The 115,343-nt window shown below is 59.5% G+C and carries 102 protein-coding genes, 1 tRNA gene and 1 pseudogene (2 of these 104 only partly in view); 64 read left to right on the top strand and 40 right to left on the bottom strand.

The annotated features are described in order from the left end of the window. From LARV_RS05565 to thrB, 4 genes are all read left to right on the top strand, one after another. A protein-coding gene (locus LARV_RS05565; RefSeq protein WP_075072699.1) for an aspartate kinase crosses the window boundary here: on the top strand, nucleotides 1–433 show its final stretch. 1,064 nt of this gene lie to the left of the window's left edge; only the last 433 of its 1,497 coding nucleotides appear in the window; its start codon lies beyond the left edge, outside the window; its stop codon occupies nucleotides 431–433. A 109-nt stretch (nucleotides 434–542) separates the two neighbouring features. Then, nucleotides 543–1,601 carry an aspartate-semialdehyde dehydrogenase gene (gene asd / locus LARV_RS05570; protein ID WP_075072700.1) on the top strand — a complete coding sequence of 353 codons (1,059 nt, stop codon included), beginning with the start codon at nucleotides 543–545 and terminating at the stop codon, nucleotides 1,599–1,601. Between the two features lie 37 nt (nucleotides 1,602–1,638). Beyond that, a complete protein-coding gene (gene thrC / locus LARV_RS05575) occupies nucleotides 1,639–2,703 on the top strand; it encodes a threonine synthase (RefSeq protein WP_075075126.1) in 1,065 nt (354 codons plus the stop codon). Then, nucleotides 2,700–3,620, top strand: coding sequence for a homoserine kinase (gene thrB / locus LARV_RS05580; protein WP_201785879.1), 921 nt, complete (start codon nucleotides 2,700–2,702; stop codon nucleotides 3,618–3,620). The genes thrC and thrB overlap by 4 nt, the downstream gene beginning before the upstream one ends. Nucleotides 3,621–4,044: 424 nt before the next feature. Here thrB and LARV_RS05585 read toward each other — a convergent pair whose 3' ends face one another. After that, nucleotides 4,045–4,824: a class I SAM-dependent methyltransferase gene (locus LARV_RS05585; RefSeq protein WP_075072701.1), complete on the bottom strand. Its 780-nt coding sequence runs from the start codon at nucleotides 4,822–4,824 to the stop codon at nucleotides 4,045–4,047. A gap of 18 nt (nucleotides 4,825–4,842) precedes the next feature. Continuing rightward, a complete protein-coding gene (locus LARV_RS05590; RefSeq protein ID WP_075072702.1) occupies nucleotides 4,843–5,400 on the bottom strand; it encodes a hemerythrin domain-containing protein in 558 nt (185 codons plus the stop codon). A gap of 116 nt (nucleotides 5,401–5,516) precedes the next feature. Between LARV_RS05590 and LARV_RS05595 the strand changes: the two genes are divergently transcribed. From LARV_RS05595 to LARV_RS05610, 4 genes are all read left to right on the top strand, one after another. Next, on the top strand, nucleotides 5,517–6,239 hold the full coding sequence (locus LARV_RS05595) for a Crp/Fnr family transcriptional regulator (RefSeq protein WP_075072703.1): 723 nt from the start codon (nucleotides 5,517–5,519) through the stop codon (nucleotides 6,237–6,239). Between the two features lie 59 nt (nucleotides 6,240–6,298). Next, nucleotides 6,299–6,829, top strand: a complete 531-nt coding sequence (locus LARV_RS05600; RefSeq protein WP_075072704.1) for a GNAT family N-acetyltransferase — start codon at nucleotides 6,299–6,301, stop codon at nucleotides 6,827–6,829. Between the two features lie 129 nt (nucleotides 6,830–6,958). Continuing rightward, nucleotides 6,959–7,153 carry a DUF1858 domain-containing protein gene (locus tag LARV_RS05605; RefSeq protein WP_152031719.1) on the top strand — a complete coding sequence of 65 codons (195 nt, stop codon included), beginning with the start codon at nucleotides 6,959–6,961 and terminating at the stop codon, nucleotides 7,151–7,153. After that, nucleotides 7,150–7,344 (top strand): hypothetical protein, encoded by a 195-nt coding sequence (locus tag LARV_RS05610; RefSeq protein WP_075072706.1) that lies wholly within the window; start codon nucleotides 7,150–7,152, stop codon nucleotides 7,342–7,344. The genes LARV_RS05605 and LARV_RS05610 overlap by 4 nt, the downstream gene beginning before the upstream one ends. Here the strand turns inward: LARV_RS05610 and LARV_RS05615 are convergent. Beyond that, nucleotides 7,341–8,558, bottom strand: coding sequence for a M28 family peptidase (locus LARV_RS05615; protein WP_075072707.1), 1,218 nt, complete (start codon nucleotides 8,556–8,558; stop codon nucleotides 7,341–7,343). The two genes, LARV_RS05610 and LARV_RS05615, sit on opposite strands and share 4 nt — an antisense overlap. A gap of 98 nt (nucleotides 8,559–8,656) precedes the next feature. On the opposite strand from LARV_RS05615, the gene LARV_RS05620 reads away from it, so the two are divergent. From LARV_RS05620 to LARV_RS05630, 3 genes are all read left to right on the top strand, one after another. Beyond that, on the top strand, nucleotides 8,657–8,905 hold the full coding sequence (locus LARV_RS05620; protein ID WP_075072708.1) for a hypothetical protein: 249 nt from the start codon (nucleotides 8,657–8,659) through the stop codon (nucleotides 8,903–8,905). Nucleotides 8,906–9,109: 204 nt separating this feature from the next. Then, nucleotides 9,110–9,406 (top strand): AbrB/MazE/SpoVT family DNA-binding domain-containing protein, encoded by a 297-nt coding sequence (locus tag LARV_RS05625; protein WP_075072709.1) that lies wholly within the window; start codon nucleotides 9,110–9,112, stop codon nucleotides 9,404–9,406. Further along, complete coding sequence (locus LARV_RS05630) at nucleotides 9,363–9,845, top strand: PIN domain-containing protein (protein WP_152031720.1); 483 nt, start codon at nucleotides 9,363–9,365, stop codon at nucleotides 9,843–9,845. The genes LARV_RS05625 and LARV_RS05630 overlap by 44 nt, the downstream gene beginning before the upstream one ends. Before the next feature lie 111 nt (nucleotides 9,846–9,956). On the opposite strand, the gene LARV_RS20555 is transcribed toward LARV_RS05630, so the two are convergent. From LARV_RS20555 to LARV_RS05640, 3 genes are read right to left on the bottom strand one after another with little or no spacing between them, the layout of a single operon-like run. Next, complete coding sequence (locus LARV_RS20555; protein ID WP_201785880.1) at nucleotides 9,957–10,535, bottom strand: AAA family ATPase; 579 nt, start codon at nucleotides 10,533–10,535, stop codon at nucleotides 9,957–9,959. Between the two features lie 41 nt (nucleotides 10,536–10,576). Beyond that, nucleotides 10,577–11,452, bottom strand: coding sequence for an ROK family protein (locus tag LARV_RS20560; protein ID WP_201785881.1), 876 nt, complete (start codon nucleotides 11,450–11,452; stop codon nucleotides 10,577–10,579). 8 nt (nucleotides 11,453–11,460) lie between these two features. Continuing rightward, nucleotides 11,461–12,387: a tagatose-bisphosphate aldolase gene (locus LARV_RS05640; RefSeq protein WP_075072711.1), complete on the bottom strand. Its 927-nt coding sequence runs from the start codon at nucleotides 12,385–12,387 to the stop codon at nucleotides 11,461–11,463. Between LARV_RS05640 and LARV_RS20330 the strand changes: the two genes are divergently transcribed. Then, complete coding sequence (locus LARV_RS20330) at nucleotides 12,386–12,562, top strand: hypothetical protein (protein ID WP_172797787.1); 177 nt, start codon at nucleotides 12,386–12,388, stop codon at nucleotides 12,560–12,562. The two genes, LARV_RS05640 and LARV_RS20330, sit on opposite strands and share 2 nt — an antisense overlap. On the opposite strand, the gene LARV_RS05645 is transcribed toward LARV_RS20330, so the two are convergent. The 3 genes from LARV_RS05645 to LARV_RS05655 form a co-directional block, all read right to left on the bottom strand. Beyond that, a complete protein-coding gene (locus tag LARV_RS05645; protein ID WP_075072712.1) occupies nucleotides 12,551–13,363 on the bottom strand; it encodes an ATP-binding cassette domain-containing protein in 813 nt (270 codons plus the stop codon). The two genes, LARV_RS20330 and LARV_RS05645, sit on opposite strands and share 12 nt — an antisense overlap. A gap of 1 nt (nucleotide 13,364) precedes the next feature. Next, nucleotides 13,365–14,354: an ABC transporter permease gene (locus LARV_RS05650; protein ID WP_172797788.1), complete on the bottom strand. Its 990-nt coding sequence runs from the start codon at nucleotides 14,352–14,354 to the stop codon at nucleotides 13,365–13,367. 216 nt (nucleotides 14,355–14,570) lie between these two features. Beyond that, nucleotides 14,571–15,620 carry an ABC transporter substrate-binding protein gene (locus tag LARV_RS05655; protein WP_083522346.1) on the bottom strand — a complete coding sequence of 350 codons (1,050 nt, stop codon included), beginning with the start codon at nucleotides 15,618–15,620 and terminating at the stop codon, nucleotides 14,571–14,573. A 337-nt stretch (nucleotides 15,621–15,957) separates the two neighbouring features. On the opposite strand from LARV_RS05655, the pseudogene LARV_RS20920 reads away from it, so the two are divergent. The 6 genes and pseudogenes from LARV_RS20920 to LARV_RS05680 form a co-directional block, all read left to right on the top strand. Then, a pseudogene (locus tag LARV_RS20920) lies at nucleotides 15,958–16,125 on the top strand (GntR family transcriptional regulator); the annotation flags it as partial. 63 nt (nucleotides 16,126–16,188) lie between these two features. Next, nucleotides 16,189–16,719, top strand: a complete 531-nt coding sequence (locus LARV_RS05660; protein WP_236709928.1) for a GntR family transcriptional regulator — start codon at nucleotides 16,189–16,191, stop codon at nucleotides 16,717–16,719. A gap of 262 nt (nucleotides 16,720–16,981) precedes the next feature. Then, nucleotides 16,982–17,170: a hypothetical protein gene (locus tag LARV_RS05665; protein ID WP_075072715.1), complete on the top strand. Its 189-nt coding sequence runs from the start codon at nucleotides 16,982–16,984 to the stop codon at nucleotides 17,168–17,170. 211 nt (nucleotides 17,171–17,381) lie between these two features. Next, nucleotides 17,382–18,080 carry a fatty acid metabolism transcriptional regulator FadR gene (fadR, locus tag LARV_RS05670; protein WP_075072716.1) on the top strand — a complete coding sequence of 233 codons (699 nt, stop codon included), beginning with the start codon at nucleotides 17,382–17,384 and terminating at the stop codon, nucleotides 18,078–18,080. Between the two features lie 298 nt (nucleotides 18,081–18,378). Beyond that, entirely contained in the window at nucleotides 18,379–20,004 is a 1,626-nt protein-coding gene (locus LARV_RS05675) for a glycerol-3-phosphate dehydrogenase/oxidase (RefSeq protein ID WP_075072717.1), read from the top strand. After that, entirely contained in the window at nucleotides 20,001–21,728 is a 1,728-nt protein-coding gene (locus tag LARV_RS05680) for an FAD-binding oxidoreductase (protein WP_075072718.1), read from the top strand. The genes LARV_RS05675 and LARV_RS05680 overlap by 4 nt, the downstream gene beginning before the upstream one ends. 55 nt (nucleotides 21,729–21,783) lie before the next feature. Here LARV_RS05680 and LARV_RS05685 read toward each other — a convergent pair whose 3' ends face one another. Further along, complete coding sequence (locus tag LARV_RS05685) at nucleotides 21,784–22,290, bottom strand: GyrI-like domain-containing protein (RefSeq protein WP_075072719.1); 507 nt, start codon at nucleotides 22,288–22,290, stop codon at nucleotides 21,784–21,786. A gap of 86 nt (nucleotides 22,291–22,376) precedes the next feature. Then, nucleotides 22,377–23,243, bottom strand: coding sequence for an AraC family transcriptional regulator (locus tag LARV_RS05690; protein WP_075072720.1), 867 nt, complete (start codon nucleotides 23,241–23,243; stop codon nucleotides 22,377–22,379). A 313-nt stretch (nucleotides 23,244–23,556) separates the two neighbouring features. Between LARV_RS05690 and LARV_RS05695 the strand changes: the two genes are divergently transcribed. The 6 genes from LARV_RS05695 to LARV_RS05720 all read left to right on the top strand — a co-directional run bounded on the left by LARV_RS05695 (nucleotide 23,557) and on the right by LARV_RS05720 (nucleotide 29,889). Next, nucleotides 23,557–25,482 (top strand): ABC transporter ATP-binding protein, encoded by a 1,926-nt coding sequence (locus LARV_RS05695; protein ID WP_075072721.1) that lies wholly within the window; start codon nucleotides 23,557–23,559, stop codon nucleotides 25,480–25,482. A 152-nt stretch (nucleotides 25,483–25,634) separates the two neighbouring features. Then, complete coding sequence (locus LARV_RS05700; protein WP_075072722.1) at nucleotides 25,635–25,991, top strand: GntR family transcriptional regulator; 357 nt, start codon at nucleotides 25,635–25,637, stop codon at nucleotides 25,989–25,991. Next, a complete protein-coding gene (locus tag LARV_RS05705) occupies nucleotides 25,988–26,689 on the top strand; it encodes an ABC transporter ATP-binding protein (protein WP_075072723.1) in 702 nt (233 codons plus the stop codon). Before LARV_RS05700 ends, LARV_RS05705 begins: the two co-directional genes overlap by 4 nt. Further along, a complete protein-coding gene (locus tag LARV_RS05710) occupies nucleotides 26,682–27,407 on the top strand; it encodes a hypothetical protein (protein ID WP_075072724.1) in 726 nt (241 codons plus the stop codon). The genes LARV_RS05705 and LARV_RS05710 overlap by 8 nt, the downstream gene beginning before the upstream one ends. Nucleotides 27,408–27,578: 171 nt before the next feature. After that, entirely contained in the window at nucleotides 27,579–28,418 is an 840-nt protein-coding gene (locus tag LARV_RS05715) for a CPBP family intramembrane glutamic endopeptidase (protein ID WP_075072725.1), read from the top strand. Nucleotides 28,419–28,782: 364 nt separating this feature from the next. After that, nucleotides 28,783–29,889 (top strand): substrate-binding domain-containing protein, encoded by a 1,107-nt coding sequence (locus LARV_RS05720; protein WP_075072726.1) that lies wholly within the window; start codon nucleotides 28,783–28,785, stop codon nucleotides 29,887–29,889. A gap of 101 nt (nucleotides 29,890–29,990) precedes the next feature. Here the strand turns inward: LARV_RS05720 and LARV_RS05725 are convergent, their stop codons facing one another. From LARV_RS05725 to LARV_RS05735, 3 genes are all read right to left on the bottom strand, one after another. Then, nucleotides 29,991–30,860 carry a hypothetical protein gene (locus LARV_RS05725; RefSeq protein WP_075072727.1) on the bottom strand — a complete coding sequence of 290 codons (870 nt, stop codon included), beginning with the start codon at nucleotides 30,858–30,860 and terminating at the stop codon, nucleotides 29,991–29,993. A 386-nt stretch (nucleotides 30,861–31,246) separates the two neighbouring features. Further along, nucleotides 31,247–31,588 carry a hypothetical protein gene (locus tag LARV_RS20660; protein WP_236709929.1) on the bottom strand — a complete coding sequence of 114 codons (342 nt, stop codon included), beginning with the start codon at nucleotides 31,586–31,588 and terminating at the stop codon, nucleotides 31,247–31,249. 518 nt (nucleotides 31,589–32,106) lie between these two features. Continuing rightward, nucleotides 32,107–33,057: a hypothetical protein gene (locus tag LARV_RS05735; RefSeq protein ID WP_075072729.1), complete on the bottom strand. Its 951-nt coding sequence runs from the start codon at nucleotides 33,055–33,057 to the stop codon at nucleotides 32,107–32,109. A gap of 177 nt (nucleotides 33,058–33,234) precedes the next feature. Here LARV_RS05735 and LARV_RS05740 point away from each other — a divergent pair, with 177 nt between their 5' ends. After that, nucleotides 33,235–33,588 carry an inorganic pyrophosphatase gene (locus LARV_RS05740; RefSeq protein WP_075072730.1) on the top strand — a complete coding sequence of 118 codons (354 nt, stop codon included), beginning with the start codon at nucleotides 33,235–33,237 and terminating at the stop codon, nucleotides 33,586–33,588. A 251-nt stretch (nucleotides 33,589–33,839) separates the two neighbouring features. Here the strand turns inward: LARV_RS05740 and ychF are convergent, their stop codons facing one another. Further along, nucleotides 33,840–34,907, bottom strand: coding sequence for a redox-regulated ATPase YchF (ychF, locus tag LARV_RS05745; RefSeq protein ID WP_075072731.1), 1,068 nt, complete (start codon nucleotides 34,905–34,907; stop codon nucleotides 33,840–33,842). A gap of 49 nt (nucleotides 34,908–34,956) precedes the next feature. Here ychF and LARV_RS05750 point away from each other — a divergent pair. The 4 genes from LARV_RS05750 to LARV_RS05770 all read left to right on the top strand — a co-directional run bounded on the left by LARV_RS05750 (nucleotide 34,957) and on the right by LARV_RS05770 (nucleotide 37,698). Then, a tRNA-Leu gene (locus LARV_RS05750) sits at nucleotides 34,957–35,041 on the top strand. 333 nt (nucleotides 35,042–35,374) lie between these two features. Further along, nucleotides 35,375–35,950, top strand: coding sequence for an RNA polymerase sigma factor (locus LARV_RS05760; protein WP_075072733.1), 576 nt, complete (start codon nucleotides 35,375–35,377; stop codon nucleotides 35,948–35,950). Continuing rightward, nucleotides 35,950–36,690, top strand: a complete 741-nt coding sequence (locus tag LARV_RS05765; RefSeq protein WP_075072734.1) for a hypothetical protein — start codon at nucleotides 35,950–35,952, stop codon at nucleotides 36,688–36,690. Before LARV_RS05760 ends, LARV_RS05765 begins: the two co-directional genes overlap by 1 nt. A gap of 138 nt (nucleotides 36,691–36,828) precedes the next feature. Further along, complete coding sequence (locus LARV_RS05770) at nucleotides 36,829–37,698, top strand: M23 family metallopeptidase (protein WP_075072735.1); 870 nt, start codon at nucleotides 36,829–36,831, stop codon at nucleotides 37,696–37,698. 343 nt (nucleotides 37,699–38,041) lie between these two features. Here LARV_RS05770 and LARV_RS05775 read toward each other — a convergent pair whose 3' ends face one another. After that, a complete protein-coding gene (locus LARV_RS05775) occupies nucleotides 38,042–38,779 on the bottom strand; it encodes a hypothetical protein (RefSeq protein ID WP_075072736.1) in 738 nt (245 codons plus the stop codon). Nucleotides 38,780–38,931: 152 nt separating this feature from the next. Between LARV_RS05775 and murJ the strand changes: the two genes are divergently transcribed. Then, a complete protein-coding gene (gene murJ / locus LARV_RS05780; RefSeq protein WP_075072737.1) occupies nucleotides 38,932–40,530 on the top strand; it encodes a murein biosynthesis integral membrane protein MurJ in 1,599 nt (532 codons plus the stop codon). Between the two features lie 119 nt (nucleotides 40,531–40,649). Then, the gene (locus LARV_RS05785) at nucleotides 40,650–41,399 is read left to right on the top strand and encodes a SagB/ThcOx family dehydrogenase (protein ID WP_075072738.1); all 750 of its coding nucleotides are present in this window, start codon (nucleotides 40,650–40,652) and stop codon (nucleotides 41,397–41,399) included. Between the two features lie 3 nt (nucleotides 41,400–41,402). Here LARV_RS05785 and LARV_RS05790 read toward each other — a convergent pair whose 3' ends face one another. Genes LARV_RS05790 through LARV_RS05800 form a run of 3 tightly spaced genes read right to left on the bottom strand, consistent with a single transcriptional unit; the run spans nucleotide 41,403 to nucleotide 48,350 of the window. Then, on the bottom strand, nucleotides 41,403–43,715 hold the full coding sequence (locus LARV_RS05790) for a tetratricopeptide repeat protein (protein WP_075072739.1): 2,313 nt from the start codon (nucleotides 43,713–43,715) through the stop codon (nucleotides 41,403–41,405). Between the two features lie 24 nt (nucleotides 43,716–43,739). Further along, nucleotides 43,740–46,526 carry a DNA polymerase I gene (gene polA, locus LARV_RS05795; RefSeq protein WP_075072740.1) on the bottom strand — a complete coding sequence of 929 codons (2,787 nt, stop codon included), beginning with the start codon at nucleotides 46,524–46,526 and terminating at the stop codon, nucleotides 43,740–43,742. A gap of 21 nt (nucleotides 46,527–46,547) precedes the next feature. Then, nucleotides 46,548–48,350, bottom strand: coding sequence for a transposase (locus LARV_RS05800; RefSeq protein WP_075072741.1), 1,803 nt, complete (start codon nucleotides 48,348–48,350; stop codon nucleotides 46,548–46,550). Nucleotides 48,351–48,534: 184 nt separating this feature from the next. On the opposite strand from LARV_RS05800, the gene LARV_RS05805 reads away from it, so the two are divergent. The 5 genes from LARV_RS05805 to LARV_RS05825 all read left to right on the top strand — a co-directional run bounded on the left by LARV_RS05805 (nucleotide 48,535) and on the right by LARV_RS05825 (nucleotide 53,794). After that, nucleotides 48,535–48,906 carry a nuclear transport factor 2 family protein gene (locus LARV_RS05805; protein ID WP_075072742.1) on the top strand — a complete coding sequence of 124 codons (372 nt, stop codon included), beginning with the start codon at nucleotides 48,535–48,537 and terminating at the stop codon, nucleotides 48,904–48,906. Nucleotides 48,907–49,045: 139 nt separating this feature from the next. Further along, a complete protein-coding gene (wecC, locus tag LARV_RS05810) occupies nucleotides 49,046–50,323 on the top strand; it encodes a UDP-N-acetyl-D-mannosamine dehydrogenase (protein WP_075072743.1) in 1,278 nt (425 codons plus the stop codon). A gap of 73 nt (nucleotides 50,324–50,396) precedes the next feature. Then, nucleotides 50,397–51,527 carry a non-hydrolyzing UDP-N-acetylglucosamine 2-epimerase gene (gene wecB / locus LARV_RS05815; protein ID WP_075072744.1) on the top strand — a complete coding sequence of 377 codons (1,131 nt, stop codon included), beginning with the start codon at nucleotides 50,397–50,399 and terminating at the stop codon, nucleotides 51,525–51,527. 9 nt (nucleotides 51,528–51,536) lie between these two features. Beyond that, nucleotides 51,537–52,760: an MFS transporter gene (locus LARV_RS05820; protein ID WP_201785882.1), complete on the top strand. Its 1,224-nt coding sequence runs from the start codon at nucleotides 51,537–51,539 to the stop codon at nucleotides 52,758–52,760. After that, nucleotides 52,757–53,794, top strand: coding sequence for a glycosyltransferase family 4 protein (locus LARV_RS05825; RefSeq protein WP_075072745.1), 1,038 nt, complete (start codon nucleotides 52,757–52,759; stop codon nucleotides 53,792–53,794). Before LARV_RS05820 ends, LARV_RS05825 begins: the two co-directional genes overlap by 4 nt. Nucleotides 53,795–53,834: 40 nt before the next feature. Here the strand turns inward: LARV_RS05825 and LARV_RS05830 are convergent, their stop codons facing one another. From LARV_RS05830 to LARV_RS05840, 3 genes are read right to left on the bottom strand one after another with little or no spacing between them, the layout of a single operon-like run. Next, nucleotides 53,835–56,285: a M6 family metalloprotease domain-containing protein gene (locus LARV_RS05830; RefSeq protein ID WP_075072746.1), complete on the bottom strand. Its 2,451-nt coding sequence runs from the start codon at nucleotides 56,283–56,285 to the stop codon at nucleotides 53,835–53,837. A gap of 12 nt (nucleotides 56,286–56,297) precedes the next feature. After that, a complete protein-coding gene (locus LARV_RS05835) occupies nucleotides 56,298–56,735 on the bottom strand; it encodes a hypothetical protein (RefSeq protein ID WP_075072747.1) in 438 nt (145 codons plus the stop codon). Nucleotides 56,736–56,759: 24 nt separating this feature from the next. After that, complete coding sequence (locus tag LARV_RS05840; protein ID WP_075072748.1) at nucleotides 56,760–57,278, bottom strand: phosphoribosyltransferase; 519 nt, start codon at nucleotides 57,276–57,278, stop codon at nucleotides 56,760–56,762. Between the two features lie 99 nt (nucleotides 57,279–57,377). On the opposite strand from LARV_RS05840, the gene LARV_RS05845 reads away from it, so the two are divergent. After that, nucleotides 57,378–58,652, top strand: coding sequence for an alkaline phosphatase family protein (locus tag LARV_RS05845; protein WP_075072749.1), 1,275 nt, complete (start codon nucleotides 57,378–57,380; stop codon nucleotides 58,650–58,652). 160 nt (nucleotides 58,653–58,812) lie between these two features. On the opposite strand, the gene LARV_RS05850 is transcribed toward LARV_RS05845, so the two are convergent. The 10 genes from LARV_RS05850 to LARV_RS05895 form a co-directional block, all read right to left on the bottom strand. After that, entirely contained in the window at nucleotides 58,813–60,207 is a 1,395-nt protein-coding gene (locus LARV_RS05850; RefSeq protein WP_075072750.1) for a bactofilin family protein, read from the bottom strand. 193 nt (nucleotides 60,208–60,400) lie between these two features. Beyond that, complete coding sequence (locus tag LARV_RS05855; RefSeq protein WP_152031721.1) at nucleotides 60,401–60,730, bottom strand: hypothetical protein; 330 nt, start codon at nucleotides 60,728–60,730, stop codon at nucleotides 60,401–60,403. Between the two features lie 11 nt (nucleotides 60,731–60,741). Then, nucleotides 60,742–62,109 carry an ABC transporter substrate-binding protein gene (locus LARV_RS05860; protein ID WP_075072752.1) on the bottom strand — a complete coding sequence of 456 codons (1,368 nt, stop codon included), beginning with the start codon at nucleotides 62,107–62,109 and terminating at the stop codon, nucleotides 60,742–60,744. Next, entirely contained in the window at nucleotides 62,106–63,110 is a 1,005-nt protein-coding gene (locus tag LARV_RS05865) for a M42 family metallopeptidase (protein WP_075072753.1), read from the bottom strand. Before LARV_RS05865 ends, LARV_RS05860 begins: the two co-directional genes overlap by 4 nt. Before the next feature lie 36 nt (nucleotides 63,111–63,146). Next, nucleotides 63,147–64,226, bottom strand: a complete 1,080-nt coding sequence (locus LARV_RS05870) for a M42 family metallopeptidase (RefSeq protein ID WP_083522349.1) — start codon at nucleotides 64,224–64,226, stop codon at nucleotides 63,147–63,149. A 3-nt stretch (nucleotides 64,227–64,229) separates the two neighbouring features. Next, entirely contained in the window at nucleotides 64,230–65,288 is a 1,059-nt protein-coding gene (locus LARV_RS05875; protein WP_075072755.1) for a zinc-binding metallopeptidase family protein, read from the bottom strand. A gap of 40 nt (nucleotides 65,289–65,328) precedes the next feature. Then, nucleotides 65,329–65,730 carry a hypothetical protein gene (locus LARV_RS05880; protein WP_075072756.1) on the bottom strand — a complete coding sequence of 134 codons (402 nt, stop codon included), beginning with the start codon at nucleotides 65,728–65,730 and terminating at the stop codon, nucleotides 65,329–65,331. Nucleotides 65,731–65,826: 96 nt separating this feature from the next. Then, nucleotides 65,827–66,810, bottom strand: coding sequence for a vWA domain-containing protein (locus LARV_RS05885; protein WP_201785883.1), 984 nt, complete (start codon nucleotides 66,808–66,810; stop codon nucleotides 65,827–65,829). 8 nt (nucleotides 66,811–66,818) lie between these two features. After that, nucleotides 66,819–67,925: an ATP-binding protein gene (locus tag LARV_RS05890; protein WP_075072757.1), complete on the bottom strand. Its 1,107-nt coding sequence runs from the start codon at nucleotides 67,923–67,925 to the stop codon at nucleotides 66,819–66,821. 214 nt (nucleotides 67,926–68,139) lie between these two features. Next, entirely contained in the window at nucleotides 68,140–69,357 is a 1,218-nt protein-coding gene (locus LARV_RS05895) for an MDR family MFS transporter (protein ID WP_075072758.1), read from the bottom strand. Nucleotides 69,358–69,515: 158 nt separating this feature from the next. Here LARV_RS05895 and LARV_RS05900 point away from each other — a divergent pair, with 158 nt between their 5' ends. Together LARV_RS05900 and LARV_RS05905 are read left to right on the top strand one after the other, a co-directional pair. After that, on the top strand, nucleotides 69,516–69,737 hold the full coding sequence (locus LARV_RS05900) for a Trm112 family protein (RefSeq protein WP_075072759.1): 222 nt from the start codon (nucleotides 69,516–69,518) through the stop codon (nucleotides 69,735–69,737). Between the two features lie 115 nt (nucleotides 69,738–69,852). After that, a complete protein-coding gene (locus LARV_RS05905; RefSeq protein ID WP_075072760.1) occupies nucleotides 69,853–71,256 on the top strand; it encodes an LCP family protein in 1,404 nt (467 codons plus the stop codon). A gap of 205 nt (nucleotides 71,257–71,461) precedes the next feature. On the opposite strand, the gene LARV_RS05910 is transcribed toward LARV_RS05905, so the two are convergent. The 4 genes from LARV_RS05910 to LARV_RS05925 all read right to left on the bottom strand — a co-directional run bounded on the left by LARV_RS05910 (nucleotide 71,462) and on the right by LARV_RS05925 (nucleotide 74,964). Then, nucleotides 71,462–72,370, bottom strand: a complete 909-nt coding sequence (locus tag LARV_RS05910) for a hypothetical protein (RefSeq protein ID WP_075072761.1) — start codon at nucleotides 72,368–72,370, stop codon at nucleotides 71,462–71,464. Further along, entirely contained in the window at nucleotides 72,367–72,732 is a 366-nt protein-coding gene (locus LARV_RS05915; RefSeq protein ID WP_075072762.1) for a hypothetical protein, read from the bottom strand. Before LARV_RS05915 ends, LARV_RS05910 begins: the two co-directional genes overlap by 4 nt. Before the next feature lie 6 nt (nucleotides 72,733–72,738). Beyond that, nucleotides 72,739–74,394, bottom strand: a complete 1,656-nt coding sequence (gene hutU, locus LARV_RS05920; protein WP_075072763.1) for a urocanate hydratase — start codon at nucleotides 74,392–74,394, stop codon at nucleotides 72,739–72,741. A gap of 141 nt (nucleotides 74,395–74,535) precedes the next feature. Then, entirely contained in the window at nucleotides 74,536–74,964 is a 429-nt protein-coding gene (locus LARV_RS05925) for a CBS domain-containing protein (protein WP_075072764.1), read from the bottom strand. Nucleotides 74,965–75,190: 226 nt separating this feature from the next. Here LARV_RS05925 and LARV_RS05930 point away from each other — a divergent pair, with 226 nt between their 5' ends. Beyond that, nucleotides 75,191–76,432 carry a glycosyltransferase family 4 protein gene (locus tag LARV_RS05930; protein ID WP_075072765.1) on the top strand — a complete coding sequence of 414 codons (1,242 nt, stop codon included), beginning with the start codon at nucleotides 75,191–75,193 and terminating at the stop codon, nucleotides 76,430–76,432. A 169-nt stretch (nucleotides 76,433–76,601) separates the two neighbouring features. On the opposite strand, the gene LARV_RS05935 is transcribed toward LARV_RS05930, so the two are convergent. Beyond that, nucleotides 76,602–77,081, bottom strand: coding sequence for a hypothetical protein (locus LARV_RS05935; protein ID WP_075072766.1), 480 nt, complete (start codon nucleotides 77,079–77,081; stop codon nucleotides 76,602–76,604). 148 nt (nucleotides 77,082–77,229) lie between these two features. Between LARV_RS05935 and LARV_RS05940 the strand changes: the two genes are divergently transcribed. Continuing rightward, entirely contained in the window at nucleotides 77,230–78,105 is an 876-nt protein-coding gene (locus LARV_RS05940; protein WP_236709930.1) for a TerC family protein, read from the top strand. Nucleotides 78,106–78,214: 109 nt separating this feature from the next. On the opposite strand, the gene LARV_RS05945 is transcribed toward LARV_RS05940, so the two are convergent. After that, nucleotides 78,215–79,213, bottom strand: a complete 999-nt coding sequence (locus LARV_RS05945; protein ID WP_075072768.1) for a LiaI-LiaF-like domain-containing protein — start codon at nucleotides 79,211–79,213, stop codon at nucleotides 78,215–78,217. Nucleotides 79,214–79,403: 190 nt separating this feature from the next. Between LARV_RS05945 and LARV_RS05950 the strand changes: the two genes are divergently transcribed. Further along, nucleotides 79,404–84,362: an MG2 domain-containing protein gene (locus LARV_RS05950; protein WP_075072769.1), complete on the top strand. Its 4,959-nt coding sequence runs from the start codon at nucleotides 79,404–79,406 to the stop codon at nucleotides 84,360–84,362. A gap of 161 nt (nucleotides 84,363–84,523) precedes the next feature. Further along, a complete protein-coding gene (locus LARV_RS05955) occupies nucleotides 84,524–85,465 on the top strand; it encodes a patatin-like phospholipase family protein (protein ID WP_075072770.1) in 942 nt (313 codons plus the stop codon). Here LARV_RS05955 and LARV_RS05960 read toward each other — a convergent pair. Further along, the gene (locus LARV_RS05960) at nucleotides 85,438–86,556 is read right to left on the bottom strand and encodes an App1 family protein (protein ID WP_075072771.1); all 1,119 of its coding nucleotides are present in this window, start codon (nucleotides 86,554–86,556) and stop codon (nucleotides 85,438–85,440) included. The genes LARV_RS05955 and LARV_RS05960 overlap by 28 nt on opposite strands. A gap of 607 nt (nucleotides 86,557–87,163) precedes the next feature. Between LARV_RS05960 and LARV_RS20665 the strand changes: the two genes are divergently transcribed. The 5 genes from LARV_RS20665 to LARV_RS05980 are packed head-to-tail and all read left to right on the top strand — an operon-like array spanning nucleotide 87,164 to nucleotide 91,848. Continuing rightward, a complete protein-coding gene (locus LARV_RS20665) occupies nucleotides 87,164–87,508 on the top strand; it encodes a hypothetical protein (protein ID WP_236709931.1) in 345 nt (114 codons plus the stop codon). A 23-nt stretch (nucleotides 87,509–87,531) separates the two neighbouring features. Next, nucleotides 87,532–88,677, top strand: a complete 1,146-nt coding sequence (locus LARV_RS05965) for a sugar transferase (protein WP_236709932.1) — start codon at nucleotides 87,532–87,534, stop codon at nucleotides 88,675–88,677. Nucleotides 88,678–88,728: 51 nt separating this feature from the next. After that, nucleotides 88,729–89,661, top strand: coding sequence for an NAD-dependent epimerase/dehydratase family protein (locus LARV_RS05970; protein ID WP_075072772.1), 933 nt, complete (start codon nucleotides 88,729–88,731; stop codon nucleotides 89,659–89,661). After that, nucleotides 89,658–90,632, top strand: a complete 975-nt coding sequence (locus LARV_RS05975) for a GHMP family kinase ATP-binding protein (protein WP_075072773.1) — start codon at nucleotides 89,658–89,660, stop codon at nucleotides 90,630–90,632. The genes LARV_RS05970 and LARV_RS05975 overlap by 4 nt, the downstream gene beginning before the upstream one ends. Nucleotides 90,633–90,675: 43 nt before the next feature. Further along, entirely contained in the window at nucleotides 90,676–91,848 is a 1,173-nt protein-coding gene (locus LARV_RS05980; protein ID WP_075072774.1) for an SIS domain-containing protein, read from the top strand. Between the two features lie 21 nt (nucleotides 91,849–91,869). Here the strand turns inward: LARV_RS05980 and LARV_RS05985 are convergent, their stop codons facing one another. After that, nucleotides 91,870–92,424, bottom strand: coding sequence for a D-glycero-alpha-D-manno-heptose-1,7-bisphosphate 7-phosphatase (locus LARV_RS05985; protein WP_075072775.1), 555 nt, complete (start codon nucleotides 92,422–92,424; stop codon nucleotides 91,870–91,872). Nucleotides 92,425–92,627: 203 nt separating this feature from the next. On the opposite strand from LARV_RS05985, the gene LARV_RS05990 reads away from it, so the two are divergent. The 16 genes from LARV_RS05990 to LARV_RS06065 form a co-directional block, all read left to right on the top strand. Then, nucleotides 92,628–93,407, top strand: a complete 780-nt coding sequence (locus LARV_RS05990; RefSeq protein ID WP_152031722.1) for an acyltransferase — start codon at nucleotides 92,628–92,630, stop codon at nucleotides 93,405–93,407. A gap of 10 nt (nucleotides 93,408–93,417) precedes the next feature. Beyond that, nucleotides 93,418–94,626: a glycosyltransferase family 2 protein gene (locus tag LARV_RS05995; protein WP_075072776.1), complete on the top strand. Its 1,209-nt coding sequence runs from the start codon at nucleotides 93,418–93,420 to the stop codon at nucleotides 94,624–94,626. Nucleotides 94,627–94,668: 42 nt separating this feature from the next. Continuing rightward, nucleotides 94,669–96,312, top strand: coding sequence for a B12-binding domain-containing radical SAM protein (locus tag LARV_RS06000; protein ID WP_075072777.1), 1,644 nt, complete (start codon nucleotides 94,669–94,671; stop codon nucleotides 96,310–96,312). A 168-nt stretch (nucleotides 96,313–96,480) separates the two neighbouring features. Beyond that, nucleotides 96,481–96,741 (top strand): acyl carrier protein, encoded by a 261-nt coding sequence (locus LARV_RS06005; RefSeq protein ID WP_075072778.1) that lies wholly within the window; start codon nucleotides 96,481–96,483, stop codon nucleotides 96,739–96,741. A 34-nt stretch (nucleotides 96,742–96,775) separates the two neighbouring features. After that, a complete protein-coding gene (locus LARV_RS06010; protein WP_075072779.1) occupies nucleotides 96,776–98,254 on the top strand; it encodes a class I adenylate-forming enzyme family protein in 1,479 nt (492 codons plus the stop codon). A 15-nt stretch (nucleotides 98,255–98,269) separates the two neighbouring features. Further along, nucleotides 98,270–100,252 carry an asparagine synthase (glutamine-hydrolyzing) gene (asnB, locus tag LARV_RS06015; RefSeq protein WP_075072780.1) on the top strand — a complete coding sequence of 661 codons (1,983 nt, stop codon included), beginning with the start codon at nucleotides 98,270–98,272 and terminating at the stop codon, nucleotides 100,250–100,252. Beyond that, nucleotides 100,249–101,235 (top strand): NAD(+) synthase, encoded by a 987-nt coding sequence (nadE, locus tag LARV_RS06020; RefSeq protein ID WP_075072781.1) that lies wholly within the window; start codon nucleotides 100,249–100,251, stop codon nucleotides 101,233–101,235. Before asnB ends, nadE begins: the two co-directional genes overlap by 4 nt. A 30-nt stretch (nucleotides 101,236–101,265) precedes the next feature. After that, nucleotides 101,266–104,034: a sialidase family protein gene (locus LARV_RS06025; RefSeq protein ID WP_075072782.1), complete on the top strand. Its 2,769-nt coding sequence runs from the start codon at nucleotides 101,266–101,268 to the stop codon at nucleotides 104,032–104,034. Nucleotides 104,035–104,335: 301 nt separating this feature from the next. Further along, the gene (locus LARV_RS06030) at nucleotides 104,336–105,631 is read left to right on the top strand and encodes a DUF362 domain-containing protein (protein ID WP_075072783.1); all 1,296 of its coding nucleotides are present in this window, start codon (nucleotides 104,336–104,338) and stop codon (nucleotides 105,629–105,631) included. Nucleotides 105,632–105,688: 57 nt separating this feature from the next. After that, complete coding sequence (locus LARV_RS06035) at nucleotides 105,689–107,245, top strand: outer membrane protein assembly factor BamB family protein (protein WP_075072784.1); 1,557 nt, start codon at nucleotides 105,689–105,691, stop codon at nucleotides 107,243–107,245. Nucleotides 107,246–107,253: 8 nt separating this feature from the next. Next, the gene (locus LARV_RS06040; protein WP_075072785.1) at nucleotides 107,254–110,079 is read left to right on the top strand and encodes a fibronectin type III domain-containing protein; all 2,826 of its coding nucleotides are present in this window, start codon (nucleotides 107,254–107,256) and stop codon (nucleotides 110,077–110,079) included. Nucleotides 110,080–110,088: 9 nt separating this feature from the next. Continuing rightward, nucleotides 110,089–111,294: a DUF362 domain-containing protein gene (locus LARV_RS06045; protein ID WP_075072786.1), complete on the top strand. Its 1,206-nt coding sequence runs from the start codon at nucleotides 110,089–110,091 to the stop codon at nucleotides 111,292–111,294. A gap of 149 nt (nucleotides 111,295–111,443) precedes the next feature. Next, nucleotides 111,444–112,523, top strand: a complete 1,080-nt coding sequence (locus LARV_RS06050) for an acyltransferase (protein WP_075072787.1) — start codon at nucleotides 111,444–111,446, stop codon at nucleotides 112,521–112,523. A gap of 32 nt (nucleotides 112,524–112,555) precedes the next feature. Continuing rightward, the gene (locus LARV_RS06055) at nucleotides 112,556–113,476 is read left to right on the top strand and encodes a hypothetical protein (protein ID WP_075072788.1); all 921 of its coding nucleotides are present in this window, start codon (nucleotides 112,556–112,558) and stop codon (nucleotides 113,474–113,476) included. 36 nt (nucleotides 113,477–113,512) lie between these two features. Next, entirely contained in the window at nucleotides 113,513–114,976 is a 1,464-nt protein-coding gene (locus LARV_RS06060) for a sialidase family protein (protein ID WP_075072789.1), read from the top strand. A gap of 36 nt (nucleotides 114,977–115,012) precedes the next feature. Further along, nucleotides 115,013–115,343 carry the 5' portion of a glycosyltransferase family 2 protein gene (locus LARV_RS06065; protein ID WP_075072790.1) on the top strand. 617 nt of this gene lie beyond the right edge of the window, so the window shows 331 of its 948 coding nt (coding positions 1–331); its start codon is at nucleotides 115,013–115,015; the stop codon falls past the right edge of the window.

Raw genomic sequence — 115,343 nt, forward strand, 5'->3', positions numbered from 1 at the left:
CCTGGGAACCAGCGTCCCATTATTCACGCAGTCCTCATCCGAACAGAGCATCTGTTTTGCGGTGCCGGCCGGCGCGACGGACCGCGTGGTGGAAAAGCTGACCGAGACCTTCGCGCACGAGATTTACCACCGGGATATCGACAGCGTGTGGGCCACGGATGAGGTCGGCATCGTCACGGTGGTCGGCGCGGGGATGAAATCCACGCCGGGGGTGTCGGGGCGCATCTTCAACGCGCTCGGCATGGCGGACGTCAACGTGATCGCCATTGCGCAGGGTTCCTCTGAAGTGTCCATCAGCCTGGTGGTGGGCGCGGCGGATATCAAGACCGCGCTGCGCGTGCTGCACGCGCTTATCCTGCGCCCGGAAAAGAGTCACGACCAAGAAATACACGAAAGCCACGAAAACGGAAAAAGAGAAAACGAGGATCGTTAGCTGGCGGCGGAGAGTTATGAACGCTTTATCTTTTTTCTTTTTTCGTGTGCTTCGTGTGTTTCGGGTCATTTATCTGTAAAGGTTAATCCCGATTAGCGAAAGGTAAACCATGTCCACCAAGATTCCTGTAGCCGTGCTGGCTGCCACCGGCAGCGTTGGGCAGCGTTTCGTCCAGCTTCTCGACCGTCACCCGCTCTTCGAAGTCGTCGCCCTGACTGCTTCCGACCGCACCACCGGGCAGAAATACGGCCAGGCCTGTCACTGGATTCTGCCGGGGGACATGCCGGGCTGGGCGGCGGAGATGACCCTGCTGCCGACCGAGGCCGCTTCAGCCGCGACGCCGCTGGCGTTTTCAGCGCTGCCGGCCGAGGCGGCGCTTGAGATCGAGCCCGAATTCGCCCGGGCCGGGACGCTGGTGTGCTCCAACGCCTCGGCCTACCGCAACGAGCCGGACGTACCCATTCTGCTGCCGGAGGTCAACCCCGATCAGGCGGCCATCCTCGAGGCGCAGCGCCGCCGGCGGGGCTGGACGGGCGGCATCGTCACCAATTCGAACTGCACCAGCACCGGCATGACCGTGGCCCTGAAGGCCCTGCAGGATGCCTTTGGGCTGCGCCGCGTCTTCGCGGTTTCGATGCAGGCGCTTTCCGGCGCGGGTTATCCGGGCGTCTCGGCGCTGGACATCGTCGATAACGTCATCCCCTGGATCAGGGGCGAGGAGGAGAAGGTGGAATGGGAGCCGCGCAAGATGCTCGGCAGCCTGCGCGGCGAAGAGATCGTCCCGGCCGATTTTCGCATTTCCGCCCACACCAACCGGGTGGCGGTGGTCGACGGGCACATGGTCTGCCTGTCGATCGAACTGGCCAACCCGGCCACGCCTGAGGAGGCCGCGCGCGTGCTGGCGGAGTACCAGGCGCCTGAAGCCGCGCGGGACCTGCCCTCGGCGCCCAGGCCGGTGATCGTGGTGCGCCGCGAGCCGGATCGACCCCAGCCGCGCCTGGATCGCATGACCGGGAACGGCATGGCCACCGTGGTGGGCCGGGTGCGTCCGGATCCGTTATTCGATATTAAAATGGTTGTGTTTTCGCACAATACCATTCGCGGCGCGGCTGGCGGCTCCATTTACAACGCCGAACTGCTGGCGCGCTTGAAAGTTATTGGCCGATGAAGAGATTAGGACTTTACCCAAGGAAAGAAGAACGATGATGGCATCCAACTCAGGCATACTGGCGCATTACGGCGCTCTCATGGACCTTCCAGAATATTCCCGACCGGTGACCCTGCTGGAGGGCGACACCCCCCTCATCCCGGTTCCGCGCCTGGCCGAAGAACTGGGCGGCGGCTTCGAATTGTTCGTCAAATTCGAAGGCCTCAACCCGACCGGCTCCTTCAAGGACCGCGGCATGACGGCCGCGATCAGCGAAGCCGCCGGGCGCGGGGTGAAGGCCGTCATTTGCGCCTCCACCGGCAACACGGCCGCCTCAGCGGCGGCTTATGCCGCCCGCGCGGGCATGCGCGCCGTGGTCATCATCCCCGCCGGCAAGGTGGCGGCGGGCAAACTGGCCGGCGCGGTGGCTTATGGCGCCGAGGTGATCCAGATCGAGGGCTCGTTCGACGACGCGCTGGGACTGGTGGTGGAAATTTCACAGCGCCAGCCGATTGCGCTGGTCAATTCACTCAATCCCTACCGGCTGGAAGGGCAGAAGACCGCGGCCTTCGAAATCTGCGATACCCTGGGCGGCGCGCCGGACTGGCTGTGCCTGCCGGTGGGCAACGCCGGCAACATCACCGCCTACTGGATGGGCTTCAGGCAGTATCACGCCCTCAAGGGCAGCGGCCTGCCGCAGATCCTGGGCGTGCAGGCGGCGGGTTCGGCGCCGCTGGTGCTGGGCCATCCCGTCGAGCATCCCGAGACGGTCGCCACCGCCATCCGCATCGGCAAGCCGGCGCGCGGCGAGCAGGCCCTGCAGGCGGCCGAGGAATCCAATGGCCGCATCATCGCGGTGACGGACGATGAGATTCTGGCCATGCAGCATCAACTGGCGGCCAACGGCGTCTGGGTGGAACCGGCCTCGGCGGCCGGGCTGGCCGGGTTGGCCCACGAACTGTGTGAAGGCCGGATCGACGTGCGCGGCAGGCGCGTCGCCGCAGTCTGCACCGGGCACGGCATGAAGGACCCGGACGTTGTCATTCGCGGCTGGGGCAAACCGCCTGTGCTGCCCGCCGATCGGGACGCGCTCGAAGAGGCCATTTTGGGAGGCAGGGCGTGATCTCGCGGCCGGGCGGGGTATGCGTGCGTGTACCCGCCACCAGCGCCAACCTGGGTCCGGGCTTCGACTGCCTGGGGCTGGCGTTGGATTGGTGGAACGAGGTCGAGTTCAGGCTGGAAGGCGATGGCGTGCGGGTGGAGGTGCGCGGCGAGGGCGCTGCGACTCTGCCGCAGGGGCGGGATAACCTGATCGCCGTGGCCGCGCTGCGCCTGTTCGAGCGCGCGGGCCAGCCGGCGCCGCGCGGGCTGCACATTCGCTGCAACAATACCATTCCGTTGGGCTCGGGCTTGGGCTCCAGCGCCGCGGCCGTTTTATCGGGGCTGCTGGGCGCGAACCGGCTGCTGGACGATCCGTTCGAAATGGACCCGATTCTGGAACTGGCGACGGAGATGGAAGGCCATCCCGACAACGCCGCTCCGGCGCTGTGGGGCGGGTTGACGGCCGCGCTCAAGACGCCCGGCGGCGTGATCTGCCGGCGCATCGCTGTGCCCGCGCTGGCGCTGGCGGTGGCCACGCCGCAGTTCGATTTGCCCACCCATGCCGCGCGGGCCGCGCTGCCCGGGCAGGTTCCGCTGGCGGACGCGGTATTCAACCTGAGCTGCACGACCCTGGTGGTGGAGGCCCTGCGCAGCGGTGATCTGGACCTGCTGGCGCAGGTGATGGACGACCGGCTGCACCAACCCTACCGCCTGCCGCTCATTCCCGGCGCCCAGGCTGCCCGTCAGGCGGCGCTGGATGCTGGTGCTGTGGCCTGCGTCCTCTCCGGGGCAGGACCCAGCCTGCTGGCGGTCGCGCGCGGCGATGCGCAGCCGCTGGCCGAGGCCATGACAGCGGCTTTTCGGGCCGCCGGGCTCGCAGCGCGCGCTTTCACACCCTCGATTTCACCCATCGGAGCGCAGGTTGCTTCCTCCCGGTAGCGGCGGTCCTGCGTGTCCGCCCTTCTCTTCCTCTCTGTAGACGCGGGCCTGTGTGCCCGCTTTTTCGCCGTCGACCGATCGATCCCTACGGGTGTAATAAAATACCTCGTCCGTTTACGGGGATGGATTGCACAGGACTGGGGGTTTGTTCGCAAGGATTGGGTCGGCACACAGGCCGACCGCTACGAAGAGAATGGCCGCGGGCCTGTGTGCCCGTTTTTTCGTCGTCGACCGATCGATCCCTACGGGTGTAATAAAATACCTCGTCCGTTTACGGGGATGGATTGCACAGGACCGGGGGTTTGTTCGCAAGGTTTGGGTCGGCACACAAGCCGACCGCTACGAAGAGAATGGTCGACACGCAGGTCGACTGCTAGGAAGAGAATGGTCGGTGTCCTTCGTTTGTGTCCGCCCCACCCTATAATTATCCATCTGCCTTCTTCCGCGCCAGCACCACCAGGTTGCCGCTGGCGGCCGGGTCGAAAGACTCGCCGCCCAGCCCGCCAAACCACTCGATCTGATCGAAGCCGGCGGCCGGCAGTGCTTCGGCCAGATCGGACTGGGTCAGCGGGCGCAGCATGCTGCTGGTGATCTGTTGCTGCCAGGGCTGATCCCTTTCGCGCTGCAGGGTGACCACGTTGAACTGGATCAGGCCCGAGGGCAGGAAGTCGTAGAAGCGCAGGAACAGCCATTCACGCTCGCCTTCGCGGTGGGACTGCGGCTCCATCCAGCGGTTGCGGGCGGTCGAAACGGCGTCGAAGTTGCGGTTTTGCAGGATCAAAACGCCGCTGGGGCGCAGGCAGGCGGCAAAATCACGCAGCGCGGCTTCCAGCGCGCCCGGGCCGACCGCGTGCGGCAGGGAGTTGCCCAGGCACAGCACGCCATCGAAATCCGGGCTGCCGGTGCCGGGGGGGATACTGCGGGCCAGTTCGCCAAAGCCCGCCTGCTGAAAATCGACCTCCACGCCGGCTTCCTTCGCGTTGGCCCGGGCGCGTTCAATCATGCCAGCGCTTAGATCGGCGCCGCTGGCTTTGAAACCCCGTTGGGCGAGGGCGATGGCATGCCGGCCGGTGCCGCAGGCAGCGTCCAGCACGCGCTCGCGTCCGGCCAGGGCCCGTTCGAGGAAGGGAAGCTCGTAGGCCAGGCGGTTATCCCAGTTGACGAAGCGGTCGTAATCGATGCTAAACTGGTCGTACATTTGCATGGGTTGCTCCAGAGTGGGTTATTTCAGGCCGGCTTCCTGCTCCAACTTTTCAGCCAGGGCTTCGAATTTCTCGTGCACCCCGGCACCGGTTTCCTCTTCTTCGATAGCCTCGAAGCGTTCGAAGATATCAGCGTGCTGATCGGCCGGGATGACCTGATTGGCCATCGGGAAGAGTACGCGGTCTTCTTTCTGAATGTGCTGGCGCAGCAGTGTGGCGTAGCCGCGCGCGTTTTGAATCACTTCGGCGGCGGCGGACGAATCGCCGTTTTGCAGGCGTTCAGCCGCGGCGCGCATGGCGCGGGTGAAGACGCGCCCCTGCTCGTGTTCCATCAGCATTGCTCCCACCGGGCCGTTCTTTTTGGGCAGGCCATTGGCCACCAGGGCTTTGAAGAGCACTTTTTCTTCCTTGGCATGGTGGCAGCCATCCCCGAAGCCCTGGATGAAGTCGGCGGCTTCGAGGAAAAAGGCCGGCGGCACGGCCTGGCCGGATGCGAGCCGATCGGATTCGGTTTCCAGCGCGGCGATGACGCGTTCGATGATGCGGTGTTCGGAAGATAGAATTTCCGTAGCTTTCATTGTACAATCTCCTGTTCTTTATTCTTGTTGGATTTATCCTAAACCAATGCAGATCTATTTTCTTTGCGCTGAAGCAAGTTGGCTCAACTTCACAAAATGCAATAGAATTATTGAAGATGGCAGCTCTTGATTCTCTCACCCGATTGACGGAACGCATGCGCAGCGCGACCCTGTTCGCGGGGCTGCCCGATGCAGAAGTGCAGCGCATTGCCGCCGCGGCGCATCTCAAGCAGATGCCGGCCGGAGAATATTTCTTTCTGCAGGGCGATCCGGCCGAACGAATTTACCTGCTGGTGGAAGGTCGTCTGAAGCTGTCCCAGTCGGCCGCGGACGGGCAGCAGGCTCTGCTGCGGGTGATCGGGGCGGGATCTTTGTTTGGCGCGGTCGCGCTGGCCCAGGCCAAGGAGTATCCGGTTTCGGCTCAGGCTGCCGCGGACAGCCAGGCGGTCTACTGGACACCGCTGGAATTGATGGAATTTGTGAAAAAATCGCCGGAACTGGCCATCAATGCCATGAAAGTGATGGCCGAACACGTGCAGGAGTTTCAAGACCGCTATTTGCAGCTTGCCACTGAACGGGTGGAACGCCGCCTGGCCCGGACGTTGCTGCGCCTGGCCGCTCAGACCGGAAAAAAGACGGACGCGGGCGTGTTGATCGACCTGCCGTTGACCCGCCAGGACCTGGCCGAGATGAGCGGAACCACCCTGTTTAGCGTCAGCCGGATCTTGAACCAGTGGGAAGAACAGGGACTGGTAGCGGTGGGGCGCACGAAGGTGGTGGTGGTGTTTCCGCACGGCCTGGTGAGAATTGCCGAGGATTTACCGGTGAAGAAGGAATAAATACACAGCCGCAACGCCCGTGACGCTGTGTGGGTAGATTTATAAATAAGGATCGATAAATGGACCGGCTGGAATTGGTCATCCCGAATCGGACCCATGAAGCGGCGGCCAGGGAATACATTCTGGAGCATATTGAACAGGGTGAGACGGTCCTGCATGGCGCCGCGGGCCTTGAGAGAGACCCATCCTATGTGGAATGGCTCGAGCGTTTGAAGGTGAATTCAGACGAGAAAACCGTCCTCCCGGGTTATGTGGCGGCGACCACCTTCTTTGCCATCCGCCCGGGCGATGGAAGAATCGTCGGCACGATCCAAATCCGGCACCGCTTGAACGAATTCCTGCGCAGTTATGGTGGGCATATCGGATATGGCGTGCGCCCCAGCGAACGAAACAAAGGCTACGCGACCCAGATGTTGACGCTGGCGCTCGCCTACGCCCGGCAAATCGGATTGACGAAAGTCATGCTGGCCTGCAATCGAGATAACGAGGCATCCCGCAGGACGATTCTGAAGTGCAACGGCGTTCTGGAAAGAGAATTTCTGCATACCGATGGCAAAATGGTGCAGGTGTATTGGATCACGATCGGTTGATCGTACACAATCGATAGATCGTACTTGCGCCAGCGCAAAGAAGCGCCTGACCGCCTCGGGTAGACTCAGCATACGATGAGAACGAGTGATGAGTCTTGTCCGACTTTTTCCCTTTCACCGCAGCTGGTGATGGCGGATCTGATGGCTGCCTGGCCGCAGGTCATCCCTGTGCTGCTGGAGCGGCGCATGGCCTGTGTGGGCTGCTGCATGGCGCGCTTCGAAACGCTGGCCGACGCCGCAGCCATCTACGGACAGGATTTGCATAAACTGCTGGCAGATCTCACCCGGGTGATCGAAAACCCCACATCTCTGGAGGAATCATGAACGAAGTCGAACTCGAACACCGCTGCCTGGTATGCAACCGGAGCAGCCAGGAACTCCCGCTGCTCCGGCTGGAATATCAGGACCATGAGTACTGGATCTGCCCGCAGGATTTTCCTACGTTGATCCACGAACCGCAAAAGTTAATCGGGCTGCTGCCGGGTGCGGAAAAACTGCACGGCCACGAGCATTAAGCGTTGGATTCGACCGGCCGCAGCCAGGCCAGCGGCTGCGACTGCACGTCGCGGAGGATCCCGGCGCTCAGTTCAGCCGCTTCCAGAACAGTGGAAGGGTTAACCCAGCGCAACGCGTCGCAGCGCTGGTGCGCCCAGGTGCGCACCGCCTGGCCGCTGAAGGCCAGCGCCGGAACGCCGCGCATGGCGAAGCTGGAATGGTTGCTTTCCGGCCAGGGTTCGATCCACTGTACGCCCGGGTGAATTGAACTGAGCTGCTCGAGGCGCGTCTGGAACTCGGGCGAGCAGGTGAAGGAGGCCAGGGTGAGCGCGTCCAGGCGGTGGCCCAGGCCGTCGAAGTTGATGGCCAGCAGCAGGCGCTCGAAGTGGCCTTCGCCGGCGGCGGGGATGTAAGCGTCCTCACCGATGGGTAGATATTCTTCGTTCGTGAAGGCGACGTATTCCAGGCCGCAATCCAGGCGCTCGGTTTGCAGGCGTTCGGCCAGCGCCAGCAGCGCGGCCACGCCGGCGGCGTTATCCGAGGCGCCGGGAGTGTCGTATTTGGTGTCGAAGTGCGCGCAGGCCACGGCGGTTTCAGGCCGCGAGCCCGCCCGCCTTCCGACGACGTTGCGGGTCTCGCCGGGCTGCTGCTCGGTCTCCAGGCGCAGGTGAAGGGTGCTCTCCGGGTGGGTCAGCAGCGCCAAACCGCTCTCGGCCGGCAGGGTGGCGGAGGGGAGAGTGAATTCCCAATCCTCGACCAGCCGGTTGGTGGAGCCGGGCAGTGCCTGCACGGCCAGCACCGCCAGGGGCGCCTTTTGTTCGAGCAGGTTGACCACGCGCAGGTCGTCCGGGGTGGATAGGAACCAGGATTTGGCCGCCAGGGGTTGGCGGGTCAGCTCGCCGTAGATCAGGGCGATCCGTCCGCTCAGGTCGGCATGTTCGAGTTCGGCCAGCGTGCAGACGGCAGTGAAGGGCGCGCGCACGTCGCAGGCGGGCGAGAAGGGGTTGGCCAGAACGGCCAGGGCTTCCCCGTCCAGGGTCAGGGTTTCGCTCAGGCAGCGCCAGTTCGGGCAGGCCAGCGGCTGCAGCTCCACTTCCAGGCCGATGCGGCGCATCTCGGCGGCGATGTATTCGGCGGCGGCGCGGTTGGCAGGCGTGCTGGCAGGGCGGGCCCCGATTTGTTCGCTCAGCACCTTCAGGTGACGGGCGACGGCGGTGTTCAATGAATCTGACATTTAGATCCTCCGAAATTTTGAAGTGTAGATTCATTGTAAAACGTTGGTGGGCTAAGGGAGGGTTGGCCGGCCGGCGCGGAAATCGGTATAATCACGCTATGGAAAAAGAGAAACCTGCCAACGAAGCCCTGGTCGAGCTGGCCCAGCGCCTGGTTTACCGGCTGGAACGGCTTTCGGTCGATTCACACTGGGCGGTGCACGCCAGCGGCGTGCGCCGCTCGCTGCTGCGCGCGCTGGACGATCTGGCCGAGGGCGATGAAAGCGCGCCGGGCCGGCTGGAGGCGCTGCTGCCGCTGGGTTTCAAGCTGGTCGAGCAGGCCGCCCGGGAGATGGGGGATCGGGAATAGAATATTAGAATCTGTCCTTTGCTAAAGATTTTTGGTGTTTACAATATTAATACCCACCGGATAAGTCAACCTCCTGAGGTTATTGGCGTCAGGAGGTTGATATTTGTGGAAATCTCTAGATAAATGGCAATTGTTTATAAAAATAGGTAATAACGATGCTATAATGGATCTGAAAATCGGAATTTCCGAAAAGGAGATATTCGTATGTCTGTAATAAATTTACAAGTGCGTAAGAAAGGAAATATTACTCTTCCGGTTGAGCTGCGGAGTAAATATGGCGTAAGTGAAGGGGATATTCTCACGTTAATCGATCTGGGCGACGGTTCTTTTCTTCTGACGCCTCGCGTTTCAGAGGTCAATCGCCTGGGTAAGCGTGTCGCGGAAGCATTGTCACAGTATGATGTGTCAGAAGATGACCTGATCGCAGCGCTTGATCAAGAACGTGAAGAATATTATCGTGAGCATTACGCAGGCAAACCTTCACCCGATGAAAAAGCCTGAAATATTCCTGGACAGCAGTGCATTGATTGCTGGCATCGTATCTGCGCAGGGCGCCGCGCGAGTTTTACTGTTGTTGGCCGAGAATGAGAAGATTGAATTATGGGTATCGGAACAGGTGATCGCCGAGGTGGAGCGTAATCTTGCCCGGAAAGCTCCGCGCGCTCTACCGGTAGCCCGTGAAATGATCCTTCGGGCTAACATCCAAATATTGCATGATCCGAAGCCCGCAGATGTCCGATCCCATATGGATTGGATCAACCATGCGGCGGATGTACCCATTCTCGTCGCCGCGGCCAATGCGCAGGTTGACTTTCTGGTCACATTGGATGTCCGTCATTTCATTGATGATCCGGTAGTGGCGCAGCGGAGTGGTTTACGAATTGGTACCCCCGGCGATGCCCTGATTTGGGTGAGAGAATGGTTCGTCAGGAATAAATGACTTCGTCATCTTAAAATCAGAGTTTAAGCATTTATCTTTTCATCAAGATTTTTCATAGACGTTATTTTTTTTCTGTTTCGCTGAAGATTGGAGCGAAAGTGAAGAATTAGTTCAGCGAAGCGGCAACTCCAATTCTTCCGCGACCCATATGGATACCGCGTCATAATCAATTGCTGCAATGTCCGACGTGTCGATCGAATAAAGCGGGCCGATGTTCATGGGAGCTGCTCGTTGGGCTACTTCCTTCAATTCAGGCGCATATTCCCGCCCCGGATGGCCCTTATGGCGATGATCGACGCGCTCCAAATAGCGCTCGGCCAAGACGTCGCCGGGCGCATGGCACCACAATTCGACAAAGCGAGAAATCCCGGCGTGTTTCAACCCTTCGAATACCTTATCGTATGGCGGGAACCCGAACCAGGCATCCACGATCACCAGCGAATTGACGGGCAACTCCGAAACCACCGCCCAGATGACCTCTTTGGTGGCGCGGCCCAGCATACGGTTGTACTCGCGATCGCCGATGCCCAACACATTGAACATGGCTTCCTTAATCGTATCCAGAGTGAGGAGTGGCGCGTTGAACCGGTTTCGTAAGTGTTCTCCGAGAGAGGTCTTGCCGGATGCGGGCAGACCGTTGATCAGGATTGCTTTCCGGTTTGGTGTCGACAGTAAAGATGGATTTCCCATGCTTGATCTCTTCTTGATCCTATCTCGATCTCTTTTTCGGATCAGGCCTCGAAGGCCCGCAACCCCGCGCCGATGACCCCGGCATGATCACCCAATTCGCCGGCTTTGATTTCATAGGTGAACCAGGGGGAGTCGCACCGGGTGACCAACGTGAGCGCTTCAAAGGCGGCTTTCCCGAGCCCGCCTCCCAGCAGGACAAGCTTCGACCCCAAAACGGCGACAGCCGTGTCGACCGCCAGTCGCAGCGGAGCCATCCACTGCACCAGCAGCTCATTGGCGGTGCGATCGCCGTTCTTCTGCAACGCCAGCAGATCTTCCACGCGGGTTGTGGCGGCAAGGGGCGATGCGGCGATCAATTCACCCAGCGCGGTGCCGGAACTGGTTGTTTCCACGCAACCCCGGCGGCCGCAATTACACGACTTGCCATGGAGATCCACCGTGATATGGCCCAATTGCCCGGCATTCCCGCCGCCATAATAAAGTTTGCCATCCGAGGCAATCGCGCCGCCAATACCCGTGCCAATGGTAAACATGGCAATCTCATCGTACCCGACGGCGGCTCCAATTTTCATCTCAGCCCACAGCGCCAGGTTCGCGTCCGTGTCGATGACGGCCGGTAAGCCGGTAATTTCTCGCAGCATGGCGGCCAACGTGACATCCTTTAGTTCCAGATAACCGGCGGTGAGCGCCACGCCGCTCCGAACGTCCACCCGCCCCGGAAACCCCAGCGCCACGCCTGCGCTTTGTGGGGTAACCATGCGAAGTACGGAATCGCGGATGATCGCAAGTTGGGCATCCCGCCCCCGCGGCACATGCTCCTGAATCCGTTCCAGGATCTGCCCGCTGCGCGAGATGCGCGCGACGCGAATGTTGGTACCGCCCAGATCGATGCCGATAGCTTCCGAGTTCTTATCCATGACCCAGGTTATGATTTCCGTGAATCCAAGACAGCGAGAATTTCATGCAGGCGTGGAACCGCGATCGTCTCGAGGCGGGATTGCATGTCTGCCGGGTCCAACGAAACGCAATCTTTCCACAAAGAGCGGCCGGCAATGGCTCCAGACGCGCCGGCGTCCATGGCAATCCGCAGTTGTTTAATAAAGGTTTCATGGTTCACGCCTTCCGAGAGCACGGCCCAGGGAATGCCGTCCAGAACCGCGGTGATTTTTTCGCAGGCTTCAGCCGAGCCGGGGTACTGCAATTTTAGGACTTTCGCGCCATTTTCTGCGCAGACCCGGGCCGCTTCAACGATCAGTTCCGGTTTGCAGCGCTGGTATTCTTCTTCGGTTTCGCCGGGAAGACGATACACCAGAATTTCGACGACCAACAGGACTGCCTCGGCGATGCAGGCATTGACCGTATTATTGATCAAGCGGGTCGCAAACCGGTCGTTACCCTTTTGATCGGGGCGCATGAAGGCCAGCATTTTGGCGGCCGTACCCCCTAATTCTCTCACACGCCGCGGGTTGATGCCAGAGATGATTTTGGATTGGCGCAGTTGGGTTCCCGGTTCAGTGTCGTAACCGGAGGCATCCATGCCGACCACCAGGGCAGTATCCCGGGCCAGGACGCCTTCATCGATGACCATCGGCAGGGCGCACTCCGGGTCCAATAATACCGCCGGAGCCTGATTCCCCAGGTGTTTCACCAGACGGGCTTTAACGATTCCAAGTTCCTTTTGATCGATGGAGGCGAGCACTTTTTCATCGTCACTCAAAAGTTTACGCATGCCGTTGCGTTGGTCCATGGCGATGACAAAAATTTTCCCCGTCCGGGTGCAAATCTGCTGAAAGGCGCGCCTCTCGACAGTCGACATTTCATTGTTGGGCCATTTTTCAAGATTAAGTTTCATGGATAAACTCCTGATCAGAAATAAAATACTCTCTGCAGAGCGCTTTCGAATTCACACAGCCCGTGTCGTCAACAATGGCATGGATGATGAATTGGACTTTGCTAAAAATACCGGCCACGCCCAGAGGGCGGGCATGGCCGGTCGGGAAACAGCCCCAAGAGAGTTACACCTGTGAAACCGGGGCGCCTTTCTTTGCATTCCCGTTCTCTTTTCCAACCATTAAGGCAACGATTTCTTCATCGTTGGTATCTTTGGCGCATAGATCGGCTGCTTTTACACCCCGCCGCATCACGATGATCCGATCTGCCACGGCGAACACATCGCGCATATTGTGGCTGATCACAATGATGGGAACGTGGCGTTCTTTCAGCTTACGAACCAGGTCATACACTTTCCGCTGTTCGGGAACGCCCAATGCCGCGGTGGGCTCATCCATAATGAGCAATTTGGCATTCCAGTAGATCGATCTCGAAATGGCCACTGCCTGGCGTTGGCCGCCAGAAAGCTCTCGAATGGGGCGGGTAATTCCGGGGATGGTGATATCCAGCTCGTTGAGGATCGCTTCTGCTTCGTTTTGCATCTTCTTTCGATCCATAACATTTAAAACGCCAAGTTGCTTGCGCAGGATTTCACGGCCCAGGAAGATATTGTCGGCGGCATTCAAGTTCGTGGCAAGCGCCAGGTCCTGGTAGATGGTTTCGATACCGGCGTTTCGGGCATCCATGGGGGTCGAAAAGGAGACCTGTCGTCCATCGACAAGAATCTTTCCTTCGTCAGGGGCATACACGCCCGAAATGACCTGGATTAGAGTGGATTTTCCGGCGCCGTTATCGCCTACAAGGCCAATCACTTCACCCTTGTAAACGTCGAGGCTGACGTTATTCACAGCGGTCAACCCGCCAAACCGTTTGGTGATGTTCTCGCAATGCAGGACGGGGCACTGTTGTTCTGTCGGTAGAGTTGGTGCGGTTGTCATATTAACTCTGCTTCTTCAACTGGTCGATCAAGACCGCGAAAATAATGATCACGCCCACTGCCACATACTGGTAGAACGGATCAATCCCCAGAATGATGAGGCCGTTTTGAATCACCGCAATGATCAAGGTGCCAACCAGCGTTCCCACCAGAGTGCCTTCGCCTCCCATCAGAGAAGCGCCGCCGACGACGATGGCCGCAATGGAGTTCAGGTTCAGGGCATCACCAGCAGAGGCGACGCCGCCGGAATAGCGCATGACGTATAAAAAGCCTGCCAGTCCGGCCATCAATGCCGAAAGCATGTACACTTTCGTGATGATCCGGTTCACCGGGATACCGGCGCGCAGGGCAGCCATGGCGCTTCCACCCACCGCATAGACGTGTTGGCCAAATTTCGTTTTCGAAAGTACCCAGTGAACGATGAACAATGCGATCACGAAGTAGATGATCAGATAGGGTAATAAACTGGTCACATTGCGCAGATCCACTCCGCTGATACCCTCAGGAACGTTGAACAGGTTCCAGCCTGCCTTGGGATGAAAATAAAAGACGAAACCATTCCCGAATTGTCCAATTCCCGGCTGATTTACGCTGACCGGGGGACCGCCGGACAGGATATACCCAAACCCGCGTGCAATGCCATACATCCCCAGCGTGGCAATGAAGGGGGGAACCTTAAGCCTGGAGATTACAACACCATTAATAAAACCGGCCGCCAACCCGATAACCACACAGGTCAGAAAACCAGAAAGGATTACAAGGGTAAGGTTGGCATTCAATGGGTACTGGCGCATTACCAATGACGCGGTTACGCTTGCCAAACCCATGACCCAGCCTGTGGAAAGGTCGATACCGCCGGTAATGATTACAAAGGTCTGTCCTAGCGCCAGGACAAGAAGGAGGGAGTTGTTGGCCAGAATGGCCTGAAAGTTGTTCAGGCTGAAAAAGCCCTGGGCCGTTGAGAATGCGCCAATCAGGATTACAAGAAACACCCAGGCCCAGTATTTTCCAATAAAAATAAGCGTCTTGTGCTGAATTTGAGGCTTCTGGGATAAAGTGTTGGTTTCGGATTGATCCGCAGAGGTTGTGGAGTTCTTAGCGAGAAGACCTTTAGTCTTATGAAACAGGGACTGATTTTTCATGCTCGGTATTTATCCTCAGGCCTTCCCGGGGTTTGATCCCCGGGAAGGTTCTGCAAACTCCACGGTTTACTCGGATTTATAAATCGCTGCCTGAGCTTCAGGAGTGTCCACGTTATCACGGGTGATGATCACGAACGGGGTGTTCACTTTCTTCTGGATGTCTGCGGTGTTACCCGTAAGTGCATCATAGATATACTGCACAGCCGTGGCGCCAATCAAAGCAGGCTGCTGGGCAATGACCATGTCGATGACATTGTTGCGGAGATCAACAATGGCCTGTTCGGGGGCGTCGAAGCTGGCGATTTTTATGACGCCAGCCAGGCCGGCGCTCTTGACAGCGGCGGCAGCGCCCTGGGCGCTGAAGAGGTTCGCGCCGAAGATGGCGGCCAGATCGGGTTCCTTCTGGAGCATGGCCTGGGTCTGGGTGGTGGCGGTAGGAGCGCTGCTTTCGGTGTAATCCACGCCAGCCAGTGAAACGCCTTCGTTCGCATCAATCGCGGCGATGCAACCATCGCGGCGTGCGATATCGGAGGGAACATTTGCGGTGGAAGTGAGAATATAGATTTTGCCTTTGCCGCCGATAGATTTGATCAACGCTTCGCAGGCGATCTTGCCGCCTTCGAAGTTGTCGGACGCAATTACCGAGAGTGGGAAGGTGACCGTGCCATCTGTATAATTGCCGTCGCCAATGTATTGGTCGGTGGTGACAACGGGGATGCCCGCGTCGAAGGCGCGCTGGAGCGGAGCGATCATGGCCTGGGGATCATTTGGGACATTGATCAAGCCATCGACCTTTTTGGCGATCATGGCATCCACAATCGGGGTTTGGACAGAGGGATCCCACTTGGAGGGTCCATCGGCGATCAACGTCACGCCAAGTTCTTCAGCCTTTTCGCGAGCGCCTTTTTCCATCGTGATATAAAAGGCGTCGCCCTGAATACCGTAGACGAGCGCAATGGTAATCGGTTTCTTGGTCGCTTCGGTAGTGGCTTCAGTGGTGGGTTGCGCTTCGGGAGCGGTCGTGGATGCTGCCGGAGTAGGGGTGGCGCTCGCGCAGGCCGCGAGGAGCATCGTAAAGAGGACCAACATCGATACAATAGTCAAACGTTTCTTCATTTTCTTCTGCCTCCAGATTTTCCATTTCTTAGTAAAATTAAGCTCAGTAAAGCATGTGCGAAGTCATCGTTTTCGTGTCTCTCTAAAAGCACTCCTTTCTTTTCGCGGGTTTTGTGGCAACAATAATAAGAACCCGCACAGGTTCAATGCATGGGGTGGATTTGGAAAAGGTCTACTTCTTGCAAGCCATGGCTTGACCCTTACCGTGAATATTGGATAACCGATAAAGGTATTATTAAGAAAAACCGAAAACTGGGGAAAAAAGGTTTTGAAAATACGTATTAGCGTATTATAATAACATTATAAGATAATTTTATGTTTTGTCAATGGAGAGCCTATGATTGAGTTTACGGATGCCATAAATTTCGATAGTTCCATCCCTTACTACACCCAGCTCAAAACGATTCTGGAAGAACAGATCCGCCAGAACATCTTTCGCGCCGGCGATCATTTGCCCAGCCATTCGGAATTGTGCGATCAGTATGGCGTCAGTAAAGCTGTCGTTCGCCAGGCATTGAAACAATTGGAGATCGAAGGCCTGATCGTTCAACGCAGGGGAAAGTTGACCATGATCGCCGAAAAGAAAATCCCTGGCGACTTGCTGCAACAGCTTTCAGGTACATACCACAATATGACCCGCCTGGGTTATTACCCCACGACCAGGGTAATTCTGAATCATGTGATTCTGGCGACGGAATCGATTGCAAAGAAATTAGAAATCAAACCCATGGATCAGGTCATTGAATTGGAGCGTTTACGCTTCATCGAGGACGAGCCTTTTGTTTTTATGCGTTCGTATGTTCCTTATGACCTTTGTCCGAAGATCGCTGAAATCGATTTAACGGGGAAATCTCTGTTGGACGAAATTAAGCGTGAATACGGCTTTGTCATTTCCTCCAGCAAGCGAACCATCGAAGCGGTTTCTGCGCGTGAAACGGAAGCAAATTTGTTGAAAATTTCCAGAGGCGCGCCATTGCTGTTATTTAATTCAGTTTCGTTTATTGATACCGGCCGGGTCATTGGTTCCACCCGGGCTTTGTTTCGAGGCGATCGCGCGCGCTTCGATGTCGAGATTGGGGATATCAACGAAAGGGTGTAATCTCCGCCGGTCAGTCACTTGGCGGTGTGAAAGGCTTTAAAAGGATCAAGAAGTGACCTGGGACTTGGGCCATCGCATTTGTGCGGGTTGAAATGCCCTTGAGTTTGTTATCAATGTGGGCGAGTATAAATAAGAAGTAATTTACGTCTCATCTCTTTTTTGAAGAGACGAATCACGATCAGGGGTAAAACTTAAATATTTGTTTATAGAATGATTGGTTGATAAATCGTTAACCAAATTAGTTTTGTTCTCAGGAGTAAATATGGATTTCTTAAAGGGTTTTCTTCGGAATCTCGCTTTATTGATCCTCATGGGTGTTGTGCTTTTTGTGCTTTTCCCTGACATCATGAGGCAAGTTTTTGGCCTTTACGGCGCTATTTTTGGTCCCTTAGCGATTTTGTTTCTTGTTGTATCTGCATTACCCAAAAAAAGTAAAAAAAGTAGTCGATAATCTCGGCTTTTTTTGTATTTTACATCCTTGAGGATTTTGTTCTAGCCCAGGGGATTTTCTTTCATATCCTTTGGTTATTCCTTTGCCTGCGCTTTGGTAGAACTTGCTGGCAAGGACCAATCAAGTAAATCTCAATGCTTGACATCTTCTGATCATTTCTCTACAATTAATATTACTGGTCTGACCTCTTACCAATTCAGAAAGCCTGCCTATGCCCGAAATGGATTGGACTGCACCCGAGAAACCGGCTCAATACTGCGAACGCCGCCTGATCGATGCCATCCTGGATGGCGCCTTCCCCGTCAATTCCAACCTGCCGGCCGAGCGCGACCTGGCCGCCCGCCTGGGCGTCACCCGACCGACGCTGCGCGAGGTGCTGCAGCGCCTGGCGCGGGATGGCTGGCTGGAGATTCACCACGGCCGCCTGACCCGTGTGCGTGATTACTGGCGCGAGGGCAACCTGGTGGTGCTGGCGGCCATCGCCCAGCACAGCGTGCAACTGCCCGCTGATTTTGCCACCAACATGCTGGCGGTGCGCTATCTGCTGGCCCCGGCCTATACGCGCCTGGCCGTTGAGCGAGACCCGCGCCAGGTGGTTGCCGCCCTGCAGCCCTGCCTGGCCCTGGACGACGATGCGATTGCCTTCACCGAGACCGATTGGCAGCTCCAGCTCGACCTGACCCAGTTGAGCGGTAATCCGGTCTTCACGCTGATCTACAACAGCTTTTCAAATCTGTACCGGACGCTGGGGGAGGTGTACTTCGGCGTGTCCGAGAACCGCGAGTTGTCGCGCTCTTTTTATCGGGATTTGCTCACCTGCGCGCAAAAAGGCGACGCCGACTCTGCCAGTGCGCTGGTCGCCAAAATCATGCAGGCCAGCCGCGAGCGCTGGATGCAGATCAAAACTTAAGAGGGTATCACCACAGAGACACGGAGAAGATTTAAGGAGGAGAAAATAAAGGAAAACAGGTGGGATCGAGGGAATGCTGGGCTCACCGTAAATGAGCGTGAAACCTGGAGAATGACCATCTTTATCAAAACTGGGTGAGTAATGAATCGAATCGCACGGAACGGCCTTTTTTGTAATTATCTTATTCTGATTATTTCCTCATTTCCGTGTACTCCGTGTCTCCGTGGTGCGCATTTCTGATCCGCTCTTTTTCTGCGAACTCCATGTCACTGTGGTTTTTTTCTCTTTAGGAGGCCTTATGAACCCGGCAAACGATCGCGACGTTATTTGGAACGAGATTTCGGGGCCGTGGGATGTGCTTATCGTCGGCGGCGGCATTGTGGGGGTCGGTCTGCTGCGCGAATCGGTCCGCCTGGGACTGAAAACGCTGCTGGTCGACGCGGCCGATTTCGGATCGGGCACCTCCAGCCGTTCTTCCAAGATGGTCCACGGCGGTCTGCGCTACCTGAGCACGGGCCAGGTGATGCTGACGATGCATTCGGTGCGCGAACGCCAGCGCCTGCTGCGTGAAGGGGAAGGGCTGATCGAGCCCATCGAATTCCTGCTGCCCAGCTACACCGGCGACCGGACACCTGGCTGGATGTTCGGGTTGGGGCTGGCGATCTACGATACGATCGCCCTGCGCTGGCAGCACACCCACCACTCGACCAGCGAGATGCGCGATTTGATCCGCGGGCTCAATTCGCACAACCTGCAAGGCGGTTATCATTTCTACGATGCCCAAACCGACGACGCCCGCCTGGTGCTGCGGGTGCTGCATGAGGCCGTCCACGCCGGCGGCAAAGCGCTTAATTATACCCGCGCTGAAAGCCTGCTGCGCGACCGCGCCGGGCGCGTGTGCGGCGTGGGATTGCACGACCTGTTCGGCCAGCGCAGCGCCGAGGTGACCGCCGGGGTGGTGATCAACGCCACGGGTGCATGGGCGGATGAACTGCGAAAAGAGGCCGGCCAGGGACCCCGCTTGCGGCGTTTGCGCGGCAGCCATCTGGTCTTTCCGCGTCGGTGTCTGCCGATCGACCAGGTGGTCAGCTTTCTTCACCCGCGCGACGATCGCCCGGTGTTCGCCCTGCCCTGGGAGGGCGTGACCCTGATCGGCACCACCGATGTTGACCACCGCGATGCGATGTCCACCGATCCGGCCATCAGCCCGGATGAGGTCGACTATCTGATGGAAGGGCTGAATTTCATCTTTGATTCGCCCGGCCTGACCCCGCAGGACGCGGTTTCGACCTTCTCTGGAATCCGCTCGGTGCTGGACACCGGCCGGGATAACCCCTCCAGGGAGTCGCGCGACGAGGTTTTGTGGAACGAGAACGGCCTGATTACCATCACTGGCGGCAAGTTGACCCTGTTCCGGCACATGGCCCAGGATACGCTGCGCTTCGTGAGCAAACAGCTTCCGGATCGACCCCGGCCGGATGCCAGCGCACGTATGCTGGACGAAATGGATCAGGCGGCTTTCGACCTGGCCATGGAAGTCCAGGGCGGCGGCCTGGACGAGGATGCCAAGCTGCGCCTGTTGGGACGTTTCGGTGTGCATTCCGCCGATTTGTTGCGCGCCGCGCAACCCGGCGAGCTGACGCCCGTTGCGGGCACACCCACCCTGTGGGCCGAACTGCGCTGGGCAGTCCGCTCCGAACAGGTGGTGCACCTGGAGGATTTGCTGCTGCGCCGCACCCGGCTGGGACTGCTGCTGCCAGATGGTGGTGCTGAACTATTGCCGCGGGTGCGCGAGTTGTGCCTCGAAGAATTGGGCTGGGATGAAGGCCGCTGGCAGGCCGAGCAAATTGCATACCACAACCTGTGCCAGCGCGCTTATTCGCTGCCGCAGGAGACCCGGGTCCCGATCGAGGCCATGGTATGAGCAAATCCGACTTTACCCCGCATTGGATCGAACAGGCTCCGCCGCCACGTTCCTACCGTTCGCTGTTCAAATGGGGTGACCCAAACGGATTCAAGCATCCCAACCGCGGCATGCTGGAGGTGTTGAAGGAGACATTCGGCCTGACGGACGCCGATTTCACGGCGCCGCAACACACCGGCATGGAAAATTTCGATGCTGCCGTCCCCGCAGCACTGGAAGAGCGCCACCAGCAGGCCTTCGAAAACCTGCTGGGCGCCGAGAACGTGATCACCGGCGCCTACGAGCGCACGCGCGCCTCGTACGGCGCCGGCATGATCGACGCGCTGCGCCTGCGCCAGCATATCGTCGAGAACCTGCCGGGGGCGGTGCTCACGCCGCGCAACCGGGCCGATGTGGAAGCCGCGATGAAGTACTGCGACGAGCAGCGGATTCCGCTGTACGTGTACGGCGGCGGGTCGACGGTCACGCGCGGCATGGAAGCCGTGCGGGGCGGGGTGTGCCTCGACCTGAGCCGGCATCTCAACGGGGTGATTCACTTCAACGAGACCGACCAGACCATCACGGTGCAGGCCGGGATGTGGGGTCCGGAGCTGGAGCGAATTCTCAATCAGGCTCCGCAGACCCTGGGCGCGCACGAGCGCTACACCTGCGGGCACTTTCCGCAGTCGTTCATGCACAGCAGTGTGGGCGGCTGGGTGGTGACGCGCGGCGCCGGCCAGAACTCGACCTATTACGGCAAGATCGAGGATATGGTGATTGCGCAGGAGTACGTCACCCCGCGCGGCGTGCTGCAAACCGCGCCGCAGCCGCGCAGCGCCACCGGTCCGGATTTCGACCAGATCCTGATGGGCTCGGAGGGCTGTTTCGGCGTGCTGACCGCGGTCACACTGCGGGTGTGCAAGTACCAGCCCGAGAATACGCGGCGTTACAGTTACCTGTTCCGTAACTGGGAAGAGGCGCTGACAGCCGGGCGCGAGATCCTGCAGGGCGAGTTCGGGCTGCCCTCGGTGTTCCGTTTGTCCGATCCCGAAGAGACCGATGTGGCCATGCACATGTACCACATCCACGGCACGCCGGCCGACCGCGTGATGCGCGGGTTGGGTTATCAACCCATGCAGCGCTGCATCTTGCTGGGCACCTGCGACGGCGACGCCGCTTATTCCCGCCTGGTGAACAACCGAATCGCCGCCATCGCTCGCCGGCACGGCGCCTTCACGTTGACCCCCTTCGGCGTGACCCGGAAATGGGAGAAGAGCCGCTTCACCGATCCTTACCTGCGCGAGGACCTGATGGACTTCGGCATCCTGATCGATACCCTGGAGTGCGCCGTCACCTGGGAGCAGATGCCGGCCGTGCACGAACAGGTGCGCGCCATCGTCAAAGCCCGCCCGCAGACCATCTGCATGACGCACCTTTCGCACGCCTACCCGCAGGGCGGCAACCTGTATTTCATTTTCATCGCGCGCATCAGCGAGATCGACGAGTATCTGAGGCTGCAGTACAGCATCCTGGAGGCGATGAAGACCGCCGGGGCGGCCATCAGCCATCACCACGGCATCGGCAAGCAGACCGGGCCGTGGCTGGAGGAGCAGATTGGTACGCCGTGCATGGATGTGATCCGGGCGCTGAAGCAGCACTTCGACCCACACAACATCTGCAACCCCGGCGGGACGCTGGGGTTGGATATGAGCGAAGAGCAAAGGGAGAAACGCTGGGGTTTTTGATGGGTGCGGTCAGAAACCGCACCCGTGTGCTTGCGTTGAATTCGGAGTGCAGGTTTCAGCCCTGGACTGGTTCGACCGGCAGCCAAAACTCACAATAGGAATTTTCACTCTGCCCGTCGTTTCCCGGAAAATACACCTCCATTTCAGGGGCGTGGGCGTGAATATATCCCGAAGCCGGCAGCCACTCTTGAAAGGCGAACATTTCGGCTTCGACGATGGATTCGGGTACCTTGCCATGGCATTCGAAGACCGCCCACTGCGCCGCCGGCACACCGCGGACTTCCAACCCCGTCGGAATTTCCTGTGCCGGTTTTTCGATGGCGATCATATAGTAGAAATTCCTTTTCGTGGGATCTTCGTCCACGCACGAAATACCGAGCGGCGTTCCGCGCGTCTGCAACCCTGGCCTCTGCCGGCCCAGTTCAGCAAACTTCTTGAATAACCCATCTTCCCGGCATTTTTCCCAGAAGCGTCCGAATTGTTGGTTGTCTGGTCCGGTGATCCAGGTTTTCCAGCCCACAACTTCGAATGCTGGACGATCTACGATCCTGTACTTTACCATAAGGCCTCCTTACCCCTGTGACTCAAGTTCGATTGGCAGGGATTGTACTCAGGAGCGCCTACCGGCGCTTGATCAAAATTGCGCGATTATTTTGTCGTTACCGGCACAAGAATATTTAATACCGAATCTTCACGGTCCGGCCCGGTAAATCGTTCATCATAAAATTCCAGGTCATAATTTCCAGCCAACCGGTACTGTGATTGCGGGAGCCATTCGCCGTAGATATAGATATAGGTGGAGCGAATATGTTCCAGCGATCCTGGATGCTCGAAGCGTGCATAAAGACAGGGTTTTAGATCAGCGCTTGCAAAGCGCGGGGGCAGGTCGGCCAGGTTTTCCATTGCCACGCCAGCCAGGTAATCGAAATTGCGGTCGACCTGAAAATTATTCGGATAACGCCACAAACCATAAGCTTCCCGAAGGGATCGTTGGTTTGGCAGTAAATGCCGCTGTTCCATCAAACTTCGCCACAAATCGACCAGTTCGAAATGAGCATTATCACCATGATAAGCCAACCCCGCCAATAGCAGATTGGACTGGTGGTCCAGGTGAGGTGTCTGGGTGATGATTGGATCAAGCAGCACCGGGACGATCATCGCCCGCGATGTCAGGTGCAGGAAAATCAGCCGGCGGCGCAACTCGCCCGGTGTCACCCCAAAATGCTTCTTGAATGATCGGGTGAAAGATTCGTGCGAACCAAATTGATAAGCCACCGCGACATCCAGAATCGAGCGGTTTGAATCCACAATCTCGCGCGCGGCTTCGCTCAGACGGCGTTTTTTCAGGTAACTGCCCGGCGTTTCACCCGTTAGAATGCGAAACAGACGAACGAAATGATAGAGGGAATAATTCGCCACCTGACCAGCGATGGCAGTGACCGTGATGGGCTCTTTGAGATTCGCTTCAATGAAGTCAATCGATTTCGAAAAAGTGGCATAACAATCTGAAACCATGCTTCTCCGGAAATACCAGCGCTGAGATCAGATGGATGATGATGAAGAATAGCATTTTGAACAATTTCCGTCAATGATCTTCCTGATCAGCCAGAATATCCGGCTGGGATTGGATTGAAGAGAGAAGAAAGAAACTGGGCGTCAGAGAACGTGGAGAAAATGAGGAAGGCGGAAATTTTCTTCCTTCTTTTCTCTTGAACAGGCTGTGTCCTCTCTGAATTCTCGGCGTTGTTTGCGACAACCTTTTTTAACCTCCGGGACATTGCCCCAAAGGGTGAGATAATCACTGTAATCATTTTGACGAGGAATTGTGATGCACCTTCATCTTGGTCTGCACGGGCTGGCCAATTCGCCCGATGAGAAACCCAAAATAACCTGGCCGCTGCTCAAACGCGTGCTGCACTACGCGCGGCCGTACCGCGGGTTGATCCTGGGCATGCTGGTGCTGATTCTGACCAGCACCGGCCTCTCGCTGCTGACGCCGCTCATCCTGCGCGACCTGATCGATAAAACCATCCCGGCCCGGAACACGCAGCGGCTGGTCTGGCTGGCGCTGGGACTGCTGCTCATCCCATCGCTGAACGGTTTCATCAACGTGGTCCAGCGCCGCCTGAGCGCGCGCGTGGGCGAGGGCGTGATCTACGACCTGCGCCTGGCGCTGTACGCCAACCTGCAGCGCATGTCGCTGCGCTTTTTCACCAACACCAAGACCGGTGAGCTGATGAGCCGGCTGAACAATGACGTGGTCGGCGCGCAGAACGCCATCAGCAGCACCATCGTGAACATCGTCACCCAGTTCGTGCAGGCAGCGGCCGTGCTGGGCATGATGCTGACGTTGGAATGGCGCCTGACGCTGATCAGCGTGGTCATCCTGCCGCTGTTTTTGATCGCGGCGCGCATGCTGGGCAACCGCCTGCGCGACATGGCCCGCGCCCAGATGGAGTCCAACGCCCGCATGAACGCCATGATGAGCGAGACGCTCAACATCGGCGGCGCGCTGCTGGTCAAATTATTCGGGCGCCAGCAGGTGGAGGTCGATCGCTTCAGCCAGCGGGCCGCGCAGGTGCGCGAACTGGGCGTTCAGCGCGCCTTCGGCGGATCGATCTTCTTTGCCATCATTGGCCTGATCAGCGCGGTCGGCACCGCCATGGTTTACGGCCTGGGCGGCTATTTCGTCATTCAGGGCGCTTTCACCGTGGGCACGATCGTGGCTTTCGGGGCCTACCTGGGCAGTCTGTACGGCGCGCTGCAGGGACTTTCGAACGCGCCGGTGGAGTTCGCCACTTCGATGGTCAGCTTCGAACGCGTGTTCGAGGTGATCGATCTGCCGGTCGAGCTGCCTGAAAAGCCGGATGCGGTTCCGCTGACGAACGTCCGCGAGGGGATCGAGTTCAAGAATGTATCCTTCCATTACGAAAGCGGCGACGAGAATTTACTGAGCGACGTGCACCGCTACGGCAGCATCGAAAACGTCAGCGCGGTGCTTTCCGGCGAAGCCGCCGGCGGCGAGGACGAAGAAGCCGCCCCGAAAACTCAGGCGCGCGGGATCGCCTTGGAGGACATCAGTTTTCAGGCCCGGGCCGGGCACCTGGTGGCGCTGGTCGGTCCCAGCGGCGCCGGAAAAACCACGCTCACTTACCTCATCCCACGCCTGTATGACCCCAGCTCCGGCGCCATTTATATCGATGGGTACGACCTGCGACGTTTGACGCTGCAATCGCTTTCCAGTCAGATCGGTATGGTCACGCAGGAGACCTACCTGTTCCACGATACCATCCGCACCAACCTGCAATATGCCAAACTGGACGCCACCCAGGCGGAATTGGAAGCGGCCTGCCGGGTGGCAAACATTCACAACTTCATCCAGGCGCTGCCGGATGGGTACGATACCATCGTCGGCGAGCGCGGTTACCGCCTGAGCGGCGGCGAAAAGCAGCGCATCGCCCTGGCGCGGGTGATTCTCAAGGACCCGCGCATTTTGGTGCTGGATGAGGCCACCAGCAGCCTGGACAGCGAATCGGAGGCTCTGATTCAAGACGCGCTGGCCAAAGTGATGGCCCAACGCACCAGTATCGTCATCGCCCACCGTCTGAGCACCATCCTGGCAGCGGATTTGATTTTGGTACTGGATCGCGGCCGGATCGTGGAGAGCGGCACGCACAAAGACCTGCTGGCGCGCGAAGGAATATACGCTCACCTTTACCGGACGCAATTTCGTAGTCAAGATAAAGTAATTTGAAATGTAAATAAAATGATACCCGATGTAAGTCTGATTCATGAATTGTTATAAACTCATCATCCTTTTGACATAAATTTCCGTCCTCCAACCCTTGACAGTTGGTTCTGTATTAGTGTATTATATATATAATACACTAATACAGGTTACCTATTATGAAATTTAATCCAGCCATACCCATTTATCTGCAAATCATGGATAGTCTCGAAAAGGATATCGTGACCGGGACGCTCCATCGAGGAGAAAGAATCGATTCGGTGCGGGCGTTAGCGGATAAGTTTGGGGTCAATCTCAATACCATGCAGCGTGCTTGTTCCGAATTGGAACGGCAAGGCATCCTCGTCACACAACGCGGAATCGGCAGGTTCGTAACAGAAGACGACGCGGTCATCTCGTCCTTGAAAAAAGCCATGACCCGCCAGATCGTGGAAGAGTTCAAGAATGGAATGAAAAGCATTGGTCACAGCAACAGTGACATTGTCAAGATCATTAGTGAGGCGTTAAAAGAATGAATGCAATCCTTGTTACCCATCATCTCAGCAAGAGATTTGGCCAAAAACTGGCTTTGGACAATATCGGCTTTGAAATCGCGCCAGGCCGGGTCGTAGGGTTGTTGGGCCCCAACGGTGCGGGAAAAACAACCCTCATGAAAACCCTCATGCAGATTTATTCTCCTGACGCCGGCGGCATTACCTGGTTCGGAAAACCGCTGGATTACCATGCCAGGCAAGGCATTGCCTATATGCCCGATCAGAACCACCTCTTTACATGGATGCGCGTTCGGGATGCCATCCATTACTATCAGGATATGTTCGCCGATTTCGATATCTCGCGGGCAAAAGAATTGTGCCGGTTCCTGCGGTTGAACGAAAACGACCCGATTCAAACGTTATCCAAAGGCACCATTGAATGCGCGCTCATCATGCTGACATTTGCCCGCCATGCTCGCCTCTATCTGTTGGATGAACCCATCGGAGGTATGGACCCTCTTGCCCGGCAAAGAATTCTCAAGACCATCCTGTCAGGCATCCATGAGGACAGCGCAGTGCTTCTTTCGACTCACCTCGTCAAAGACGTGGAGACGGTATTGGATGACATCTACTTCTTGAATGAGGGGCGATTGATCCTGGCCGATCCGGCTGAAAAAATCCGCGCAGAACGCGGAATGTCCATCGAGGAATTGTATTTGGAGATGTTCGAAAATGCTTAAATTGATCAAATGGAATTCGATTGATTTCGGTCGAAAATACCTTTGGCTGTTCATTGGTATGGCGGCGAGTCTATTACTGGCAGTCTTGCCTGAAAACAGCAAAGGATCCATCAACGGAACCATGGCCCTATTGTCGGCTGTATTGGGGATCGTTTTGTTTCAAGCCGGGATCGCGATCGCAATGACCTACTGTTTCCGTTGGCTGGAGAAGGATAGCAGCCTGCTCGAGCTTTCCTTGCCGGCATCTGCCTGGCAAACCTTATTGGGTAAGCTGGTGGTTTCTCTGGCCGTCAATGGGCTTTCATGTCTTTTCATGCTCCAATTATTCCTGTTCATCGGAAAATATTCAGGCGGCTCGATCCAACTGCTCAATTTGGATAATTTGAGGGGAATTCCAGGCCTTTTATTGTTCTTCATGACAATCGATTGCACGGTTCTGTTCTCTTTTCTGGTGACGAAAAGCCTTCGCCTGAAGCGCGGCGTTGCATCGACGGTTACCTGCCTGCTGAGCCTGATCATTCTTGGCGCCATAATTGCAGTGATGATCTCGCTGATGACCGCTGCCGGCGTCCTTACCCTTCCAACGTTCAGCAGCCAGGGGGTTCTGAAAATTGGGGGTACGCTGGAAATTCTCTCCACGACAATTCCCCTCTGCGTCCTCCTGTCCACCATCGTTCTGGAATATATCGCCAGTGGATTATTGCTCAACAGGCGGTAAGTAGCTCAGCTCATTGCTGAGACCTCAAAAATTGATCGCGCCAGCCAGATGGATCATCGCGTCTGGAGAGACTGTCTGGCTGGGCGCCTGCCCAGGCATCCGGAAGAATACCGGAGGGCGAAGCTTTGCATTTTGCTGAAATCGAAATACCAGGAGAAAAGAGTTAATAGCATGAGCCAGGTAAAATCAGTCATATTCAAATATCCAATCTTGGCATCCATCGTGTTTTTATTGGCTTCAGTGTTCCTTACGGAAATCAACTTCCAGGATTTTCTAGCGCCTTATCTGGATTTCCAGAATGCCTCCTATCTGGTTGGCATCATCGAGCAGGGAACCGTAAGCGTTTTGTTGGTCATCCTGATCGGCCGGTTGGGCATCCTGAAGGATGCGGGATTTACCGGACGGATCAATTGGAGAAGCCTTTGGGTGATCTGGCCGATATTCGTTTACTGCGTTCTCAATGGGGGCACATCCCCATTCGACGGCACGTTCAGCATCGATACCAGCCAACCCATCCGGATTGTTCTATACCTTCTTCTTTACCTATCGACCGGTTTCTTCGAAGAGATTTTGTTCCGAGGATTGATATTGAATCTCTTTCTGCGCAAATGGGGAACAACGCGGGGAGGCACTTACCTGGCCGTGGTGGTATCCAGTTCGATATTTGGGATCGCCCACCTGATCAATTTGGTCATGGGCCGGCGCACCTTGCTTTCAACCCTGCCCCAAATCGCCTATGGGACCTTCTTCGGCATCTTCTTTGCAGCCTGCTTCCTGCGGAATAAATCGATCTGGCCGGTAATCTTCTGCCATGCCTTGTTCGATATGTGTGGAAATTTCCAGGATATCGCGGTCGGCAGCCTGACCTTTGGAAAAATCGAAGAAACCTCTCCCGAGGCGGCTTTGGTCACGATTGCAATCATGCTGCCGTTGATGCTGTACGGATTTTTCCTGTTGCGAAAATCGGGGCCGAGTGATCGTGGAAGAGCGTTCAGTCAGGCGATCGTATAACGATCTGGTGAAGGAAGGGGCGAAGCGGATGAATCGGCATGTGACATCGCTTCGCCCCAAAGTCCGAACCACAAACCTGTTTTTTCCTTCTCAATTGGCAACCCCGGCTTCCTTCAAGGGAATGTTTACCCCCGCACACCGGCATCGGAGGACAGGCGCGCGGGTCGGGTTGGGGGACGCTCACACAAGAAGTGCAGACAACACCCGCTCCGACCTGGAATATACCCAAGCTCACCGCCTGAGCACCGTTACCGAACGCAGTTTCCCAAAGCCGTACAATAGAGCTTACCGGTGACCCTTTTATGAGCGGTTTTCGGATTGTTTCTCACCATTTTCTGATTTATACTCAGTATAAGGTAGGAACATGAGCTCTGAAGAATATATTCTCTACAAAAGAATTGCCGATCAGATTCGCATCGAAATTCTGGAGGGGCATCTGCAACCGGGCGACCGGCTGCCCTCCATCCGCGAGCTGACCCGGCAGTGGAATTGCACGCCGGGTACGGTGCAGAAGGCCTATCAGGAATTATCCCACCAGGGGCTTGTCATCAGCCGGGCCGGCAAGGGCACACACGTGGCCAGCAATATCGATCCGGCGCTGATGCAATCGCAGGGGCCCCTGCGCCGGGCCACCCTGGTGCACCGCGCCGAGGAATTCCTGCTGGAAGTCCTCACCGCGGGCTACGAACTGCCCGAAATCCAGCAGTCTCTCGATCTGGCGATGGACCGCTGGCGCGCCCTGGCGCAGGTCCCATCCACCCCGTCCGGGCAGACGTTGCACTTCTACGGAAGCCACGACATGGCGGTGACCTGGCTGGCCAATCACGTTCATGAGATTGCCGGCAATACGGTCATCCAGCTCAACTTTACCGGCAGCCTGGGCGGGTTGATGGCGTTGGCCGATGGGCGGGCGGATCTGGCCGGTTGCCACCTGTGGGACCCGGAGACGGATACCTATAATATCCCCTACATCCGAAAATTCTTTCCCGGCAAGCACATGTTGGCCGTGCGCCTGGCCGAGCGGCGCATCGGCCTGATCCTGCCGCCGGGCAACCCGAAGGACATCCGATCGCTGGCCGACCTGACCCGCCCGGGGGTGCGCTTTGTCAACCGCCAGGCCGGTTCGGGCACGCGCGTCTGGTTGGATGCGATGCTGACCCAGCAGAATATTCACGCGGACCGGATCGACGGGTACGAGAACGAGAAGCCGACCCACTCCGAGGTGGCGCGCGCGATCGCCGAGGGCGCTGCTGACGTGGGACTGGGCCTGGAATCGGCGGCGCTGGCGTTTAAATTAGAGTCTCATTTCCTGGTGGTCGAATCGTACGACCTGGTCACCTTTGCCGAACGAGCGCAGCGCGAACCCCTGCACAGCCTGCTGGGCTGGCTGACGGGTGAGAAAGCGCGCGAAGGCATGGGGTCGCTCAAGGGATACAGCTTCGAGCATACGGGAGAGAAGATCGAAGTGTGATGAGTAATGGGTGATGAGTGATGAGTGATGAGTAATGCGTTGATGTCCTGAAAAAGTGTTAATTTTCTTCCCTTATCACTCGTCAACTCAGAACTCTTCCCTTAACTTACTTCCACTCCGTACGCCCTCAGCGTATACAGCGCCTGCACAGTCTTCCAGCCGCGCCATTCCAGCTCCACGGCCAGGCTGACCGGTGTCCAGGAAATCGGCCAGCCGCCGTCTTCTTGTTGTTTTGAAAGCAGGTGTTCGAGGTCGGCCTGTAGATCGGCGTCGGTGAACAGGTTGCGCGCCCAGTGCTGCGGCGTGGGCGCCCAATCGAGCGGCGGATGCACGTATCCGGCGGCATTTGGATCCAGGCAGACCAGTTGATTCTCTTCGATGCGCCGGCGGATGCGCTGCAATTCGGCTTGAGCGCGGACTGAATCGGGCGCGTGCTGCAGGAAGGCGATCATCGGCAGCAGATCGTGATATTCGGTCGATTCGCTCGCGGCAATGGCCTGCCAGCAGAAGGGAATCGCGCGGTCAAGCCAGGGATGGCGAACGCTGTGTTGCAGCAGCATCCCGGCCAGCGCAGCCGTCGGGTTGAGCGAAGCCGGCGGATCGGGCGGCGTGTTCCACCAGCCGGCATGCGGGTAATTCATTACCGATGGCAGGGCAGTAGGCACACCGCCTTCGGGCGTGCTGATGCGCTGCAGGAAGCCGCAGGCCTGCAGGATGCACGGATGATCGAAGGCGTCGATCATCTCCAGGATGTGAAAGGCCATTTCGCAGTCCACGGGCTGCGAATCGGGGACGCGCTTGTCGGGTTCGAGCGCGTTGCCGAAGCCGCCGTCCGGGTTCTGGTAGGCTGCCAACGCCTGGATCACGGCCTGCTTGCTGCCGCCTTTGAAGAGATAGGCGAAGAGCTGGCGATCGAGCAGCCGGGCGTTTTTAAAGATGAAATCGTGCGCGCGGTCGAGGATTGGAGACATGGGGACAGTCCTTGCGGAAGGAATAAATAAATTATAGCAATTGTGTTCTACGAATACAAGAGGACGATTGGCTACAGACGAAAAAAAAGAATGTCGGGGACATACATCCTCGTAGGGGTTCAGCAGTGTTCGCTGCGGCGTATTGTGGGAAGTCAACTGGCTGAACCTTCTGCCGCGGCGATCGGACAATCCCGGGCGCAGCCTGGCCGTGATGGATGGGCTTACTTTCAAATTTCCCGCTGCCGCCCTTACGCCACAGGTGCCAGAGATCGACACCTTGAGAAAATCTGGAATGTTGCGGGCACGGGCGCAGCCTGTCACAGGTGGATGGATGTCGTACATATTCCGCGCTGCTCCCTTACGTAAGGGATTGTTCTGGTCAGCGCTCAGGCTTCACGCCTCACCGCGAACTCCGGCTGTCCCAGCAGTGCATCCAGGTGATCAAGCAGGCGCACAACCGCGGCGTTCAACGCCGGGCCGGCCGCGCCGCTGGCGAGCAGAACCGTGTCAAGGTCAGTTTCGAAGTCCGTGGGGAGCAGCGTGCCATGGCGCAGCGCATATTCGACCAGGCGTTTTTCGCCGGGATGCGGCCGGCGGTTGAGGGCGAAGAGCACGTCAAAATAGCTGGCCAGCAGGGCAGCCAGGCGGTGGTTGGCGCGGATGCGGTCGCCGCTGTGCACGGCTTTTTCGATCTGGTGGGCATAGGCCGGGATGACGCCGCCCAGCACGGGGTGATTGAGCTCGATGATGTGCCGGTGCAGGGCTTCGGGATAATCCTGATTGGCGAAGGCTTGCAGGCGCCCGAACCAGCCTTCGGGGTCGGGTAGATGCGTGATTGGAGCAGTGTGTACCAGAAGCAGATGATATAGCTCAGAGCGGGTTGGTGATCGTGCAGCAGGCGGTGGATCCGTTCTTCCATTGGAATAGGCGCGCGGGTGTAGACGTACGGGTCGATGTCGGAGGTCGGATCGGAACTGCCGCCGGCCGGCGAACCGCCCAGCGCGACGGCTTACACCTGCGGCAGGGCGGCAAACAGCCCGGCGATTCTTTCCGCCAGGGTAAGAGCGGGAGAATAGGGTTGAGTCATGGTCAAATTTGAAGAAAGAGCCACAGAGATCACCGAGGCCACAGAGAAAAAAACAAAAGAAGAAAAGAAGAAAAGAAGAAAAGAAGAAACCGGTTATTTCTTTATCAATTTTTCTCTTCTTCTGGCTCTTTCCCTCTGTGATCTCTGTGCTCTCTGTGGCTATTTCTGTCTTGGATCCGGTGTAAGCGGTTTGTCGGGGCGGGCGGCGCCGCATACGCGGCAGGTGGCATCCCCGGCGCCGAAGGCCACACCACAGGTGGGACAGTTGTAATAGCGATCCCAGGCGGCTTCGAGCTGCGCCTGCGCCTCGCGTTCCTGCTTTAGCCGGTCCTGGTAGGCAGCCTCGATGGCTTCGGCTGTCTGGCGAATGACCTTCCAGGCGCGTTCCTTGAGCTGCAGATTGGCCACGGCTTCAGCCAGGTCGGCGCTGCTGGCCAGCGTTCGTCCGGCGGCATCGATGGCTTCGCCCGGGGAGAGGTGCCCGCTGAGCAGTCGCAATCCCTGACCGGCAACGTTCAACAGCTTGGCGCCGCCGGCGCGCACCACGGCCAACACCCCGCGCGTCGAGAGGTCGTTGACCTTAACCTCGGTGCCGTCGTCTTTGACGGTCAGGTTGACGGTCATGGCGGCGACCCGGTCGAACTGCCCGAGCAGAAAAATGGTGACGGTAAGCGCTTCTGGCGGGCCACCGGCGGCCGCGACGGTCTGGGCAGAGTTGAATTCAGCCCGCAGTGGATCGACCAGGTCGGATGGGCGCACGCCGCGATAGAAGGCGGTGTTGCCGCTGATGGCGGCGCCTGCGGCTCCGAGGCCGATGCCCAGCGCTGCGGCCGCGGCTGCGAGCAGATCGTCGTCCGTGGTTTGAGCGGCGACCTCAGCGGCCTTGGCGTCAGTCTCAGCCTTGATGCGCGCGGCGCGTTCGCGGCTTTTTTTACTGCGTTCCAGCAGCTCGCGCTTGCGGCTCAGCGCAGCCGGCAGGTCATGGGCATTGAAGTTGGCGGCAAAGAAGTCCTGATCGGCGGGAGAAAGGGTGGTGAAAAAGAGGGTCAGGTCGTCTTCCAGGGTGTTCAATTGATCGGGACTTAACTTGGCAAGGGAATCGTCGGGCATGGATACCTCGGGAAAGTTGTGAAGGGTGAAGGGTGAAGTGTGAACGGTAAAGTGGTCATCTTGTGCTTCCCGTTTCACGGCTCACGCTTCACAATTATTTGTTGTCGACTTGCATCCTTATCTGATATTATAAAATCTCTTGGCCCAATCATACACCTTCGACAGGAACGAAACCTCATGAACTATTCCACGCGTTTCTGGGAATCGATCGACCAACTGGTGGCGAATGCAAAGGTGGTCATCGACCGTCCGGCCCATACCGCGCACCCGCGCTATCCGGATTTCATCTACCCGCTGGATTACGGCTATCTGGAGGACACCACCTCGGGCGATAACGGCGGAATCGACGTGTGGCGCGGCAGCCTGTCGGAGCAAAAAGCGACTGGTGTGATCTGCACCGTGGATTTGACCAAGCGCGATTCGGAGATCAAGATTCTGCTGGGCTGTACGCCGGCGGAGATGCAGGTGATCCTGCAGACGCACAATACGTATACCCAGGCCGGGGTGTTGATCGTGCGGGAAGAGGAATAACCACAGAGACGCAAAAATCACAGAGGGAAAGCTTGATAGAGAAGAGAAGAAGAAGAGGGGTTCACCACGGAGACATTATGCCCGTAAGGGTACGGAGTTCACGAGAAGCGATTCAGCAGAGGAAAAGAAAAATTCTTCAGGTTTTTCCAGAGTATCAATAAATAATAGAGGAGACTGGAAATTTTTCCAGTCTCCTCTTCTCTTTTTACTGATTCTTCTCCGTGTTCTCCGTGTCTCCGTGGTGAATCCTCTTAAAGCGCAAACCGGATGTTGAGGATGTCGCCGTCTTTGACGATGTATTCCTTGCCTTCCAGGCGCAGCTTGCCGCGGGATTTGGCGGCGGCCATGCTGCCGAGTTCCATCAGGTCGTCGTAAGCCACCACTTCGGCGCGGATAAACCCTTTTTGAAGGTCGGTGTGGATGACGCCGGCGGCTTCAGGCGCCAGCGCGCCGCGCCGCACCGTCCAGGCGCGACATTCGTCCTCGCCGGCGGTGAAGAATGACTGCAAGCCGAGCAGATCGTAGGACAGACGGATCATTTTGTTCAGGCTGGGTTCTGCGATGCCGTATTCCTGCAGGAACATCTCCGCCTCGTCCGGCGATAGCTGGGCGATATCCATTTCGAGCTTGCCCTGCAGGGCCACGATCTGGGTATGCTGGTGCGCATAGGTAATCTCAGGCGCCTTCTGCCCTTCCGAAAGGTTGAGTACGATCAGCAGTGGCTTGCGGCTGAGGAAACCAAAACCGGACATCATCCTGTCTTCCTCGGCGCTGATTTCCACGTCGCGCAGCGGGGTCTCCTCATTCAAAGCGGCCTGCAGCCGTTTGAACAACTCGATCTCGCGATCGATGACGGCCTTGTCGCGGCCGGCGCCCTTCTTGCGCTCCTCGGCCAGGTGTTCCAGCTTGCGCTCGACCGAAATCAGGTCGTTGAGCACGAATTCGCTGTCCATGGCCTGAATATCGCGCAGCGGGTTGATGCTGCCGTTGGGATGCGGCAGGTTCTCATCCTCGAAGCAGCGCACCACCTCGATGAAACCGTCCATCTGGCTGAGCTGGTTGAGCAGCGCGCCCGAAATGCCGCTCTTGCTGGCCGATCCGTCCAGGCCGGCGATGTCGCTGTAGGTAACCTTGGTGTAGATCTTCTTCTTCGGCTTGAACATATCCGTCAGCCGGTCGACGCGCGGGTCGGGGACGTCGACCACGGCGGTATGTACTTCGATCCGCCCCGTGGCCCCGGTCGGCTGTGTGCCGCGGGTGAGGGCGTTGAACAGGGTTGTTTTTCCAGATTGGGGCAGTCCAATAATTCCAAGACGCATGAGAAGCCTTGACCCTTCACAAAGAATTGGATATACTGAGGGAACTCAGGCCGGAGTGGCGGAATTGGCATACGCGCACGACTCAAAATCGTGTTCCGCAAGGAATGTGGGTTCGATTCCCACCTTCGGCACCAAGATTATAACACGCCCCCCATTCTTGATGGGGGGCGCTGCTTTTTCCAGACGGGTGGATGGAGGTTATCCATATCTACACCCATGGGGATCCGTGAAAATATGGATGCCCTTTTTTCTCGATAAAAGTCTATGATGGAAAGGTCGCAATTCGCATTCGCGGCCTGCCAAAAAATCATCACCCTGAACGGCGTGAGCATTGGCCATGAAGCGTCTTTGTCCCAAAAGGGGATACTCATACCCGTATTCGATGAATCCAGACCAACCCCCAACAATTTTGATCCTCAGCGATATTAATAGTGAGAGCGCTCGATTCCAAAAGTAAAGGAGTGTTCATGGATGAAGCCTTAGCCATTGCGCAGCTCAAAGCCGGAAATATCGCCGGATTGCAAACCCTGGTGGAAAAATACCAGGTCGAAGCCGTTCAGGCGGCCGGCCTCATCACGGGAGATCGGACGCTCGCGGAGGACATCGTTCAGGCAGCTTTTTTGCGCGCCTTCGAGAAGATCCGGGGTTTCGATGAAACGCGTCCGTTCCGGCCCTGGTTCATGCGCATGGTGACCAACGATGCAATCAAGGCAGCCGTCCGCCAAAACCGCCAGAGACCACTCCCCGAGGATGGGGATGCGGATTATGAGATGGTGCTGCAACAACTGAGCGCGCAACCGCGTGAATCCGAGGATGCGCTCGTACGGGAAGAAAGGATCGCCGGGATGCGGCAGGCTATCCGGCGCTTATCGCCAACCCAGCGGGCGGCGGTTGTGATGGTTTATTTTTTGAACATGAGCACCGAAGATTCCGCCGGCCAATTGAACTGCGCGCCGGGAACCCTGCGCTGGCATTTGAGCGCCGCGCGGGCCCGATTGAAAATGCTGTTAGCCTCTCAGGAAGGCAACAAGGAGAAAATTTGATGAACGATCATCATCCGCACTGGATGTTGGCCGGAGTCGCCGAGGAAACGGCTCCGCGCAGCACGGTCGATCTGTGGCCGCGGATCAAGCGCGCCGCTTTACAGAAACAAGCGTCGCACCGCCGGTCCGCAAATCGATCCCGGCGTTTCGGTTTTGCTATGCTGGTTGTGATTCTGCCGCTGGTCTTGGCGATGGTCCTTTCTCCGGCCGTGCGCGCCCAGGTGCAGACCTGGGTGGGTGCGATCGGCGGTCAAATGTTCACCACCAGCGGAGATTATCCCGGCGACGATGAGCCGGTGACCACCGTCGCGAATGAAAGCCTGAGCCTGGCCGAGGCCCGTGAGACGCCTGGAATGGCGATCGATCTTCCATCCTGGGTTCCGGCGGGTTTTGTACTGCAGGATCCGGTTTCCGTGCTGCAATTGGGTGACGGTGTAACGCGAGTCGAGATCACCTGGAGTTCGCCAGAGAATGGCGCGATTCTGCTCAATATCGAACAATACCCGGCCGGGTCGGAAAGCAACTGGCTGGTTAGCCCGGAAAGCATCGAGGAAGTGCTGGTCGATGGGGAGCCGGCTGCCCTGGTGCGCGGCGCCTGGAATGCAAATGCCAAACAGTGGGATCATATGGACTTCTTGAGCCTGTACTGGAAGTCGGGCGTGCAGAATTACATCCTCAGGGGTTTGGGCGGGCAAATATCGGCCGAAACGTTGATTCGCATGGCCGAATCCATTCCTTAAGGTCTCGACTCATCTTTGAAAAACAGCGCGCTCATCTCGAGCGCGCGATTTTTTTGCATGTGGAATGACCGCTTTCAGATTGCGCCGGCAGGTCGAGTGCTGATATGATTGCGGTAGAAATTTCGTTAAGGAAAAACTTTGAAAAATCTTTCCGGCTTGCTGATTGTACTGGTGTTGGGGCTGGCTGCCTGCCAGCCGGTGGCTTCGACGCCTGAGCCGACAGAAAATACGGTCGCGGCACCTGAAGAAACGACTTCCGTCGTTATTACGACAGAAATGCCCGCAGAAACGACTGACGTCATTACTATGACTGAAGAAGCGACAGCGGTCGTGACGCCGACCCTCGAGGTGTGCTCTCCGCTGCAGGGTTTCGATCAGGCCGACCTGCTGGCGCGCATCAGCAACCCCTTCGATCCGCCCGCGCCCGGTTCGGACAATCCGCATCAGGGCGTGGATCTGAGCGATTTCGACCCGGCCGATCCGAACCGCATCGCCGTGCCCGGACGCACGGTGCAGGTCGCGCTGCCCGGGACGGTCGCGCTGGTCCAGACGGACCGTTTCCCATACGGCACGGCGGTGATCGTCGAGACGCCGCTCGAGACGCTGCCGGCCGATTTGCAGGCTCAGTTCGGCGACCTGGCAGTTTGGCCACCGCGCTCACCCAACGATCCGCTGACCTGCCCGACGGTCACGCCCGCGCCGCAATATGATGCATCCCGGCGATCGGTGTATATTCTCTACGCGCATCTGAGCTCGATGGCTGATCTTCAGGTGGGGGAAGAAGTGAACTGCGGGCAGACGCTGGGGACGGTGGGGCAGAGCGGCAACGCGCTGGCGCCGCATTTGCATTTCGAGGTGCGGGTCGGGCCGGCCGGGGCCCGCCTGGGCAGCCTGGCGCATTACGACGTAAGTGCATCCGAACCCGAGATGGCCGCCTACTGCGACTGGCGCGTCAGCGGGGATTTCATCTGGGTGGATCCGTTGATCGTATTGAACCTGGTTAAGTAGAAGAGAATTCACCACAGAAACACAGAGTTCACGGAGAAGAAGAAAAAAGGGTAAGAAAAATAAAGAGAAGAGAATTCACCACGGAGACACGGAGTCCACGGAGAAGAGAAAAAAAGGAAAGAAAAGAGAAGAAAAGATAGTAGAAGAAAATTCACCACGGAGACATTGTGCCCGTAAGGGTACGGAGTCCACGGAGAAGAATGTAAATAAAAAGAGAGAAGTTGGAATCATTATCCGGCTTCTCTCTTCCAAATTCTCTGAGGTCTCTGTGGACTCTGTGGTTATCTTCTCTTCTGTTCTTCTCCGTGGACTCCGTTTCCTCTGTGGCTATCTCTTCTTGTGGTTAGTTCCCCTCCGGGAACATCAATTCTTCCAGGCCAAGCAGCTTGACATCGAACGAGAACAACTGGTTGGCCAGTGTGGTCTGGCTGATCGGGCGGGAATTGAGGCCTTTCTTGATGGCCGCCAGGTCCTGGACCAATTCATCGCCCAGCGTGGCATTGATCTTGTCGACCGCCGGTTTGAGTTCCTGCAGGTCGAGCTCAGCGGCGGAGACGTCGAGAATCGCCTGGGCAACGTCCTTGTCGGCCAGGAGCGCCACCCGCGCGCTGGCCACATCATTGCGCAGCGTGGTCAGCAGCAGGTGCTGGCTGGCGGTTTGAGCGGTTTCCTCGGCAGCCTGAAGACGGGTTTGCATGTCGCTCATCTCGGCGTCGCTGGCGGTGACTTTGTCACGGGCGCCGGTCAGTTCATCCTGTGCGGTCACCAGTTGAGCGGCAGTCTGGGCCAGGATCTGTTCCGTGGGCCGCACCCGCCAGAAGTACATGACCAGCAGTCCGGCCGCGAACAGAACCACGATAAAGGCTGACCAGCGCAGCAGCGGGCGCAGAAAACGCCCCGCGGCTGTGTCGGTGCTGAACAGAAAATGTAGGAACGAAGCAAACCACGACCGATGCGGTTTTTCAGGGGTATGAAGTGTGTCGGGAGCCGGCGGCACCGTTTCGGCCTGATTTTCATTGTTTTCGACGTTCTCGGTGGGGGCTTTTTCATCCAGGTTATCTTCGCTGTGTTCGACTTCCATATTTCCTCCGCAACTCGCGCCGGGTTGGGTTCTATTCTTGGGGCGCCTTTGGATACCTCAGTATAGTCCAGCCGGAATAACCGCGCAAACCCGGAAATGAGACCTCTTCTCTTAAAACGCTTTGGCAGGGATCGCAGGTATAATCCCTGCATATGGACTCATCCGCTATATCTTCGCGTTCCGCCGTTCGCCAGATTGCCCGCGCTGCGGGGACGGTGATGGCGGCATTTTTGATCACCCAGGCCATTGGCCTGCTGCGCGGCATCCTGGTTTACCGCGTGTTTGGCACCAGTGCCGATCTGGACTCCTTTAACGCGGCCAACCGGGTCACCGAACTGTTGTACAACCTGATGGCGGGCGGCGCGCTGGGATCGGCTTTCATTCCCACCTTTACGGGGCTGCTGGCGAAGGAGCAGCGCGAACGGGCCTGGAAACTGGCATCGGCCGTGGCCAACCTGCTGCTGCTGGGCCTGACGCTGGTGGCCGCGTTGGCGATGATCTTCGCGCCTCAGGTGGTGCGTCACGGATTGTACGTGCTGTCTCCGGGTGAATCGATCGGCCAGGAAGCCCTGACGGTCGCGCTGCTGCGCGTGATGCTGCCGACGGTGGTGATCTTCGGCTTGAGCGGGTTGGTGATGGGCATTCTCAACGCCAATCAACGCTTCTGGCTGCCGGCCATTGCCCCGGCCATGTATTCGATCGGCCAGATCCTGGGCGTGCTGTTGCTGCCGCGCGAACTGGGTATCAATCGTCTGGCCTGGGGAGCGCTGGCGGGTTCGTTGCTGCATTTGCTGATTCAACTGCCCAACCTGTTGAAACTGGGCGGAGGTTATACGCTGACCCTTGGGCGGGGTGTCGCCGAAGTGCGCGAGGTGATTTCGCTGATGGGGCCGCGCATCCTGGGCGTGGCGGTGGTGCAGTTGAATTTCTTCGTCAACACCATCATCGCCCTCAGCCTGCCGGACGGCAGCGTTTCATCCATCACCCTGGCCTTCACCTGGATGATGATGCCGGAGGTAGCCATTGCCCAATCGGTGGCCGTGGCCGCCATGCCGACCTTTTCAACCCAGGTGGCATTGGGTAAACTGGACGATCTGCGGACTTCGCTGGCAAGCAGCCTGCGCGGCGTTTTACTGCTGGCCATGCCGGCGACCGTGGGACTGATCCTGTTGCGAACGCCGTTGATCCGGGTGTTGTATGAGGGCGGCTCCTTCACAGCCCTTTCGACGGAGATGGTCGCCTGGGCGTTGTTGTGGTATACAGCCGGCCTGATGGGACACTCAGTGCTGGAGGTGATCGTGCGCGCTTTCTACGCCCTGCACGACACGCGCACTCCGGTGACCGTGGGTGTGGTGGCGATGAGCCTGAACGTGGCCTTCAGTTTTGCCTTTTCGCGTCTGTTCTCCGCCTGGGGCTGGATGCCGCACGGCGGCCTGGCCCTGGCCAATTCGCTGGCGACGTTTCTCGAGATGAGCACGCTGGTGATTCTGCTGCGGCGGCGTTTGAACGGCCTAGGCGGCAGCACCGTGCCGCGCGCGCTGCTGCTGGGCGGGCTGGGCTCGCTGGCCATGGGGCTGACGGTATGGGGCTGGTTGAGTCTGACGGCTGCTCTGCCGGAAGTGGTCCGCCTGGTGGGCGGGGCGGCGGCGGGCGTCGCCATTTATGGGGCGGTTATGCTGGCGCTGCGCGTGCCGGAACTGAACAGCGTTTTGGCGGCGCTCCGGCGGAGGATGAAAAGAAAACAGGGATAAAGAGGATGGGGAGGATGGGGGAAGAGTTTAGAGTGATGTGTCATGAGTGATGAGGAAGTAAATGACATTTCCTCATAACTCATCACTCATCACTCCCTTCGCTAATCAAGGAGTTCCTTATGTCTGCTTCCATCGGTCAGGAATTTATCGAAAAAACGAAACCGAAATATGCCGGACCCTCCCGGCAAAGCCAGGGATTGCCGCAGCCGCCGCTCGAGCTGGGCTATCCATCGGACGGCATATTGATTCGCCTGCCGGCGCACGACCAGGCGCCGACGCCGGAGATGGATCTGCGCCGCGCCATGGAGGTTCGCAAGACCATCCGTCAGTACAGTCCGCAGCCGCTCAGCCTGGAAGAATTGAGTTACCTGTTATGGGTCACGCAGGGCGTGCGCCGGATTACCACCCGGCCGTCGACGGCGCGCAACGTGCCCTCGGCCGGCGCGCGGCACGCCTTCGAGACTTATGTGCTGATCAACCGGGTGGACGGCCTGGAGCCCGGACTGTACCGCTACATCGCCACCCAGCACGCCTTGCTGCTGGCGGACGGCAGCCTGGATATCAACGTGCGCCTGACAGAGGCCTGCGCGCACCAGGAGCACGTTGGAAACAGCGCGGTCACGTTCTTCTGGGTGGCCGTGCTGGAGCGCATGTACTGGCGTTACGGCGAGCGCGGGTACCGTTATTTATTCCTGGATGCCGGGCACGTCTGCCAGAACCTGTATCTGGCTGCAGAAGCCATCGACAGCGGGGTGTGCGCCATCGGCGCATACGACGATGATGCGCTCAACGCCGCCCTGGGCGTGGACGGTGAAAACCAGTTTACGGTCTATGCGGCCACGCTGGGGAAACGCGCCCCACGCGAATAAAGCTCAATCTCCGCGGGCCTGCTTGAGCAAGCCCTGGTATTTCTCAGGATGGGCCGGATTGAGCGCCAGGATGTCTTCCAAAACGGCAATGGCCGCCACGCGGTTGCCGGTCTGGAGCAGGCTTTCAGCAATCTGATCCATCTCGACGATGGCGCGGTCGATTTCACCGGAATGCATCAGCAGGCCGGCGGCGCGCTTGCGCACTTCCAGCTTGTCCGGATTTTCGAGCAGGACGGATTCGAGGAACTGGATGGCCAGATCCGGTTTGTTGGTTTTTTCGACCAGTTTCAGGTAAGAATCGAGTTCGGTCATTGCAGTGGCGTCCTGCCCCATGCGGAAGAGCAGGTTGACCAGCAGCACGCGCGGCTCGGACTCTTCCGGAACGGTGGAGCGCAATTGTTCGTAGGAGTGCAGGGCCGATTTCATGTCCAGGCGCTGCATGTCGATGTCCGCCATCTTGGGCAGAATATGCGTCGCCCAACTGCGCCCATTCTTGGAACGCGAGGCCAGTTTCAGGGCATCCAGATAGGACTGGCGCGCCTTATCCAGTTCGGCCAGACGGTAATAGACACCCGCCAGATCGACGTACTGCTGCAGGGCGGCGTCGATTTTGCCCTGGGCGGTGAGCAGGTCGATCAAACGCCGGCGCACCGAAAGGTCCATGGGCGCCATTTGCGTCACGCGGGTGAGCAGGCGAATGGCCTGTTCGGCCTCGCCGCGCAAAGTGTACAGCGTCGCCACCAGCATGAATTTATCCACGGCGTCCTGCACGCGGCCTTCCTGGATCAACAATTCGGCCATCTGAACGTGCAGCGGCAGATAGGTCGGGGCGGCTTCCAGGGCGTTGAAAGCCACTTCCATGGCTGAACGTGTTTTGTCCTTTGCGGCCAGCCGGCGAATGCCTGCCTGGGCTTCGACCACCTGGCTGCTGCGTGATTCGAGCAGCATTTCGGCCAGCGGCAAGGGCGGCGTGCCTTCGGGCTGGGGCGGCATTTGAGCGCGCGCCATGCGCAGGTATTCGCGCCAGTTGGGGCGCAGCACCTGCTCCATGACGATGTCGTAAATGCCGCCCAGAATCTTCTCATCTGTGCTTTGGGTCTGCGATTCGATGACCGGTTCGTAAAGCTGGCTGAGTTCATCCGCCTCTTCGGTGTTGACGGTATGCGTATCCGCCAGGCGCAGTGCCTGCAGGGCGCACATGACCGCCTCGCCCATCTCATTGGTTTGGCGCTGAATCTGGGCCATCAACAGATAAGACGCCAGGGCATAGTCAGGATGTTTTACGGATTCCTGCAGATACCGCAGGGAAGCCTGCGGATTGGTTTGAACGGTGAGCATGCCCAGATCGAAATAGGCGGCCGGGTGGCGCAGGCCGATGTCGGTGGCGCGTTCCAGTTCTTCGGCGGCCTGTTTATCCTGTCCCTGAGTCTGGGAATCGATCGCCTGCCCCAGGTGCATGATGATGCGGGTCTGTTCAGCCTGCTCAAGCGACAGGGCTCCGGTGCCGCGGGTGATGGAACTGATGCCGCGGCGGGCGCTCTGCCCGGCCGTGTCATCGCTGGCCTGATTGAATAAAAGGGCAGCCAGTTCGGCCATGGCGGCCTGGCGGGCTTCTGCGATCGGATCGGGCGTCTGGACAGGCGTTTTTTCTTTTTCCAACTGCAACGGCTGCTCCAGGATGGGTCCGGTTCCGCTGCGCCGGGCTTTGGCCGGTGGCGGAAGGGGTTGGCCGTTGCGGAACAGCGATAAGGCATGGCGCAGCTCGGCGCTGTCGGGCTGGGTTTGGTACAGGTACTGGATGATCTGATTGACCTTGCCCTTGTCGCCGCTGCTTTGCATCAGGCTGGCCACTGAAAGGTATTCCGTGATGGCCTCGTTCTTGCGGCCAAGTTTATCCAGGATCATGGCCAGGCGCGAGCGCGCATTGACGTTTTCGGGTTGAAGGGCGATAGCCTGTTGCAGGTAGGCGATGGCTTTATCCGCGTCGCGCATGTTCAGATGCAGGTTCGAGGCGGTCACCCAGGCCTGCACGGCGTCGGGGATGCGCCCCTGCAGCTCGTAGATGCGCGCCATCTTATCCAGCGGTCCCGGGTCATTCGGGTACAGGTTGGCCGCGCGCTGGTACAACTGGAGCGATTCATCGAAGCGGCGCTGTTGGAAAAACGCCAGCGCCAGGCTGGTGAGCGCCATCGCGTCATCGGGGAGAATCTCGAGGGCCTGTTGATAATAGCTGGCTGCTTCATCCCAATTTTGTTCCCAGGCGGCGTTATGTCCCTGGTTCATGGCTTTTTTATAGGATTCCTGGCTACCGCTCATGGTCACCTGCTTGTAGATGGAAGATTATGCAAAGGGCTGGAGTTCACCCCAACTGATTCCCGAACGAGCCTCAGTTTCGAGTGGGATGGATAATGGGTAAGCATTTTCCATTATATCCTTCACGACGCCTGCCGTCCCTTGCAGTTCGTTTTCAGGTACTTCAAGCACCAGTTCATCGTGCACCTGCAGGAGAAGGCGGGCGTGCAAACCGGCCTGCTGCAGAGCGCCCGGCAGGGCGATCATGGCCAGCTTCATGATATCGGCCGCGGTACCCTGAATGGGCGCGTTGATGGCTTCGCGTTCTTCCCGGGCGCGCATATTCGGGTTGGCCCCGCTTTTCAGGTTGGGGAAGTAGCGCCGGCGTCCGAGCAGCGTTTCGACGTAGCCGCGCTGGCTGGCCTGTTTGCGGACCTCGTCCAGGTAGCGGCGCACGCCGGGGAACTGGGCGAAATACGCCTTGACGAAATTTTCAGCCTCCGCCAGGGTCAGTCCGGTGCTGCGGCTGAGCCCGAAGGAACTCATGCCGTAGATCAGGCCGAAATTGATGGCCTTGGCGTTGCGGCGTTGGTCCTTGGTGACCTGTTCGAGCGGGACGTTCTGGATGGCGGCCGCGGTGGCGGCGTGAATATCCTGCCCGGCCAGGAAGGCTTGGCGCATGGCTTCGTCACCCGACATGGCCGCCACAATGCGCAGCTCGATTTGCGAATAATCCACCGAGAGCAGGCGGTAACCCGGCGCGGCGATGAAGGCGCGGCGCACCTGGCGGCCGAGTTCGGTGCGGGTGGGGATGTTCTGCAAATTGGGATCGGAGGAAGCCAGCCGGCCGGTCACCGAACCGGTCTGGTTGAAAGAGGTGTGTACGCGGCCGGTATCCGGATTGATTTGCAGCGGCAGGGCGTCCACATAAGTGGATTTGAGCTTGGACAGTTCGCGGTATTCCAGGATCAGGTCGACCGCCGGGTGCTGGCCGCGCAACTCTTCGAGGATGTCGGCGGAAGTGGAAAAATGGCCGCTGGCGGTCTTCTTGCGTGGGTCGGGCGGCAGGAGGCCAAGCGCCTTGAAGAGCACATCCGAAAGCTGCTGAGTGGAATTGAGGTTGAAGTGATAGCCAACCGTGCGGTAGATTTCACTTTCGATCTCGACCAGCCGGTTGGTCAATTCGGTGGACATTTGCTTGAGGAAGTCCAGATCGAGGGCAATGCCGTTCTGTTCCATCATGGCCAGGACGGGCACGAGCGGCATTTCGACCGTTTCGAAGACCTTTTCGGCCTGGCGTTCGGCCATCCCTTTGCGCAGTGGGCCCACCAATCGCAGGGTAATCTCGGCGTCGGCAGCGGCGTAACCGGCGGCGCGCTCGATGGGCACCTCGGCCATGGTGATCTGGTTCTTGCCCTTGCCGATCAGCTCTTCGATGTGAGTCATCGTCAGGTTGAGGTAGTCTTCCGACATGTCCTTCAGTCCCAGGCTGCGCGAGGCCGGATCGATGAGGAAACCGGCGATCATGGTATCGAAACGGATCGGCGCCAGATCCAATCCGGCCCGGCGGAGGGCCAACAGATCGTATTTGACGTTGTGGCCGTATTTGGGCAGTTTGGGGTCGGTAAAAGCAGGCAGCAGGGCAGACCGAACCTCGTCCAATTTCAACTGCGGTTCGCCGGTGCGGTGCCCAACCGGAATGTAATAACCCTGCCCTTCGACAACGGCCAGCGAAATGCCCACCAGTTCAGCGCGCAGCGGGTCGACGCCGGTGGTTTCGGTATCCACCGCCAGGCATTCGGCGCCGGCCAGCGCCTGCTGGAGTTCCTTCAGGGCTTCAGGTGTGTTGACCACGCTATAGTGGTTGGCGAAGGTCTCGCTCTGCCCGACCTGGGTGATGGGCACGCCGAACAGGGAAAGCTGCCCGCCGGCGGCCGAGGCGGCCGGCGGTTGGTAGCCGGGCGCCAGTTTGGCCAGGCGCGCGATGAGCGTGCGAAATTCCAGCTCGCGGAAGATGGCCTCGACGGCCGGCAGGTTGAGATCGTTGGCGCGGGCCTTTTCCAGATCCAGCGAAATGGCCACGTTGGTGCGGATGGTGGCCAGGTCGCGGCTGAGGAAGGCTGACTCGCGCCCGGCCTCCAGTTTGGCGCGCATGGCGCCCTTGATTTCATCGATGTGAGCGTAGATGTCTTCGAGGGTTGGGTAGCGTTCCAGCAGGCTGGTGGCGGTTTTTTCACCCACCCCCGGCACGCCCGGGATGTTGTCGGATTTATCGCCGACCAGGCCCTTGTACTCGATAACCTGCTCGGGGCGGACGCCCAGAGTCTCGACCACGTCGGCGGCGGTGAAGTCGCGTGCCTCGGAGAGCTTGTTGCCGGCCAGGTTGACGATGATGCGGTCGTTGACCAGTTGCAACAGATCGCGGTCGCCGGTGATGATCTTGACGCCCAGGCCGTGCTCGACGGCCTGCTTGGCGATGCTGCCGAGCACATCGTCGGCTTCGACGCCTTCTTTTTCCAGGCGCGGCAGGTTGAAGGCGTCCACAATCTGGCGAATGTGATCGATCTGGGCGCGCAAATCATCCGGCATCTTGGCGCGGGTGGCCTTGTAGGCCGGGTACATGTCATTACGGAAGGTCTTGCCGGTATCGAAGGCCACGGCCAGGTAATCCGGGCGATCCTGTTCCAGAATGCGCATCAGTACGCTGGCAAAGCCGTAGATCCCGGCCGTGGGTTCACCGGAATGGGTTTGCAGGCGTTCCCCGGCGCTGGCCAGGGCGAAATATGTACGGTAGGCCAGAGCGTGGCCATCGATGAGATACAAAACTGGGGGCATGGCAGTTCCTGTAAAAAGCGCTCAGTTGGCCGGCAGACCCTGCCGGCGGCGGGTTTGAGCGACAAAGTCGTGCAGCAGGTTTGGTAGCGGCGGCGTCGATCCGCTGATGATGAGATAACCGGGCGCCCAAAAGTCGCCCGAAGGATTCAATTCCTTCAACTCGGGGAAGCGGCCGAAGATGCGTTGAGAGGTGCGCTGACGCAGAATGCGCACCACGTTTCCAGGGGAGACGGTCGGGGCGACCTGCAGGGTGAATTGAAGCGTACCCGGGCGAACGGCCATCCCTTCCAGGCGCCAGCCAAAGGCCAGGCACAACTGCGGCACCCATAGGCCCAGCTCTTCCGCCAGGTCTCCCACCAGGACATGCTGTGGAAAACGCGGCAGCAGGAGAGCGGAATAAGAGAGGTGGCTGAGGGTCGGTGAGACGGGTTCGACCGAGAGCAGGCTGCCCTGCGGCATGGCAAAAAACGGCTGGGGTTCATCGCTATCGGTCGGGATTTCAGGCCGGGCCATGGATGGCGGCAGGATGGGCGGAGGCGGTTCGACCGGCTCGACCTTGACGGTGGGTCTTTCCTCCAGGTCCGTGGCGGCATCGCCCCTGGAGGATTGGGCGCCCTGGGGTTGAATGGCAACCGTCGGCGCGTCGCTGGCGGCCGCTCGGCGGCGAATGGCGATGGTGGGCGCATCGTAGGGCGAGGGCGGGTCGTCCGGCAGGCGGGCCGGGGCCTGGGGGATGATCTGTTCCCAGGGGAGTGAGAGCGGCACCGGCGAGGTCTCGGCGGCGGTCTCCGGCACCCAACCGTTTTCGATCGTGGCAGGGGCGGCGTCGGGTTTCGGCGATTCCGGATCGGGAGATGGCGCGTTGGCCAGCAAATCCAGCAGCCGCAGATCCGGGATTTCGCTCTCATTGGCTTCCAGCCCCAGGTCTTCCGCGACGGGCTCCGCTTCGGCGTTCGGGACGGGCGATTCGATGGGCGATTCGATGGGCGGTTGGTCCGGCGCCTCGGGAATTTCTGCTAACTGGCGCGACAATAAGGTGGCTTTCGAACGCGCGCGCGTCAGGGGCAGGTTTACTTCGCAGGCCAGGGCCAGGGCCACCTTTTCGGCCAGGCGGGTGGCGTAAATCAACTGTTCTCCGCCTTCGGCAAGGCGAACGAAGCGCGCCTGATCGCTGTTCTGATGGCGTTCCCAGGAACGCATCAGGAGGGCGGCAATTTCCTGACGGGCGGCGGGCGAAAGCGCGCCGCTGCCGCCGTTTACCTGGCCGTCGATGAGGATCAGGGCGGCGTGAATGCGTGGATCGCTGACCGCGTTGTCCAGCGCCTGCTGCACGGCGGCCGGATTGTCGAGCCAGGCCGGCCGTTCGATCGGGGCTTGAGATGCTTCCGCCGGGGCGGACGCCGGATCAACGACCGGTGGTTTTTCGGCGGCGGCGGGGGGCGGAACGGAAGGCGCAGCGAGCGGGGCGGCCATCAGCCTTTCGACCGTTTCCAGTAAATCCGGCAGGTAGAATGGCTTGGTCAGGTAGGCGTCCGCGGTCAGCCCCCGCAGGGAGGGGTGCTGCGGATTGTTGTCGGGTGGAATCAGAATCAGCCGCGCCTGCGGCTGTTGTTCGTGGATATCCCGCGCCAGTTCGGCAAACGGGCAATCGGTTAAGTCGGCGTCCAGAATCAGCAGCGCGAAGATTGCCCGGCCGGCGCTGCTGCGCGCCTCGGATCCACTGTGGACCAAACGCACCCGGTATTGGCCGCTTTCCTCCAGACTGAGGCGAAGTAGCTCTCCAAATGCGAGGTGGGGGGATGCGACCAGGATCTGTTTGGGCACGTTAAAAGTGTATCACGGGCATAAATTCGGGGCAAGTCGGATCGGTTGGCGATTATGCGTTGCAGGCTTTGTGCCCGAAATCTTTATGGAAATTAAGATTTTCAACTACAATTGCGAAAGTGAAAAAAAAGATCGATTCGGAAAGTTAATGGGCGGTCCGAATTGACGGGAAGGCGGCTGAAAAATGGAGGAAAGCGTAAGAGCGGTCCTGGCCCTGTGGGACGCTTTCGATCATCTGGATTTCGATGCCGCGGGAGCGCTGCTGGCCGATGACTTCGTGTGCGAATGGCCGCAATCTGGCGAACGCATCCGCGGACGGGCGAATTTCGTGGCTGTCAATGCCCATTACCCCGGCCGATGGCGCATTCGCGTCCTGCGCGTGGTGGCCGGAGGGGATGAAGTGGTGACCGAAGTCGAGGCGACCTGGGGTGAAGAGAAAGCCCGGGCGATTTCGTTCTTCCGGGTCCGGAATGGGCGCATCTGCCACCTGCGTGAATTCTGGCCCGAGCCCTATCCGGCCCAGGCCTGGCGCGCCGCCTGGGTCGAGCAGGGGTAAGCACCCTATGGGTGCGGGCACCCTGCGGGTGCGGGCGCCCATAGGGTGAAAAACCCCTTCGCAACCCTTCCTAGGTATGAGATAATTGCATTCGCTCCGGTTTCGGTCGGGAGTGGAAATAAAGTCGCAAGGAGCTCTTGTGAAATTCAATAAAATTTGCGTTATCGGGCTGGGCTATATCGGCCTGCCCACAGCCAGTACCTTTGCCACGTCGGGCGTGCAGGTGATCGGGGTGGACGTCAATCCCCAGATCGTCGCCGGGTTGAAAAACGGCCACCTGCACATCGTCGAGCCCGGGCTGCGCACGCTGGTTCAGGCGGCGCTGGGTTCGGGGCACCTGACCATTTCGGACAAACCCGAGGAGGCGGACGCCTTCGTCATCGCCGTCCCGACGCCTTTCTTTGACGACAAACGCGCCGACCTGGATTTCGTCCGCTCGGCCACCGAGTCGATCCTTCCGGTGCTGCGGCGCGGCAACCTGGTGGTTCTTGAATCCACCTCGCCGCCGCTCACCACGACCAACATCGTGGCCCCCATTTTGGAAAGGTCCGGACTGAAGGCCGGCGTCGATTTTCACCTGGCCTATTCGCCAGAGCGTGTGCTGCCCGGACAGATCCTGCGCGAGCTGATCGAAAACGCGCGCGTGATCGGCGGCGTGGACCGGGCTTCCTCTGAAGCCGGGCGCGACCTGTATGGGATCTTCGTCAAGGGCGAGATCGTCCTGACCGACGCCACCACCGCCGAGATGGTCAAGCTGATGGAAAACACCTACCGGGACGTCAACATTGCCATCGCCAACGAATTCTCACGCCTGGCGGACCGCTTTGGCGTGGACGTGTGGGAGGCAATCAGCATCGCCAACCGCCACCCGCGGGTGCGCATCCTCAATCCCGGCCCAGGCGTGGGCGGGCACTGCATCAGCGTGGATCCGTGGTTCCTGGTGGAAGCCGCGCCTGACCTGACACCTTTGATTGCCACCGCGCGCAAAGTGAACGACGGCCAGCCGAAGTACGTGGTCGACCTGGTCCGGCGCGCCCTGGGCGGCAATTTGGAAGGACGGCGCGTGGCCGCGCTGGGGCTTTCCTATAAGCCGGATGTGGATGACTTGCGCGAAAGCCCGGCCGTCGAAGTGGCGCGCCTGCTGCAGGATGCCGGCGCGAACGTGACGGCGTACGAACCGTTCAAGACGGATGCCCAGATCGAAGGCCTGCACATCGTCCCGACCCTGGCTGAAGCCATCGCCGAAGCGGATGCGCTGCTGCTGCTGGTGGGGCACACCCAACTGCGCGACCTGCAGCCCGAAACCGTGGCGCAAATGACCCCGGCCCGCGTCGTGGTCGACACGGTGAACGGCTGGCCGGCTGCGGCCTGGCAGGGTCTGGGCTTCCGCGTCTTCAAGATCGGCGTGCGTAAATAAGCTTTGATTCACAAGCGCGCAGCGAGGCGACCCCCTGCGCGATGGTTTGTTTTTGTTGATAAAGGAAAAGGTTATGCCGCCTTTACGCGTTCTTTCCATCTTCGGCACCCGCCCGGAAGCCGTCAAAATGGCCCCGGTGGTGGCTGCGCTGGAACGCACTCCGGGAATCGAAAGCCGGGTGTGCGTCACTGCCCAGCACCGCGAGATGCTCGATCAGGTGTTGAACCTGTTCGGCATCCGGCCGGATGTGGATTTGAACCTGATGCGCCCCAATCAAAGCCTGGCCGAATTGACCGCCAACATCCTCACCCACCTGGATCCCGTGCTGCGGGATGAGAAACCGGACTGGGTGCTGGTGCAGGGCGACACGACCACCGTGATGGCCGCCGCGCTGCTGTGCTATTACAACCGCATCCGGGTCGGGCACGTGGAAGCCGGCCTGCGCACGGGCGACAAGTGGCAGCCCTTCCCGGAGGAGATCGACCGCAAGATCGCCGGGGTGATTGCTGATTTGCACTTCGCGCCCACCGAGCACAGCCGCCAGAACCTGTTAAAGGAAGGCATCCCGGATTGGCGCATCGCCGTGACCGGCAACCCGGCCATCGACGCGCTCAATGAGATCGTCAAACGGCCGGCGCCGGCCGAGGCGCAGGAACTACTCGACCGGCTGAATATCCGCGCGGGCGGCAAGGAACTGGTGCTGATCACCGCCCACCGGCGCGAGAATTTTGGCAAACCGCTGGAAGATATTTGCAGCGCGCTGCAGTCGCTGGCCGAACGCTATCCCGAGCGCCTGGAACTGGTCTATCCCGTGCATCTCAATCCCAACGTGCAGGAACCTGTGCACCGCCGGCTGGACCATGTACCCAATATCACCCTGCTCAAACCGCTGGATTACCTGCCGATGGTGCATCTGATGAGCAAGGCCACCCTGGTGCTGACCGATTCGGGCGGCATTCAGGAGGAGGCCACCGGCCTGGGCAAACCCGCGCTGGTGATGCGTGAGGTCACCGAACGCCCCGAAGGCGTCACGGCGGGCGTGCTGAAGTTGGTGGGCACAGATCCGGACCGCATCCTGGGTGAGGCGGCCCGCCTGCTGGAAGATCCGGTCGCGTACGATGCGATGGCCAGGGCGGCCAATCCCTTTGGCGACGGTCACGCGGCCGATTACATCGTCAAAGCGATTTTGGATTACAAGGAATGAGGTTGGCGTTTGGAAAATGAAGCGCAGGCAGTGAACGTTCGCAAGAATCAGTCCCGGGTGGGGCTGGTGCTGCTGGCGTTCATCGCTTTCATCTCGCTGGGTCTGCCGGATGGACTGATGGGCGTGGCCTGGCCCTCGGTTCGCCATCAATTCAGTCAGCCGCTCGATTCGCTCGGCTATTTATTGATTGCAGGCACCATCGGTTACACGCTCTCCAGCTTTTTCAGCGGAAAAATCATGTCGCGCCTGGGGGTTGGCGGGCTGCTGGCGGCGAGCTGCGCCCTGACGGCCGGATCGCTGCTGGGGTACACCCTGGCGCCGGTCTGGTGGGTCATGGTCGGGCTGGCCTTGTTCGCCGGGATGGGCGGCGGCGCGATCGATGCCGCCATCAATACCTACGTCGCGGCGCACTTTGCCGAAGGACTGATGCAGTGGCTGCATGCCAGCTTCGGCGTCGGCATCACCCTCGGGCCAATCATCATGACCCTGGGATTGAAAAACACCGGCGCCTGGCGAACCGGCTACCTCGAAGTGGGCTCGGCCCAACTGCTGCTGGCAGTCTGCTTCATCCTCACGGCAGCCATGTGGCGCAACGGCCAGTCAGCCGGCAAAGAAGCAGAACGCAACCTGGCCGATTATCATACCCCACTGAGCGAAACGCTGCGTGAACCGCGCGTCTGGTTGAGCATTCTGCTCTTCTTCCTCTATACCGGTATGGAAGTCATCCTGGGCAATTGGGCCTACACCCTGTTGACCGAATCGCGCGGCATCGCGCCCCAGACCGCCGGCCTATGGACCGGCAGCTACTGGGCGACGTTCACCCTGGGCCGCATGCTGGCCGGGCTGTACACCCGGCGCATCGGCGGGCGCAAACTGGTGGCCGGCAGCCTGCTGCTGGCGCTGATTGGCGGCCTGCTGCTGTGGTGGAACCCCAGCAACACGGTCGGATTGGTGGGCGTGGCGACGATCGGTTTTGCCATCGCGCCGGTCTTCCCAGCTTTGGTGTCGTTGACCAGCGACCGCGTGGGCCTGAAACACGCCGCCAATACCATCGGGATGCAGATTTCGGCGTCCGGTTTGGGCGCGGCGCTGCTTTCCTCCCTGGCGGGCGTACTGGCGCGGCGAATTTCCCTCGAAATTATTCCGGTTTACCTGGTGGGGATCAACACCCTGTTGATCGGCATCTTCCTCACTTCCATCATTCTGAGCCGCAGGCAGGACCTGGCAAGATGAGCGCAGCCTCGACGCAACCCGTACGGATTTGCATTTTGCCGCAATTGCAGGGCGTGGGCGGGCCGGTTTCGTTTCGGGCGCGCCTGACGGCCGGGCTGACCGCCCGCGGCGTGAGCCTGGCGGACGATCCGCGCGACCCGACCCTGGACGCGGTGTTGATGATCGGCGGCACCAGCCGCATCACCGACCTGCTGGCGGCCAAACACAACGGCGTGCGCATCGTCCAGCGCCTGAACGGCATGAACTGGATTCACCGCAAACGCTACACGGGCGTGAAGCACTTTCTTAAATCCGAATGGAACAACCGCCTGCTGGCCCTGATTCGCGAACGCATCGCCGACCACGTGGTCTATCAAAGCCATTTCGCGCGCGATTGGTGGCAGACGGTGCGCGGCGCCACCCGCGCCAGCCACGAAGTGATCTACAACGGCGTGGATTTGAACCTGTTTACGCCGGACGGGCCGGAAAAGCCGCCCCGGGATTTCGTCCGGCTGCTGCTGGTGGAGGCTCACCTGGGCGGCGGCAATGAACCCGGGCTGGAAAACGCGCTGGCGCTGGCCGCGCTGCTGGCGCGGCGGGTGCCCCAGCCGGTGGAGCTGATGGTGGCGGGCGAAGTGCCCTCCGGGCTGCGCGCATCACTGCACCTGCCGACCGGCGTGCGCCTCAACTGGGCCGGCGTGGTCCGGCGCGACCAGGTGGCGCAGCTCGATCGTTTGGCGCACCTGCTGTTCTCGGCCGATCTGAACGCGGCCTGTCCCAATTCGGTCATCGAAGCCCTGGCCTGCGGTCTGCCGGTGGTCAGCTTTGCCACCGGATCACTGCCGGAGCTGTTGGAAGGCGGGGCCGGGCAGGTGGCGCCCTATGGCAGCAACTACTGGAACCTCGAACCGCCGGTGGTCGAGCCGCTGGCCGAGGCCGCCATCGATGTGCTGCGCGATCAGGAACACTACCGTCCGGCCGCGCGCGCGCGGGCCGAAGCCCTGTTCGGCCTGGATACCATGACCGAGAAATACCTCAAAGCGCTGGTCGGATGACCAGCACTTTTTTTGAAACGGGTTCATAGCGCGGGCCGGATCAGTAAACGTCGGCCTTCGAGAGGGCCGCGGCACCGGAGGGCTGCCGGGGTGAGGTCAGCGGTTCGCTCAGGGACGCCGAGGATGTGATCGAGACATCATCCAGGAAGAAGTTGCTGTTGTCCGATGAATCCGTCGTCACTTCGAACTTTAGTGAGATCGTTTGGCCCACATAACTGTTCAGATCCAGCATACCCTGCACCCATCCGGATGTATTGTTGGTCTGGCACAAATTATACGAAGACAATTGAGATCCGTTTACATATATTTTGGCGTCATCATAACCGCAGATATCTGCCGAGGCAATCCAATACCAATAGTGCAGGTAACGCACGCCGGAGAGAGAGATATTGGCCTGGGTGATGGAGGTATCCTCATTCAGGGCGCCCCCCAACCAGACTGCCCACGACCCGCTATGTGGGTTCACCGTTTGCGGAAAAGTCTGGGTGATCAAATAATAAGCGCCGCTGATGGAACTCTCCGTCCAGTTTCCATCCCGCCCGGCCTCGAAGGTGCCGTTGCGAATGGGGCTGGTCAACACGCTGATGGAGACGGCGGCGACATTCGAATCACCCTTGCTGTCATTGACCTTGAAAGTAAAGCTGTCGCTGCCCGTGTAATTCAGAGCGGGTGTGTAGGTCAGATTGGGCGCCGTGCCGCTCAGCGAACCGTGCGCCGGATTGCTGACGATGATCCAGGCCAGGGGATCTCCATTGGCATCCGTCGCGGTCAGGGTAATCAGCCTGGCCATATTCTTGGCCGTCGCCACGCTCTGCGCATTTGCAACCGGCAGCGTATTCACCTGGGCTTTGAGGACCAGGGGCAGATAGACATATTGGTCGCCAACCACCGGATTGGTGTTATCGGTCAGGGTGGCGGTCATGTTCATCGAACAGGAACCGATACCGGTCACTGCCGTCAGGCTGTCCGCGCCGGAGTAGAGCCGGCTGTTGGGGGTGGAGGAATAATTGAAGGTCACCTTGTTGGAGGTGCCGGGGAATGGATCGCCCGCATCGCCGCGATTGGTGTGATTCTTCAACTGGTTCAGTCCATCCGCTTCCATCAGTTTTACCAGCGGGCGATTCTCATTGGCGTTGGCATAATTATCCGAAGTGACCGATTCGTCGATGTGCCAGACGAGCAGGCCGCAGCCCGGCAGTCCGGCATCGTAGCCGGTCAATTGGCGATTTTCCACCAGGAAATACTCGCCGCTGCCCGATGTGACTTCGAAGTTCCAGTCCACCCCGTTCGGATTGGAAAGCAGCCGGTAGGCCCTGGGGTTGGTTTCAGCCTGCGCGATGGAGACGCCGGCCTGGGTCGCATGGACATCCGTGGGGGTGATCCAACCCTGGTACCATTTTAGCCAGGCGTCCGGCATGGCCGGAGAATTGCCATCGTAACCCGAAAAATAATTCCACGAACCGCTGCCCATGATGGACCAGTTGCCCACGCCTTCCGAGGAATTGTCGATATCGTACAGGTCCGGCCAGGTCAGATCGTGGCCGAGTTCGTGGGCCATGACGCCGATGGTGGCCTGGTGGTCGCCGTGAAATTCGCCAAATTGAGCGTATCCGCCATAGGGGTAGGATCCCAATACTTTGCCATCCCGGGTTGGCGGAGTTACATCGTTCAGGCTCCAACGATGCGCCCAGACAGCAGGAGTGCTGTAATCATAGGAAGCCTCGTAACCCGCAACCACGACGATGATATGGAGTTCATTGTTTGAAATATAGTTATCGTGATTGGTATCATAGAGCGAGTAATCTATATATTGATCGGCTGCAATCAGGGCATTCTTGACGATCAATTGGTTGGCCGTAGAAGTCAAATCGCCGGTATTGGGATGGGCGTAACCCAAATTCAACCAGCCAATGACGCCGTCGTTAGCCGTGCCGTTATTTTCTGCGGCGGGCGTGAAATTCAACTGATTGAAGGATGCGTCCTGGTAGAAATCGCGCACACTGCTGTTCGCGCCGAAAATCAGGTTGGCAAAACTGGCCGGGGTGTACGTGCCGGCGCGGTCGCTGAAGCTGGCCAGCAGCACCAGCACTGGCTGCGAGCCGCTGTTCGTTGAAAGCGTACCGCTGACCCCCTCCGGTACAGTCTTCTCTACGGGGCGCAGGTGCAGGGGCAGGCCTTCGGGCGAGTCGCTGCCCACCACCCGGGGAGCCTGATCCGCCTGCAGGGCCGGGGCCAGCGCGCCGTCGGGGGCGGCCGCGGCGTAGACCCACCAGCCGTCGCCGGACTGCAGAACGGTGTAGCCCTCGACAGTCTCGACGCCGTTCTGCCACTCGTCACCCCACTGCCGACTGGTAAAAGTCGTGCCATCCGGCTGCGTCAGTACGATGTCGATGGGTGCGGCCGGAGCCGCCGAAACTTTTGTGGTCCAGGCAGCCGCGATCAACACGGTAACCAGGATCGCGCCAAGTCGGATCAAGCGCCAGGTTTTCATGGAATACCTCTTTCAGGGTTTGGTAGCGAAGGTTTCGATGGTATCCCCCTCGGATGCGACCGTGAGGGTTTTGCTCGCCGAATCGTAAGTACCGCGCGCGCTCAGGTAATCGCCCGCCTGGATATTGCCGTTGTAAAAGTTTAATTTTATTTGGGGCCGGGCATCCCCGGCCGGAGAAGGCGGATAAGCAGTATACGCCACGTTGATTTCCACGCCGTTGTCCAGTTTCACCTGGTAAACGAACGTGCGGGGCACGTTCATCAACCCCGGCGGAGTGGTATCCCCGCCGCTCAGCACCACACCGCTTACTTCCTGCACGCCGTCCGCCAGGGATGGAGGGGGCGATTTTTCAGCCGCCGCCGGCGCAGGGGTTTGCGCCCGGGCGCAGGCCGCCAGGGATAGAAGGATCAGGAAGAGTATTGGAGAGGTACGGCAGCGTTGCTTTTTCATCCCCCCTCACGAACGATGCAATGCTTAAAAATCCTTCAGCAGCACGGCTTCAGGGCCGCGGTAGATCTCCCAGGGATAGACGATGAAGGCATCCGTGATGGCGGCAAAGTAATCCGGGCGCAGCGAGCCGAACAGGCTGCGATAGGGATTGAAGTGCAACACGCAGGTGTAGGCCAGACCGGCGGCGCCGCTGATGCGATTCTTGACCGCCGTCATGGTGCGGCCGGAGCCCCACACATCGTCCACCACCAGGATGCGTTTGCCTTCCAACAGCCGGTCGTCGGGAAATTGCAGAAATTTAGGCCAGGCCATCGTCAGGCGTGTCTTTTCGCGTTCTTTGTCGAATTCGCCCTCGGCCGGAAAATCCACCGAAGCGGTCAGAATACTGTCCATTTTGAGCGTTTCGGCCAGAATGCCGCCCGGGATCAACCCTCCCCGGGTAATCAGGAGCATCGCGTCGAATTCGACTTCAAATTGCGGGATCAGATGATCGATTAATTTATCGACGTCATTCCACGTCAATACTTCACGACGGGTGGCCATCCAGGGCGTTCCTCCGACTCATTAATACATTGATTATAGCAGGTTCGCAACGGGAATGTAGTAAGATTGATGCAATCCATCTCCACGGGAGGTTCGCTCATGCCCAATCGGGTCGCTGAACTGCTGCCTCGCCTGCAGGCCCAACGCCTGTCCGGGCTGGAAACGGCCGCCGGAACGCTGCTGCCGGATTACTCGGCCACCACGTTGGCCAACCTGCCGGCCAGCATCTGCCGCTGGTTGGGCGCCGACCCCTTGGGCTGCCCGGCGCTGCCGCGGCAGTGGCTGGAGGCGCCCGAATTGGACCGCTTTCAGCACGTCATCCTGCTGGTGATGGATGGATTGGGGCTCAACCTTTTCAAGCGATTCTCGAACACCGATCCCTGGGCGGGTTGGATTCAGGCTGGCGATCTCGTTCCGCTCACCAGCGTGGTGCCCAGCACCACTGCCGCCGCACTGACCTCCCTGTGGACGGGCTGCACGCCGGCCGAACACGGCATCATCGGTTTCGACCTGTGGTTGAAGGAATTCGGCATGGTGGGCAACATGATCTTCCATTCGCCGACGGCCTTCAACGGCGACACCGGCGGTTTGAAACGGGCCGGTTTTCTGCCGGAGACCTTTTTGCCGGTGCCCACCCTGGGGACGCACCTGGCCAGGCAGGGCGTTAAAGTATTTTCGTTTCAGCACAACTCCATCGCCCGCTCGGGGCTTTCGACCATGCTGCTGCCGGATGTGGAAACGCTGGGCTATCGCACGCTCACCGATCTGTGGGTGACGCTGGCATCGGTGCAGGACAGTCTGGCGGACGAGCGCAGCTACACCTATGTTTACTTCGGCGACCTGGACGAGCTCTCACACCGCTACGGGCCGGAGGACGAGCGCGTGTTGCTCGAGTTTTCGGCATTCACGCACCTGCTGGAGCGCTTTCTGAACCGGTTGGCCCGCCAGCGGCGCGGCGACACCCTGTTCTTGATGGTGGCCGATCACGGCCAGATCTATACGCCACACATCGGCAACAACGAACTGCGCAATCACCCTGAGCTGGTGCGCCATTTCGCCATCCAGCCCACTGGCGAGGCCCGCCTGCCGTACCTTTTCGTACGCCGTGGGCGCGAACAGGCCGTGCGCGAGTATATTCAACAGGTGTGGGCCGGACAATTCGAGCTGTATCCCGGCGAGCAGGTGCTGCAATCCGGGCTGCTGGGGCGCGAGCCTTTTTATGCGCGCACTTACGATCGCCTGGGCGATTGGGTGGTGTTCCCGCAGGGGAACTCGTATTGGTGGTTCCCGGAGCGTGAAAATGTGCTGCTGGGTCGACACGGCGGCCTGAGTCCGTCGGAAATGCTGGTGCCTCTGGTGATGTTGAAGATGTAGAAGGGGATAACCACAGAGAGACTCAGAGAGCGCAGAGAAGATCTTTATGAGAGAAGAGATGCTTTCAACCTTATGAGCCTGATTTGACGTCGTACCAACCACCGTATTAAAACTCAAACGCCCCGGCGAAACCGGGGCGTTGGCTTTAATTCAGATGGATTTAGAGGACCGGCGTCGCAACGACTTCGGTATTCTTTCGATTTTGCCAGGCGAACCAGATCGCGCCCAGGCCGACGAAGGTGGCGATCCAGACGAAGACCCAGCCCACGAAGGGAAGCGCCGATAGGATTACATAGATCAGCACCCCGGCCACCAGTGCCCAGACCTTGCGGCCCTGGGCCTGCGGCGCCAGGCGTTCGAAGATGAGATCGCCGACCAGGTAGGCAGCCACCACCTTGCTGCCGGTTACGACCAGGAAGGTGAAGACGGCCAGGATCAGGCCGAGGCCGGAGAAGCCGACTCCGAAAACCAGGTTGCTCAAGCCGCCCAGGGTAATCAGGCTGAACAGGATGCCCACGCCAAACAGAAGCGCGGCGGCCAGCAGACCCCCGGCGTAAGTTGCCAGGATGGCCAGAAAACCCACACCTGCGGACGGCAAGGGTTTCGCCGCCGCCTGGGCAACGACTCTCTTGAGCAGGCCGGGGATGAGCCAGAGCGCCAGCGCGCCGAGGATGAGCAGGGTGATCAGGTCGCGCACTGCGTTGATCGTGCGCCCGGCGATGCCCGAGCGGTGCGTGGTCTTGAAAATGCGGTCGCGGCCGTTTTCAGTGGGGACGGGCGTTTGATAGACCACGCCGCCGGAGGGCTCTGACTGGATCTGCGCGGAGTAATCGGCCTGACTGGTGTAGGTCAATTGGCCGCCGATATTGGCGTCCCGGGCGATGCGCAGCCCCGGGGTGAGCGCGGTAGGCACCTCGTACCCGAAGACGATGGGCGCGCGGCTCATATACCCGCCTTCGGTTTCGCCGATTGTCAGGCTGGCATTGCGGCCGATATCGCCGCCGATTTCCACGACCGCGGCTTCCACAACGGCGTCCCGGCCGACCTTGCCGTTGAGCTGGGTCTGGTAGACGGCCAGGTAGGCATCGCGTTGAATGGATGAGCCGGCCGCCGCCGAGGAGCTGTACCCGCCGAAGAAGACGTTGCGCCCGATTTCGGCCCCATCCGCCAGGCGAAGTTCCATCGCGCCGCCCAGTAATGAGCCATCCACTTTTCCGCGCAGATCGATCAATTGGGAGCCGCTGAAGACATTACCGCTGATTTGAGCGTCTTCACCGATGAAGACCGTCTGCCCGGTCGCAATCAAATCACCATTGATCACGCCGTGGATCAGCACGGATTGGCCGGCGGCGATTACCAGACCGTTGACGGTGCCATCGACCACCACCTGGTCACCCGCGAGAAACACATCGTCGTCGATGACTTCACCGGCTTCGATGCGGCCGTCGTTGTCGAAGTCGGCCGCCTGAACCGGCCGGGTTGCAGCCAGGGCAAGCCCCAGCACCAGAATGAACACCAGCAGCCACCGGAATCCTTTTATCGAACTTGCGTTCATGACTTTCTCCTGTCAAATTCACCGAACCAAGATTAAACGAATATTAATCAGTATACGCGGATTGCGGTGTTAAGTTGCGCGGCACAACCTCGCCGGCCTGAAAACAAAAATGGCCGTGGCAGGCACGGCAGGCTATTTCGGGATGGCTTTTTTGGAAAAAGGGGATTTCAGGCTGTTTGGAGTGGGTCGTGCGCTATTTCTTTTGCTTCGAGCTGGCATTGCGCCACATGATGCTCAGCGTGCCGATGACGACGATCATGACCAGGAGAACGGTGCCGAAAACAATGCCGTTCGTCTGGGTGTTGTTGGCCAGGTATTCAGCCGGGATGGGAGTCGCCTGATGCCCGTTCACGACGGCCGTCTGGCTTTCCGGAGTCGGGGTAAAGGGCGTGGATTGCGCGCTGACGGGCGCGGGCGGCAGGTTCCCGGCCAGCATGACCAGGATGAAGAGCACCACCACCACCAGAATCAGCGTCGTGCACAGGTCGAGCCTGGATAGAGTATGACGTATCTTTGAAAGCATGGGAATATTCTTCATGGACCTTTGGGGACTTTAATTTTCTCGACGGCCTGTTTCGCGGCGGCTGCCGAATCGATTTGCCTTTGCAAAACCTGCAAAACGGCTTCCTGCAGCACCGGGCCCAGATTATCCACGATCTCATTCTCCGGACGCAGTTGCACGTCGACGAGCATTTGTTGCAGGGATGCGCTCAGGCTGGAGTTGGGCCAGGCGGCCAGCGAAGTGGGCCGGGTGGGCAGGTAGCCTGCCGCCGCGGTCCAACTTGCCAGAAACTGGCTGTCCACCAGGTAGTCGGCCAGTTGCAGGCTGATCGCGCGGCGGTCGGCTTGCGGATCGGTCAGGCACCACACCCAGCCATCGCCTGAACTCACCGGGCCGGTGAAGGAAGGCAGTGGGACGATGGCCGTATCGGCGGGCAGTTCGGACAGGTAATTCGAAGCCCAGGTGACGATCCAGTTGGCGCGCTGCTCGCGATAGGCCTGCCAGGCCAGCGCATCATTGGTAAACTGGGTCATCCAGAAGGGGAAGGTGCTGAGCTGCGCGCCGCGCTGGTAAAGTTGCAGCACGCTGGCCAATGGGATTTCATCCAGTGTGGGGCGGCCTTCGTCATCCTGCAGCGCGCCCCCGGCGGCTGTATAGAGTTCGAGCGTCAGCAGGGCCTGCGAATCGCCGGCCGGAATAATGAGCGGCTGGTTGGTGTTTAAAATGCCCTGCCAATCCTTGGCCGGAACCGGCAGCCGGCTGGGGCGGTACAGCAGCATGAGGGCATCGCCGGCAAACGGCAGGCAGAACGCCGTCCCCTGCACCGAGGACATCGCGGCGGCATAGTGATACCAGTCGTCCTTCACGAGTTCGGTGCTCAGGCCGGTCAAAGGGTAGACGAGCCCCTTGAGTGCAGCGGTTTCCATATCGACGCGCGGCAGCGCAATGAGCGCCGGCAACGCGCTCGGGGCGGCCACGCTGGTGATTTCCAGCGTTTCCAGCAGTCCGGCCGCTCCGCTTTCCGATTTGATGCGAATGTTGAGCGTTACATTATTTTCATCAGCGAAGGAGGTCAGACGGGCGCGCAATAGATTTCCGGCGGGGGTGTCGCTGTTGGGATCGAACTGCGGCGGCAGCCACACCGTCAGGGTGCGCGATTCAGCCGGGCCGGCCGGCGTACTCGTGGCCGAGGTTTCGGCGGGGGGCGGCGGGATTACGGGCGTGGGCAGGTTGGAGGGCTGGGTGGCGGTGGGCGGCAGGATGGATTGCACGATTTGACAACCGCTCAGGAGCACTGCGCTCAGGAGGGTGGCCAGCAGCAGGCCGGCTGCCGTCTTTTTCAAAAAAGAGACCTGCGGAATGCGGTTCTCCCCGCAGGTCTCCGAACGTGCTGAATTCATTTTAGTTCAATGGGATGGCTGAGCAGTTCAACCAGCAAGCGTACGCTGTTTTGGACATCGGTATAATCGACCATCTCGGACGGCGAGTGAATGTAACGGCAGGGGATGGATAGGCAGCCGGCCGGAACGCCAGCGCGCGCCAGTTGAATGACAGCCGCGTCCGTCGTTCCGCCTTCCAGAACCTCCAACTGATAGGGCAGCCCGGCTTTTTCGGCCGTGTCGGCCATCCAGCGCACGACGCGCGGATCGGATAGCATGCGGCCGTCGCGCACTTTGACAGCCGGGCCTTTACCCAGCCCAACTTCCATCTTGGCGCCTTTCGGAGTGTCGCCGACGCCGGTCACGTCCACCGAGAGGCCCAGGTCGGGGTCGACGCCGTAAGCGGCCGTGGTCGCGCCGCGCAGTCCGACTTCTTCCTGGGTGCTGAAGACGAAGACCAACTCATGCGGGGTGGCTTTCCCCTTGAGTTCTTTAAGGGTTTGCACCAGGATGGCCACGGCGATGCGATCATCCATGGCTTTCGACACCAGGCGGTCGCCGAGATCCATGAAGGGACGTTCGAAGGCGGCAAAATCGCCGACTTTTACGGGACAATTCTCGCGGCTGGTCGCGCCGACGTCGATGAAGAGCTGTTCGATGGTGTGCATGGCGGTGGGGCTATCCGGGCGGTCGCCGCCGATGACGCCGCGTGCGCCGTTGACGAAGACGACGCGCCCGCTGTAGCAGGTGCGCGGGCTGACGCCGCCGACCGTGGTGAAGCGGACGAAGCCGTTTTCATCGATGTGGGTGGCGATCACGCCGATTTCGTCCATGTGCGCGGATAGCATCACCCGCTGTCCGCCGGCGCTCTTCTTGCCCACGCGCACGATCAGATTGCCGAGCGCGTCCACCTGAAAATCACTGGCTGCGTCGCCGATTTCGGCTTGCACCAGTTCGCGTACCTTGCTTTCATAGCCCGATGGGCCAATGGATTCGACTAATTTTTGGATCAGAGCTTTCATGAAAAGACTCCTGAGAAGAAATTTCAATGGAAAGGATCAACGCGGCTGCGCGAGCAGGTCGCGATTCAGGCGCGAAAGAGCGGCATGCAGCAGGCTGAGCGTGTTTTGCCAGTCATCCAGGCGACCGATCAACACGGCGCTGTGCGCGTAACGGCCCGGCACTGAAATCGAAATACTGGGCACGCCGGCGCGGGTCTTGTGAATGATGCCGGCGTCCGTGCTGCCGCCGCCCGGCTGGCGGAATTGATACGGAATTCCCAATTCGTCGCAGGTCTGGGTCACATGGCGAACGAGGCGCGGATCGGAAAGCGTGCCGCCGTCCGCGACATAGATGGCCGGCCCGGCGCCCAGGCGGCAATTGTATTTGCCATTCTCGCTGCCGTCCCACATGGGCAGGTCGTTGGCCGGAGTCGAATCGATGGCAAAGGCCAGATCGGGGGCCATGGAATAGCCCGCCACCCGCGCGCCGCGCACGCCGACTTCCTCCTGAACGGTGAAGGCCAGCAGCAGCTCGACGTTATCCGGAGCGTGCTTGAGCAGTTCGATCAACGTGGCCACGCCGAAGCGGTTGTCCAGGGCTTTGCCGACCAAACTGGGACCGTTCTGGCGGAAAGTGGTGGCGAACGTGGCCCGGTCGCCGACTTTGGCCTTGCCTTCAGGGCCGAGATCGATGCGCAACTGTTCGAGCGGAATGGCGTGTCCGCGTTCTTCGCGCGAGGTCAGATGAATGGGGCGCGCGCCGATGATAGCCGGGGTGTGTTGTTTGCCCACCCACACAGTTTTGCCCACCAGCTGGCGAACGTCGATTCCACCGATGGTCTCGAAGCGGTACAGGCCGCCTTCGTCGTCGTCGATAAGCATGAAGCCGATTTCGTCCATGTGGGCGGCCAGCATCACCCGCAGGGCGTCCGGGGTTTTGGCCTTGCGCGTCACCAACACATTTCCGAGCGCATCCACCTTCACTTCGTCGGCCAGGGGCTTTACCTGTTCCAACACGATGGCGCGGACTTCGCCTTCATCGCCGGAAACGGCTACGGCATTGCTGAGTCTTTCCAGCAGGGCGATGGATTCGGCGTCCAACATGCGTGTAAAGGGAGTTTTCGTTTGATCCTTCATGGGTTAATCATCCCATCGAATTTTTTCAATAAAATCGGGTTCCAACCGGGCGATGAACTCAGCCATCAGGTGCCCGACGCGGGTCACGTCTTTCATGGCGATCAACTCGACCGGGGTATGCATGTAGCGCAGCGGGATGCTGATGACCATGGTAGGTATGCCCTCGGCCACGACCTGCAGGCCCATCGCGTCGGTTCCGGACATGCGCGGCATGGGTTCGGTGCTGTAGGGAATGTCCAGTTGGTCGGCGATTTCTTTGAAGGCTTTGTACAGGGCGGGGTGAATGTTTGGTCCCCAACCCAATTCGAGACCCTTACCGAGTGGATAGCCGCGGTAATCATTGACGCCCGGGCCCTTGGCAAAGGTTACGTCGATGGCCACGGCGATATCCGGGCGAATATCGAAGGGCGAGGTAAATGCACCGCCCAGGGTCTCTTCTTCCTGCACCGAGGCGACCGCCCAGACATCCCAGGCATGGCGAATCTTTGTCAGTTCGTCCAGGCAGGCCGTAACGGCCGTTACCGAGGCCCGGTTGTCCAGACTGTGGCCGGCCACGGTTCCGCCGGAGAGTTCGAGCGGAGCCTGCGCGAAGGAGATCAGGTCACCGACACGCACGAGCTGGGCCACTTCTTCCGGCAGCAAACCGGTATCCACGAATAGATATTCCATGGCAACCGGTTTATCGCCATTGCCGGGTGGCAGCAATCTTTCGGAAGGCTGCGCCACCACGCCGGGCAGGTCGCGGCGCCCGTGGACGATGACCTGCTGTCCGGGCAGGATGCGCGGGTCCACCCCGCCAATCTGCGTGAAACGTAGAAAACCATCCTTGACCTGCGTTACCATCAAACCGATGGCATCCATGTGAGCCGAGAGCAGAATGCGCCGGCGCGGTTCGGGGCCGCTGCCGCGGCGCAAGCCGTGCAGGCTGCCCAACCGACTGGTGGAAATTTCATCCACCAGGGGTGTCCAGGTGCGGGCGATGACCTCGCGGACGGGGCCTTCGTGACCGCTCAAACCTGGAAGTGAAATTAATTCTTTCAGGAACGCGGAAAGGTCAGTCATAGGTGAAAGATATTCCTTTATCCGGATTGAATTTGAACCATTAAGGCGTCGGAGAGATTACATCTCCGGGGGGCACCTGCGCCTGGGTATTGGTGGGTTGCGGCGTATCGGTAAAGGTCGGTTGGGGAGTATGTGTAATCGTCGGCGTGCGAGTGGGTGTAATAAAAAGAGTATAAGTTGCGCTGGGCGTCCAGGTCAGGGTGGGGGTCGGCGTCAGCGTGGGTGTGCTGAGGGTGGCCGTGCCTGTGGCCAGGGTGGGGGAAGGAGTCAGGGTGAGGGTTTCGGTAACCGTGCCCGAAGTGGTGGGGGTGACGGTACCCGAACCGGTCAACTGACGGACCTGCATTAAAATCAAGCCGATGCAGTAGAACGGCAGGGTGGCGAGAATAATTAGAATGAGGGTGGAACGCAGTCGAGCGCGCCGCTCTACTTGGTTCGCCATGCAGGTTTCCTCCAGTGCTATTCATGATATCACCGCCCCCACGGGCTGGCAAGTCCGCTGGGGCGGTGATGGAGTCGAATCGATCTTCACATCCTGTTAATGCAGCGTGTGCAGGACGTCCGGTGGGTTGGGCGTGCGCACCTGTGACATTTCTTTGCGCACGGTCAGGTACAGATTTTCGGCTTTGAGATCCGAAATGCTATAGCACGGCGACTTGAGATGATCGGCCAGCGCCTGAGCCAGGCCTTGATCGAAGGCGGCGTGTTCCATGTTGATGACCACGCAGTGCACCTTCTCGGCAGCGATCTGCTCGGCGATCTGGTAGGCCTCTTCCTGGGGCGGTTTGATGTGGCTGATGGCGACGTTGCCGGCGCCGTCGGTGAGCACGATGAGCAGCGGCATCACGTCCGGGTGCAGCAGCATCTCTCGGCGCAGCACGTCGTACGACATTTCCAGCCCGGCCGAGAGCGGCGTCTTGCCGCCGACCGGGATTTCGGCCAGCGCGCGTTGGGCCAGCATGACCGAGTTGGTGGGGGGCAGCACCAGGGTGGCATGATCTTTCTGGAACACGATCAGGCCAACGCGGTCGCGGCGTTGGTAGGCGTCGGTCAACAGGGAAAGAATGGCGCCCTTGGTGGCGGCCATGCGCTCGGCCACGGCCATCGACCAGGATGCGTCCACCAGGAACAATACCAGGTTGGCCGCCCGGCGGACGCGAACTTTGCGCATGTAATCATTGGGTGTGATGGCAAAGGCCACGCGTTTGCGCTGTTCGACGCGGCGCTGCTGAAAGGGGGCGGCTGCGCGCAGGGTGGCATCGAAGGCCAGGTCGTAGGCCTTGCCGGGTGTGGGGCGCGCCTGAACGTAACGGCCGCGCTTGCGATCGGTGTGGGTTTGCGAACGGCGCCCGGCTGCGCGTCGCACCATGCGGTCCAGGGGAGTATCCAGGCGACGGGGAATGAAAGCTTCGGTGGCTTTGACCTTCTTGCCGCCTTCCCACCATTTGGTGGTACCCTGATCGAAGATGTCCTGGTGAGCCGGCTCGTTTTCGCCTTCCTCGGGCGCGGCTTCGCCTTCCATTACGTCAGTTAAATTTTTTTTTCCGCGCTCTGGTCCTGGCTTTCGCCTTCCTGCGGTTCGCTTTCCGATTCGCGGCCGGTGGTCGTCTGGCCCTGGAGCTGCTCGATACGATCCTGCAGTTCTTCCATGCTCATTTCGGCCTGCTGGAAGGGCCCGCGCTTGATGCGGTGCGGCAGCGCCAGCTCGGCGGCCAGGGCGATATCGCGGTCGGTAATCGCCTGACGCCCTTCGAAGGCAGCCTGGGCGCGCGCGGCCTTGAGAATGACCAGATCGGCGCGGTGGCCGTCGACATTGAGCGAAGCCGTCAGCGAGGCGATGGATAACAGGTCGCGGCGGGTGTAGGTGACGACATCCAACAACTTGCGGGCTTCCTCGATGCGATGCGAAAGATCTTCTTCCTTGGCCAGCCACTGCTGGCGGAAGCCGTCGGGATCGGCTTCGAAGGCCAGGTTGCGTTCCATAATGGTGACGCGTTCGCGGGCCTCGCGAATGCCGTAGATTTCGACTGAAAAGGCAAAGCGGTCCAACAATTGCGGGCGCAGATCGCCTTCTTCGGGGTTCATGGTGCCGACGAGGATGAAGCGCGCCGGGTGGGAGAAGGAAATGCCTTCGCGCTCGACGATGTTCATGCCCATGGCGGCCGAATCGAGCAGCACGTCCACCACATGGTCGTCCAACAGGTTGACCTCGTCGATGTAGAGCATGCCGCGGTTGGCAGCCGCCAACACACCGGGCTCGAAGGCGCGCACGCCTTTTTGGATGGCTTTTTCGATATCCAGTGTACCGACCACGCGGTCTTCGGTGGCCGAGACGGGTAAGTTAATGAAGGGCGTGGTGCGCACTGCGGTGGGCAGGGTCTCACCGGCGGCGAAACGCTCGCGGCACTCAGTGCACCAGGTAGCCGGGTTGTCTGGATTGCAGCCGAAACGGCAATCCGCCACCACAGGGACGCTGGGTAGCAAGGCTGCCAGGGCGCGCGCCGCGGTGGATTTGGCCGTGCCGCGCTCACCGCGAATCAACACGCCGCCGATACGCGGATCGACTGCATTCAGAACCAGGGCGCGACGCATGCGTTCCTGGCCGACGATGGCGGTAAATGGATAAATCACGGGCATGAGCGTTGAGTTCCTGTTAATCGATGGGTCTACCGGGTAAGTTTACCACTAATCCGGGGAAATTTGCACACTTCATCGGGGATGGGAGCGGGTACGGGTACGGGCGCAGCTTGGCCCAGGTAGGTCGATGCCGTACAAATTCCCCGCTAACGCCCTTACGCTCTCGACGCCCATACGCTCCCGACGCCCATACACTGTGAGCGCGCGGAAGCATTTAGGATGATGCCGGTATTGTATTGGAAGTGCGGCGCTGGCGTATGGTCAGGGCGAGGAAGGCCAGGGTGCCGATCAGGCCAAATACACCGGCGCCATACCAGATGGCGACCGGGGCGATGTTGTCGTTGAGAAATCCGCCCAGCAGCGGGCCGATGCCGGTGGCCAGGCTCGAGCTGAGACCATACAGGCTCATATACCGTCCACGCATGTCGGCCGGCGCGAGATTGGCGACGTATGTGGAGCCGGTCGGCGACATGATCAATTCGCCAACGGTCATGATGACCATGCTCAGCCAGAACCCCCAGAAACCCCGCCCCAGGGCGATGCTGGCGCCGCCGATGGCGTAGAAGAGCGCACCCAGGGCCAGCACGGGCAGCGGCGAATGGAGTTTGGTCTTTTGGGTCACCAGGTATTGGAAGAATACCACCATCAGGGCGTTGGTCGTTGCGATGAAGCCGTACTGGCTTTCGGGCACGTTATAGTTCTGCTTGGCGTAAACCGAAAGCAGCACCCACACCATCGAGGCAACCACCGAAACGAGCAGAAAGGCAAACACAAAACGGATGAACGGGCGATCTCGGAGGATGCGGTCGTAACCGCCAAAATGTTCGGGTTCGCCTTTTTCGGCTTTTTGCGGCAGGGTTTCACGCGCCTGGGATAGAACCAGCACCCCGTAGGTGACCATGCCGATGCACGCGGTAAGGAAGGCCAGGCTGTAAGAGACGCCGGCTATGAAGCCGCCGATACTTGGCCCAAGCGCCACGCCGATATTATTACTCATGCGCAGCAGAGAATACGCATCCGCCCGTTTTTGAGGTTCGATCAGATCCGCCATCATTGCATCTGCGCCGACGCGGTAGAGCGGGTTGATCGCGCCGCGCAGCGCCATCAGTGCCAAAAAAGCCACATAGCTGCTGGCCTGGCTGAGCAGCAGGAAGGCCATGCCATCCGTGATCAGACTGATGACCATGATGCGTTTTCGACCGATACGATCCGCCACCGGCCCGGCAATGAACGAAAAAATCAGCCCCGAGATCGCATTAACGGTCATCAGGCTGGTAATGGTCGAAAGCGGCAGTTGCAGTTTCTCGCTGACATAGATCATCAGGAAAGGCCAGACCATGCTGGAGCCGATGGTGCTGATCATCATCCCCCAGAACAGTAGCCAGAATTGGCGTGGATATTCTTCTTGAGCGCTGCGAAGGCGAGCCAACATGTAAGGTGAAGTCCCTTTATAAAATTAAAGTGGAAGGAATTGTAACATGCGGCGTTCTTTCTGGCGGTTTCGGGGCCGCCAACTCTTGCTTTGTCTTGGCCTCATCTTGACACGTGGTAAAATAGCAGGGTAATTCAAGTAAACATTAAGGAGACAGAATGGTCAGCCCTGAATTACTCGAAATATTGCGTTGCCCCGCGTGCGCGCGTGACGGCCGTGGTCTGCTCACCCTGGTTCGCGAGAGCTGGCTGGTTTGTCAGGATTGCGGCCGAAAGTATCCCATCGTCGAGGATATTCCGGTGATGCTGATCAGCGAGGGCGATAAATGGGTGCAGACAGCCGCTGATCAACTGCCCGTTCCGCCGCCGAAAATAGACTAAGGGTCACCTGGAACGAATACTGCAACCAAGATCGAGCACTGGACCATTCGGTTCAGCCAGCCCCTGCGTATGCAGTACTCCGAAGGATGATTAGAAGAAGACAGTAAAAAGGATTATGGCACAGGTAAAACGCTCATCCGCTCGTAATCGTATCGCATTGGATCGGGTCACGATCATTCTGCTGGTTGTATTTGTCATTGCAGCCATCGTTGCCGGTTTTTTTGCTTTCAGATTTTTCAGCAGCCTGGTCAAGTCATGGACGATCACCTCGCTGGACGGCGCGCCGGTTGATAACGGACAATCCGCACCCGGCACCATCAGTACCACCTCTCCTGGTGGCTTTAATCCAAGCAGCGCGCCCACCGCCGAACCATGGGACGGCAACAGCCGGGTGACCATCCTTTTGATGGGGTTGGATTTCCGGGATTGGGAGAGCGGCGAAGTTCCGCGCACGGATACGATGATGCTGCTGACCGTCGATCCGCTCAGCCGCACGGCGGGCATGCTCTCCATCCCGCGCGATATGTGGGTGAACATTCCCGGTTATGATTACTCCAAGATCAACAACGCCTACCGCTTTGGTGAGTTGGACAAGGTGCCCGGGGGTGGACCGGGATTGGCGATGCAGACCGTCGAGGAATTCCTGGGCGTTCCTATCCAGTATTACGTTCAGGTCGACTTCGATGCCTTCGTCAAGATTATCGATGAGGTCGGCGGCGTCAAGGTCGATGTGCCCCAGGAAATCACCCTCGAAGCGGTCGGCAGTTTAGAAGAAGTCACATTACAACCCGGCCGCGTTACCCTACCCGGTAATCTGGCATTGTCCTACGCGCGCATCCGCGAAGGCGCGGGCGATGATTTTGGCCGCGCCGCGCGCCAGCAGCAGGTCATCATGGGTGTTCGCGACCGCATTCTGGATTTCAACCAACTGCCCACCTTGATTGCCAAGGCGCCGGCCATCTATAACGAACTTTCGTCCGGCATTCACACCAACCTGACCCTCGACCAGATCATCCAGTTGGCCTGGTTGATGCCGCAAATCGACAAGCAGAACATTAAATCCGCAGTCATTGGCACCGATGCGGTCGAATTTGGCAAATCACCCGACGGCCTGGATATCCTGCGCCCCATCCCCGATAAGGTGCGCCTGGTACGGGATGAAGTCTTCACCACGGGCGGCCCGGTAGGCCCGGCTGCGGTAGCCGAGGATCCGGTCGAGTTGATGAAGGCCGAAGCGGCCACCGTTTCGCTGCAGAATGGCACGGCCACCGCCGGCCTGGCGAGCAAGACGACCGAACTGCTCAAACCGGACGGGTTGAATATCGTCGAAGAAACCAACGCGGACGGCATCTACGACGTCACCACCATTTTTGTCTACGGAGCCAAGCCGTATACGGTGCGGTACCTGATCCAAAAGATGGGATTGGAAAATGCGCGCGTGGTCAACCGCTATGACCCGAGCGTGGGTTACGACATCGCGGTTGCCCTTGGCAACGACTGGGCGGCCAAGAACCCGTAGCCTGAAACCGATAATGGATCAGTCCCCGAAGAATGAAATCTTCAGGGACTGATTTTTATTTCTCATTTTAGATGAAGGGGGAAAACCATAGAGACTCAGAGGGCACAGAGGAATTTGTACTGGGAAGTGCGAAGAATTTCCGATTTGCTCTTCTCTTTTTTTCTCCCCATCTCTTCTCTGCGGACTCGGTGTCTTTGTGGTTCTCTCATGGTAAGGCGAAGATCAACTTCCACCCGCTCAAGCGCCGGCTGCCGTCGGAGGCCGTGCATTCGCCGGTGGTCAGGCCGCTGGCCTGCTCGCCGCCCTCGCCGGCCGTAACCAGGTAGGTATACCCTTCGGTCATCCCAAAATCTGCATACCCTGGACTGATCATCGGGGTGAGCCCGGTATAGAAGCTCTCCTCACCGGACTGCCAGGCGGCGGTGATCCTGATGCCGGGCAGCGGGTGGCCGGCGGCATCCTGAACGGTCACCTGGATCAGGCCATCCTCCACCGATGGATCGCAGACCGGTTGACGGTCGATCAAAACGAAAGGCGTGCTGAGGGTCGGCGTGACGGTGATGCGCGGGGCGACCGTGGGGGCGGGCAGGGTGGGACTGGGCTGGGGAGTGGCCGTTTGGATGGCCTGGGCATTCTCCAGCGTGCTGTAGGGCGTCCCGACGACAGCGGTAGCGGCTGCAGTCGTGACGGCATTTCCCGGCGTGCTTTGCGTGGAAGCGCCGGCCGGCTGGACCAGGGCCGATGCAAGCTGGGCCAGCGCCCGGGCGGTTTCGATGTTCTGGTTATCCGCCACCAGGCGCTGGGCCAACTCGGCCAGGGGCGCTTCGGGAGCCGGATCGTGCAGATTGGCCAGGCGTTCGCTGGCGCGTCCCAGGTCGCCGTTGGCCTGATACGCCAGCGCAACCAGAATGCGGTATTGATCCTTGTCGGCTTGACGCAGCACTTCGGGCGCCGTATCGACGTATTGTACCGGGCTGATGCGTAACGAGAAGAGCAGGCCGAAAGCCAACCCGAGGATCAATCCGGTCAGCAAATACCAGGGACCACGGCGGCGGCCCGGATCGCGGCGCGCCCGGCGGTCCCGCAGTTCTCTGCGTTCGCGCGCGCTGCTCATGGAGCCGCCGTCCCTGCGGCCTGCGCCGCATTAAGGCTGAGCCCCTGGGCCAGGTTGGCCAGGTTCGTAATATCGGCGGCCGGATAGTTCAAATCCTGCGCGGTCAGAATGGCCTGTTGAACAATCAACAAGGGGGTTTCCTCCCCCAGCAGCTTCAACTGGTCGGCCGCCAGGGCGGTATCCTGGCGACTCGCGTAGATTTCCGCCACCATCAGAACGGTATCGGTGCGGTAATCGGCGCGCAGGGTGGAAGCCGGCGCCTGAATTTCGACGCCGGGATTGATCACCCAACCGTAAAGCAGCCCCAGGGCCATGCCAACCAGGATGCTGATGAGAAACCAGAGGATTCGCCCGATGCGCACGCCTGCTTAATCCTTCAACATGGGGATTTTCAGGTCAGAGTGGCGCGCGAATTCGATGGCTTCCGGGTAACCGGCGTCCACGTGGCGCACCACGCCCATGCCCGGGTCGGTGGTCAACACGCGCTGAAGGCGCACGGCTGCTTCAGGAGTGCCATCGGCGAGGATGACCATGCCGGCGTGCTGGCTGTAGCCCATGCCCACGCCGCCGCCGTGATGGAAGGATACCCAGGTGGCGCCGCCAACGGCGTTGATCAGCGCGTTCAGGATCGGCCAATCGCTGATGGCGTCCGAACCGTCGCGCATGCCTTCCGTTTCGCGGTTGGGCGAGGCTACCGAGCCGGCATCCAGGTGGTCGCGGCCGATGACGATGGGCGCCTTGACGATGCCTTTTGCCACCAGTTCGTTGAATTTCAAACCGGCGCGGGCGCGCTCGCCGTAACCCAGCCAGCAAATGCGGGAGGGCAGGCCCTGGAAGGGCACTCTTTCACGCGCCATCTTGAGCCAGCGGTGCAGGTGTTGATCCTCCGGGAAAAGCTCCATGATGGCTTCATCGGTGCGGTAGATATCCTCCGGGTCGCCCGAGAGCGCCACCCAGCGGAAGGGGCCCTTGCCTTCACAGAACAGCGGCCGAATGTAGGCCGGAACAAAACCGGGGAAATCGAAGGCATTCTTGACGCCCTCGTCATAAGCCTGCTGGCGAATGTTGTTGCCGTAATCGAAGACCTCGGAGCCGGCTTTCTGGAAGGCCAGCATGGCTTCGACGTGCCGCGCCATGGATTTGCGCGCCAGGCGGGCGAACTCCTGCGGGTCGCGTTTGCGCAGTTCGTCAGCCTGCTCAACCGAGTAACCACTGGGAATGTAGAAAAGCGGATCGTGGGCCGAGGTCTGGTCGGTGACGACGTCGGGGGTGATGCCGCGCAGGACCAGTTCGGGATAGATATCGGCGGCATTGCCGATCAGCGCAACCGAACGCGGAATTTTCCGGTCGAGGGCTTCTTCGACCAGGGTCATGGCCTCTTCGAGCGTATCGACCACCAGGTCGACGTAGCCGATCTTATGGCGGCGTTCGGCGCGCTCGGGATCGACCTCGACGCACAGGCCGACGCCTTCATTCATGGTGATGGCCATCGGTTGGGCGCCGCCCATGCCGCCCAACCCGGCAGTGAGCACGAATTTTCCCTTCAGGGAGGGCCAGCCCTTTTGAACCGCCAGGGATGCCAGTGTCTCGAAAGTGCCCTGCAAGATTCCCTGGGCGCCGATGTAGATCCAGGAGCCGGCGGTCATCTGGCCGTACATGATCAGGCCTTTTTGAGCCAGCTCGTCGAAGTTTTTCCAAGTCGCCCAATGGGGCACCAGATTGGAGTTGGCAATCAGCACACGCGGCGCATCCGGGTAGGATTTGAAAACCGCCACCGGTTTGCCGGATTGAACCAACAAAGTTTCATCATTTTCAAGCTTGCGCAGGCTATCGAGGATGGCGTCGAAAGCCTCCCAATTGCGTGCCGCCTGGCCGCGACCGCCGTAAACCACCAGGTCTTGCGGGCGTTCGGCGACTTCCGGATCCAGATTGTTCTGGATCATACGATAGGGTGCTTCGATCAACCAGGATTTACAGGTGAGTTGCGTGCCGCGTGGGGCGCGCACCGTGCGGGGACCAGACATGAAAACCTCCGGATCAAAAGTGAGACACCTCGTACCTGATTATAAACCGAAGCGTGAATTTCGCGATTGTTTCAGGGATGGTCGCGAATCCAAAGGCGGCTTCCGGAATGGGAAGCCGCCTGGCTGCCTGCGACGGTCCTGTTATTCTTGAATGCGATTGCTCATTTCTTTGATCGTTTCGCGCTGCCGGTAAATGATGTTGCGGACGACATCGCCGATGGAGATGATGCCGATCAGTCGATCATTTTCTACGACCGGTAGATGCCGGACGCGGTGATGGGTCATCATCTCCATGGCCTCTTCGACGGTCTGGTCAGGGTGAATGGCGACTACCGGCGAGGTCATGATTTCTTTGACCAGTGTTTCTTTGGAAGACTTACCCACCAGTATGACTTTACGGGCGTAATCTCGTTCCGAAAGGACCCCGATGATTTTGTCGCCTTGCACGACCACGAGCGCGCCAATATCCTTATCTGCCATCAGGCGCAAGGCTTCGAACACCGTTTGGTCTGGGGCGATGGTCCAAACAAGTTCCCCTTTCACTTGGAGAATCTGGCGAATGGGGTTCATGGGTACCTCCTTAGGTTCAATGTCTGGTTGATACTCAGGCTTTAAAACATTGTAACAAAGCGAGGGGGCGACTTCAATGCGGCATATCCGTCAATCTCTATCAATTTTCATAAAGATCATTCGCCAAAAATTCGTATAATAAATGGATGGGGATGATGATGTTGCTGTTTATTGATCGATTGGAACCCGATCGCTTTTGGCGCCTCAAGGCGGGAGATCTGAACCAGTGAGCGACCCGTTGAAACCTCGCCTGGGAATTTTGCTGCCCCAGTTTCCGGACCCGGCGGATACCTGGTTCCAGGCCGAATTGGGAATGCTGATCCGGCTGGGCTGGGAAATCAATGTGTTCGCGTTGGATTACGGCAACCGCCAAATCGCGGCCCTGCCGCCCGAGATCCGCGCGTTGGCTGCCGGCGCCGGAGAGCGGACGCGGCCCTCGGTGCGACGGGCGAGCCTGGATTTACCTTCCGATCCGGCCGAGCGCCTGGTGGGCGATCCGGAACGGATGCGCAAGACCGTCCAGAGTTTGGCGCGCGGCCAGCCGATCAAGATGCTGGAAATGCGCGCCTTCAGCAATAAGGCCATCGATCTGGCGCGGGAAATGCGCGGTCGGCAGATCGGCCACCTGCACGTTCAGTATGCCACCCGGCCGGCGCTGGCGGCTTGGATCGTCCACAACCTGACCGGCATTCCATACAGCGTCCGGGTGCACGGACCCGAGCTTGCCATTCCCGACGGGGTCACCCCGGAAGCCTTGCAGGGAGCGGCTTTTCTGGCAGCCGCCACCCAGGATACCCGCGACCGGTTAGGCAAACAATACGGCCCGGGCGTGGCGGAGCGGACAACGGTGGTGCATTACGGTTTGAATATCCATTCCTACACCCCGCGGGTGGGCATTCTGCGCCCCGAGCCGCCGTTCGAGGTGATCTGTTCACGCCCGCTCGAACCCGGCCAGGGGCTGGAATCGCTGGTGGATGCCTGCGCGGAATTATTGAAGGAAGGGCTGCCGCTGCATTTGCAAATCATCGGCGAAGGGGGCCTGCGCAGGACCCTCAAGAATCAAATCGACCAGCGCAAGCTCAACGGCGCGGTGGATCTACCCGGCGCGCTGAACGCGGATCAACGCGCCCGCAGAATGGCGGCGGCGGACTGCTACATCGATCCGCTGCCCGATTTGACCGGACAGCGCGAGGCTCTGCCGTTGGCGATGTTCGAGGCGCTGGCCTGCGCGCTGCCGGTGGTGGCGACGAACCTGCCCGGCCGGAATGAATTGATCCGCCATTACGAGACCGGGGTTCTCATCCCACCCGGCGACCGTTCGACGCTGGCCTCAGGCATCCGCGATGTGTACAACAGCCCGGCCAAGGCAGCGCGCCTGGCGCGGGCCGGTCGCGAATGGATTGCGCGCGAATTCGATCCGCTGGTCAATGCGCGACTGCTGGGGAGCTTGATCCTGGGGCAGCGGTAGGAAATATAGCCACAGAGAAAGAAGAGAAGAAAAGAATAACCACAGAGATCACAGAGAAAGAAGAGAAGAAGGAAGAGAAGAGAGAAGAGAGAAGAGATATAAAGAAAGAAGAAGAGCGTTTTTCGAAAAGTAGTGGCAGACCGGGGTGTCTGCCGCTTTTTTTACAAGATCAGGGCGCGACGATCTGGCCGATTTCGGCGCCATTCACCTGAACGGTATACTGGCCGGCAGGGTAGCTGCCCAGCGGAATATTCAGGTTGAAATCCTGGATGACCTGGGTGCAAATTTCATCCGGGTCGAAGACGGTGTAGACCTCGATGCGGATGGATTTCTCATCCGGCTCTGGATCGGCGACCCTGGCGCGAAGCTGGTGACAGGGGGTGGGCTTGCTGCCCTCGATACTGACCACAAATTGGGGCGGAAAGCTTTCCAGGCTCAGAATTTCGGTGGAAGTGATCTCGACCCGGCCGGTGGTCAAGCGGTCGTCGCCTGGCTGTGGCTGCCAATCCGCTGCCGGTGGGGTGGAAGTGGAATCGCTCGAGGACACCGGTTCTCCGGGAGCCGGCGTCGACTGGATGCCGCAGGCCGAAATCGCCAGCGCGGCCAGGGTTACGAGAATCAGGGTCGGAAGAAGGAATGGTTTATTCATGCGCTTTAGACGCCGGAAATGGACAAATGTTCCCGGCGACCTGAAAGCCGTTCTATGAACTTCCTGAATAATTATGATACAAATCACTATTTATCTAATTAAACAGATTTATACTATGATTCTCAACCCAATCCGCCTGGAGGGCATCGTGGATTTCACCATACTCTTGATCATCCTGCAGCTCATCTTTCTGGAAGGCATCTTATCCATCGACAATGCCGCGGTGCTGGGCACGATGGTTTGCCACCTGCCGGAGGACCGTCCTGTTCCATGGCCGCAACGCCTGCGTCATATGGGGCAGGCGCTGAACCGATTACTGGGACCACAACGCACAGCGGCGCTGCGCGTCGGGTTGTTGGGAGCTTATGTGGGGCGCGGGCTGATGCTGCTGGTGGCCAGTCTGGTGGCGCATAATTTCTGGTTGAAGATGATCGGCGCCCTGTACCTGGTGCGTTTGGCCTTCGATAACCTGAGCCAGGCGGAAGCCGGCGAATTGGATGGGCATGCCCATCCCATCGAAAAGAATTCCTTCTGGGCGGTGGTATTGACGGTCGAAATGACCGACCTGATCTTCAGCCTGGATAACGTCGTGGCCGCGGTCGCCCTTTCCGATAAACTATGGGTGGTGATGGCGGGCGTGGCGATTGGCATTTTGCTGATGCGTTTCGCGGCGGGTTGGTTCAGTCACTGGGTGGAACACGAGCCGGTTTTGAAAACCGCGGCTTACATTCTGGTGCTCAACATCGGGGTCGAGATTCTGGTGGGCGAACTGGGTGGGATCGAAGTGCCGGACTGGATGCGCTTTGGCATCTCGGTGGCGACGATTTTGTTATCCCTGGCTTATGCCCACTTCAAACCGCTGCATGTTTTTCGACCGGTGCTGGATTGGCTGGCGCAGGGTTTCGGTAACTTCAACGAGGTGTTCGACTGGGCGCTGGTTCCGGTGACGGCTCTGTGCGGGCTGGCCTGGAAACTGGTGAAGCTGCCGATCAGCCTGTTGGCCGCGCCGGTGCGCGAAAAGTAACCGCTGACGGTCGGAGTACGATCTGGATCCCTAAAACAATCCATCCAAACAAAACAGGATTCCGGCACAGCCGCCGGAATCCTGTTTTTCAATCGGGCAAGAATCAGAATCAGTCGATATTGACGCTGCCCGAACCGATGTCTTCGATGCGGATGAGGATGCGTTGAGCGGCGCTGGCGTAGCCGGAGGTTTCCCACACGCCTTCATCGCCGTCGCCTTTTTCCACCTGGTTCAACTTGCCCGGCAGGTTCAGGCTGCCGGAACCGCTGCCCAGCACCTCGACGCGGTATTCGGCGCCCGCCGGAAGCTGAAGATGGATCGAGCCGCTGCCGCCGTCCGCGCTCAGGGTCAGGCTGGTGTCGGCCGGCAGGGTGACATTCAAACTGCCCGAGCCACCTTCGAACTCGGCATCATAGGCCTGGCCGGATTCCGGCAGGGACACGACAAAGCTGCCCGAGGCGACATCCACGCGCAGGCGTTCCATCTGCAGCCGGCTGAGATCGGCATCCGTGGATCCGGATCCGCCTTGCAGGGTAAGGTCGAGCGGAAGGTCCGGGCTGAGGGAGACATCCCAGCGGGTGGGCAGGGTGGTGAAACCCCAATTGAACATGCCCGTGTTTGGACGTTTGCGCAGCACGATGCTCTTGTCGCTGCCGCTGCCGCTGGCGCTGAATTCCATCGCGCCGAAGGTGGTCACGTTGGCTTGAATCAGGTCCGTCGAGCCGGACAGCGCATCGATGGTCACCGGATCGGATGCGACATCGATGAGCACGTTGGCCTGCCGCGCCGCGCCGATGGGCTCACTGTACTTTTCCTGAATGACCTGCGAAGTGGGCAGGTTGAGACCGACTCTGGGCCCCGCTACCAGGATGAAGATGACCACACCCACCATCAGCAGACCAATCAGGCCGCTGGCCAGGGTGGAGCGCCGCCCGAACAGGATCTCCAGGCCGAAGGCTACCAGCAGCAGGGGCCATAATGCGAGCAAAGCTTCCACGTTGGCCGTGGTGATGATATTGAGGTTGGAAAGTAACAAAATGACGCCGACGCCGATCAATAGAATCGGCCAGAAAAGAGAATGTTGCCGCGGACTTTCTGGGGTATTCATTTGCTTCTCCTGAAAAGGTTGGAACTTCACAACCGTTTTCCATATAAAGTATAAGAAGAATCCATACGTCGAGCAATCCCGGGAACCGGACCACCCAATGGATCGTCTTGACTATGTAGATATACGTTCAAATGCCAGAGAAGTTGCATTCGCCAATGCAATGTGGAACGTTTTTCGGGGAGGAGAAGCCATGAACACGAGGAGATTTCCGCTCTGGGCCAGGCTGCTGCTGGTCGTCCTGTTGGTGGGGACGCTGGCCGCCCTGGCCGTTTATTTTGCCAATTTGCCGGAGAACTTGAGCCAACATGAGACCCTGGTCCTCGGGCAGAACCGCTGGGCTCCGGGCAGCGAGGCGCTGGTGCACGTGCTGGTGCGCGACAGCAGCAACGGCAGCCCGCTAGCGAACGCGCAGGTGGAAGCCCAGTTGAAACCCGCCGGGGGGCAGGTGTTCAGCGCGACCACGGATGCGCAGGGCTCGGCCGTGGTGCGCGTGCAGGTCCCGGCAGACGCCGCGCCGGAACAGACCCTGGTGGTGCGTACGCGCTCGGCGCTTGGGGCGGATGAGGTGGAGCAGAAAATCAGTGTGGAACGCGATTATCGCCTGTTCCTTTCCACCGATAAACCCATCTACCAGCCCGGACAGGTGATTCACCTGCGCGCGCTGGCCTTGAGCGCCTTCGACCTCTCGCCGGCAGACGGTCAGGAAGTGGAAGTGATCATCGCCGACGGCAAGGGCAACAAAGTCTTCCGCCAGAAGATCGACACCAGCGAATACGGGGCCGTCTGGACCGATTTTCAACTCGCCAGCGAGGTCAACACCGGGGATTACAAGATCAGCGCCGTGATGGGCGACACGACTTCCGAGAAAACCGTCAGCGTAGAGCATTACGCGCTGCCGAAGTTCGAGGTGACGTTGGATACCGAGCGGGACTACTATACGCCCGGTTCGGTGGTGCGCGGCACGCTGGAAGCGCGCTACTTCTTTGGAAAACCGGTCGCCAACAGCCCGGTGCATCTCGAAGGCGCCACCTTCGACGTGCAGCGTAACCTGGAAGTGACCCTGGACGGCCAGACCGACGCCGAAGGCCGCTACACTTTCGAGTTTGCCCTGCCCGGCTACATCGCCGGCAGCGATCTGGATAACGGCCTGGGTACTTTCTACGTGCAGGCGGCGGTTACCGACCAGACCCAGCACAGTGAGATCAGCAACCTCAGCCTGCCGGTGGCGGCCCGCGCCCTGGTCATCGAGGCCGTGCCGGAGAGCGGCGTGCTCAAGCCAGGCGTCGAGAATCTGCTGTATGTCATGACCAGTTACCCGGACGGCAGCCCGGCGGATTGCGATCTGGTCTTGACGCTGAACAACGGCGGGACGGTGATGGACGCGCAAACCGGCGAATTTGGGGTGGCCGAACTGCGCTTTACCCCCACCGATCCGTACCAGGCGGTTCAAATCAACGCCAATGACTCGGCCGGCAACCGGGCGAGCGCGAATTTTTCGTTCAGCGGGACCTGGGAAGAGGAAAGCGTATTGCTGCGGCCGGACCAACCGGTCTACCGCGTCGGCGATACCATGAACCTGACCGTCCTGACCACGGCGCGGCAGGGCAGCGTGTACCTGGATATCGTTCGCGAGGGTCAGACGGTTTCGACACGCAGCCTGGAAATCCAGGACGGCCGGGCCGATGCTGCCGTGGATCTGACGCCGGATCTGTTCGGAACGCTGGAACTGCACGCCTATAAGATCCTGTCCTCAGGGTCGATCGTGCGCGATTCGCGCCTGGTGGCCGTCGAGAACCGCGCCGATCTGGCGGTCAGCTTCGCCGCCGGACAGGAAACCTACCTGCCGGGCGATACGGCCAGTCTGGATTTGCGTGTGCAGGCGGCCGATACGCAGGGCGTTCAGGCAGCCGTGGGATTGGCCATCGTGGACGAATCGGTGTTTGCTCTGGCCGAACAGGATCCCGGTTTTGCCAAACTGTATTTCCTGCTGGAAAGCCAGCTTCTGGAGCCAAAGTACGACCTGCATGGTTTCAGTGTGCCGGATCTGATGATCGGCGTCCCTTCGAATAATCCCGATTTCAAGCGTGCGCTGGCCCGAACCGGGCAGGCGGCCATGGCTGCGGCTGTGCCGACCGGGCAGGCGTTTTCATTGCAGGTGGACACACGCACCGAACACATGCAGCAGGCCAATACGCTGCGGACGCGCTTCTTCAACGGTTTCAGCCTGGCGTTGTTCGGCGGCTGGATCCTGTTGGCGCTGGCGGTGGCATTTTTCAACGGGCGCAGGCTGGTTAGGGAAGGCCGGTTTGGGCGCGCAATCCTGGTGCTGGGCGGCACCTTGCTCGGGTTGGGGCTGATCAGCCTGATCATCCCCCTGGGCGAGAACGACCGATGGGTCAGCACCTACTGGCAGCGCCTGGAGGTGATCATCGAAGCGCTCTTGAATCAGGCCAACCTGGTGGCGCTTGGCATCCTCGCGCTGATCGGGTTGATCGGATTGATCGTCGCGGCAGCCAGAAGCAAGGATGTTGACCTGGGCTGGCTGTTGGGCGGCGCAGCGCTCTCGTTCGGGATTTTGGTCCTCCTGAGCCTGTCGCTTCAATTCATCGACCTGAACACGGGCGACGCGTGGGTCACGGTCCTGTTGATCACCGCGGCCGTCGTCCTCTTGCTTTACCCGTTGAGTTTTCTATTGCGTGCGGCCGGTTTCCTGTTGGAGCGCCGCGGTTGGGCATCCTTTGGGGCGCTGACGGTCGGTCTGGCACTGCTCGTGGTCAGCCTGCCGTTGGGCGCGATCACGATGATGGGCGGAGGCGGCGCCATGGCGCCGGCCATGGTCGAACAAAAAGTAAACCGCGATATGGTGGGGGCCATCCCGCCAATGATGGCGCCCATGGCAACCCAGGCACCCATGGTCGAGGAAGCCGCGCCTGCGGGGACGGCCGAAAATACGACTGGCAGCGCTCAGGAAGCGCCGCGCCTTCGCCAGTACTTCCCGGAGACCATGCTGTGGCTGCCGGATGCGGTGACCGATGCGAACGGCGATCTGCATCTGGACGTGCCGGTGGCCGACAGCATCACCACCTGGCGCATGACTGCCCTGGCTTCGAGCAAGGACGGCCGAATGGGCAGCATTTCAACACCGCTGGTTGTCTTCCAGGACTTCTTCATCGATCTCGATCTGCCGGCCGCGCTGACCGTTGGCGACGAAGTGGCCGTGCCGGTTGGCGTGTACAACTACCTGACCGAGGAGCAGACCGTTCGCCTGGAACTGCAGGCCGAAGATTGGTTCGAGTTGGTCGGCGAAGGCAGTCAGGAAATCAGCCTTCAGCCCAACGAAATCAACGTGGTGTACTTCCGGGTGCGGGCGCTGGACTTCGGTCCGCAGAGTTTCCAGGTGACTGCCTGGGGTTCGAAGATGTCGGACGCCATACGCAAACCGGTGACCGTTTACCCGAATGGCAAGTTGATCAGCGCCACGGCATCCGACCGCCTGGAAGCAGACCTGCCCGCCGACCAGGCCGTGTTCATTCCGAACGAAGCGGTCGCCGGGACGCAGAAGCTGCTGGTCAAGATCTATCCTGGCATGGTCAGCCAGGTGGTGGAAGGGCTGGACAGCATCCTGCAGATGCCTTCCGGCTGCTTCGAACAGACTTCCTCGACCACCTACCCCAATGTCCTGGTGCTGGATTACCTGAAGAACACCCAGCAGCTCGCACCTGAAGTGCAGATGAAGGCTGAGGAATACATCAACCTGGGCTACCAGCGCCTGCTGACCTTCGAAGTGGCCGGTGGCGGTTTCTCGCTGTTCGGCGACGCGCCGGCTGACCGCATGTTGACGGCCTACGGACTGCAGGAGTTCAGCGACATGAGCCGCGTGCATTCGGTGGACGAGGCGCTCATCCAGCGCACCGCCGATTGGCTGCTGGCGCAGCAGGAAAGCGATGGCTCGTGGAAGAACGACCGCGGCCTGGTGCACGAGGGCAGTTGGGCGGCCCTGGGCGATGACCGCACACCGGTAACGGCTTACATTGTGTGGAGCCTGATCAGCGCCGGCCAGTTCGACGACGCCGGTGTGCAAAAAGGTCTGGAATATGTGCGCGAGCACGCCACGCAGATGGACGATCCCTACGCGCTGGCGCTGGTGACCAATGCCCTGGTGGCGGCGGACCGCGAACGGGGCGACACACTGAGCAGCGCCACTCAGGCTGCGCTCGATCGGCTGGCTGGCATGGCTCAACGCAGCGGCAGCCAGGCCTTCTGGAGCAGTCAGGTGGCGACTTTCATGGGCGGCGAGGGCCAGACTGGCAGCGTGGAGACGACCGCGTTGGCGGCCTACGCCATGCTGCGCGCGCGTTACGATCCGCAGCTCAGCACGGCCGCGCTGACCTACCTCATCCAGACCAAGGACAACGCCGGAACCTGGTATACCACCCAGGCGACCGTCCTGGCGCTGAAGGCTCTGATCGAGAGCGTCAGCGCGGGCGGCGAGGGCGCCAATGCCACCCTGACCGTGACGCTCAACGGCGGGCAGGAGCGCACCCTGGAAGTGACCCCGGAGACCTTCGACGTGGTCCAGATGGTCAGCTTCGAGGATGTGCTGCCGGGCGCGGAGAATCACATTGCCATCCAGATGCAGGGTCAGGGAAATCTCATGTACCAGGTGGTTTCTTCTTACTACCTGCCCTGGGATAAGCTGGCGCAGTACCCCGAACTGCAACCGCAGCAGGAGTTGGTGAGCATCGATGTGGCTTATGACCGCACCGAACTGGCCGTGAATGACACGGTGACCGTGAATGTCACGGTGAACCTCAACCAACCGGGCGGCAAGGCTGAATCGGCGCTGATCGATCTCGGGCTGCCGCCGGGCTTCACGGTCATGAGCGAGGACCTGGATGCGTGGGTGGCGCGTTTCAACGACGTGCCCGAGGACTACGATTTCCCGGCCATCCAGCGCTACGAGCTGACCGGCCGCCAGATTCTGGTCTACATCACCAACCTCCAGGAAGGCAAACCACTGGAATTCAGTTACCGCCTGCTGGCCAGGTTCCCGCTCCAGGCGCAAACGCCGTCCAGCAGCGCTTACGATTATTACAACCCGGATGTCAACGGGCTGGATGATCCGCAGACGCTGGTGGTTAATCCATAAATTTAACTCGACCTTGGGCTTGAAAACGGGCGCAGTGACCGGGCAGCCATGCCGGCCTTGCGCCCGAATTCTTTAAGGATTCTAAGAAATCAACCGATCTGGCCACTTTCTTGCTCCTTATAATAAGACTATATTTGTCAACAATAAACAGGAGGCAAGCTGTGAAGCCATTTCGCAAGCATGTGGCCATTGCCATCGACGGCGGCGGGATCAAGGGAATCATTTGCACGCGGGCGCTGATGCTGCTGGAAGACGCACTGGGGAAGCCGGCGCATGAGATCTTTCGACTGAGCGCCGGCACCTCCACCGGTTCGATTATCTCGGCGGCCATCGCGGCCAAGTTGAGCGCCGCGCGTATGCACGAACTGTACGTCAATGTGGGAGAGAGCATCTTTCCGCGCAGTTGGCGCACGACCTTCTTCCCACTGTCGCGTTACCGCTACCCGCACGAACCGCTGGCGTCCGCGTTGCGCGAGTACATCGGCGACCGGCCGCTGGGCGATTTCTGGACGGCCGAGCCGCCCACCGATTTGGTGCTGACGGCCTTCGACCTGGTGGAAAACCGGACCCGGTTCATCAAACCCTGGAAGGAAGAATACAAGAGCTGGCCGATGGTCCAGGCGGTGCTGGCTTCCTCTTCGGTGCCGACTTATTTCCCGGTGGTCGCGGGCCGGTATGTGGACGGCGGGGTGGGCTCGTACGCCAACCCGTGCTACCTGGCGGCCTATGAGATTCGGTACGTGCTCAATTGGGACCCTACGGAAACGACCCTGATCAGCCTGGGCACAGGGCGCGACCCTGGCAAGCTCAAGGAAGGCGAAGCGGACGCCTTCTACGCCTGGAATTGGATCGGACCCGTTTTGGGCGCCTTTCTGCATTCGGCGGACGATCAGCAGGTCAGCCTGGTCAAGACCTTCTTCGAACAGCTCGATTTCCGCCGTTTCCAGGTGGATCTGCAGCAGAGCATCGAAATGGACGACCCGAAGAGCATTCCGGCCCTGGTGGCCTACGGCGAGGAGATGGGCCGCATGATCCTGAACGATTTTACCGACCGGGCCATGCTGGTGCAGGCCGCTCAACCGCCGGACGCAAAACGCCTCTGATCCTCTTCGACTTCGGCCAGCGCGGCCGCATCCAGCCAACCGCGGGCAGCCGCATCGCGGGCCATGCTCAGGCTGTCCGGCGCCAGCAGCAGCGGCACGCCGCAAGTTTGCAGTGCCTGCACGGCGGCATCCCGGCGCGGGTCTGGACTGACGTCCCGAATGTATACTCCGCCGACGCGCCCGGGATTCTCCCGGATGAAACGGGCGTAGATTTCAGGATCTTGCTGGCCGCTGTCGCCCACCAGAAGGAAAGGCAGGTCGGGGAAACCGGCTATGATTTGACTCAAAACGCCCAGCTTGAAGTCGATATTTTCGGTGGGCAGGATTTCCTGATCGGTGATGCCCCAGTCGCGCAGGAGGGTGACACGTGGGGGCAGGTCATAATAATCGAACGTTTCGTCCAGCAGGTCGTGCAGGTTCCAGGGGCTGCTGGAGACGAAGAAGAGCGGGTTGCCAGGCCGGGTCAGGCCGCGGTAGAGTGCCGGCGCGCCAGGAAAACGCGGGCGCTGTTCGGGACGGCCGCTGACCAGGCTGCGCGCCAGCCCGAGCAGGTTCTGGACGTGGGTGATCAGCAATGTATCATCGACGTCGCTGATGACGCCGAAGCGAGCCGGGGCCGCGTAGGGCAGGAGTGAAACCGGAACCGGCGAACCATTTTTATCCGGGCTGTTGGTTTCGATGGAGTCTGACGGCGGCAGCCATTCGAGTTCAAGGCGGGTCAGGGGCAGCTGCCCGTCCGGGCGGGCCAGGTTCAATTCGAAGAAGCCCTCTTCATCGCACTGTACCTCTCGCATCTGATCACCGGCGTAAATGCGCAGCCGGGCGTGCGGAATTTCATCGCTGTTCATGCGCCGGTACAAATCGACCAGGTCGTCCCAGAAGCTGTCGTTGTCCGCGCTGGTGATCGGCCCGCGTCCATGCAGGGCGCGGCCCTTGACGTAGAGCCCACCCGGGTAGGTATAGGCCGCCAGCGGAACCAACCGGACCGGTTGAAAGCCGCCAATCCGGTCTTCGAGACTGTATTTCAGACGATCGAAGAATGTCTCGACGTCGTTCGCCAGGGGCGCCAGCGCCTTTTGCCACTTACTCATCTATGATCCGCTCCTCCGAAATCGTGATTCGATTATCGATTTTACTGCATTTCAAAATGGGGCTTGCAATCAGGGAATCAATTCGTTATAATATGACATTGTTGGTTGAATTTGGCAATAATGACTTACCGATCATTGAAATTCGTTGGTTAAAGGTTGGTTAGAGGTTGGCCGGTATATTGACTTTCGCGATCAATGTCGGTAAGATTATTTTGTAATCCCTTGGGGAGATTATAGACTTAATTGTAAATCGAATACTTCCAACAGAGTTCATGTGGAGGCGTTGATTCGAGACCTGAATAATGGTCGCTTATCCTCGATAGGGGGAGGAGGTCTCGATGAGCCAATAGCGAAACCGCCCACTCGATGATGTCGTTTGGCCGGTTTTTGTTTTAACGAACAAACCGTCCGGTAACATCCAAAGCTCGGTGGCGCGTCAGGGGTTGACAAAAACCGCTGAGTTGCAGGTCCTGGTGGCAAACGGGTTGCAAATCCCGGCAAGGTTGTCAGTAGGGGAGACTTTTCATTTTTTATTCATGATCGGTGCAATTCGGATGAAACCCTTGAGGGGGTAAGCGGTGAGAAGTCAAACTGAGGGAGCAAACCGATGAGAGTGACGGTTCAAAAAACCAGCACTAAAGCATTGCCAAAAATCGATTTCCGGGTCGTTCATGACATCGTCAATGTCCATCAGCGCACGGAATGGCGCTGGTTGACGTTGGGTATGATCCTCCTCGACTTATTGATGATCGCGGCCGGTTTCATCCTGGCATATGTCATTCGTTTCCGGTTGAACATCCCTTTTTTCTTCGTCGGCAGCGAAGAAAGCCCATCCTTGCGTTTCTATATCACCCTGGGGGCGTTTTTAATTCCATTCTGGATCGCAATTTATGCCGCTGCCGGCCTGTATTCACGCCAAAACATCCTGGGGGGACCCGTGAGTATTCACTGATCTTTAATTCCACAACCATCGGCATGATCATCGTCATTGGGGTGAACTTCCTGGTGCCCCAATTCATCCTGGCGCGCGGCTGGTTGTTGCTGACCTGGGTGTTCGTCTTTTTCTTTGCGGCATCCGGGCGGTTCGGTTTGCGGCGGGTCGTTTACGCCCTACGCCGCAAAGGCTATTTCCTCACCCGCACGCTGATCGTTGGCGCAAACGAGGAATCGCGCCTGGTGGCCGAACAATTCCTGAACCAACGCGCCTCCGGGCTGCGGGTGGTGGGTTTTGTGGCGGATGACGTGCCGGTCGGCACGGCGCTGGTCAGGGATACCTGCGTGTTGGGCACCCTGGAGCAATTGGAGACGATTTCACGCGAGAAGAGCATCGAGGAAGTGATCGTGACTTCCAGCGCAGTCTCCGCGGAGGAGATATTAAAGGTGTTCAAGCTCTACGGGATCGCCGAGGGTGTGACACTGCACCTTTCTTCCGGCCTGTACGAGATCATTACCACCGGTTTGCAGATTCAAGAACTGGCATCGGTGCCGTTGGTGAAAGTAAACAAAATCCGCCTGACCGGGATCGATCAGGTTCTAAAGACCTTTCTGGATTACGGCGTATCCCTGGTGGCGCTGGCCTTTGTCATTCCTTTGTCGGTTATTGTTGGTATTGTGATTATGATCGATTCAAAAGGTCCCATATTATATCGGCGCCGGGTCATGGGGATGAATGGGCGCGCTTTCGATGCCTTCAAGTTCCGAACCATGCGAATCGACGGGGACACGATCCTGGATGCCCACCCGGAGTTAAAGGAGGAGCTGGCCAGGGAACATAAATTGAAAGACGACCCGCGCATCACCCGGTTTGGGCAACTGCTTCGCAAGACAAGTGTGGACGAACTTCCACAGGTGTTCAATGTAATCCGCGGGGAAATGTCGTGGGTCGGACCGCGCATGATTTCCCCGGAGGAAATGGAGAAATATCAGCAGCTCGGCATGAACCTGCTGACCGTGAAGCCTGGTATCACCGGATTGTGGCAGGTCAGCGGCCGGTCAGACGTTTCATATGAGCAGCGCGTCCGGATGGATATGTATTACATCCGCAATTGGAGCATCTGGTTGGATTTGCAGATCATGCTGCGGACCATTCCGGCCATACTAAGCCACCGCGGGGCGTATTGAACGCCCGGCGGATGCAATTTCAACCGGCGTGGATCAACCGAGGAGGTTAGTTTGAAAATACTGGTGACGGGCGGAGCAGGTTTTATCGCTTCGCATGTGGTCGATCTATATATCGCCAACGGGCACGAGGTTGTGATTCTGGATGACCTCTCCACGGGACGCGCCTCCAACCTGAATCCAGCCGCGCGTTTCATCAAAATGGACATCCGCGACCCGCGGGTGACCGATGTCTTCGAGCAGGAACACCCGGATGTGGTCAATCATCACGCGGCGCAAATGGATGTGCGCCGTTCGATCGTCGAGCCGCTCTTCGACGCGGACGTCAACATTATCGGCTCGCTCAATCTTTTGGAAAATGCGCGCAAGAACGGCGTCAGGCATTTCATTTACATTTCCTCCGGCGGCGCGGCGTACGGCGAACCGAAATATCTGCCCTGCGACGAGGAGCATCCCGTCGATCCGATTTGCCAGTACGGCGCCAGCAAACATACGGTGGAACATTACCTGTACATGTACCGCGCTAATTACGGCCTGGAATACACCGTGCTTCGCTATCCGAACGTGTTTGGCCCGCGCCAGGACCCGAAAGGTGAGGCCGGCGTGGTGGCAATCTTTACCGGCAGGATGCTGAGTGGACAGCCGGTCATCATCAACGGCGACGGCGAACAGGAACGCGATTTTGTGTTCGTGGGCGATTGCGCCCAGGCCAATCTGCTGGCCATCACCCATCCGCATCCCAGCGGCGTCTATAACCTGGGTTCAGCCAGCGGAACCAACGTCAACCGGATCTTTCAGGTGCTGAAACAGATCACCGGTTTTTCGCAGGAGGCAATTCACGGCCCGGCCAAACTGGGCGAAACGCGCAAGATCTACCTGGATGCATCCAAAGCCCATAAGGAATTGGGCTGGCAGCCGAAGGTCGATTTCATGGACGGCCTACGGCAAACGGTGGCGTATTTTCAAAAAGCGGAGATGCCGGTTTGATCATCGTCCAATCCCCTCTGCGCATCAGCCTGTTTGGCGGCGGCACCGACTTCCCGGATTATTACCTGCAGGAAGGCGGTTGCGTGCTTTCCACGGCGATCGATAAATATGTCTTCGTCGTGATCAAACAACGCTTCGACGACAAGCTGCGCATTGGATATACCAGCACCGAGATGGTGGACAGCGTCGACGAAATTCAACACGAATTGATCCGCGAGTCGCTGCGCCTGACCGGTATTTCCAAGGGAGTTGAAATCACCACCATGGGCGACATTCCGGCCGGATCCGGCCTGGGGTCTTCCAGCGCGGTGACGGTTGGCGCGCTCAATGCGATGTATACGTTTTTGAACGAGAACATCTCGGCCTCCCGGTTGGCGCGTGAAGCCTGTGAAATCGAAATCGACAAGCTGAAAAAACCGATCGGCGTGCAGGATCAGTACATCTCTGCATTCGGCGGCCTGCGTTTCATCGAATTTCAGCCCAACGGAGTCATTCAGGTCGAACGGGTGGCGCTGGATGGGCTGGTGAAGCGCCGCTTGAATGAAAACCTGTTGATCTTCTACACCGGCGTGACTCGCCATTCCGACACCATCCTGGCGGAACAACAGGTCAATATTATGCAGCGCATGGCCGTGTTGCGTGAGATGAAGCAGATGGCTTATACCGCGCGCCAGCAATTGGAAGCCGGGAATGTCGATGCGCTGGGCAATTTGCTGCACGAAAGCTGGATGCTGAAAAAGCAGCTTGCCAGCCGCATCAGCAACGGCTTTATCGATGAAATCTACCAGACCGCACGATCCGCAGGCGCTCTGGGCGGGAAAATTCTCGGAGCCGGTGGGGGTGGTTTTTTGCTGTTGTACTGCCCTTACGAGCGCCGCGAAAGTGTGCGGGCTGCGCTGAAGAACTTGCAGGAACTGCCCGTCCAGCTCGAACCGGACGGGAGCAAGGTGATCTTCAATTATCGTCGTTAACCGTGCTGCTGAAGGAATCGTGTGTTCGATAGGAGGGACATGTATGGAACGAATAGAGCAATACCTCTCGGAGATGAAAAATGCAATCGATCGGGTTCCGATGGATCGTTTCGATCAGATTGTCGATATCCTGCACCAGGCGCGCCTGAACGGACAACAGGTTTTCATCATGGGCAATGGCGGCAGCGCTTCCACAGCTTCGCATTTTGTGTGCGATCTGGCCAAGAACACCCGCAATTACGGCTGGCCGAACTTTCGCGCCATAGGCCTGACCGATAACGTCGCCATTTTGACCGCATATGCCAACGATGAAGGGTACGAAAACGCCCTGGCCGGGCAACTGGCCAACCTGGTGCGGCCCAACGATGTGGTGGTGGCCATCTCATGCAGCGGCAATTCACCCAACGTGATCAAGGCCGTGGAACTGGCCAATCAATCCGGGGCAACTACGATTGGGCTGACCGGCCGTAAGGGTGGAAAACTGGCGGCGATGAGCACGATCAATATCTCCGCTCAGGCGGACGCCATCCAGCAGCAGGAGGATATTCACCTCATGCTGTGCCACATGATCACGGTCGCGCTCAACGAGATGCCGATGGTGGAAGTCATCACCCGCCGCCCGGCTTACGCCGAACCCAACACGCTTGCGCTCATCAAGAGCCTGTTCGGCAAGGATGTCTTCGAGGAGCCTGGTGAACCCGCGCCGCACGGAACGCCGGTGGAAATGGTGCAGAAGATCAGCCGCGAGATGGCTCAGAACCTCGATCTGCACGAAATGCTCACCTATGTGCTGCAAATGACGCTGGATAGCGTGGGCGCCTCCAGTGGCAGCATTATGGTGCTGAATGATCTGGGCGAGGTCATCGACGGTTTGCTGGCCTACGCGGGCAAGGTAAACACCGGCTCGCTCGACCGGATGGAAGAAATCAAGAAGCAGGGTCTGGCCGGTTGGGTGGTGGAGAACCGCCAGGCGGCTCTGGTGAAGAGCACCCGCGACGATCCGCGCTGGCTGCGCCGGGAATTCGAGGAATCGACCGGCGAGTCGCGCTCGGCGTTGAGCGTGCCGCTCATCACGCAGGACCGCGTGGTGGGCGTGGTGACTCTGGTGCACCCCAAGGCGGGGTGGTTCACCATGGAAGACCTGGCACTGCTGACCGCCATCACCATCACGATTTCGTACTCGGTCAGCGCGCGCAACAACGGCGTCCCCCAGTAGCCGGTTCTTGCGACCGGGCGCCTAATGGGATTGTGAGGAAATGTGATCGAGCGCTTCAGCCAGGGAATCGAAGGTCGGGAAAGGCCGCAAAAGGGCCGCTTCGGGCAGGCATGCCTGCCTGGCGCCGCGCCCGGTGCGAACCAGAATGGTTTCGCGCACCCCGGCAGCCCTTCCGGCCTGCAGGTCGCTGAGCGCATCGCCGATCATATAAGAGCGCGACAAATCCAGATGCAACGCTTCGGCCGCCTGCAAAAGCAGTCCGGGGCGGGGTTTCCGGCACACACAATGATCTTCGGGGGCGTGCGGGCACATCCAGGTTCCGTCCAACCGCCCGCCGGCCTGTTCCACCGTGGTTGTCACGCGCTGGTTAAGTTCCAGCGCCTGCTGCAGGGTGATCAATCCGCGTCCCACCGCGGACTGGTTGGTGATCAAAACAATTCGAAACGGGCTGCTGCGAAAATCCCGCAGCGCCTCCAGCGCCGCCGGGAAGAACTCGATATCCTCCCAGGTGAGGACGTAATCTTCCCGGTTCTCAATGATGACGCCGTCGCGGTCGAGAAAAATAGCTGGATCCATGGGATCAATTATACGCACAAAACCGCGCGGCAATTTCAACCGGCCGGTGAGGGCGGCCGGAACCTCTTGTAAAACTGGCGGTACGGCGCGCCCGGCAAGGCGCCAAGCATCGTCAGGGTCATCGGGGGAACAGCGTGCGGCAGCGTGCCATGTCGCAGTGGCGGAGCTTGTTTCGCCGCAGCCGCCCGAAGGGATCGTAAATATTGGACACTTCTGCGCAGTCTGCTTATACAACTGCATCTTCACAAAAAAAAGCCGGCATCGGCCTTTACGTCCAGCGCCAGGCGGATGGCCTGGACCGTTACCTGTTGGAGCAGCTCCTGTACTTTGTGTTCGGATGGGTGCCGACGGTGGCCGGAATTGGTCTGCGCGCCATCTTCTACCGCCTGATTTTGAAAATGGACGGCTGGGCGGCCATCGAAAGCGGCGTCCGGCTGCGCTATGCCAGCCGTATCCGCCTGAGTCACGGCGTCTACCTGGACCAGGGCGTTTACCTGCATGCCTGCCCGAACGGGATCGAGATCGGTCCCAATACCATCATCATGCACGGTGCGGTGCTGCATGTGTATAACTTCCGGGGCATGCCGCAGTCCGGTATTCGCATCGGGCGCGACAGTTTGATCGGCGAGTATTCGATCATCCGCGGTCAGGGCGGCGTCACCATCGGCGACCGCGTCTATACCTCGCCCTTTACCCAATTATTGGCCGTCAATCACATTTTCGACGACCCCAACCGGCCTTTTACCGAACAGGGCATTACCGCCCAGGGTATCGTCGTCGAGGATGATGTCTGGCTGGGCGCCGGGGCCATCCTCACCGATGGCGTGCGGGTCGGCAAAGGCGCCGTGGTGGCAGCCGGCGCGGTGGTGACCCAGGACGTGCCGGCGCATACCGTCGTCGCCGGGGTGCCCGCCCGGGTCATCAAGCAAATCGATGGCAGCCTGCCTGCCAACGCCAAGGATCGGACGATCTTTTTCGCTTAGGAGAACCGCCATGACCATGTTATCCGTTGTCATCCCGGCTTATAACGAAGAAAAAGGTATCCTCGAGATTATGGAACGCGTCCTGACCATTCGCGAAGGGCTGAAAGAAGCCGGGGTGGATGAGATGGAACTGCTGGTGGTGAACGACGGCAGCCGTGACCGCACCGCCGAGGTGGCCGGCGAACTGGCCTGCAAACACGATTGCGTGCGCATCATCTCGCATCCGCACAACCGCGGCTACGGCGCGGCTCTGAAGACCGGATTCGCGCAGGCCAAAGGTGAACTGGTCGGCTTTTTGGATGCGGACGGAACCTATCCGCCCGAATATTTCCCGCAGTTGTGCCGCGAGGCTTTGAACGGCGCCGAACTGGTCATCGGATCGCGCATGGCCGGTGCTGACAGCCGCATGCCGCTGACCCGCCGCCTGGGCAACGTGATTTTTGCCACGCTGCTCAGCCTGCTGGGCTGGCAGCGCGTCACCGACAGCGCCAGCGGCATGCGCGTCTTTCGCAAGGACACCCTGGCGCGCCTTTCGCCGCTGCCGGATGGACTGAACCTGACGCCGGTAATGAGCACGCGCGCCGTCCATGAAGGCATCAAAATGGTGGAGGTGGCCATCCCCTACAGTGAACGGGTGGGCCGCTCCAAGCTGAGTGTGCTGCGGGATGGGCGTATCTTCCTGACTTCGATGGTCTGGACGGTGCTTTCCTACAATCCGGTGCGCGTGCTGGGCATCGCTGGCCTGGTGGGCGTGGGGGTTGCCGCGCTGGTGGGGCTGGGGTTGGTCATCGCCCGATTGAGCGGCGTGACCGCCCTGTCGCCGTGGGGCGTTTTTAGCCTGTTCACCGGCCTGGTGTTGGGCGTGGCAGGCATCAGTTTGTTCGCGCTGGGAGCGACTTTCAATTACCTGGTATCCTTGTTTTATAAAGAACCCATCCGCCAGGGGCTGTTCGGTAAACCGGTGTTCAAAAAGCCGCTCGAATTACAGTTCGGCTGGATGGGATTGGTTGCCTTTGCTGCCGGATTGGGGATTGGTATCGTCAGTCTGGTGTTGAGTTTGAGCGGCTGGGAAATTGCCCGCCTGTGGTTGTATCTGTTGGGCGGGGCCCTGGCCAGTCTGGTTGGCATTCAACTTGTGATCTACTGGCTGCTGATCCGCGTTTTGGAAGATTTGAGTCAGCGGGATGTGCTGGCGCGCGCGGACATGCAGGTGGAATGATCACGGCTTATCTGTAGGTTTCAGCTCATTTGGAGGTTTACGATGGACGAACCGCTTGAAGTTGCAAAGGATTATCAAAATCTTGGCACGCGCCGGATTGCCAAATTGCGCGAGGCCAATTTCCCGGATGCCGATCCGATGGTGCGGGCGGGCATATCCAGCCAGAAACGTTCGCCGGATGCGGTGGATATCCTGCTGGTCAACCCGCCTTCCCCGGACGGCGGCATCTGGATTCGCTCGCAGCATCGGGTTGGGCGGCGCTCGCGCGAAAACATGGTCTGGCCGCAGGTCTCGCTGGCTCAAATGGCCGCCATCCTGCGCGACCAGTACACGGTCAAGGTGCTGGACTGTATTGGCTCGAAGATCGATTGGAAAGCGTTCGTTGGCCTGCTGGACAAATACCAGCCCAAATATTACATGACCCAGGTGACGGCGCCGACGCTCGAAAACGATATGTACGGCACCTTCCTGGCCAAAAACCGCGGTGCGAAGACGATTGCCTTCGGGACGCATGTCACCCCAATCCCCGTGGAGACCATGCAGGGTTTTGCCACGCTCGATTTCGTGCTTTTCGGCGAGCCGGACCTGACCATCCGCGACCTGCTGGACCATCTGGAGGGCAAGACCGATCAGCGTCCGCCCGAAATCCAGCGCATGTTCGACAAGGAAATGGGCTACAAACCTTCGATCGTGGATGGCAAACCCGATCTGCACGGTGTGCGCGGCATCGTCTGGCGGGACGGCGACCGGATCGTCAAGAACATTCCGCGGCCGTTCATCGCCGACCTGGACGATCTGCCCATCCCGGCCCACGAATTGCTGCCGCTGCAAAGTTACAAAATGCCGATGATGAAAGGTCCGTTCACCTTCATTGTCACCGGGCGCGGCTGCACGGCCGGCTGCACGTACTGCATCAAGCACGTGTCGTATCAATACACGGTGCGCCTGCGCTCACCGCAAAAAATCGTGGAAGAACTATGGGTGCTCAACAAACTTGGCATCCACAACATTCACATGTACGCCGACCTGTTCACTGTCAGCCGCGACCAGGTGGTCGAGCTGTGCAATCTGATCCTCGAGCAGGGCTTGAAGATCCACTGGACATGCAACAGCCGGGTGGATTATGTAGATGAAGAGATGCTCGCCCTGATGGCCAAAGCCGGCTGCTGGTTCATTTCCTGGGGCATCGAGAGCGGCAACGAGCAGATCCTTAAGCACGCCCGCAAAGGCGCCTATCCGGACCGCGCGCGAAACTCGCTGGCCCTTTCGAAGAAGGCCGGCATCAACAACTGGGGTTACTTCATCATCGGCCTGCCCGGTGAGACCGAAGAGACCATCCGCCAGACGATCGACTTTGCCAAGAGCCTGCCGCTGGATATTGCCCTCTTCCACATCGCCGCGCCGTATCCCGGCACACCCTTCTTCTTCGAAGTGGTGGAAAACGGCTGGTTCCGCAAGGACACCCGCTGGGAGCAGGTCGATATGGACAAGGAAACCGTGCTGGATTATCCGCACCTGCCGGCCGAACGCTTGATGTACTGGCAGAAGCGCGCCTGGCGCGAATGGGCGCTGCGGCCCGGCCCGGCGCTGACCTACCTGAAGATGTTGTTCTCGGATCCGTCCACTTTCACCAATGCGGTTAGCGTCGGCCTCCAGCACCTGGCCTGGCAGGTCGGCCAGAAGTAACCTGGTTATTTCTTACGGCATCCGGCAACCAGGCGGAAGGGTGGATTTGGAAAGAGAATTTTGGATCGAGCTTCGTAAGGACGACCCCGCCCCCATTTTGGGGGCGGATTTCAAGCCAATCCGTTTCAGTCAAATCGGCTACCTTATCGTACATCGGGAGGTTCACCTATGAACTCTGCTGAAGAACTTCTGCGCAAATACATTGCTGACAACATCTTGTTTAGCAACAACGGATATCCGCATGCGGACGATACCTCATTTCTGGAAAACGGCATTGTCGATTCGATGAACGTGCTCGAACTGGTCATGTTTGTCGAGCAGAAGTTCGGCGTCAAGGTGGAGGACGCTGAAATCGTGCCGGATAATTTCGATTCGATTGCCAAACTGGCCGCTTTCATCCGGCGCAAACAGGAACTCACGGCGGTCTGATCGACGGATTTAATTTCAATCCGGGGAGGGAAAAATGAATACAGCGGATTATTTACTCGAAAAAGGCAATCCGACCGATCTGGTACTGTTGAGCGATAAATTCCGCTACAGCTACCAGGATTTGCGGCAGGCCTGCGCCCGGCTGTACGGTGAACTGGCCATGGCCGGCGTCGATGCCGGCGACCGGGTGGCAATTCTGGGAGGAAATTCGCTGTTCTGGGCGGCGGCCTACCTGGCGACGCTGAAACGGTCGGCCGTGGCGGTGCCCTTTGCCGTCACCATGACGCCCGAGGACGCCCTGGGGCTGCAAAACTTCGTGCACTGCAAGGCGCTGTTCATCGAGCGGCGCATGCACGCCAAATTCGCCGCCACGCTGCCGGCCGATCTCACCCCGATCTTCGACGATTGCCTGGAGGAACCTGGCCCGTCCGAATGGCCGGAAGCGGAAAAAGAGTTCGACCTGAATCGCGATGCCGCCCTGATGTTTACATCGGGCACCACCGCGCGGCCGCGCGCCGTGCGCATCACCCACCGCAACATCCAGGCCAACACCAACTCGATCATCGAATACCTCGAGTTGAGCAGCGCTGACCGCATCATGGCGGTGCTGCCCTTCTATTATTGCTTTGGCACCTCCCTGCTGCATACCCACCTGCGCGTGGGTGGGTCGCTGGCGGTGGCCAATTCCTTCGTCTACCCCGAATTGGTGCTGGACCTGATGGAATCGGCCGAATGCACCGGCTTTGCCGGCGTCCCCTCGACTTATCAGACACTGCTGCGCAACTCCAGCTTTCCACGCCGCGAATTGAAGTCGCTGCGCAAGCTTCAGCAGGCGGGCGGCAAACTGCAGACCGTACTGATCGAAGAGCTGGTCAATTCGGTGCCGCAGGCGCGCGTCTTCGTCATGTATGGCCAGACCGAAGCCACGGCCCGGCTCTCTTACCTGCCGCCCCAGATGTTGTCCACGAAACTGGGTTCCATCGGCCAGGGCATTCCGGGGGTGACGCTGCGCGTGCTGGACGACGACGGCAATCCGGTCAAGCCGGGCGATGTGGGCGAAATTTACGCCTCAGGCGACAACATCTCGCCGGGATATCTGGACGAACCCGAAGCCAACGCCGGAAAATTCATCGCCGGGGTGCTCAAGACCGGCGACCTGGCCACGGTCGACGAGGACGGCTACATCTATGTCGTCGACCGCAAGGCCGATTTCATCAAGTCCTACGGCTTTCGCGTTTCCAGCCAGCAGGTCGAATCGGTCATCCTCGAGTTGAAAGAGGTGGTGGCGGCGGCCGTAATCGGCGAACCGGATCTGGTGCGCGGCGAGGCCATCAAGGCGTTCGTGGTGCTGCACGAAGGTTCGGAATTGTCGGCCGAGGAGATCATCGCCCATTGCGGGCGGCGCATGGCGCACCACATGGTGCCGCGGGATGTGGTATTCATCGCTGCCCTGCCGCTGAACGCAAATGGCAAGGTGGTCAAGACCGAGTTGCGAAAACTCTCGGCCGGCTGAGCCAGGAGGGGTTGCATGTGCGGAATTACCGGTATCATCAACCTGAACGAACCTGAACCGATCCGCGAAGAGACGCTGCGCGGCATGTTGGGTATGCTGCGCCACCGCGGTCCGGATGAATTTGGTATTTATCGCAGTCCGTGGGCCGGATTGGGCAGCGCCCGCCTGAGCATCCTCGACCTGAGCGGCGGGCAGCAGCCCATTTCCAATGAAGACGGCAGCCTGTGGATCGTCTACAACGGCGAGGTGTTCAATTACGTCGAGCTGCGCCCCAGACTGGAGGCGCTCGGCCACCGCTTCACCACCCACACCGACACCGAAGTCATCCTGCACCTGTACGAGGAATACGGTCCGGACTGCCTGAGCCAGCTCAACGGCCAGTTCGCGCTTGCCATCTGGGACGAACGCGAGCGTAGCCTGTTTCTGGCGCGCGACCGCATGGGCATTCGCCCGTTGTATTACGCGCTGCCAGGCGGGCAATTCCTTTTCGGTTCGGAGATCAAGGCCATGCTGGCCCACCCGGCGCTCACGGCCGAAATCGACCCGGCCGCGCTGGCGCAGGCCTTTACCTTGTGGAGCGTGCAACCGCCGGCCAGCATTTTTCGCGGCATCCAGTCGCTCCCGCCGGCGCATTACCTGCGCCTGAAGGACGGGCGCATCGAAATAAAGGCTTACTGGAGTCTGGACCTCAGCCAGGAAATGGACCCTGACCAGCCGCTCGCGCCGGCGCTGGAGGAATTCAAGAATCTGTTGATCGATTCCACCCTCATCCGGCTGCGCGCCGACGTGCCCGTGGGAGCCTACCTTTCAGGCGGCCTGGATTCCTCGCTGACCACGGCCATCATTCGCAAGTACACCCAGAATCACCTGGAGACGTTCTCCATTGCCTTCTCCGACCCGCAGTTCGACGAGAGCAGTTACCAACTGCGCATGGCCGAAACGCTGGGCACCCATCACCATGTGGTCTATGCCACCCATGAAGAGATCGGCCGGGTCTTTCCACAGGTGATCTGGCACACCGAAACACCCATCCTGCGCACCGCGCCCGCGCCCATGTACCTGCTTTCGGGGCTGGTGCGCGAACACGACATGAAAGTGGTCATCACCGGCGAAGGCGCCGACGAACTGCTGGGCGGTTACGATATTTTCAAAGAGATGCTGGTGCGGCGCTTCTGGGCGCGCAACCCCGAGTCAGAGATGCGCCCGATGCTGCTGACCCGCCTGTACCCGGATATCGCAGCGTTGAACAGCCCGGGCCGGGCTTATCTCAAGGCGTTTTTCAAGAAGGACCTGAGCCAGACCGATTCACCCTTCTATTCGCATTCCATCCGGTGGGGCAACGGTTTACGGCTGCTGCGTTTTCTACAGCCGCAGCCGCTCGCCAGCCTGGCCGAGCAGGCCGCCGCCGTGCCCCTGCCGGCCGGTTTCGACCATTGGTCGGCGCTCGCCAAGGCCCAGTACCTGGAAATGACAACCTTCCTCTCGCCCTATCTCCTCTCTTCGCAGGGCGATCGGATGGGAATGAGCCATTCCGTCGAGGGGCGTTTCCCATTCCTGGATGTTCGCGTGGTCGAGTTCTGCAACCGGCTGCCCGCGCAGTGGAAAATGTATGGCCTGACCGAAAAATGGTTTCTGCGCCAGGTTGGGCGCGAATTGCTGCCCGAGGAGATCTGGCGGCGCGTCAAACGGCCGTATCGGGCGCCCATTCACCGCAGTTTTTTCAACGCGGACGCGCCGGAATATATTCAGCGCCTGCTTTCGGCCGAAGCCCTGGAGGAAAGCGGCCTGTTCAACCCCATCGCTGTGGGGCAATTGGCGCGCAAGGCCGCCAGTGGCGCGGCGCTGAGCGAGGTGGATGATATGGCCGTGGCCGGCGTTCTCTCCACGCAGCTTGTTTACGATCAATTCGTTCAGCATTTTTCCACCCGCAAAGCCTCCCTGACTGCCGCCGACCGGGTGAGAGTGATCGACCACACCGCGGAGGTGCATCCGTTATGAGCGAGACCCAATCCAAACTTGCATTCAACCGCCGCTCCCTGGAACTGGATGCGGCCGGCGAAGTGAACCGAATCGTGACCTTCCTGCAGGAAAATGTGCTGCACCGCCTGCACCGCCAGGGCGCCGTGGTGGGCATCTCCGGCGGCATCGATTCGTCGCTGGTGCTGGCGTTGTGCGCGCGCGCCTTTGGCCCGCAGCGCGTGGTGGGCATCCTGCTGCCCGAGCGTGAATCCAGCCCCGAAAGCGCCGACCTGGCCCACCGCCTGGCCGGGCGCTTCGAGGTGCAGACCGTCACCGAAGAGATCAGCGCCGCGCTGGATGGGGCGGGGTGTTACCGGCGCCGGGACGAGGCCGTCAAGCGCGTTTTCCCGGAATTCGAACCGGATTGGAAATCGAAGATCACCCTGCCGGGCAACCTGCTGGAGGAAGACCGCCTGAATATCTTCTCGCTGACGGTGATCAAACCGGACGGCAGCGAGCAAACCCAGCGCCTGCCGCTGCGCGAATACGCCCAGATCGTGGCCTCCTCCAATTTCAAGCAGCGCACGCGCATGGCCATGCTGTACTACCATGCCGAGCTGCGCAATTACGCTGTGATCGGCACGCCCAATAAGAACGAACGGGACATGGGATTTTTCGTCAAGTATGGCGATGGCGGCGCGGATATCAATCCGATCGGCCACCTGTTCAAAAGCCAGGTATTCCAACTGGCGCGTTTTTTGGATGTGCCGGTTGAAATTCAGCAGCGCCCGCCGACCACGGATACTTATTCCGCGGGCAGCACGCAGGAAGAATTCTTCTACCGAATTCCGTTCAATATCCTCGATCTGGTCTGGTTGGGTTACGAGCGCGGCGTGGATCACGCTGAGATCGCGGGCGCGCTGGAGCTGACAGTCGAGCAGGTGGAACGCGTCATCGCCGATATCGAACGCAAGCGTCGCGCCACCGAATACCTGCGAACACAGCCCATCAACCTGGATTAGCTCGCGCCGCGGGTTGGAGAGGAAAGAAAAATGCATTCAAAGATCCGGCATATGTTTGGCTGTCTCTTCAGATTGCTGGGGGCTGCCTGTCTGGGGGCGGGCCTGCTTGGAGGAATGGTTCACCCGGCCCAGGCGCAGGCCAGCATCGACGGCTGGTCGCAGCCGGTCAATTTGTCGAATTCCGGCGAAACCCAGGCGCCGATCATCACCGCAGACAGCAGCGGCGTATTCCATGCTTTCTGGTTGGACCGCCAGGCCGGTTTTTTGTATTCGCACACCACCTCCACCGGTTGGACCAAACCGCGTCCGGTGATCTTTCCGGTCTCGCGCGAGACGATTCTGAGCCGCGATTTGACCGGCATCGGCCTGCCGGTTTTGATCAGCGCCCCGCGTAACCGCGAATACCTTTTCTGGCAGTCCGACGGGGGACTGCGCTATAGCGTTGGCAGCACCGCGAACGGGCGTACATTGGAGGACTGGCAGGCCGGCGGATTCGTGTCGAGTTCGGTGGCCGATTATGATGCCATGGTCGATGCGGACGGCGTCCTCCACCTGGCTTACGTGCAACCGGAAGATCTTTCGGGAATGCCGGCCGGCGTTTATTATTTGCGCTCCCTGGATTCGGGCGGCTCCTGGTCTTCGCCCAGGCAATTGTACAGTTCGTCCTATTACCGCAGTCTGTTGCAGTTGGACCTTTCGACGGTTCCGCCCAAGAACTCCGTGGATATCGCGGTGAACCAGGTTGGCGATGAGAAGACGGTTTTCGTGGCCTTCGACAACCAACCCCGCAATCGAGTCCTGGTGGCGCGTTCCCTGGACGGGGGTACGAAATGGGAAGAAGCCGTCGAGGTGGATGGCCCTTCGGTAACCTCCGGGGTCTCCTCTCCGGGGGATATTCACGTCAGCGCGCTGGGTAAGGATGTCGTCCTCACCTGGCAGGTGAAGCAATCCGATACGGTGTGTTTCTCCTACTTCCGCAGTTCCAGCGATAGCGGCTCGAAATGGAGCGCCAACCAGCGCATGAATACGCCGTTCCCCGGCTGCGCCGATCAAACCAATTTCATCACGGGATACGGTCCCGATTCGGTGCTGGTCACCTCGGCTTCCGGCCTGGTCTACCTTTCCGCCTGGAATGGCGAAGTGTGGAGCGATTATTACCTGCAGCCCAGTCTGTCCTCGTTTACCGACCCGGAAGCGCTGGATACAGTGACCTTCGGGTTGACCGGATTCGCACTCAGCGGAACGGACCAACTGGTAGCCATCGGTTTCGACAGCGGTTCGGGTAAAGATACCTGGGTCCTGACCCGGTCGCTTAAGGATATCCCTTCCTGGTTCCCCTCCCAATTGGGTTGGAAGGCCGCCGAGACGCTGCAGACGCTCAACGAGAAGGTCTCTGATTTGCAGATCGTGGGCAATGGCAGCCAACGCCTGCACGCTTTCTGGACGCAGGATGAAATTCTGACTGTCGAAGCCGGAGCGCTGGTCCAACCCGTGGCCAGCCAGGTGGTCTATTATTCCTACCTCGAGAACAACCGCTGGAGCGTGCCCACGATGATCCTGCGCGCCAGGCAGACCAGCGTGGCCGCCGGAACCGCGGCTCAAACCAACGATGTCGCCCGCTTGAGTGTGGCGATGGGACCGGATGACCGCCTGTGGGCCGTCTGGCAAAACAGCCCGGGCGGGGATACCTACTTCAGTTGGGCGCGCGCGTCCGCAGCCGGTTCGGTCAATGAGTGGTCTGCCTCCCAGGCGATCGCCACCATTCCGTTGAACGCGGGCGGGTATTCGGTTGTCATCGACCGCGGCGGGGTCGTGAATGTCGTTTATTCCGTCCCGGTCAATGAAGGCCGCGGCGTTTTTCTCGTCCAATCCTGGGATCAAGGCGCCACCTGGTCCAATCCGATCCAGATCTTCGATGGCGCCGCCGCCGGCTGGCAAATCGTCTCCAATCCGGTGGCAGCCGTCGCGGTGGACGGCAGCCTGTATGTTCTATTTGGCCAACAATCGGCGGCCGGCTTCGGCAGTATCGACGGCCTGTCCGCGGCATTCTCGAAGGACCGCGGAGCTGCGTGGAGCGGAGCCGAATCGGTGACAACGGAGCAGGTCCTCTGGTATCAGGTTCTGGCGCAGGACGCCAGGATCATTCACCGCTTTTGGATGGAAAAAAGCGCGGATAACCAGATCCTGCTTCTGCACCAGTTTTCCGGGGACGGGGGCGTGTCCTGGGGGCGGGTGGAAAGGATATCCGATTCGCGGGATGAACCCCGGAAAGTCAGCGCCGTGTTTGATAGCGCCGGGCGCATTCATCTGGTTCAGCTCATCGAGGACCAGCAAACAGAACACCTCCTGCTGGAATACTGGCTATGGGATGGGGAAAGCTGGAACGCCTCCGACAACCGCGATCTGGGCGCCGGCGTGGTGGATGACGTGGCCTCCTTGAGTACCGGGATCACGCTCGAAGGCGCGTTGGGGACTCTTCTCAGCCGCTCGGTTGCCGGAAACGATCCTTATCACCTTGAAACGATGCTTCTTTCGGTCAACCGGCTGGTTGAAGTCCCCAAGGTGGTCTCGACCGCGCTGCCTCCTTTGCCGACCGAAACCGCTCTTCCGCTGGTGAAACCGACGGCCACTCAGGCGCCAACGCCGACGATCGACAGCGCCGTTCTGCAACAGGGCTCGCCCTCCAGCGGCGGGGGCACGCTGGGCGGCCTGATCATCGGCCTGATTGCCTCGGTTCTGGTGGTCGGCGGTGGATTTGGGTATGCGTTCTTCCGTTTGCGCAAGCGCAATGGGGGCTGATCCGGCCCGCTTCCATTAACATTAATGACCACTAAACATGTCAATCCATCCGGTATAATAGCTAGTATCTTGGGCCTGGTTTCGGTGTTAATGGCGCCCGGATTTTCGGACGAATAAACTGAGCAAAACGGCATTTTCAGGTAGCTCCTTCGCCGCTTCTCATTCCTCACTTCATTACAGCTTTCATCGCCATACCTTTTTTTGCCTGCCTTGAGCCATTCATTAAGGAAGCGTGTTTATTGTTGCCCCTGCCTTCGCGCTTCGGGGATGGACGCCCGGGGAATGCAAAATTTGGAGATTGATGGCAAAACTGGATCGTAGAAAATTCATCAAGATCACCGGCTGGGTTACTTCCGCAGGCCTTGCGCGTATTCTCGCGCCGGGGCTGCTGGTGGGAAGCGCGGCTGCCTGCCAGGCTCAACCCCCGGCGCAGCCTCCGACTTCGACCGCTGGCTCGCAATCCATCGATCCAACGGCAACTGTAAGCGGCCCGGCGACGGCGCTGCCGCCCACCAACACCGCCGTCGTGCAGCCATCCCCGACCGCCGGGTCGGCGCCAAAGGCAGATTTCGGTCCGCGGGTGGTGCACGTGCGCGCCGGCGCCGCCACAAAATGGAGCGGGCAGGAACGCTACTGGGAACACGTCGATCCACAGGTCGTCGGCGATATGGTCGATCGGGGCCTGCAGGCGCTGACCGGCCAGTCCACCTCGGCCGATGCCTGGCGCAGGATCCTTTCAAATTACCAACCCGGGCAGGGCATCGTCATCAAATTGAACTTCAACAACACGCTGGCCGGCAACTGCAGCGCCGTCAGCGGGCAAATCAACGCCCTGCCGCAGCCGGCCAACGCGGTGGTCGCCGGTTTGAAATCCATCGGCGTTGATGAGCAGGATATCTGGTTCTACGATGGGGTCAATCGCTATATCCCCGAATATTTTGCGGCCGGGATTCGCTACGGCAACGTCCAATTCTTCGATAAATGCCATCAACCGGTCACCTATGACAGCCGGGATGCGGACGCGATCGTTTCGTTCAGTCCTCCCCAGGGGATTCCAACGCCAGCCAGTGAGAAGATCGCCGATGTGCTGGTGCGGGCACGTTATCTGATCAACATGCCCATTTTGAAAAATCACGACTGCGCGGGTATTTCACTGGGTTTCAAGAACCATTTCGGCACGGTCGATAACCCGGGCGGAATGCACGGCCATGTGTTTCTCGTTTCAGCGTGCGGCGGCGGTTTCTACTCGAACTACAGCCCCCTGGTGGATCTCAATCAGAATGCGCACATCCGCCAGAAGACCGTGTTGACCATTGGGGATGGGCTGTGCGGCGCCCGGGGCAGCCAGGAAGCCTGGCCGAGCGCCTGGTCGACCTTCGGCGGGTCCCTGCCGAACAGCCTGTTCTTTTCGACCGACCCGGTGGCGCTGGACTGCGTGATGGCGGATCACCTGCGCGCCGAACCGGGGGCCGGCGTCATGGCTGGCGCCGATGAATATCTCAAGTTTGCCCAGGACGCCGGAATGGGCGTCTATGAACGCGGCGACCCATGGGGTGGGGGTTACCAGCGTATCGATTACCAGAAGATCGTCTATTAATCCACCTTTCTGCGTGTCCTTTGAATGAGGAAAGGAATTAGATAGGATAAATCGTCCATGAGTTTAGCGAAAATGAAAAGAACGGCGACCCTCCTCCTGCTGCTGGCTGCACTGGCCGGCGTATTTAGCAGTGTTCAGGCGGCAGGCGCCCGGCAGGATGTGGCTCCGGGGATGACCGAAACCCCGACCTCCACGGCAACACCCGGTGAGATCAGCCCGACTGCGACGGTCACCGAGACCCCGACGGAGGCTATTAGCGAAACCCCGACGGAAACACCGACTGAAACCCCGACAGCCACGCTTGCGGTAGGAAATCCGGAGAACATCGATTCTCCTCTGGCAATCCCCACCAACGAGTGGCCCCAGGTGCAGCGCGATTCTCTGCACACCGGTTATTACCCGGCGGCTCTGGGAACGAACTTCCAGGTCGCCTGGCATCATGCTTTCCAACCTGAAAAAGTCTATCCACAGGTCCAGGCCATCGTCTCGGCCGGCAAGGTCTTTGTTGGCACCGAGATGGGCAACCTGTATGCCTTCAATTCCACCAACGGCAGCCAGGCCTGGAAGTACACGGCTGGCGCGCCCATTCTGAACAGCGTCGCTTCGGACGGCACGCGGGTCTTCTTCGGCGCCATGGACGGCGCGATCTACGCCCTGGATATTGCCTCGGGCGCGCTTTCCTGGAAAACCCAGCTCTCGCAGTTCCAGGGTTTCTCCACAGCGCCGGTCATCGCGGACGGCAAGGTGCTGCTGGGCGGGCGAAACGGCATTTTCTACGCGTTGAATCCTTCCACCGGCGCGGTGGTGTGGTCCTATAACGTCGGCTCGCCCATCCTGCAGACCGCGGCCTGGAACGGCGGTAAGGCTTATTTCGGCGCCATGAACATGTACGTCTACGCGCTGAACACCAGCAATGGCAGCCTGGCCTGGAAGAGCGCGCGCATCCCCGGCATGGCCTTCAAGGATTACTGGCCGGTGGTGAACAACGGGATGGTCTATGTGCGCCCGATGACCTACGGGTATATTGGTTTTGAATCTTCGGATTATTCCCAGATCCTGAACGCCAGCATGCAGAATTCCCTGCTGGCGGATTACGCCGCCCATCCGGCCAACTATTCGCCTTCGCTTTTCCGTTTGAACGAAAGCGACGGCAGGATGGCCACCATGGTCATCCATTATTCGTTCCAGACCATGAACGGCGCGACCGCGCCGCCGTGCATCGACCGGGATGGCTATATGATCATGCCGGCCTGGGCGCCGAACCATCAAAACTTTACCGGTTGGGCGCGTTTGAACGTTTCCAGCCGCATTCTGGTGGACGCGCTGGTGGATAGCAGCAATAACACTGCCGGAAACGGCAATCCGGATGAAAACATGGCGGTGACGTGCTCCAGCAATCTCATCCTGGCCATGCACATCGAGGAAGAAAACGCCAATTTTACCGGCTTTTTCAATCTGGATACGCGGCATTGGACCCGCATTAGCCCGGGCTGGTCAAACCAGCAGATGGCCAATAATACCCAGGGGGGTGGCGCAAACCCTGCCAGTATCGCAAATGGCATGGTTTACCACATTTCGAAGTACGAGCTGATCGCCCGTACCACCCAACCCTAGGATTAATGATGATCAAGCGTGGAAAATTTCGATTTATCGTCCAGCTTGGGCTGGCTTTGGCATTTCTGATCTCCAGCGCGGGGATGATCCCCGTGCATGCCCAATCGACGCAGACCCTGAACCCTTCCTCCTGGCAAACCTCCTCCACCGGCCTGCGCACGACTCAAAATACTTACGCCCAGACCGCCGGGCTGGGATTTGTGGTGACGTCGCAAAGCTGGCCTTACCTGACCCTGCACGGCGGCGTTAAGGACGCCGGCGCGTACATCGGGTATCGCCTGATGGGCCCCATTGGCATCCCGCTCGGGCAGGTCAAAGTCAGCGGCGCCTCCGGCAGCCTTGCGGCGCAGACGACCGATTGGTCTCACAACCAGTTGACCTATTCCTACGGCGGCGGGCAGATGCAGTTCTATGTCAGCCGAATGTCGGCGGCGGTTGCCCTGCAAACCGGCGCGACCTCGCTCACCCTGTTCAACGGCTCTCTGCCGCGCTACGCCATCCAGAGCGATCATGTCGCCCGCCTCTCGGATGGGGCGGCTTACCCGAAATACGTCGCCTATTCCAGCGGCGGCGCAGTCCAGGTGAAGGCGCTCAGTTCTTCGACCACCTCGTTGAGCGGCCTGGACGCCAACTGGGCCCTGGTCTGGTACGGCAACAACAGCCATTTCGTCGATACGCGCCGCCCGCTTTCGTACGACTGGACGCTGCTCACATCGGATGCCTACCAGGCCGACGCCCCGATGCTGCTGGTCTTCCAGAATAAACCCACATCCATCAAGCAGGCCTCCGGCGGCGGCGTCGAACTGGCTTTTTCGAGCGCGGCCGGGGTCATGTCGATCCTGCCGTTCGATGGACGCCTGACGCGTTCAACCACCGAAACGGAAAGCTGGGCCGGCGGCCTGCCGACCGCGGTAAAGAACAAAATCACCTGGTGGGCCGCCCGTTCGTGTGAATTTCCGTTGAGTGTGGCGGAAACGTACGGCTACGACGCCCCGACGGACACGACTTCGATCACCGAGAACTTCAATTTCCTCACGGTCTGTTCGGGCGGGATCCGTCTCGCGCCGCTGCCGGCCACGGTTGCGCTGGCGCGGGATGCGTTGCCCATCACCTTCTCCGGCAATGTGGTCGACGGCGGCCTGAGCACCGAATTCGGCCCATCCCAGGGCATCGAAGGCGTGGGGTCGTACACCTGGAGCATGAGCGGCCTGAGGGATTACGTCGATAATTCGCGCGAGGTCCAGGATGGCGGCGTGCCCGCCGAATTGACCGACCGCCTGAACGCCGAGGTTCAAAAGGTGGTTTCCTCCGGGCATTACGCGCCCTGGATTTTCCTGGACGGCGTTCCGAATCACCGCAGCCGCGGGGATGTGTACTGGGCCAATCCGGCGGACGGCCTGCTGCACCTCATCGAGGTGGCCGACGCGGTCAGCGATCCCACGCTGCGCACATCGCTGGTCAACTACATCAAATCCGAACGGGCAACCTATCCTCCTGAAACGGTCTACAACCTGAGCGTCACCCAGGGGAAACTGCGCGGGCCGTTTTCGACCATGGACAGCATCGTCCAGTATTACTGGAATCCGAAGGCGACCGCTGACGACACCCGCCAGTGGTCCTTCCTCCAGGATGTGCCCCTGTATTCCTTTTACGCGCTCGCGCGCTATTACAGCCTGACGGGCGAGGTCGTCCCGGCGTCCACGTGGTCGAAGGCCCAGGAGACGCTCGATCGGGATATGCGCGAGCAGGATTGGGGGACGTTCTACTGGTTTGCGAATTATCAGGACCGGCGGGTGGCGGTCGAGAACGCCAACCGGCACTTCGCCGGCATGATCGGGTTCGTCCGGCTGGCGGAGATGACCGGCGACAGCGCCTCTGAAAACCTGGGGCGGGCCCTGCTCTTGAAGGCTGCCGCCATGCGGGCCGGCATGGGGCGCTACGCGCGCTACCTGGGCGCCACCCAACTCACCCAGATTCCGGCTTCGCCGGATTGGATGATGGTCAACCGCAACCATACCTTCATTGGATATCTGTATAACTATTCCTGGGCGAATGAATACGATGACTCGCGCCAGGTGATCTACCTGAACCAGTTCGCAGTCGATCTCAACGATTATAACTACCTGCAGGAGGTCTACAACCACCTCCGGGATGACCTGGATAACCCGCGCGGGCAGGATTCGCCCTCCCTGGCGGCTTTTCGGGACATGGTTCCGGAGCTGGGTAAGTTCCTCAAGGATTGGTCGTGGGAGGACGCGGACGTGGTGGTGCGCAAGGTGCAGGATCTCTGGCCGCAATGGTACGCCGCCTATGCAGAAGGCACCCTGGGTTGGGAGCATAATCTGGCCCACCCGGTGGATTCGTTCCAGATCTTTATGGCCAAAGCCTGGATCGAAGACGCCACGCCGGAAGAGTTGGGCCGGTACGCCGATATTTCATGGCTGGACGACGGCGACTTCTTCTACATGCAAAAACTGGCCGAAGCCGTCAAAGCCTACCGCGGCGTGGCGTGGAGCGGATCGGATTCGCTCACGCTGAGCGCAATCCCCGGCGATGGGTACCTGCTGCTGCGCTGGAAGATCGTGCCCGACCAGGACGAGGGCTATACCTGGCGGATCGATATTTCCGGTCCGGGAGCGCCGTCGCCCATCAGCGGGCTGCCGTTCGCGACCCGCTCGTATCTGATTACGGGTTTGAAGAATTATCAGAGATATACCCTGTCCATCAGCGCGGTCGATTCGACCGGAGCAGCCATCCTGACCTCACCGACCGTGACCGGATTCCCGAGCGATATCCTGATCTACCTGCCCGCGATCTCGAAAGGCTGGCACTAGAGGTATCTTATGGTGAAAAAAATCTCACGCAGACAGTTTCTGCTTTCCCTGCTTGGCGCCGGCGCAGCCGGTCTGACCTGGTCCAAAACAAAAGGCGTCCCCTTTTCAGTCGAAAGCGCAGGCGGCAACACCGTCTACCTGCCGTTTATCTCCAAAGCCAGCCCCACCCCGCCGCCGGGCACCGGTCACGGCGTGGTGCATGTTCACCACAGCAGCGTTTCCACCTGGAACGGAAACTCAGGGGACTATTGGAATTACGTCAATCAGGCGAAGACCAGCCAGATGGTCGAGCAGGGCCTGATCCAACTGACGGGGAAGAGCACGGCCGCCGCTGCCTGGCGCGCCCGCCTGCCAAATTATCAGGCTGGGCAGGGAATTGCCATCAAGGTCAACTTCAACAACACGATTTCTTCCGGATGCAGTGCTGCGCCGACCGCGATCAATGCGCTGCCGCAGGTCGTCAACGCGGTGATCGCCGGGTTGAAATCGATGGGCGTGGCCGAAAGCGATATCTGGATCTACGACGGCGTCAGCCGCACGATCCCAAATTACTTCTACAATATCGTTCATACCCCCTATCCGGGCGTGAAGTTTTACGATAAATGCCACACCCCGGTTACCTATAACAGTACGGATGCATCCGCGACGGTGAGCTTTTCACCCCCGGCCGGGGTACCGCAGCCGGCCGCCGAGAAAATTGCAGATGTGCTGGTCAACGCCCGCTATTTGATCAACATGCCCATCCTGAAGAATCACTCCTGCGCGGGTATCACCCTGGGTTTCAAGAATCACTTTGGCACCATCAACAACCCGGGCGGACTGCACAGCCACGTCTTCTACGAGGATTCGTGCGGCGGCGGCGCTTATTCCAACTACAGCCCGCTGGTGGATATCTACAAGAACGCCAACATCCGCAATAAGACCGTTCTGACCATCGGAGACGGCATTTTCGGCGCACTGGGCGCGGAGGATGCCCGGCCTTCCTTCTGGACGACCTTCAACGATCAGGTTCCGCAGAGCCTGTTCTTCGCCGCCGACCCGGTGGCCATCGACAGCGTGATGGCTGATTTCCTGCGCGCCGAATGGGGTTATCCGACCGGTTCGGATCGATACCTCCAGTTCGCCGAAAACGCCGGTCTGGGGGTGTACGAGCAGGGCGATCCGTGGGGCGGCGGTTACTCGCAAATCGATTATTACAAGGTGAATCTGTCCTGAACGCGGGGATGTGAATTCGGATATCTAGACCTGACAAAAGAATAAGCCCAGGCTTCGAGCGACCCGATGGGGGATGTCCAGCGGTCGCTTTTGGCATTCGGTAAACCATTTTCACTCGAACAGCAAAATTCAAACCAGGAATCGATCCAGTGACAAAGAGACTCTTCTGGCTGAATGGCATTGCAATACTCGCCGTTGTACTCAATCACGCAGTGGGTTGGGGATTCACCGCCCTGTTCTGGTGGACCGATCGCTACCGCGCGGTCAGCGTGCCCAATTTCGACGCGCTGGGATCGCCCACCTACGACGTGCTGCTGGTTCTCAAGCAATTGACGCCCTTCAGCGTGCCGGCTTTCCTGGTCGTTTCCGGCTTTTTCATCGCCTTTGCCGGCCGGGCCGGGTTAAATTGGAAGATGATCGGCGCACGTTTGAAGAATATCCTGATCCCGTATCTGATCTGGTCGCTGGTACTGATCGGAATGGACTTCGCATTGGGTCAGCCGCACCCCATCTCCGTGATCCTGGTCAAGCTGCTCAGCGGCGATGCCAGCCCCATTTATTACTACGTTCCACTGATCTGCCAGTTGTTCCTGCTTTCTCCGCTGTTGGTGCCGCAAATTCGGTCGGTCCACTGGAAGAAAATCCTGCTGGCGGCCGCCATTTTGCAGGCTTGCACGCTGGCCTGGAGCTATCTGGCGCTGTTCCGGGTGGTTAACTGGAAGCCGAACTGGTTCTTCGGTAACCTGATCTTTTTCTTCGTCTCCGGCATTGCGCTCAACTTTCACGCCGATGAGATACGGCCCTGGATTCAGGCGCGGCGGAAATGGTGGCTGGCCGGGTTGGCGGTGTTTTCGGTTCTGACGGTGTTCGAAACGGAATGGTTCTATCGAACGTATGCCATCGACTGGCGGGGCGGGGTGGAAACGATTGCGGCCACGCTCTACACCTTTTCCTTCCTGCTGACATTCATCGGTTACGATCAAATCCAACTTCCGCAGGCGACTTTATTCTATAAATTGGGCCAAATGGCGTACGGCATCTATCTGCTGCATCCCATCGTGTTGATGCTGGCGGCCAAATTTATGTATCACGCTGCGCCGGCCGTCCTCGGTATACAGTTCCTTTTCGTGCCGATTCTGTTCCTGGCGGGCATTCTCGTTCCCTGGCTGGCGATGTGGGTGGTTTCCCGCACCCCGCTGCGGAAAATGTATGCTTACCTGTTCGGTTAAGACGGATTACGGTGTGAAAGGTGGATCAAAAGATGGCAACCAATCCTCAATCCCCTAAAAGGTCCCGCAGAATCTTCCTGGCCGTCGTCGGCGGAGTGCTGGCGCTGGCGGTGCTTGGCCTGGCGGCCTTTCGCCTGATCAGCGGGAAACCGCTCGGCATTCGCTACTTCGTGGAGGTGCAGACCTGGCGGGCGGCCTCGCTGGTGAAGGCCGTGGCGCATGCGCGGGATGTCCAAAGCCAGAGTAAGGGCGCGTACACCAACGTGATCTTCCTGCACCATTCGGTGGGCGACAACCTGATCCAGCAGACGGATTTTCGCGCCCAACTGGCGAACGCCGGCCTTTCCCTGTGGGACCATGATTACAACTATTACGGCCTGAGAGATTCAGCGGGAAATTCCACCGGCTACAACTATTTCATCCCGGATGACAATACCGACCCGGACGGGCTGGCAGCCCTGTTTTCGCAAAAGGTGTACGGCCTGCCGGTCAACGCCATCAGCGGATTGATGCAGCATGAAGTGATCGTTTTCAAATCCTGTTTCACCGGCAACGTCCTCGGCGACGACCCGCAGGTCGAACAGGTGAAGGGTTACTATGAAACGGTGCGCAGTTTCATCGCTGCCCATCCTGAAAAACTTTTCATCCTGTTGACGACCCCGCCGCTCAATTCGTCCGAGGCGGACGCAGCCATGGGGGTCCGGGCGCGCTCGATCGCCGACTGGTTGATGTCCGCCGAATTCAAAGGGGATTTACCCAACCTGGTCGTCTTCGATCTCTATGACCGCCTGGCGGACGGCGATCCGGCTTCCCCGCAATACAACCGCCTGCGCAGCGACTATCTCGAGGGCAGCGACAATCATCCCACCGCCCGGGCCAACCAGGATGTGGCTGCGGAACTTTCCGCGTTCATCGTTCAATCCATCCAGGATTTCCGCAGCCGGCAGGAGTAGTCCCGCCGTACCGGCTCCCCTTTTCTTGAGGCTTTTATGAGCAAAACGGTTTCGCGTTTCTGCGCCATTCTGATCTTAATCATCGTCTCCGGTTTGTTCCCGTTGGGAGTGAAACCTGCTGCGGCGCAATCTGCTCCGGTGGCATGGTCGCAGCCCATCCGGCTCTCGGATCCGAATTATCAATCCTGGCCGCCGGCCATTGCCGCCGACATTGCCGGAAATGTGCACATCCTCTGGTCGCAGTCCATGTTGGCGGATGGAACCGCCGGGAATGGCGACACGCTCTATTACGCACGCTGGAACGGTGAAAAATGGATTGGGCCGGTCGATGTGTTGGTTTCACCCGGGGATGGGCTGGGCGCTGAATATCCTGACCTGGCGGCGACTCCGGACGGTTACATCCATGCCATCTGGGGCACGGGCGGGCGCAACAGCCAGTTGTTCTACGCGCGCGCCCCGGCCTGCTGCGCGGACGATCCGCTCAACTGGTCGAAGCCGATTTCGCTGGGAATCGCGATCAATCAAACCAGCGCCATTGCCGGCGATTTACAGGGAAACCTGTATGTCATCTACGCTTCCCTGGATACGAATGACATCGTTTTTCTCCATTCGACGGACAGCGGCGAAAACTGGGATAAAGCGGAGAGCATCCCGGGCGGTACGCGCCGCGAGGATGAATATCCGGCTTACCCGCGCTTGTCTGTGGATGAGAGCGGGCGCATTCACGTGGTCTGGTCGATTCTGCCCTATCCTGGCCGGGCGGTCATGTATTCGAATTCGAACGATGGCGGCAAAACCTGGAAGGATCCGGTCATCATCGATCAGATCGAGCCGAATGAGTACCAGGCGGACTTTGGCCCAACCCTGATCGACGTCGAAGCGGTTGGCAGGAATGAGGTTCACCTGACCTGGGACGGCGCGCCGACCGTCGAGCGTCACCACGTCTGGTCGAAGGACGGCGGTGAAACCTGGTCCGAGCCGGATACATTCATACCCGAGTTGACCGGCGGCGGCCGCGCGTTATGGAATGATATGGCCGCCGACAGCCGCGGGGTGCTGCACGCGGTATCGATCAAACAACCCTGGCACGCGCAGTGGATTTCAGGAGGCTGGTCGGCTTCCACGGCCATCGGGCAGCGCGGTTTTGCCGAAGATATGCGCATCGTGGTCAGCGCCGGAAACGAACTCCATGTGGTCTGGTTGGAAGTACGTCAGGGTATTCCCAGCACGGTTTATTACGTCAGAGGCATTTCCTCCGCGCCGGCCGTTCCATTGAAGAAACTGCCCGTGGCGGCATCCGAAACCCCGCTGATCCAACCGACGGCGACCGGCGCGATCGAAAGTCCAACCCTGCCTGCGCCGACGCCGCTTTTCGCCGATGCGCCTGCGGCGGATACCGCATCCGTCGACAGCCCGGCCCGGGGCGTGTTCTTCGGCGCCCTGGCGGTCCTGGTCTTTTTGGGGCTGGTGGCCTATCGCACCTGGCGCAGGAAACGTTGATTCCTTTCTTTCCTTCTCCACTACAGGACTCTTCCCATGGATCTTTCCATCGTTGTGCCGGTTTACAACAGTGAAAAAAGCCTGCCCCAACTGATCGAAAGGCTGGCCGCGGTTCTCCCGCAATTGGCCGGCCAATTCGAGGTCATCCTGGTGAATGACGGCAGCCGGGATGACAGTTGGAATGTGATTCGCGCCCTGACGGTGCAATATCCCTGGGTGTTCGGGGTCGATTTGATGCGCAATTACGGACAGCATAACGCGCTGTTGTGCGGCATTCGCCAGGCGCGTTACCCGATCACCATCACGATGGATGATGATTTGCAGCATCCGCCCGAGGAGCTGCATGTTCTGTTGGAAGCGCTGAACA

Source organism: Longilinea arvoryzae (assembly GCF_001050235.1).
In the GTDB taxonomy this organism is placed as follows: domain Bacteria; phylum Chloroflexota; class Anaerolineae; order Anaerolineales; family Anaerolineaceae; genus Longilinea; species Longilinea arvoryzae.

Excerpts from the sequence above, each read along its gene's own strand:
- asd (WP_075072700.1), top strand. The coding sequence starts at position 543 with ATGTCCACCAAGATTCCTGTAGCCGTGCTGGCTGCCACCGGCAGCGTT.
- thrC (WP_075075126.1), top strand. The coding sequence starts at position 1,639 with ATGGCATCCAACTCAGGCATACTGGCGCATTACGGCGCTCTCATGGAC.
- LARV_RS05585 (WP_075072701.1), bottom strand. The coding sequence starts at position 4,824 with ATGCAAATGTACGACCAGTTTAGCATCGATTACGACCGCTTCGTCAAC.
- LARV_RS05590 (WP_075072702.1), bottom strand. The coding sequence starts at position 5,400 with ATGAAAGCTACGGAAATTCTATCTTCCGAACACCGCATCATCGAACGC.
- LARV_RS05595 (WP_075072703.1), top strand. The coding sequence starts at position 5,517 with ATGGCAGCTCTTGATTCTCTCACCCGATTGACGGAACGCATGCGCAGC.
- LARV_RS05600 (WP_075072704.1), top strand. The coding sequence starts at position 6,299 with ATGGACCGGCTGGAATTGGTCATCCCGAATCGGACCCATGAAGCGGCG.
- LARV_RS05605 (WP_152031719.1), top strand. The coding sequence starts at position 6,959 with ATGGCGGATCTGATGGCTGCCTGGCCGCAGGTCATCCCTGTGCTGCTG.
- LARV_RS05610 (WP_075072706.1), top strand. The coding sequence starts at position 7,150 with ATGAACGAAGTCGAACTCGAACACCGCTGCCTGGTATGCAACCGGAGC.
- LARV_RS05615 (WP_075072707.1), bottom strand. The coding sequence starts at position 8,558 with ATGTCAGATTCATTGAACACCGCCGTCGCCCGTCACCTGAAGGTGCTG.
- LARV_RS05620 (WP_075072708.1), top strand. The coding sequence starts at position 8,657 with ATGGAAAAAGAGAAACCTGCCAACGAAGCCCTGGTCGAGCTGGCCCAG.
- LARV_RS05625 (WP_075072709.1), top strand. The coding sequence starts at position 9,110 with ATGTCTGTAATAAATTTACAAGTGCGTAAGAAAGGAAATATTACTCTT.
- LARV_RS20555 (WP_201785880.1), bottom strand. The coding sequence starts at position 10,535 with ATGGGAAATCCATCTTTACTGTCGACACCAAACCGGAAAGCAATCCTG.
- LARV_RS20560 (WP_201785881.1), bottom strand. The coding sequence starts at position 11,452 with ATGGATAAGAACTCGGAAGCTATCGGCATCGATCTGGGCGGTACCAAC.
- LARV_RS20330 (WP_172797787.1), top strand. The coding sequence starts at position 12,386 with ATGGATAAACTCCTGATCAGAAATAAAATACTCTCTGCAGAGCGCTTT.
- LARV_RS05640 (WP_075072711.1), bottom strand. The coding sequence starts at position 12,387 with ATGAAACTTAATCTTGAAAAATGGCCCAACAATGAAATGTCGACTGTC.
- LARV_RS05645 (WP_075072712.1), bottom strand. The coding sequence starts at position 13,363 with ATGACAACCGCACCAACTCTACCGACAGAACAACAGTGCCCCGTCCTG.
- LARV_RS05655 (WP_083522346.1), bottom strand. The coding sequence starts at position 15,620 with ATGAAGAAACGTTTGACTATTGTATCGATGTTGGTCCTCTTTACGATG.
- LARV_RS05660 (WP_236709928.1), top strand. The coding sequence starts at position 16,189 with ATGATCGCCGAAAAGAAAATCCCTGGCGACTTGCTGCAACAGCTTTCA.
- LARV_RS05665 (WP_075072715.1), top strand. The coding sequence starts at position 16,982 with ATGGATTTCTTAAAGGGTTTTCTTCGGAATCTCGCTTTATTGATCCTC.
- fadR (WP_075072716.1), top strand. The coding sequence starts at position 17,382 with ATGCCCGAAATGGATTGGACTGCACCCGAGAAACCGGCTCAATACTGC.
- LARV_RS05675 (WP_075072717.1), top strand. The coding sequence starts at position 18,379 with ATGAACCCGGCAAACGATCGCGACGTTATTTGGAACGAGATTTCGGGG.
- LARV_RS05680 (WP_075072718.1), top strand. The coding sequence starts at position 20,001 with ATGAGCAAATCCGACTTTACCCCGCATTGGATCGAACAGGCTCCGCCG.
- LARV_RS05685 (WP_075072719.1), bottom strand. The coding sequence starts at position 22,290 with ATGGTAAAGTACAGGATCGTAGATCGTCCAGCATTCGAAGTTGTGGGC.
- LARV_RS05690 (WP_075072720.1), bottom strand. The coding sequence starts at position 23,243 with ATGGTTTCAGATTGTTATGCCACTTTTTCGAAATCGATTGACTTCATT.
- LARV_RS05695 (WP_075072721.1), top strand. The coding sequence starts at position 23,557 with ATGCACCTTCATCTTGGTCTGCACGGGCTGGCCAATTCGCCCGATGAG.
- LARV_RS05700 (WP_075072722.1), top strand. The coding sequence starts at position 25,635 with ATGAAATTTAATCCAGCCATACCCATTTATCTGCAAATCATGGATAGT.
- LARV_RS05705 (WP_075072723.1), top strand. The coding sequence starts at position 25,988 with ATGAATGCAATCCTTGTTACCCATCATCTCAGCAAGAGATTTGGCCAA.
- LARV_RS05710 (WP_075072724.1), top strand. The coding sequence starts at position 26,682 with ATGCTTAAATTGATCAAATGGAATTCGATTGATTTCGGTCGAAAATAC.
- LARV_RS05715 (WP_075072725.1), top strand. The coding sequence starts at position 27,579 with ATGAGCCAGGTAAAATCAGTCATATTCAAATATCCAATCTTGGCATCC.
- LARV_RS05720 (WP_075072726.1), top strand. The coding sequence starts at position 28,783 with ATGAGCTCTGAAGAATATATTCTCTACAAAAGAATTGCCGATCAGATT.
- LARV_RS05725 (WP_075072727.1), bottom strand. The coding sequence starts at position 30,860 with ATGTCTCCAATCCTCGACCGCGCGCACGATTTCATCTTTAAAAACGCC.
- LARV_RS05735 (WP_075072729.1), bottom strand. The coding sequence starts at position 33,057 with ATGCCCGACGATTCCCTTGCCAAGTTAAGTCCCGATCAATTGAACACC.
- LARV_RS05740 (WP_075072730.1), top strand. The coding sequence starts at position 33,235 with ATGAACTATTCCACGCGTTTCTGGGAATCGATCGACCAACTGGTGGCG.
- ychF (WP_075072731.1), bottom strand. The coding sequence starts at position 34,907 with ATGCGTCTTGGAATTATTGGACTGCCCCAATCTGGAAAAACAACCCTG.
- LARV_RS05760 (WP_075072733.1), top strand. The coding sequence starts at position 35,375 with ATGGATGAAGCCTTAGCCATTGCGCAGCTCAAAGCCGGAAATATCGCC.
- LARV_RS05765 (WP_075072734.1), top strand. The coding sequence starts at position 35,950 with ATGAACGATCATCATCCGCACTGGATGTTGGCCGGAGTCGCCGAGGAA.
- LARV_RS05775 (WP_075072736.1), bottom strand. The coding sequence starts at position 38,779 with ATGGAAGTCGAACACAGCGAAGATAACCTGGATGAAAAAGCCCCCACC.
- murJ (WP_075072737.1), top strand. The coding sequence starts at position 38,932 with ATGGACTCATCCGCTATATCTTCGCGTTCCGCCGTTCGCCAGATTGCC.
- LARV_RS05785 (WP_075072738.1), top strand. The coding sequence starts at position 40,650 with ATGTCTGCTTCCATCGGTCAGGAATTTATCGAAAAAACGAAACCGAAA.
- LARV_RS05790 (WP_075072739.1), bottom strand. The coding sequence starts at position 43,715 with ATGAGCGGTAGCCAGGAATCCTATAAAAAAGCCATGAACCAGGGACAT.
- polA (WP_075072740.1), bottom strand. The coding sequence starts at position 46,526 with ATGCCCCCAGTTTTGTATCTCATCGATGGCCACGCTCTGGCCTACCGT.
- LARV_RS05805 (WP_075072742.1), top strand. The coding sequence starts at position 48,535 with ATGGAGGAAAGCGTAAGAGCGGTCCTGGCCCTGTGGGACGCTTTCGAT.
- wecB (WP_075072744.1), top strand. The coding sequence starts at position 50,397 with ATGCCGCCTTTACGCGTTCTTTCCATCTTCGGCACCCGCCCGGAAGCC.
- LARV_RS05825 (WP_075072745.1), top strand. The coding sequence starts at position 52,757 with ATGAGCGCAGCCTCGACGCAACCCGTACGGATTTGCATTTTGCCGCAA.
- LARV_RS05830 (WP_075072746.1), bottom strand. The coding sequence starts at position 56,285 with ATGAAAACCTGGCGCTTGATCCGACTTGGCGCGATCCTGGTTACCGTG.
- LARV_RS05835 (WP_075072747.1), bottom strand. The coding sequence starts at position 56,735 with ATGAAAAAGCAACGCTGCCGTACCTCTCCAATACTCTTCCTGATCCTT.
- LARV_RS05840 (WP_075072748.1), bottom strand. The coding sequence starts at position 57,278 with ATGGCCACCCGTCGTGAAGTATTGACGTGGAATGACGTCGATAAATTA.
- LARV_RS05845 (WP_075072749.1), top strand. The coding sequence starts at position 57,378 with ATGCCCAATCGGGTCGCTGAACTGCTGCCTCGCCTGCAGGCCCAACGC.
- LARV_RS05850 (WP_075072750.1), bottom strand. The coding sequence starts at position 60,207 with ATGAACGCAAGTTCGATAAAAGGATTCCGGTGGCTGCTGGTGTTCATT.
- LARV_RS05855 (WP_152031721.1), bottom strand. The coding sequence starts at position 60,730 with ATGCTTTCAAAGATACGTCATACTCTATCCAGGCTCGACCTGTGCACG.
- LARV_RS05860 (WP_075072752.1), bottom strand. The coding sequence starts at position 62,109 with ATGAATTCAGCACGTTCGGAGACCTGCGGGGAGAACCGCATTCCGCAG.
- LARV_RS05865 (WP_075072753.1), bottom strand. The coding sequence starts at position 63,110 with ATGAAAGCTCTGATCCAAAAATTAGTCGAATCCATTGGCCCATCGGGC.
- LARV_RS05870 (WP_083522349.1), bottom strand. The coding sequence starts at position 64,226 with ATGAAGGATCAAACGAAAACTCCCTTTACACGCATGTTGGACGCCGAA.
- LARV_RS05875 (WP_075072755.1), bottom strand. The coding sequence starts at position 65,288 with ATGACTGACCTTTCCGCGTTCCTGAAAGAATTAATTTCACTTCCAGGT.
- LARV_RS05880 (WP_075072756.1), bottom strand. The coding sequence starts at position 65,730 with ATGGCGAACCAAGTAGAGCGGCGCGCTCGACTGCGTTCCACCCTCATT.
- LARV_RS05885 (WP_201785883.1), bottom strand. The coding sequence starts at position 66,810 with ATGGAAGGCGAAGCCGCGCCCGAGGAAGGCGAAAACGAGCCGGCTCAC.
- LARV_RS05890 (WP_075072757.1), bottom strand. The coding sequence starts at position 67,925 with ATGCCCGTGATTTATCCATTTACCGCCATCGTCGGCCAGGAACGCATG.
- LARV_RS05895 (WP_075072758.1), bottom strand. The coding sequence starts at position 69,357 with ATGTTGGCTCGCCTTCGCAGCGCTCAAGAAGAATATCCACGCCAATTC.
- LARV_RS05900 (WP_075072759.1), top strand. The coding sequence starts at position 69,516 with ATGGTCAGCCCTGAATTACTCGAAATATTGCGTTGCCCCGCGTGCGCG.
- LARV_RS05905 (WP_075072760.1), top strand. The coding sequence starts at position 69,853 with ATGGCACAGGTAAAACGCTCATCCGCTCGTAATCGTATCGCATTGGAT.
- LARV_RS05910 (WP_075072761.1), bottom strand. The coding sequence starts at position 72,370 with ATGAGCAGCGCGCGCGAACGCAGAGAACTGCGGGACCGCCGGGCGCGC.
- hutU (WP_075072763.1), bottom strand. The coding sequence starts at position 74,394 with ATGTCTGGTCCCCGCACGGTGCGCGCCCCACGCGGCACGCAACTCACC.
- LARV_RS05925 (WP_075072764.1), bottom strand. The coding sequence starts at position 74,964 with ATGAACCCCATTCGCCAGATTCTCCAAGTGAAAGGGGAACTTGTTTGG.
- LARV_RS05935 (WP_075072766.1), bottom strand. The coding sequence starts at position 77,081 with ATGAATAAACCATTCCTTCTTCCGACCCTGATTCTCGTAACCCTGGCC.
- LARV_RS05945 (WP_075072768.1), bottom strand. The coding sequence starts at position 79,213 with ATGAATACCCCAGAAAGTCCGCGGCAACATTCTCTTTTCTGGCCGATT.
- LARV_RS05950 (WP_075072769.1), top strand. The coding sequence starts at position 79,404 with ATGAACACGAGGAGATTTCCGCTCTGGGCCAGGCTGCTGCTGGTCGTC.
- LARV_RS05960 (WP_075072771.1), bottom strand. The coding sequence starts at position 86,556 with ATGAGTAAGTGGCAAAAGGCGCTGGCGCCCCTGGCGAACGACGTCGAG.
- LARV_RS20665 (WP_236709931.1), top strand. The coding sequence starts at position 87,164 with ATGAGAGTGACGGTTCAAAAAACCAGCACTAAAGCATTGCCAAAAATC.
- LARV_RS05965 (WP_236709932.1), top strand. The coding sequence starts at position 87,532 with ATGATCATCGTCATTGGGGTGAACTTCCTGGTGCCCCAATTCATCCTG.
- LARV_RS05980 (WP_075072774.1), top strand. The coding sequence starts at position 90,676 with ATGGAACGAATAGAGCAATACCTCTCGGAGATGAAAAATGCAATCGAT.
- LARV_RS05985 (WP_075072775.1), bottom strand. The coding sequence starts at position 92,424 with ATGGATCCAGCTATTTTTCTCGACCGCGACGGCGTCATCATTGAGAAC.
- LARV_RS05995 (WP_075072776.1), top strand. The coding sequence starts at position 93,418 with ATGACCATGTTATCCGTTGTCATCCCGGCTTATAACGAAGAAAAAGGT.
- LARV_RS06000 (WP_075072777.1), top strand. The coding sequence starts at position 94,669 with ATGGACGAACCGCTTGAAGTTGCAAAGGATTATCAAAATCTTGGCACG.
- LARV_RS06005 (WP_075072778.1), top strand. The coding sequence starts at position 96,481 with ATGAACTCTGCTGAAGAACTTCTGCGCAAATACATTGCTGACAACATC.
- LARV_RS06010 (WP_075072779.1), top strand. The coding sequence starts at position 96,776 with ATGAATACAGCGGATTATTTACTCGAAAAAGGCAATCCGACCGATCTG.
- asnB (WP_075072780.1), top strand. The coding sequence starts at position 98,270 with ATGTGCGGAATTACCGGTATCATCAACCTGAACGAACCTGAACCGATC.
- nadE (WP_075072781.1), top strand. The coding sequence starts at position 100,249 with ATGAGCGAGACCCAATCCAAACTTGCATTCAACCGCCGCTCCCTGGAA.
- LARV_RS06025 (WP_075072782.1), top strand. The coding sequence starts at position 101,266 with ATGCATTCAAAGATCCGGCATATGTTTGGCTGTCTCTTCAGATTGCTG.
- LARV_RS06030 (WP_075072783.1), top strand. The coding sequence starts at position 104,336 with ATGGCAAAACTGGATCGTAGAAAATTCATCAAGATCACCGGCTGGGTT.
- LARV_RS06035 (WP_075072784.1), top strand. The coding sequence starts at position 105,689 with ATGAGTTTAGCGAAAATGAAAAGAACGGCGACCCTCCTCCTGCTGCTG.
- LARV_RS06040 (WP_075072785.1), top strand. The coding sequence starts at position 107,254 with ATGATCAAGCGTGGAAAATTTCGATTTATCGTCCAGCTTGGGCTGGCT.
- LARV_RS06045 (WP_075072786.1), top strand. The coding sequence starts at position 110,089 with ATGGTGAAAAAAATCTCACGCAGACAGTTTCTGCTTTCCCTGCTTGGC.
- LARV_RS06055 (WP_075072788.1), top strand. The coding sequence starts at position 112,556 with ATGGCAACCAATCCTCAATCCCCTAAAAGGTCCCGCAGAATCTTCCTG.
- LARV_RS06060 (WP_075072789.1), top strand. The coding sequence starts at position 113,513 with ATGAGCAAAACGGTTTCGCGTTTCTGCGCCATTCTGATCTTAATCATC.